Origin of the sequence: Sphaerisporangium fuscum, assembly GCF_018531465.1 — a bacterium.
In the GTDB taxonomy this organism is placed as follows: Bacteria; Actinomycetota; Actinomycetes; order Streptosporangiales; family Streptosporangiaceae; genus Sphaerisporangium; species Sphaerisporangium fuscum.
On record NZ_JAHDTF010000023.1, the window covers coordinates 53,931 to 164,288 of the forward strand.

Genomic DNA, 110,358 nt, shown 5'->3' on the forward strand with positions numbered 1-110,358 from the left:
CCCGGAAGCGCCAGGGCGCGCATTACTCGACCTTCTTCAGCTCCGCCGAGATGTGGGACGTCAGCGACTGGCCCTCGGCGGCCATGTCGTAGGCGTACATCAGGTTGCCGTTCACCAGGCCGTAGAGGCGGTGGCCGGCGGTGTACTCCTTGGCGGTGGCCGTGCGGGCCACGACGTCGGTGCGCAGCTCGATCTTGTGGAAGACGACCTCGCCGATGTAGATCTCGACGATGCCGGTCGGGTGGCTCAGGCAGACCTCGAGCTGCCGCTCGGGGAGCGCCCGCCAGTAGCCCGACTCGGTGGCCAGCGGCCGCACCATGTTGCCCTCGTCGTCGAGCAGCCACGTCTTGCTCACGTAGCTCAGGAACGGCTTGCCGTTGTGCTCAAAGGTGATCTCCTGCCCGAACCGGAAGCTCTCGATCGTCGGGTAGCCGCCGACTCCGGCGCCCTCCCACCTGCCCAGCAAGAAGGCGATCGGCTCGAGGTCAGGATGAATTGACTGGGAGTCCATGACACATGAGCCTAAATGCCCGCCGAACGGCTCGTGCCTGCGACACCGAACACCACAATGACCTGGTGGATCACGGCAGCGCCCGCATAGGCTCAGATCATGGCACGATCAATGGTGATAAAGGTGACGGCAGGCTCGGACGCGCCCGAGCGGTGCAACCAGGCGTTCACGGTCGCGGCGGCGGCGATCGCGAGCGGCGTTCCGGTGTCCCTGTGGTTGACGGGTGAGTCGTCCTGGTTCGGTCTCCCCGGACGGGCCAAGGAGTTCAGCCTGCCGGAGGCCACCCCGCTGGCCGATCTGCTCGACGTCGTGCTGTCCGCCGGCAAGGTGACCGTGTGCACGCAGTGCGCCGCACGCCGGGGGATCAAGCAGGAGGACCTGATCGAGGGCGTGCGGATCGCCGGCGCTTCGACCTTCGTCGAGGAAGTGCTCGGCGAGGGCGTGCAGGCGCTGGTCTACTGACCGCGCCCGCCCGCCTCAGGCCGGCAGGACGGCCCTGAGCCGTTCGTCGCGCAGCCGGTTGTACCAGCCGTCGTCGATCGGCGCGAGCGGACCGACGGCCCAGCTCAGGAGCACGTCGGCGAGCCACGGGTTACGGGCCAGCGCCGGGCCGTGGAGGTAGGTCCCGACGACCTTGCCCGCGTGGCAGCCTTCGGTGCCGTCGCCGTTGCCGGTGCCGACCACGGTGCGCGACAGCGGTCGTACGCCCGGCCCGAGCCGCGTGACGCCCATGTGGTTCTCGAAGCCGGTGAGCATCTGCCCGCCGAGGCCGGCGTCGACCTCGGCGGCGAGCTCGCCCACCGCGCGGGCGGGGCCGCGGCTGCTCTCGATGTCGAGCAGCCCGATGCCCTGCACCGGCTGGCCTTCCTCGCCGCCGAACACGGTGCCCATGATCTGGTATCCGGCGCAGACCGCGAGGAGCGCGGCCCCCCTGTGGACGGCCCGCTGGAGCCCGGTGTCACGGCGCAGCCGCTCCGCCGCGAGGATCTGCGGGCGGTCCTCGCCGCCGCCGATGAGGTAGATGTCACCGGAGTCGGGCACCGGGTCGGACGAGCGCACGTAGATGGTCTGGACGGGAATGCCGCGCTTGCGGGCCCGCTGGTCGAGGATCAGGACGTTGCCCTGGTCGCCGTACGTGCTCAGCAGGTCGGGGTAGATCCATACGATGCGCAGGGCGCTGTCAGACGGCACGGCCGAACTCCGCTCGAATCTGCTGGAAGGCTGTGTAGTTGGCGATGACGTCGATGCGGCCGGGATGCAGCTGGCCGACGGCCTGCGCGAACGTCTCGCAGAGCTGGAAGGGCACCTCGGCGACGTCGAGCCGCAGCGCCAGGTCGAGCCGCCGCTCGCCCGTGACGTAGACGGGCCGTCCACGCAGGATGCGGTAGTCGACGTCCCACAGCCAGGAGGTGTCGCGGCCGTCCGGCCCCTGGGCGTTCACCGAGAGGATGATCGGCAGCGTGCGGTCGGCGACCTCGAAGGCCTCCAGCCAGCCCGCGGGGTTCTTGGCGAGCAGGAGCCGCAGCGAACGGCCGTCGCGCTCGACCATGGTGTAGCGGCCGGCGACCGACCTCACCTCACGGAGCCTCGGCAGCGCCCGCTCGACGGGCAGACCGAAGACCTCGGCCGTCGCCAGGGCGACGGCGGCGTTGGCACGGTTGGCCCGGCCGGGAAGCTGCAGGTCGAGGACCCAGCGCCGCCGGTGCGGGTCGATCACCGCGTCGTCGTCGAGCGCCCACCTGGGCTCGGGACGGCGGAAATGGCACTCCCGGCACGCCCAGTCGTCGCCCTTACGGTCGAGCGGGCCTCCGCACTGCGGGCAGCACCAGGAGTCTTCCTTCCAGGGCTGGCCGCAGGAGACCCAGGTGACGCGGGAGGCGCTCGACGCGCCCCAGGTGACCAGCGGATCGTCGCAGTTGGCGATCACGTGGGTGTTCTTGCCCGCCAGGGCCCGCTGCCACTTCTGCGCCAGCAGCCAGATCTCGGCGGCGCGGTCCATCTGGTCGCGGCTGAGGTTCATCAGGACGACGACGCCGGCGCCGGTCGTGTCGAGCACCTCCGGGAGGTACTTCTCGTCGACCTCCAGCACGGCCATGGGGGCCTGCTTGGCCTCCGACAGCGCCGACACGTGACCGGCCGGCATGTTCGCCCCGAAGGCGTTGGTGGCGACCTCGCCGAGCTCCTGCAGCTCCGAGGTGATCAGCCGGGTGGTGGTCGTCTTGCCGTTCGTCGCGCTGACCAGCACGAGCTTGCGGTCGGCGGCCAGCTTGCGCAGCAGATCCGGCTCGAGCATCAGCCCGACACGGCCACCGATCACCGATCCGTCGCCACGCCCGGTGACCCTGGAGAGGGTCGCGGCCGTACGCCCGAGGGCACTCGCGAGCTGAGCCCGCAGCGGTAGCTGGGTCATGCCCGTGATCCTAGTCGGGCTTGCCCGAAGAGTTCCTCACGTGCGTCCAAAGCACAGCCGTTCCGGGGAGATTCTCGTCACCTGATCAGCGAGCGCGGTCAGTCGGGGAAGGTGAGCTCCGTCCGGTCCTCGGGGCCTTCCTCGAAGGGAAGGATGAAGCGGCGGGGCCAGGACAGGACCGTCTCCAGCCAGGCGGCGCCCATGGTCTGGGCGATGTGCCGGACGCGGTCGCGGGGTTCGATGCCGATGGCCACCGTGGCGAAGTCCTGCCGGACGCTCTCGTGCTCGTCGTCCCCGAGGAGCACCCGCCAGGCGAGAGCGCGGTTGCGTTCGATCTCCATGGACAGCGGGTGGTGGCGCAGCGCCTTGGCGCGGTGGCCGAGCAGCTCGGGACGGGCCGCGGTGTCGACGCCGGCGGATTGATTGACCCCTTGGTGGGGGTACGGACGGCCGCTGGGGTCGGTGCCGAAGAGGGGGTACTCCATGGCGGGCGCGGGACTGCGGAGGTTCGGGGCGGGGTGCCCGTAGGGGAACAGCCGGTCGACCTCGTGCACCCAGCGGATCTGCGGGATCACCCACGCGGCCCCCGGCCGTTCCCCGGACGCCGCCGGTTTCGGCGCCTCGGACGGGCCGAGAAGGCCCGCCGCCACCTCGGCCGCCTTCACCGTGAGCAGGCTCGGGTCGTAGAAGGTGCGCAGTGACCAGGCGCGGCGGTCGACGGCGCGGTCGACCAGGGTCGCGAGCAGGCATTCGCGTCGCCGCGGCGGCAGCTCGGCCCAGATGTCGGCGAGCACGCGGGGTACGCCGGGCAGCGACCGGTTGGCGCAGAAGGCGAGGACGACGGTGTCGGTCCAGATGCGCAGCCAGGCCCATTCGGGGGCGTCGGCGAGCAGGTCGGCCTCGCGGAGCTCGAAGAGCGTGCACGCCTTCCCGGAGGTGCACTCGTGCCCGCAGGCGGCGGATCGGCGGCCGCGGATCGGCGGGATGGGACCGAGGAGGGTGCGTTCGCGGTCCTCGCCGAGGGGCACCTGGATGCGCAGCGGGCGGTCCATGCCGTCGGCGAACACGGCGGCGATGCCCGGCGGGAGGGAGACGACCTGGCGGGACTGCTCCTCGCTCAGGTTGATGGCCGCGCCCACGAGCCTGCGGTCGTCCTCGGCCGGGAGCCGGTGCACGACCTTCAGAGCGGTGTTCTTCACCACGTCGGCGATCAGCTTGGTCGGGATCTGCTCGGCCACCACGATGCCCTCGCCGTACGCGCGGATCTCCGCGAGCATCCCGGCGATCAGCTCGACGGCGTGCGTGGCGGCCCGCTGCGCGCCCCGGTCGCGCAGCAGCCGGTGGGCCTCCTCGATGACGATGACGTGCTGCAGGCCGGAGGACTTCTCCTGCCGGGCGCGCATCCGCAGGTGCTCGACGATACGGATGATGAGCGTGCCCATGAGGAACGCCTTGTCCTCGTCGTTGGCGACGTCCTCGATGGCGAACACGACGTTGCGCTGTAACAGGCCGCCGATGTCGGCGGGGTGGCCGCCCTCGAAGAAGCGCCCGGCCGAGCCCACGCGCAGGCTGCGCAGCCGCAGGCTGATGAAGCCCTCGACGTCGGCCTGCACCTCGTTGCCGTACCCGATCTCCTGGATGACCTCCAGGGCGTGGGTCTGTAACTGCTCCAGCGTGGGCACGGCCGGCTGGACGGCGGCGCCGGGAATGCCGCCACCGGTGACGACGTCCCAGCCGTTGGCCTCGTACACCCGCTGCAACGCCAGCGACATGATCTGCGGGAACGGCTCCTCGGCGTCGAAGGCCGCCATGAACAGCGCCCGGACCATGTCGATGTGCGCCTGCACGGGGTAGCCCGGCTCAGGCGCCAGGGGGTTCACACTGAACGGCACGTTGTCGGGCGCCGACGGATTGATCACCGTCAGCGGCGCGAGGTGTTCGACACGGCCGGCCATGGCGGCGTACTCCGACTTGGCCGGCTCGATGGCGAGCCACGGGATGCCGGCCTCGGTGAGCTGTTCGAGCAGGTGGCGCACGGTCTGCGACTTGCCGGACCCGGTGGCGCCGGTGACGAACGCGTGCCGGTTGAGCGTGGCGAGCGGCACCCGGAACGACCCGACGGCGCGGTCCTGCCCGTCGATGATCGCCCCGAGGTCGAGCACCGGCTCACCGGTGCTGCTGACGTCGGCCTCGCTGGTGACGTCGAAGAAGCCCGCGTCCAGCACCCGCACGCCGGGCACCTCGCGGCGCGGCAGGCCCGCCAGGGCGGCGAGCGCGCCCGCGGTGGCCGCGAACGGGGCCGCCGCGCCGTCCGAGGGGTCCTGCAGGGTGACGCCGAGCGCCTCGGCGAAGCCGTACACCGGCTCGGCGCCGGAGCGGCCGAACCCCGACAGCAGCGGCAGTGACAGCGCGCTGCGCAGGCGGTAGGGGTGGTGGCTCATCTCGACCGAGCCGACCAGCACGGGCGCGATCTGCCGCAGCTCGTCGGGCCCGGCCGCCCCGGCCAGCACCCGGACGTTCCACAGCCCGGCCTCGCGGAACGCGTCGAGCTCCTGCATGCGCCGCTCGGCCCGCTCGGCGTCGAACCGGCTGCGCTCGGAGGCGTCGCCGTACTGCCGCAGCACGTTGAGCTGGGTGCGCAGGTGGGCGACCTCGGCGTCGAGCAGGTCGGTCGGCTCGGCGACGACGAGCCAGGCGAACGGCCGCGACATCAGCGTGACCAGCGTGGACTCGAACAGGGTGGGCCGCAGCAGGTCGTCCGGGCTCGGCTCCCTGCGTCCGTTGAGCGGCGGGGCCTGGCGGCCGGGACAGGCCGTCCAGGTGAGGTCGGCGAGGTCGGCGAGCCAGTCGTCGCCGATCTCCACGCCCCGGGCTCCGCCGGGGAACAGCAGCGGCTGCGGTCCCTGCGGCGGCTCCTCGACGGTGGCGCTGGTGGCCCGGCGGGGCGGACGCGGCGGCGTGAGCGGCCCGGCGTTGGTGATCAGTTCGAGCGGCGCGCCGGAGCCGCGCGAGAGCCAGCCGATGACGAACGGCCGGTTGCGCTGCGCGGCGGAGAGCACGGCGGGCAGGACGGTGACGAAGTCCCACTCCGCCGACGAGCTGCGGGACGGTGCGGTGATCGCCTGGATGCGATACCACGGACCACTCAGCGGGAACGGCGCGCTGGGCGCTGCGGAGGACACGCTTGTCTGCATATCAAGCTCGAATCCCTTACACCACCGGCGTTTGCCAGGGGATTACCTGTTCAATGTGTTCTCCGCCAGTCGAGCCGCTCCGGCGGAGGTCCGAGATTGGGCGGGAACGGGTCTTCGTCCGGCTCCGGTTCGGGCTCCGACGGGCCGAGCATGAGGCGGCGGACCTCCTCGAACTCCCCCAAAGTGGTCTTGGGGAAGGTGAGGATGGCCGGGTTGGCGTCGGCGAGCCGCACCTGCCTGCCCTCGGCCGTCGCGTGGGTGACGATCACCGAGGTGGTGGGCAGCTGCTGGAGCTGGTGCGGCTCCACGAGGAACTCCCGGCTGCGGTGCAGCACGCGCTCCTCCCCCATGGCCTTGCTGGCGCTGCGCCCCCACTCGGTGGACTCGGTGATGCCCTCCTTGAGGTCGCCCTCGCCCTTCTCGTCCTCCGCCGCGCCGCCGGGGCTCCCGCCGCCGCGCACCGTGGAGGTGTAGGAGCCGTTCATGCCGTCGACGGCCGGGCTGATGGTCTCGGTGAGCTGGGCGAGCTCCAGGCGGTGCTCGGTGCCCATGTGCTCGCTGGCCACCCGCGCGTCCTCGGCGTTGCCGAGCCGCATGAACGCGACCGCGGCGTGCCCCCGTCCGAGGCGCTCCCTCACCGTCGGGGTGAGCGAGCGGTAGGTCAGCACAAGGCCGGTCTGGGAGGTCTCGCAGGCGTCCATCAGCCGGTCGAGCACGTCGCCGCGCAGCTTGTCGGCCCCTGCCACGATGATGGTGTGGTACCAGGGCCGGTCGGACGCCGGCGACTGCCGCAGGATGTGCGTCAGCGCCGTGGCGACGTACGTGCCGAGCACCCGGTTGCCGAACACACCGGCCTGGCGGTCCATCGAGACCACGCGCAGCCGCGCCGGCGGCAGCCGCACGGCCTCCGAGCCGAGCGTCTCCAGCTTGCGCAGCTGGGACTCTAGGGCCCAGGCCCGCTCGATGACCACCCGGTCGGTGACGCCCCGGCCGAACAGCGTGCCGATGCGTTCGAGCTGGACGGCGGTGAGCAGGCCGGACCGCAGGTCGTCCCGCGGGTCGCCCACCTGGGCGAGGGCGCGCAGCGCGGCGGTGACCTGGTTGATCGTGGCGCAGTCGCCGAGCACCTCCAGGACCCGTTCGAGGATCGCGGTGTCGAAGCTGAGGTCGCGGGTCGTGCGGTGCTCCTCGCTGACGCTGACCACGTGGGCGAGCACGTCGGCGAACGCCTCCGGCGGCAGCGTGGCGCCGAGGTCGAGCCTCGGCAGGTCGACCGGCAGCACCCACACCAGCGGGTCGTCGCCGCCGCGCCGGGCCAGTTCGATCAGGTCCTTGGCGATCGCCCCCTCCGACAGGTCGAGCACGGTGAGGTGGCCGCCGCTGTACAGGCGGGTGGCGCCGAGCAGGGTGATCAGCGCCGACCAGCCCGGCAGGGTGCCGCCGGCCACGTCGATGCGGTCGATCTCGTCGGGCACGGCGACGGCGTACCAGGTGAGCTGCCGGTCGTACTGCTCCTTCTTCGCCGCCCACTCGCGGTAGCGCCGGGCGTGCTCCTCCTGGGCGTCGAACAGCCGGCGCTCGCGCCGCTCCCGGCGCTGGTCGGCGCGGGCCTGCTGCTCGTTGATGCGCGAACGCAGCGCACGCTCGCCCTGGTGGACGGCGTACCCGCAGATCAGGGCCATGCCCCCGGTGGCGGCCAGCCCGATGAAGACGAACGGCCAGCCGATGATCTCGCTGACGCCGAGGACCAGGATGAGGGCCGCCAGGATGGTCATGATGATGCCGACGATCTTCACCGGCCGGTTGAGGAGGTCTTCCTGGAGGCGCTCCCTGCGCACCCACGCGGGGTCGACGGCGACCTGCTCCTCGGGGATCTCCTCGGGCGAGGGGCGCTTCGGTGGCGGGCCGGGGTCTGGGTAGAGCATCGCGTACTGCCAGCCCAGGTAGATGCGGTCAGCCTGCAGCTGAGCATGCTCGGGGTGCACGTCCGCCACCGGACCTCCACCTGTCATTGGTAGCGCCTGCCGGGGAGCTTGCCCGGCTCGTGCCCACGAGCCGCTCTCCGACTGTGACAGCGTATGAGTTGGACCTCGTATTCGTGCAGGGTTCTCGCCATTCGGACCAGATTCCTGACGTCTGACGGCCTTGAATGGGACGAACGCGGCAGTCGACGAAGATCTACGGATTAGCATCGTGTGACATGACGTCTTCCGTTCCCCGCGGCCGCCGTCGTAGACGTCCGATTTTCATGACGATGACCGTTCTCGTGGCGGCGGCAGGCATCGGGGCCACGGCCGCGTTCGGCGGCCTGGCGAAGGCTCCTCCTTCGGGCCCGCCCCAGGCGCGCATGGGGGAGGAGGTCGACCAGGACCTGTTCCACACGAAGATCGTGGACGCGGTCGTGCACACCGTGCCGTCCGGCACCGGCAGCGGGTCCGAGCGGACCGTCCTCGACCTCGACCTGCGGGTGTTCAACCAGGCTCAGGTCAGCGTGCGGGCCGACTACCTCGCGCAGTCCTTCCTGACCGTCGTCTCACGGGACGGTGAGCTGGTGCTGGACACGACGAACCCCCGCGCGCAGCCGAACTTCATGTACGACGCGATCGTCCCCGGTGCAGGCGTCCCGAGCAGGCTGCTGCCGCCGAAGCGGACCTCCACGGTGCTGATGCGGTTCCGGAGACTGGGCGCGGACGACGCGGACAAGTATCCGTCCCTCCTGGACATCACTCTCGGCAAGTACGAGAACCACGAAGACGCGCTCACCGGACGCCGTTTCGTCCAGCTGGTGACGGACGACGGCAAGCCCGAGGTCGTCGCGCGGCTCGCCGTCCCGGTCCGGAAGGACGTGTGATGGCCGGCCGCCTCCTGCGCAGGATCGGCAACGGGACGATCGCGCTCGCCGTCGGCGCGGCCGCGGTGTACGCGCACACGTACGTCATGGACCAGCAGGCCCTGGACGCGCCGCTGACCACGCACGTCGCCGCCGGGGCCGTCGCCGCGACCGGCAGGTTCAGCGCGCGGATCGACAAGGTCGTGGCGGCGAGGACCTTGAAGCTGCGGAGCACGAGCAAGAGCGCCCTCTCCGGCACGACCACGACGACGGAGACCACCGTCGGCACCCCCGACGTCTTCGTCGTCGTCACGCTCAGCGCCACCTCCCCCGGCGATCCCGAGTACCTGCAGGATCCGCGGCTGCGGACGCGGGACGACGTCGAGTACGTCGCCACCGACCGCGTGGGCGAGGAGTTCACGCTGTCCGACCGGCCGGTGCAGCAGGGCTGGTGGGTCAAGCTCACCTACGTCTTCGAGGTCCCGCCCGCGGCACTGCCCGGCGCCTCGGTCGTGGTGACCGTCTCCACCACCAACGGCATCTACGACAGCGTCTATCCCGGCCGCTACGACCAGCTGCTTCCGGAGGCGTCCATGACGCTGACGCCCGACGACGCGGCGACCAGGCGGCTGCTCGACGAGGCCGAGCCCTCCCTGGAGATGGAGGCGAGCTGAGCACATGAGCACGACCGGACCGGACGGGCCCGCGCCGGACGCCCGGGAGACCTTCGACGCCTTCAGCCCGCGCACCAAACCGTCCGCCGCCACCGCCCCGAGCGCGTGGGAGCCGTTCCCGACGAGTGCCCCCCTGCCCTCCGGCGCGCCCGAGCCGGCCGGGCCGCGACGGTGGCGCGGCGCGCTGCGCGCCGTGGCCATGCTGGTGGCGGCCGTGGCGCTGGTGGCCGTCACGGTCGGCGTGCAGTGGTGGGACCGGACGAAGTGGGTGGCGGAGCGCTACCCGGCCGAGGTGGTGAAGGACGTGCCCGCCGGCGGCACCGCGACCCTCGGTGGCATCGTGTGGAAGGCGACCGTCTCCGTCATGCCGGCGACGGCCGGGCAGATCGCCGGCACCACGTCGCTGGAGGCCACCGTCGAGGTGACCCCGCTGTCCGAACAGGACGCCGACCAGTACCACAGCCCGCGGTTCAGCGTGCGGGACCGGGCCGGGCACACGTGGGTGGCGCGGACGGCCGGGACGTTGACCTCCCTGGACCTCGAACCCGGCAAGCCGTCCCGCATCACGGTCGTCGCGGCGGTTCCGGCGGGGCTCGCGGACACCGCCGAGCTGGTCCTGGACTACTCGCCGACCGAGACGCTGCGCTTCGTCCGCTGACGGCTCGCCGCGATGTCGTACGTGGCGGCGAACAGGCACAGCGTGAGCGTGGTGAAGACCAGGTCGCGGCCGAAGCCCACCGGGATCTGGTAGACCTGCCAGTCGAGCTGACGATGGGCGGTGCCGATGAGGTAGTACACGCCGCGTTCGGCGTAGTCCATGCCCACGTGCAGCAGCGTGTAGCACAGGCACATGACCGTGATCAGCGGGGCGCCGCCGCGCAGGGTGAGCCTGAGGGCGTTGAGCACCGGCGGCCACCTGTCGAGGCCCGTCCGCGCCATGAACATGCCGACGCCCCGGCGGGTGAGCCGGTGCGTCCGCCTGCGCACCGCGTCGGCCGCCTGTTCGAGCGAGGTGCCCCTGACCACGTCCCGGCCGTCCTCGGAGTAGGCGCCGTAGACGAGGATGACCAGGGTGAGCCAGACGAGCGGCTGCACCAGGGCCTCGGTGATGTGCGGACGCACCTCGCCCAGCCACTCCATGGCCGCCTGCCAGCCCGGCACGGCCTTCTCCAGGGCGGCCCACCGCTCGTTCCACCATCCGGTGACGACGCGCTCCTCCAGCCAGGCCGAGCGCCCCTGGGCGAAGGCGAACACCAGGACCGCGCCGTAGAACGTGTACGCCAGCTCGAAGAAGGCGACGCCGAAGGCGAGCCGGGAGCCGCCCCGGCGCGCGTGCAGGGCCGACAGCACGTACCGGACGACCAGGGCGACGGCCGTGAAGATGACGGCGATCCTGACGTCGAGCACGAGGTTCTCCCCGGCGTCCGGCTTGACGGGAGGGGTCGGATGCGCGCTGTCGAGCTGCGCCGCGACGTACTTGTCGTACTGGACGGCGTAGCGCTCCATGTCGGCGTCGGCGAACTCGCGCCAGTCGGCCGTCTGGAACCCCCACGCCAGGTACACCGCCACGAACGCGATGAGCGCCCGGCCGGCGCGGTCGAGCAGCGACTCGTCCTCCTCGCCGGCGTCCCGCCTGGCCCGCGTCTCGGCCAGCACGCCGCGCAGCGTGTGCAGCATGCCCACCACGACGATCATGCCGAGCATGACCATCACGATGAACAGGAACATGACCCCGGCCAGACGCCACTGCCGGAAGGAGCCGTGCGAGAACTCCGACCCGGCGACCAGGAGCCCGAACCGGCCCAGCTTCCCGGCGGTGAACCAGAGCACCAGCGGGACGAGGCGGCGTCCCCACAGGCCCAGCGCGTACAGCGGAAGCGCGTACGGCGAGGACCTCCACCACCGGACAGGAGGAGACGCTTGCGCCGTCTCAGGCCGCGACCCCGCCCCCAAGGCCAACGATTCGGACATCCCCCGCATCGTATCGATCACCTGCGGGAGGGCGCAGGGCATCTGTCACAAGCGGGTTCTGCGGGAAGGTTCCGCTTTCCTTGAAGGCTGGCCAGATAAATGAGGATTTATCCCCTTCTGCCCCACATCTGAGGGACGAACGAGGCGGAAGGGGAAGGAGCACCCACTACCATCCTGTGGCATGACGTCCACCCCTCCCGACGACGCACCACGCCGCCGGCCGATCCTCGTACCGGTCGTGGCCATCCTGGCGGCGGTGACCGTAGGAGTGAGCGCGGCGTTCGGCGGCCTGAAGGACGCCCCCGAACCGCAGCCCGAGCAGCTCGGCAAGGGCGCGGAGTTCGACCAGGGCCAGATGAAGACCGTCTTCGAGGACGCGGTCGTCCGCCCCGGCGACAACCAGGGCCTCGGCATCTCCGACAAGCGGTACCTGCAGATCATGATGAAGGTCACCAACGAGTCGGACGAGACCATCCTGGCCCAGACCATGGACAGGGCTCTGCCCACCATCCGGGCCGACGACAAGACGATCAAGCCCGGGAAGGACCCTTCCGACCTCGGCCCCCGCATCGTGACCCTCTACAAGGGCCACTCCTACAGCCAGCTGCACCCGGGAGTGCCCGAGACCGTCGTGATGTCCTTCGAGCTGGGCGAGAACGACCCCGTCCCCGAGAAGGTGAGCATCGACGCCGCCACCTTCGAGTGGCAGGAGAGCTTCATCCAGCAGACCCACGCCTGGGTACGGGTCGTCGATGACGAACCGCCGACCCCCGAGGAGCGCAAGAGAGGCCAGTCCGTGACCCTGACCCCGAAGGTCGGCGCCCAGGTGACGCTTCCGGTCCGGGTGGAGGGGGGACTGTGACGGCCGCCTCGCCGGGATTCGTTCCCGACGCCCCCGCCCTGCCGCCGGCACGCAGCGAACCGGCCCGCCGGGTCCCCGTCTGGCAGCGGATCCTCATGGCCGTCCTCGGCCTCGCCCTCGTGGCCGGCGCGGTGTACGCGCAGACGTTCGTCCTGGGCGTCGACCAGCTCGACGACCCGATCACCAGGTCCGGCGGCCTGCACGACGAAGTGAACGCCGACCTCTTCTCGGCCCGCCTGGAGCGCGTGGAGTTCGCCAAGACCGTACGGGTGAAGAAGACCTACTCGTCGGAGGACGCCGCCACCGACCAGGTGTTCCTGGTCGTCAAGGTGGGGGCCACCGCACCGCGCAGGCCGATCCAGCTCGCCGCGCACCTGCTCACCGCCGACGGGCTGCGCTTCGAGCCGACCGACCGGGTGCCCTCCAGCGCCACGCTGGCGGAGAAGTGGGTGCAGCCCGGTTGGTGGCGGTCCGGCCTCTACTTCTTCGAGGTCCCGCCGGACAAGGTCGCCGGGGCCCGGGTCGTCGTCTCGGAACCCCTTTCGCCGCTCTTCGGTGACCAGTACATCGCCGAGGCGGCCTTCGACCTCGGCCTGGACGAGGCGAAGGCGCGGCAGATGATCGGTGCGGCCCAAGACGTCTACGAGGTGACCGGCTGATGACCGACCAGAACCCGAACGACACCGGAGTCTTCCGCCCTCCCGCCCCCGAACCTTCCTGGTTCTCCCCGGGAAGAAGGGTGCCCCGCCCGGACGCCCGGGTGTGGCCGCCGCCGGAGCCGGAAATGAGGAGCACCTCGACCATGCCGATCCCGGTGGTCGACGGAGGTCCCCGGCAACAGCAGGCGTGGCCGCCTCCAGGCGGCCCCGGCGCGCAGGTTCCCGGAGGGCAGGTTCCCGGAGGGCCCGCCGCACCGGCCCCGGCCCCGCCACAGGTCCCCGGTGGCCCGCTGCCGCGACGCCGTCCCGGCCCCGCCGCCGCTGCCCCGGCCGCGCCCGCCGCCGTACCCGCCGAGCCGCCCCAGGCCGCACCCACCTCCCGCCGTCGTCGCCGGCCGCCGATGCCGAAGGCGGCCAAGATCGGACTGCAGTTCTTCGGCGCGGTCGGCCTCACGGCGGCGATCGTGGGCGTGCAGTGGTACGACGCGCTCGACCAGTACCGGCAGAAGAACCCCCCGGCCCAGGTGCGCCACGTCGCGCACGGCCAGGAGGCGCCCCTGGAGAACGCCAAGTGGCGGGTGCTCAGCATCGGCCCGTTCGCGCAGCAGCAGGCGGAGACCCCCGACCGCGTCATGCTGCAGATCGAGGTGCAGGCCACCGGCCTCAACGCCGACGCCAAGTACTACACCAGCAGCGTGCCGGGCTTCTACATGACCGACAAGGCCGGCCGGCTGTGGCTCGCCCAGGCGTGGAAGACGCCCGAGGAGCTGAAGGTCGGCGTGCCGGGCACCTTCACCCTGGTCAGCGCGGTCCCGAAGGCACTGGAGGACCAGGTCGAACTGGTGATGTGGGCGAACTCGTACCAGGGGAAGAACCAGTCGGGACCGTCGCTGCACTTCGACCGCTGACCGCCCCGGCGCGGCGCCTGCGCTCCGCGCCGGCGAGGATGTCGAACGTCGCCGCCAGCAGACAGGTGGTCAGCACCGCCATGGCCAGGTCGACCGCGAAGGAGGTCGGCTTGTGCAGCACGTCCCAGAACAGGTACGGGTGGTCGTTGCCCACCAGGTAGTCGAGCCCGCGCCGGGCGTAGCCCTCGCCCACGTGCAGCGCGGCGAAGCACAGGGTGAACAGGCCGAACAGCGGCGCCCCGCCTCGTACCGTCAGCCGCACGGTGTGCGCGATCGGCAGCCAGTGCCCCCACCGGCCGAAGAACTTCCCCAGCGTCCGGCGGGTGAGGGAATGGGTGCGCTGGGTGAACATCTCGCCCGCCTGCGCCGCCGTCCTCTCCAGGCGCGTGCCCTTGATCACCGTCTGGGCGTCCTCGGCGTAGGCGCCGTACATCAGGATCGCGACGGTGAGCCAGGCGGCCGGTAGCACCAGGGCGTCCCAGGCGAACGGCTTGACCTCCCCGACCGCGCCCCAGAAGGCCTCCCAGCCGGGGATGTGGGTGCGGAGGGTCTCCAGGAGCGAATCCCACCAGGAGTACATCGTCCGGTGGCCCACCCAGTCGGTGCGCGAGGCGATCACCTGGGCGCCGTAGTAGAAGAAGGAAAGCTCGCAGAACGACACGGCGAAGGACGCCACACGGCTTCCGGCACGCTCGTACCAGACGGTGAAGAAATACCTCGCCACGAACGCGATGATCATGATCGTGAAGGTGACGTTGAAGCTGAGTCCGGTGATGCCGGTGCCGGTGTCTCGGGTCTGGCCGGTGAGGAAGTCCGAGAAGGCGCCGATATAGCCGTACTGGGTGCTCTGCCGGGAGATGTCGGTCTGGATGAAGGCGCGCACGTCGTCCTGGTGCCAGCCCCAGGTGAGATAGAGCACCACGAACGGAACGATCACCCGGCTCAGGGCACCGACGAAGCCCTCGTCCGCATCGCCGTCCGCCCGCCTGGCACGCATCTCGTACAGCGCCCCGCGCAGCGAGTAGAACATGCCGGCGCTCACGATCAGGTTCGCCATCACCATGATGATGAAGACGAACATGGTCAGCGCGAGCCGCAGGTCGCGCATCGAGCCGTGGGACATCTCGGTGCCGCCCACGAGCAGGCCGAAGCGTATGAGCTGCCCTGCCGAGTACCACATGGTCAGCGGCAGGATGCACCGCCCGGCCAGGCGCAGGGTGTGCCACGGCAGCGACCAGACAGCTGGGGTGCGGATCGAATCGGACATCTGGGGAATCCTATCGACGGCGCACCACGCGTCGCAGCCGCATCAGGGGGACTTCGAGATTCATGGAAGAAACGGTGCGGGCCGGCGCCCCCGCGAAGGGGACGCCGGCCCGCACCGGCCGTGGTTCAGATCACTCAGACGGCGACCTGGAGCTGGGAGACCTCGCCGAGGCGGGCCTCCACCGTGACGTCCTTGGTGACGCCACCGCCCGCGATGATGCGGACGGTCCAGGAGCCGGGAGCGGCGAAGAAGCGGAAGATGCCCTCGTCGGACACCACGACCTCACCGGTGAACTCGCCGGACTGGTCCAGCAGGCGGGCGTACGCGGTGCCGGCACCGGTCACGACGCCCTGGATGACGGCCTGGTTCGACAGGTCGATCCCGGCCGGAAGGGCGACGGTCTGCTCAGGTGCGGCGCAACCCTGGATGGTCATCAGCGGGCCTCTCCCAGCTCGATCGGCACGCCCACGAGCGAGCCGTATTCGGTCCACGAGCCGTCGTAGTTCTTCACGTTCGCCTGCTGGAGGATCTCGTGCAGGACGAACCAGGTGTGAGCGGAGCGCTCACCGATGCGGCAGTAGGCGATGGTGTCCTTGCCGAAGTCGACGCCCGCCTCGGCGTAGAGGACACGGAGCTCGTCGTCGGACTTGAAGGTGCCGTCGTCGTTGGCCGCCTTCGACCACGGGATGTTGCGCGCGGTCGGGATGTGGCCGCCCCGCTGCGCCTGCTCCTGCGGCAGGTGGGCGGGGGCCAGGAGCTTGCCGGTGAACTCGTCGGGCGAGCGGACGTCGACGAGGTTCAGCTTGCCGATCGCGTTGACGACGTCGTCGCGGAAGGCGCGCAGCGAGTGGTCCTGGTCGTTGGCGACGTACTGCGTGGCGGGACGCTCGGCCACCTCGGTGACCAGCTCGCGGGAGTCGAGCTCCCACTTCTTGCGGCCGCCGTCGAGCAGCTTGACGTTCTCGTGCCCGTACAGCTTGAAGTACCAGTAGGCGTAGGCGGCGAACCAGTTGTTGTTACCGCCGTAGAGGACGACGGTGTCGTCGTTGGCGATGCCCCGAGCCGACAGGAGGGCCTGGAAGCCCTCACGGTCCACGAAATCACGGCGGACCGGGTCCTGCAGGTCCTTCTTCCAGTCGATCTTGACGGCACCACGGATGTGGCCCTTGTCGTAGGCGCTGGTGTCCTCGTCGACTTCGACGAGCACAACGCCCGGGGTGTCGAGGTTGGCCTCGACCCAGTCGGCGTCCACCAGTGCGGCGGAGCGGCTCATTGGGGAACCTCCCGTTATCGGGTTGCGGCGGGCATTAGACGGCGGATGATCAAGTACATTTCGCAGCCCAGGCACAAGCCGAAGGCGGCGTTCAGGAAGGCGGCCAGCAAGGCCGCGGCGGTCGCGCCGAGCGCGAACGGCGTGATCTGCGCGGCGAACCCGATCAGCCCGGCGACTGCGAAGGCCAGCCCGACACCCTGCGCGAAGCGGGGCGGGGCGGGATCCTCCATCTCCGCCGGCGGACCGAGTCTCGGCCGCACCAACCGTCTGAAGATGAGCCCGTACGGTGAGGCGCCGGCGACCCCCAGAGCGAAGACCACGCCCTGAGCAAGGAGAAGCCAGGCGTTGCCCGTGAGCAGGACCAGCGCCAGGATGAGCGTCGTGACGGCCGCGGAAAACCGCGTACTTCGGGGATCAACCTGCATAGCGGGAAGCTCCTGAAGGGATCGTGCCGGAAACGCATAAATCGGGCACTATTCAGATCTCAGATCGGTGCGGTGAAAACCGCGAGATCGCCCTCAGGCCATACGACAGAGCGCGGTGGCGACGCGGCAGAAATCGACCGCGCGCCGCTTCGTCAGCAGCTCTGTCGAGGGTGTCATGTCCACGACAGTACCCGGCGTCTTGCCATCTGTCACGTGGCGTCCGGTTCATGAGACACCACGGAGCCGAGAGCTGCGATGACGTCGATCTTGCGGGGCTGGCCGGACGCTTTCTTGACCACACGTCCACCACCGTCGACCACCAGGACGGTGGGCGTGCCCATCACCTCGAAGCGCCGGACGAGATCGAGCCGGGACTCGGCGTCGATCTCGATGTGCCGCACTCCGGGCACCATGCCGGACACGTCGGAGAGGATGCGCCGGGTCGCGCGGCAGGGCTGGCAGAACGCCGTGGAGAACTGCACCAGCGTGGCGCGCTCGCCCAGCTCCTCGCCGAGGTCGGCCGCCGCCACCACGTCCATGTCCCTCCTCACGGCCCGCACCACACCACGCCGCCGCGCCGCCACACCGATGGCGAGACCCACGACGAGCGTCACACACAACACAGCCACACCGGCCATCGCCACCGACAACACCCCCTCTCCACCCCACATTCCCGGTGTGGATCGGCGCCCGGTACGGCGGTCAGCCGGCGGGTGGGCGGATGGAGATCAGGAGTTTGCCGGTGGAGGTACGGATGTCGAAGCGGGCGATGCGGTCGGGGGCGAGGTCGGTGTAACCAGGGCCGGGCTGATAGCCGGAGGTGGCGACGGCCTTCCAGCTGCCCGCCGGGGACTCGGTGCCGTCCGTTCCGATGGCCACCAACCGGCAGCGGGTGCCCTCCGCGACGCCGGACAGCATGACCTGGATGGCCGTGCCGCCACCACCGGGGGCCAGGCTCAGTTCCGCGCGCACCCGCCCCTGCTCCTTCTTCCAGGGGAGCGCCGCCTCGGTCCGCATCATCGCCGACTGGCTGGGAGAGGGCACGGCGAGGGCGTCGGCCCGGCCGGAGTCCTCCGCCGCTCCGTTCTCGTACCCCTGCTGCTTGCTCTGTGCCTGGGGATCGGAGACGCCGCGCTTCGCGGCGTTGCCGGCCGCGCTGTCGGTCACCGGCGCGCTCGCCCCGGCGATCTCGGGCCCGCGGGAGTTGGACACGGCGACCCACACCGTGCCCCCCACGACGACCGCGGTCAGCGACGCGGCGAGCCCGAGCATCAGCCTGTGCACCCGGCGGCGCTTGGCGGAGGCGGCGATCAGCCGGTCGAGCACGGCGTGCGGCGGGCTGGACGCGTGCTCGATGTCCTCCTCGGAGACCTTGCCGAGCATGGCGCTCAGCCCGCTGAGCTCCTCGAACTCGGCACGGCACTCCGGGCAGGCGGCCAGGTGCGCCTCGACCTGGACGGCCTCCTCGGGCTCCAGCGCCCCCAGCATGTGCGAGCCCAGGGACATGCGCACCTCCTCACACGTCGTCATGGCGCGAGCCCCCGCTCCTCCAGAGCCAGCTTCAGGGCGCGAAGCGCGTAGTAGGTGCGCGACTTCACCGTTCCCGGCGGGATGCCCAGCGCCTCGGCGGCCTCCTTCACCGATCGCCCTCGGTAGTAGGTCTCCATCAGCACCTCGCGGTGCTCGGGCCGCAGGGCCGCGATCGCGTCGGCGATCCCCCACGATTCCAACGCCCGCTCCAACTCGTCGTCGGCGGGCAGGACGGCGAGGGCCTCGTCGCTGGTCTCCTGCGGCCGGGACCTCCGGGCGCGATGGTGGTCGACGACCAGGTTGCGCGCGACGGTGAACAACCACGCCCGTACGGGCCGGTCGGCCAGCACGTCGGGATTCTTCCACGCGCGCAGCAGCGTCTCCTGTACCACGTCCTCCGCCTTGCCCGGATCACCCGTCAATCGCAGTGCGTAACCATAGAGAGACCCGCCGTGCTCCTCGAACAGCGTCCGCATCAGTTGCTCGTCGGCGGTTCCAGCGGGGGTCACATCCTCATGACGTAAAAGGGCCGCGAGTGGTTCAGGCGTGGAGCGGGACGTCGGTCGCACTGCCCTCGATGGCCAGTCCCTGGGACGTGCTGCGCACACTTTCGATCTTCAGGCTGAGCGGGAGGTTCTTGATCGGCACCTCGAAGGTGAGGAGCCGTCCGGCGTTCGGGACCTGGATGCCGTTCACGCTCTCGGGCGTCAGCCGTACGCCGCCGCGACTCACCTCGATCTTCATCTTGGCCGTGACGGGGACGTTGATGCCGGCGACGGTGAGGTTGCCGGTGACCTTGAGGCTGTCGTCGCCGCCGCCCTCGATGTGCACGCCGCGCGGCGCCCGGGCGTTCAGTGTCTGCCGCGAGATGACCACGGTGCCGTCGATCTTGTCGGCGCGGATGCCCGAGGTGGTGCCCTGGATGAGCTCCATGAGGGGGGCGTTCACCCCGTGCAGCACGGCGTCGATCCCGGAGATCTTGGCGCCGTCGGGCGTGGTCATCGCGCCCATGCTCACGTGGATCTCCTCGTACCGCCCGGCGACGGCCTGCGTGAGGAACGGGATGCCGTTCACCTCGACCTTGGGCGGGGTGTTCAGGTCGTACTTGGCCGCGATCTGCCGGGAGACCTCGCTCTCGACGCCGGCGACGGCGACGCGGTCGAGGACGGCCAGGAGTATGCCGAGCAGGATGAGAAAGACGATCAGCTTGCGCATCCGATTCCTTCGGGAGGCCACCTTTGATGCAGAGTATCCGCGCGCGCTCCAACTCCCCACCGGCTCAAGGGCGAAACCGTCGTCCACGACGCCGGGCCACGGAGCACGTCCCGGGCGGGGTGAGGATCATCCGCCGGCGAACGGGGGCAGGACCTCGACGGTGGCCCCGTCGGGCAGTTCGACGTCGTGGGGGTCGCGGACGCCCGCGGGATGGCCGTCCACGAGGAACGAGCACCGCCGCAGCACACGCGGCAGGTCGGAATTTTCGTACTTCAGTGTGATATGCGCCACCAGCTCGCCGAGAGTGCCCGCCTCGAACGGCTCCTCGGCCACCCCGGCGGCCTCCTTCGCGGCCGCCCAGTAGCGGACCGTACCCTTTGCCATCCTGCGCCCCTCCGTGTCACCCGGCACTGCCGTACGGGTGTCGATGACTGTCCGCGAGGGAATGCTTACGTCTGTTCGCCGCGTGGCAAGACGTTCACCACGTGGACGGCCTATGGACCGAGCTTTCCCGTGGGCTATCCTCACCTACTGACGGGACCTGGGCGACGTAGCCCCCGGGTCCTTTACGTGTTTGTACGGCTGGCGCCGTCACAACGCGGGGAGGAGTTGGATGCGGTGGGTAAGCGGTCCCGTGTCGACTCACCCCGGGTCAGCCTCTGGATTAGGAGGTGCTGTGAGTAATCTGCTCCTGCTCACCAACGCTCTGGAGCCCTCAGCCGAGGTCCTGCCGGCGCTGGGACTGCTGCTCCACTCGGTACGGGTCGCTCCCGCGGAGGCCTCCGCGCTGATCGACGCCCCACCGGCCGACGCCGTGCTGGTGGACGCGCGGAGGGAGCTGGTGCACGCCAAGAGCCTCTGCCGCCTCCTACGCACCACGGGCATCGACTGCCCGTTGATGGTCATCGTCACCGAAGGCGGCCTGGCCGCCATGACCGCCGAGTGGGGGGCCGACGACGTCCTCCTCGACACGGCGGGGCCGGCGGAGGTCGAGGCCCGGCTCAGGCTCGCCACCGGCAGGCTCGCGATCGCGGCCACCGAGGAGGTGCCCGACGAGATCCGCAGCGGCGACCTGGCGATCGACGAGGCGACCTACACCGCCCGGCTCCGCAACCGCGTGCTCGACCTGACGTTCAAGGAGTTCGAGCTCCTCAAGTACCTCGCCCAGCACCCCGGCCGGGTCTTCACCCGCGCCCAGCTGCTGCAGGAGGTCTGGGGGTACGACTACTTCGGTGGCACCCGCACCGTGGACGTCCACGTGCGGCGCCTGCGAGCCAAGCTCGGCGCGGAGTACGAGTCGCTGATCGGCACCGTCCGCAACGTCGGGTACCGCTTCGTGCCCGACCGCGGCGGCGAGCAGAGCGACGACCGCGAGCCGGCCCCCGCCCGCCAGTAGACGTGCGAAAGGCCTGCTCCACGCCGCTGCGCGGAACAGGCCCTTCGGTTCAGCCGTGCGAGCCCGCCCTGGCTAGCTCGCGAGCGTGATGCGGTTCAGCGCCGGCGGCGCGGCCGGCGAGTGCGCGCCGAGGTACGCCACGAAGGCGTCGATGTCGAGCGGCCCGCTCCACAGGTTCGTGCCCTGCTTGAAGACGGTGAAGCCGTCGCCGCCGCCGACGAGGAAGTTGTTGGCCGCCACGCGGATCTGCTGCGCGTCCGTCACCGGCGTGCCGTTGATCTTGATGTTCGACACCCGCGAGCCGACCGGCTGCGAGGGGCTCATCGTGTAGGTCAGCGACGCCGACGGCTGCAGGACGCGCACGATGCCGCCGCTCTGCCACTGCTGCTCCAGCAGCGCGTCCAGCTGGGCGCCCGTGAGCGTCACGACCTGCATGAGGTTGTTGAACGGCTGCACGGTGAACGCCTCGCCGTAGGTCACCACGCCGTCGCCCTCGGACCCGCTCTGCGCGTAGGTCAGGTCGGCGCGGACACCACCCGGGTTCATCAGGGCGATCTCGGCGTTGCCGCCGGTCTTGGTGGCCTCCAGCTGCGCGTCGGCGATGAGGTCGCCGAGCGCCGTCTCACCGGAGGGGCCGGCCGCACGGGTGACATCGGCCGTGATCTTGCCGATGGGCTTGTTCGCCACCGTGGAGACGCGGTCCTTCCAGGTCTGGACGAACTGCGTGATCTCGGGGTCGGGGGTGACGTCCCTGGTCACGACGTGGTTGTCGGCGACCACGGACGAACGGACGACGTCGCCCGTCCGCCTGTCCACCTGGAAGTCGATCGTCGTCAGCACGCGGCCGAACGACGAGCCCTGGGTGTAGACGCGGTCCTGGCCCGCCGGGTCCTCGGTCTTGCAGATGTAGGCCTGGTGGGAGTGGCCCATGACGACCAGGTCGACGTCCGGGCTGAGACCCTGGGCGATCCGGGTGCCGGCGCCGGGGGTCACCGGGCAGGCGTCCGGGCTCTGGCCCGGGGTGATCTGGTCACCCTCGTGGACCAGCGCCACGATCGCCTTGACGCCCGCGAGCCGCAGGAGCTTGGCCGCGCGGTTGCCCGACTCGACCTCCTCGGCGAACTTCAGCCCGGCGATGCCCGAGGCGGTCACGATCGACGGGGTGGTCTGGGTGACGAGGCCGATGAAGCCGACCCGGACCCCGTTGATCTTCTTGATGGCGACCGGCGGCAGGGCGTAACGGCCGCTGTTCTCCTTCAGGACGTTGGCCGCGAGGTACTTGTAGTCGGCCCCCTTCCACTCCCCTGCCGGGGAGCAGCCGTCGGTGGGGTGGCAGCCGCCGTTCTGGATGCGCTTGAGCTCGGTCAGGCCCTCGTCGAACTCGTGGTTGCCCACCGACGAGACCGACAGGCCGAGCTTGCCGAGCAGTTCCACGGTCGGCTCGTCGTGGTAGGCGGCCGAGATCAGCGGCGAGGCGCCGATCAGGTCGCCCGCGGCCACGACCGCGGAGTTCTTGTTCACCAGCGACTTCAGGTGGGTCGCCAGGTAGGCGGCGCCACCCGCGGGCACCGAGACGCCCGCCTCGTTGACGATCGCGCCGCTGGAGCCGGTCGGGGGCTCCAGGTTGCCGTGGAAGTCGTTGATGGAGACCAGCCGGACGGGCACCGTGGCGGGCTTGTGGGAGGTCGGGTGCGCCGACGCGGGGCCGGCGGCGACGGATAGACCGGTGGCGGCGATGAGGCCGGCCACCGCGATCCGCGCGAACGCTCGTGAGCTCATAATCTCCGAGGTTAGAGACGGAACCTCAGCAGCAAACGACGCAGAGGTAACGATTTACCCCATCGCTTGGTGGCGTGTTCTGCCAGTTAGAGTTCCACCATGAAGCCGCGCGTGGACATCCGGGAACGACTGAGCGACCAGGAGGTGGCCTCCGTGGTCGCTCTGGTCGACGCCGCCACGGAAGCCGACTCCGTCCGTCCTCTCAACGAGCACGTCATGCTCCACCTGCGCTACGGAGGCGATCCCGGAGCGCGAGTGGTCCTCCTGTACGACGGCGACGAGCTGGCGGGGTTCGCCCACGTCGACCCGACCGACCAGGTCGAGGGGCCGAGCGGCGAGCTGGTCGTCCACCCCGCCCACCGCCGGCGCGGTCTCGGACGCCGCCTGCTGGAGACCGCGTTGACCGAGAGCGGCGGCCGGCTACGCCTGTGGGCGCACGGCGACCGGCCGGAGGCGGGAGGCCTGGCCGCCTCCATGGGCTTCACCCGGGTGCGGTCCCTGTGGCAGATGCGCCGTTCGCTGTTCGCCCCGCTGCCCACCCGGGAGGTGCCCGCCGGGGTACGCCTGCGCGCGTTCGACCCCGCCACCGACGAGGAGGCGTGGCTGAAGGTCAACGCGCGGGCGTTCGCCCACCACCCCGAGCAGGGCTCCTGGACCCTCGACGACCTGCGGCGCCGCGAGCAGGAGCCCTGGTTCGACCCGGCCGGCTTCTTCCTCGCCGTCCGCGACGCCGGCAGCACCGAAGGAGGGGCGCCGACCGGAGCCGGCGACCGGCTCGTGGGATTCCACTGGACGAAGGTCCACGGCGACGACGACCCGCACGCCCCTCACGGGCACAACGCCATCGGAGAGGTCTACGTCGTCGGGGTGGACCCCTCCGAGCAGGGCAGCGGCCTCGGCAAGACGCTCACCCTGGCCGGGCTCTGCCACCTGCGGGCCCGCGGGCTCGCCCAGGTCATGCTGTACGTCGACGAGGACAATCCCGCGGCGATCCGGCTGTACGAGTCCCTGGGGTTCACCCGGTGGGACGTCGACGTGATGTACCGCCACAGTTGAGCGATGTGGGGATCGGGGGTCATTACTCCACGATGAAGTGGAGGAGGTAGTAGGAAAGCGCGGAGACGGCGGCCGCGGCCGGGATCGTCAGGACCCACGCCGTGACGATGTTCCCCGCCACACCCCAGCGCACCGCCGACAGGCGCTTCGTCGCGCCGACGCCCATGATGGCGCTGGTGATGGTGTGGGTGGTGGAGATCGGCGCCTTGGCGGCGATGGCCATCGTGTACAGCACGACGGAGGCGGCCGACTCGGCCGCGAATCCCTGCGCGGGGTCGAGGTGGATGATGCGGCGGCCCAGCGTCCGCATGATGCGCCAGCCGCCGGAGTACGTACCCAGCGAGATCGCGGCGGCGGCGGAGAGGATGACCCACTGGGGGATGGGGTCCTTCGCACCCAGGAAGCCGCCGGTGTACAGCGCCAGGAAGATGACGCCCATCGTCTTCTGGGCGTCCTGCAGGCCGTGCCCGAGCGCCATGGCGGCCGCCGAGACGGTCTGGGCGTACCGGAAACCCTTGCCGGCCCGGTGGGGGTTCGCCCTACGGAAGATCCACAGGATCGCGATCATGATGAGCGCGCCCAGGAAGAAGCCGACGATCGGGGACAGGACCATCGGGATGACGACCTTCTCCACCACGCCGTTCCAGTGGACGATGCTGGACGCCGCCAGGGCGGAGCCCACCAGCCCGCCGATCAGGCCGTGGCTGCTGGAGGAGGGAAGGCCGAAGTACCAGGTGATGAGGTTCCAGGTGATGGCGCCGATCAGTCCGGCGCCGACGATGACGAGGCCGTGGGTTCCGGCCGGGGGTTCGATGATCCCCGTACCGACCGTCCTCGCCACCTCGGTGCTGATGTGCGCGCCGACGAAGTTCATGGCGGCGGCCATGAAGAGCGCGGCACGGGGGGTCAGAGCGCGGGTCGAGACCGAGGTCGCGATCGCGTTCGCGGCGTCGTGGAAACCGTTGGTGTAGTCGAACACCAGGGCGATGACGATGACGCCGATGACAAGTGCGAGCTCCACTTAGCTTTCCTTGACCGCGATCGACTCGATCGTGTTGGCCACGTGCTCGAAGGCGTCGGCGGCCATCTCCAGCTGGTCGATGACCTCTTTCATCTTCATGACGGTCAGGGCGTCGTACTCGCCGCCGAAGAGCTTGGCGAGCAGGCGTCGGTAGACCTGGTCCGCCTGGTTCTCCAGGCGATTGATCTCGATCCAGTACTCGTTGAGGTTGCTCATCGACCGCAGGCGCGGCATGGCCTCGGCGGTCAGCTCGGCTGCCCGCTCCAGCACCTCGACCTGCCGGACGACCTCCTTCGGGAGGTGGTCGATCTGGTAGAGGCCCACCAGGTCGGCCGCGGCCTCCATGTAGTCCATCACGTCGTCCAGATTCGAGGCGAGGCGATAGATGTCCTCACGGTCGAACGGTGTGATGAAGCTCTCGTTCAGACGGTTCATGATCGCGTGAGTACGCTCGTCGCCCGCGTGTTCGCAGGCGCGCATCTTCTCGGCCAGTGCCTCTCTGTCCGAGCCGTCGCTGATGATCTCGACCAGCAGACGGGATGCGGTGACGAGATTGTTCGCCGAGTCGGCGAACAAGTCGTAGTAGCTGTCCTCACGAGGCGTGAGACGCAGGCGCACGTCGTTCTCCAGATGTGCGGGGACGGTCCGCAGAGAAGAGTAAGGGGTACCAGCTGAAATGCGAAGTTCGTGACATGCACTCCCCCGTGTAACTTTCTCTTCCCTCTACCTTTGCCCCCTGTTCACCATCTGACACGGGCGCATCACCGAGATGTCGCCACCCCGGCGCACGCCGTTCAGGGAATGATCAAATACGTGTTCGGTGGAAATTCATGAAGGACCGGCTCGGCGTCGGCCCCCGCTGCCCCTGGTACCGCGAGCCGTACCTGACGCTCCCGTACGGATGCTCCGCCGGCGAGCTGAGCTTGAACATGCACAGCTGCCCGATCTTCATCCCCGGCCAGAGCTTGATGGGAAGCGTGGCGACGTTCGAGAGCTCCAGCGTGACATGCCCCTCGAACCCCGGATCGATGAACCCCGCCGTCGAGTGGGTGAGCAGCCCCAGCCGGCCGAGACTCGACTTGCCCTCCAGCCTGCTCGCGATGTCGTCCGGCAGCCCGATCACCTCGTACGTCGAGGCCAGCACGAACTCCCCCGGATGCAGGATGAACGGCTCCTCGCCGTCCGGCTCCACCAGCCGCGTCAGCTCGGCCTGCTCCACGGCGGGATCGATGTGGGGGTAGCGGTGGTTCTCGAAGACCCGGAAATAACGATCGAGCCGGACGTCGACACTGGACGGCTGGATCATCTCCACGTCGAACGGATCGATCTTGACCCGCCCTGACTCGATCTCGATACGAATGTCACGATCGGATAGCAGCACGTCAGCAACCTACCAACGCCGCCCCCTCCCCTCGATCCGAACTCGACCCTCCCGAGTGGAGGTGACAGCCCCGGAGTTCCGCTAGAGTAGGTGCGTCGTCAGTCATCTGACCGACGCGGGTGTAGTTCAATGGCAGAACATCAGCTTCCCAAGCTGACAGCGCGGGTTCGATTCCCGTCACCCGCTCCACCGCGAAGGCCCAGGTCAGGGGAATGATCCCGACCCGGGCCTTGATTGTTTCTGAGCTGAATCTCACTCGCATGCCAGACCCGTGCCAGACCAGTTGATCTTGGTTTCAGTGAGGGGCGGATCGTCACCGTCCTCGGGCTTGAGCCCTTCCTTGACGATCTCCCCTAGTGCGTCGGCGATGGCTCGATCACGATCCTGAGCCGTGTGCAGGTAGATCATCGCCGCCTTGGTGCTGGAGTGGCCCATACGGGCCATAAGTTCCTTGAGGGAGGCACCGGTCGACGCGGCGAGCATGTTTCCCGTGTGCCGTAGGTCGTGAAAGTGGATCTTCGGGATCTCGGCTTTCGCGAGCGCTCTGGCCCACACCTTCATGAAGTTGCCGCGCCGGAGCTGCGCCGTGCTCCCCCACGAAGACCAGGCCGTCAGGCTCCGGCTCGCTGAACCGCTGAAGGTGCCACATCAGGTCACCGATGATGACGTCCGGCAGGTTGACCACACGCACACCCGCATCCGACTTCGGCGGCCCCGTGATCAGCTCCCCCGTCCTCATCTCGGACACCGACGCGTCGACCCTCACCGTGCGCCCGTCGAGATCGAGATTGCCTCGCCGCAGGGCAGCCAACTCGCCCCATCGCAAACTGCCGAAAGTGGCGAGGAGCGTCAGGGCGCGGAACCGGGGAGGCACGGCGCCGGCCAGGGCGAGGACTCGGGGCACGGTCAGCACCGGCCGCTCTTCGGGACGCTCCACGCCATTCTTGATCCGACACGGATTCTTCTTGATCAGGTCATCCTCCACCGCCGTGTTCAGGATGCCCCGCAGCAGCCGATATGCCTTCGCGACGGTCAAGGCGACAGCGCTCCGCGCCGCCGCACGGCCCGCCGCCCGCTCCGCCCGGCCGGGCATGCGGCGTGGACGCCGGTCGCGGCCGGCGGCGGGACTCCGGGCCGCCCGCCGCACACAGCACCCGCCGCACCGAACCGCACCCACCGCCCACAGACGCGCCGCCGCCTGCCACAGCTCGCCGAAAAGCGCTTACGGCCAGACATGCAGAAGCCGCCGCGGGCTACCGGACTCGAACCGGCTCATCCCCGTGAAGAGAGTCAGCAAGCTGATACGAACTTTCCCATTCGCCTTTGCCCGCGACGACACATGCAGGCTACGGCCGAGCAGAGCCCACGTCGACGGATTTATCCCCGCCGCTCTCCCGCCGCTGTGGCCGGGCTAATGGGTCGGCCGCCACACCCGTACAGGTTGCGGTCGCGCTGTGGCTGATCGCCGGTCGGGTTGAGGGCGATCGAAAGTCCGGGCTTCGTCCCTCAGCCCGGCCCACCGCGTGCCTTGGTTGCTGTAGGTGCCGCCGTCCGAACGTTCGAAGCAGGGCGACGATACTTGATCTCGCACAACTTGACCCAACGGACTGGAGGAACTACATGATCGGCGACGTGCTATATCAGCCCTTACCCCTGACTCTTGGCGGATTGACCTTTGTCGCATTGTTCCTCGGCCTACGTCGAACGCGGCTACGCTCCTACTATCTGCTGTTGCCGGCCGCAGCTTGTTTCCTGGCCGCGATTGAGGAGTGGTATATGAGCACCTACCAACCTCAGACGAATATTCGCGTCGACCTGTTGTTCTTTCTGGCGCTGATGGTGGTTGCGACAGCGCTCGGCATTCTGCTGGCAGCTCTGCATCGCCGCTCGTAACGGAGTTCTACAGGTGGCCAGTAGGGACCTCGTCAAGCGCGATCTTTTGGTCATGGCTTGGACGGTCCTGATAAAGAAGAGGTTGGTACTCCAGTGACACATTGAGATCATGGTTGGGATCTGCGCTGGTAGTGGCATCGGCGGGCGGTGGCTTGATGGCGGCGTCGCCAGTGTGACCAGTGCAGGATCTCCTCGATTCGGTGGTGTCGGGTGAGGGCGAGGGCGGCCAGCAAGCGTCGGATCTCCGGCATGGTCACGCCGTCGGGCTGGGATGCGGCCAGGGCCGCGAGGAAGGCCAGGGCGAGCATCGCCAGGGTGATGTGGCGGTGCCGGCCGTCCCAGCCGCGGACCTGGTAGTGGTCCAGCCCGACCTGGCCTATGGCGGCCTGGAAGGACGCCTCAACTGTCCAGCGGATGCCGGCGATGCGCACCAGGGCGGCCAGCGGCATCGGGGTGGGTGCGTAGCAGCGGTAGAAGGCCAGTTCCCCGGTAACCGGGTTGCGGCGGATTAGCGGCCATCGGTGACCGGGCCGGTGGGTGTCGATGCGGGTCCAGGCCCAGGCGTACCAGCGGGGTCCCTTGGCGCCGCCCCCAGCGCTGTAGCGGTGCCAGTGGTCGTCCGGAACATGGGCGGCGATCTGGGCGGCCTGCCAGTCGACGCCCTCGCGCCGCACCCGGGCCGTGCCCGCGATCACCAGCACATACCCGGCCTGCCGGGCTTCCGGCAGCGCGCGCAAGCGCGGGTCCTGACCGTAGACCTCATCGCCGGTCACCCAGGGCGCATCGATCCCGGCGGCCAACGCGGCGGCGATCATCTGCGCGGCCAGGGCGGGTTTGGTGACGAAGGCGATCTCATCGGGCACTTTGCGGAACGGCAGCGGGACGGGTCGGCCAGCCAGAAGTGTTCGGGCAGGTACAGGCGGCGATCGATCAATGCCCGGCCGCGCGTGGTGGCATAGGCCAAGAACACGCCGACCTGGCTGGTTTCGATCCGGCCGGCCGTACCGGTGTACTGAAGTTGCACCCCGGCCTTTCGGCAGCCCTTCTTGAGGAAGCCGGTCTCGTCGACGATCAGGACACCGCCCGCGCCGAGGTGTTCGCTCACGTAGCCGCGTACGGCCTCGGCGTCCCAGCGTGCGCTGCGCAGCAGGCGTCGCATGGTCTGCGGGCCGCTCAGCCCGGCGTGCTCGGCCAGGTTCCAGCAGTTCTTGCGCTCGACGTCCGACAGCAGGCCCCGGACGTACGCGCTCGCCGCGCGACGTGGCTCGATGCGGCTGAACCGGTGCGCGATCCGCGTCATCAGCTCATTGAGGGTGACGATCCAGTGGTCAGGGTCTACGCTGTCGGCCACAGCCACGCGATCTTCAGATGTCTTCACAAACTCCGGATGGTCACGTGGTGGCCGTTCTCGTGCCACCTGAGCCGCGAAGATCGCGAACTGTCGCTGGAGTAGCTAGCCGATCCAGCCGTTGCCGATCTTCACCGGTGGTTGACTGCTGTAGCCGCGCTTGCTCTCGCCGGGGTAGAGCCACAGGTCCCAGGTGTCGTAATTGATGGCGATGATGTCCTGGTGACCGTCGCCGTCCCAGTCCGCGACGCTGGCGACGAGATACCGTTGCCAGCCGTTACCGATCTGCACCAGCGGTTGAGAGCTGAAGCCTCGGACACTTTCACCGGGATAGAGAATCAACAGATCGTTCAGGCGACCGTTGCCGATGATGTCCTGGTGGCCGTCGCCGTCCCAGTCCGCCACCCACCGGTAGTAATAGATGGCACCGGCCGCCTTACTGACCCCCACCCTTGGCTGGCTGCTGTAGCCGCGCTTGCTCTCGCCGGGGTAGAGCCACAGCCCGCCGCCTTGGTGCGCGAGGATGTCCTGGTGGCCGTCGCCGTCCCAGTCCGCCAGTCCACGGATGTAGTACCCATCCCATCCGTTGCCGATGACCACCGGTTGCTGGCTGCTGTAGCCGCGCTTGCTCTCGCCCGGGTAGAGCCAAAGCAGGCCGGTGCTGCGCTGGATGGCGAGGATGTCCTGGTGGCCGTCCCCGTCCCAATCCGTCATCCCGCGCACGTAGTAATCGTTCCAGCCATTGCCGATTCTCACCCGTTGCTGGCTGCTGTAGCCGCGCTTGCTCTCGCCCGGATAGAGCCATAAGTAGCCGGTGCTGCTGTCAATGGCGATGAGGTCCTGGTGGCCGTCCCCGTCCCAGTCCGTCACCCCTCTTAGTGAAATTGTGGGATCCGCGGTCGCGCGCGCGGGCGGGGAGAACGCCAGCGCGACGACTGTCATGAGGAGAATTGCTGTGGCGCGACGGACTCTCGATGGGCGCTGAGCGAATTGCACCACGCATTCCTCTTTCGATGCTGGAGCGGCAAAGATCTGCGCCGATGATCGTATTCTCGGAGCAGCGTGAAAGCTTACGAGGGTGAGCGCCTCAATCGATTTTAGGCGGCGGCCGTCTCAAGTGTCGAGTCGGTGGCGCGGTGAAATTCGGGCGAACCACCCCGCCCGCGCCCCCCGCAGACTGGTCCCGCCGACCGCGATGCATAGTGAGCCTTGCGGGATATATGGGTCATTGGGCGAAAAGTGATGAACGACGATGCAATGGCTGGGGATCAGCGAGCAGGAGGGGGCCGTCTACATCGAGCTCCTGCGGCGCCGCCGGGCGATGGTCTCCGACGGGCTGGGCATGCCAGTGACGACCGTGACGGCCGCGGTGGCCCGCCTGGTCGAGCTGGGCCTGGCCACCCGCGACGAGAGCGGGCTGAACGTGGCCCTGCCGCCCAGCGTCGGGCTCGGCGGACTGATCGCGCAACGGCAGGCCGCGCTGCACCAGACCCAGGGCAGGTTGAGGGAGCTGATGGAGGTCTACCGCAAGGCAGGCGCCTCGTCCGCGGGTGACATCGAGGTGCTCACCACCACGGAGGAGCTCAGAAGCTGGGTCGACAACATAGAGCGCGGCACCAAACGGGACCTGCAGGTCTTCTTCCGGCCCCCTTACCTGCTGGACGTCGAACTCGACGATTCCATCAACCCGGCCCCCGCCCATCTTTACGTGTACGAACGCGCCGCACTCGACAATCCGAGTGCGGCGGCCGAGATCGGCGGATTCCTGTGGAGCGCTCGATGACCGCCAGGATGTACTGACGTTGACCGTCGAGGGTAATGGCCTCGATGAAATCGCAGACCCGCCTTTGGTTCTCAGCCTGCATCCGGGATTCGGGCGTAACTCCGCAGGGTGTGGTCAACCTACGTGGTCAGATCACGGCATAGGCGAGCCGACGCGATGCAGTGTTCCGTCAGAGTCGACGTAGCCGAACTCTCGGAGTCCGTACGGAGTGTCGTGAGGCTCGCCGAGGCGGCCAGTGACGTCTGCCGCGACCCATTCGGCGTACAGGGCATCGGCGTCTGAGACATAGATGTACACGACGGCGGCAGTGCGGGCAGGATCGTGCTCGTTCCATTCGGTGAGATGGAGCGAAACCGACCCCCGAGTGACGAACCCATATCCAGGGTCCTCCTCGGATTGCCGCACCGTGAACCCCAGGTGACGGTAACGCTCGAGTGCGGCGGCCAGATTACGGACGGGGATCACAGGCGCCACCGTCTCGAAGACAACCTTGCTGTCCATGGCCTCTCCTACGGCTGTCGGCACGGGAAGTCGATGCGAGGCTATGCGGTGGCCCTGACAGTTTCACGGGTGGCCGAAGTATTTCTCAGCGCCTCCGGCAGGGGCGCTCCGGCTCCGGGATGGCGCCGAGCTGGAGAGCGCGGGCCATGAGTGGCTGAGGTAGGAGCCACGCATCCCTGCTGTCGTCGACCAGGCAAGCCCAGCAGACCGGCTGCCGCTTCGCGATGGGCCAACGGCATACGGGATGCACGGGAGAGCGAGGCGTGCGCGTCCGCGCGGGTCACGAGCCCGCTCCAGTTGCAGTTTTAGTTGCAGTTCCCCGCCGCACGAGGTAGTTCCAGGAGGACCGCCGGGCGGTGTCGGTCCAGGTGGAACGGATCGGGACGGCCGAGAGCCGCATTGCTATTGCGGTTTGGGTGACCCCTCGTAACGACGCTACACGTCCGAAAGGCGATCAAGGCGCTCATGTCTGGATCACCGTCGGCTTTCGGTTTTATCCAAATCCGGCCACGCCACAATTGTGCGTTCCGCCGGAGAATGTCGGCATTTCCAGGATGACGTGCACCATCGCCGTTCATCCACCCCTGCCTGGTGCACTTCATTCACATAGTTGCCGGTGACGAGTGACGCGAAGACCTGTCAAGACGCTAAGAGTATCGCCGAAGCGGCTGTTCATGCCCCCCTTGGGTGCTCTTGTTGCGCTCTCATTCTGACGTTTGGATCTAGGGAGGCTCTTCTGTGGTGCGCCATAAGCAGCGGTTCCGGACGCCTTACCCGCGCTGCCGCCTGTTCTGCTCGGCCCGGTCCTCTCGTAGTGCGCGGGGCAATCGGCCTGCGCCGTTCGGCAAGAGAAGGAGTCTTGAGAATGAGTGCGCTGACCTACACCGTCCTCACCGATCCAACGTCACTGGAGGCCTCAGTGGACGGGCGGACCCCGTCCACAGGGACGGTGTATCTCATGGTCACCAACACCGGAGAGGAGGTGGCCTGGTTGAAGATCGAGGTGAGGGTGCCTGTCGGCGACCGCGCAGGCCACCTGACCCGGGAAATCAGCACCATCAAACTGAAGGGCGAGTACACCGACACCCTGGGCACTCAGACGGACTTCCGAATCGAGCCCGACATCCAGCCGGTGAACATTCAGCAGCAGGGCACCAACGTTTTCGAGGTCACCCCCCAGAGCGGTCGCATAGCCGCTTTCGAACCCGGCGACTACATGTTACTGACACTGGAGAACGTCACCGTCGCCCCTACCGCCGGGGTGGCCGTGCTGATAGTGCGAGAAATCCTCAAAACCGATACCGGGTGGGAGACCAAGTACGCGGCGGTGCCGCTGGTGAAGGCGACAGCGAAGGAGATTCCGGCACCGCGCGACTTCCGCCCGGACAAGGCGATCCTGGACACCGGAGAAGACCTCACGCTGAGCTGGGACGGGTCTCCCGACTTCACCTATGAGATCGTGTTCCCGGGCGGGCGGAGCCCCGTCTCGGGGGGTGCCTGGTCACCGCCCACGCCGCAGCGGGCCACCACCTACATCCTCGTCGCCACCGACCCCATCACCCAGAAGCAGCATTTCCTCACCACCACCGTGCAGGTGCGCCGTCCCGTGCTGGAATCGCTCACCGCCACCGTCGGCATCGACACACCCTGGGTCCAGGGGACGGCGCACAAGGGGCGCGTCACCTTCACCGACACAGGGGCTGAGATCTTCGACAACACGGGCGGGCAGGGTACTGTGACGGCCGACAAGGCCCTCTTGAACGGCGTGAACACCGGATGGGTGCAAGGGCGGAGCGCCGACGACGGAAAGATCACCTTCCCGAAGGATGGGATCGACGTCCGCCAAGGAAGCGGAGCGTGGGGAAACGTGCACGCCGACAAGGCCGACGTCAACGGCGTCAACACCAAATGGGTGCAGGGACGACACAGTGACGACGGATGGATCAGCTTCCCCAAGGAAGGGCTGAACGTGTACCGGGCGGGCACCCATGACTGGGGAACCGTGTTCGCGAAGCACGGCCGAATGGCTTCAGGGAAGACTCGCCCCGGACAGGGCTGGAGGGCTTACGCTCCCGACAGCATCTGCATTGACGTGGACACCAGCGCAGGTGAGTTCACCGGCAACCCTGTCTACCTCACCTCCATCGGAGGCGCCGGCGGCATGCAGTACGACCTGGTCGGCACCAGTGCGGTCTACGACATCACCGCCAACAAGTTCAGCGTCTACCTCAAATGGCGCGACGACCGCGAACTGACTCCCGCCATGGCCCAGCAGTTCGGCTGGTACATCAACTGGATCGGCTACGACACCCCCTGACCTCGCACTGATCCCTGAAGCAGAGCTTCGGGCGCCCAGGCTGCTCGGGAAACCAGCCGAACCCTGCCCCCTGGCGCCGCAGCCGGCCCCACTGCGGCGCCCATCGCCCAGCATGCGAGCAGACCAGGGCCAGGAGGTCAAGGCCGTTCGTCCGACGGGACGCTCCACCTTGCCCCCTGGCCCGCTCCCCTTGGGGACGACGGGATGATCAGGTAGGCGCGGAGTGCGCGCCACAGAGAGAAGAGGAGGTCACGGGCTGATCTGCCGGGCCATCAAGCAGGGTGACGAGGGTCGACCATGGCCACTTATGCCCCGCACGAAGCCCAAGTCAGCGGCTCTACGGCCGTGATCCATTCGATTCCCAGCTGACAGCACGGGTTCGACTCCCCTCACCCGCTCCACACCTAAGGCCCAGGCCAGGAAGCAGATTCCGGCCCGGGCCTCGATTGTTTCTGAGGGCCCGCGCAGTCTCACATCCGGGATCTCAGCACATCGACCTCACAGCCCGGCGTGAACGGGTCGAAGCCGTGCTCGACCAGCCAGCGCACCACCAGCAGGCTTCGCAGCGACCACCACGCGCGGATCACGTCGAGGTCGACGTCGGTGCCATAGCCGGCGACGACGTCGCCGAGATGCCTCTCGTGTCCGAGCGTCAAGGTGGCGAGGTCGAACAGGGCATCACCTCGGACCAGTCGATGATGCCCGTGATCTTGTCGCCGTCGACGAACACGTGAGCGATCTGCAGGTCGCCGTGCGTGAACGCCGGACTCCAGGGCCGCAGCGCGGCCTCGGCGACCTGGCGGTTGCGGGTGACCAGGTCGGCCGGCAGGACGCCGTTCGTCACGAGCCACTCGCGGACCTTCGGGGGTCGTGACCGGCGCCAGGCCCATCGCCTCGACCTCGGCGTCGATGCGCGCCTGATCGGCGTCCACCTTCAGGAACACGTCGCCGACGCGCAGGGGCGCGCGCTCGGAACGGGCGATGACCATTTCGACCTCATCCGTGTGCGACCAGCCTCCCGGGGATGATCGTCGACGTCACCAGGTTTACGTCCTTCAGCTCATGACGTTCCCCGGCCGGCATCGTCTGGAAGACCAGCTGGAGATGAGGGCGGCCACCGATGCCCGGCATCGTGCAGCCCGCTCAGAGCGGCAAGATCATTCGTCACCAGTACTTGTGCCAGTCGTGCTGCCGCGGCCAGTACCTCCTGCCATCCGGACGAGTTCAGATAATCCTCGTCTCCGGCCGCCGCCCCTACTGCCTGCTGCACCTTGGAGTAGGCGGCGCCGAGGTCGGCCATCAGTGTCACCTCTTCTTCCGTACGAAGGCTCTTTCCCAGCCAGGACTGCGGAGTATGCGCGTCGCAGAAATCGTCGAAGAGGACGTGCACCACATAGTCGAGATTTTCGGACCGGCCAGGATTCAGCCACACCTCACGTTGCCAAGACGGGCTCGCAAGCGCGATGACCGCCGGGACGACATGTAGGCGGTACTGGGGAAACTCGATACCGTGATCCTCCACTTTCCCAGAACCAGGCGAGCCGGCGCTGCGGCCGGTCTCGGAGTCAGCCCCCGATCGTGACACAGGCATGTTCCCGTGCCAGCCACTGCTCGTCGAAGGCTGCGCCGACAAGCGCCTCCCCTGCCATCAGGGATGCCGTGCCGTAATTGGCCTGCCACTCTTCCACCCCGCCGGAAGTGGTGGCCATCCACCGTTCCACTGTTTCAACGTCGGGAGTGGCGTCGTACTCCCAGGCGATGCCGTCGAAGGTCACGACCACTTGCCCCCTCTCCAAGTAAGTGACCACCGGGGGAACGAAGTCACTCCAGGCGACACTGAGGCACTTGCCCGTCTGCGAGAGACGGGCAAGCACGGTGTCGCTCATGCAGCGGTTCGGTTCCATGACGACGATTCCGTCGCCGAGCGCGCCGAAAAAGACCAAAGCGGCGGAGTTTTTCTGGTCGAATAACAGTTCGTTCGCGGCGACGCAGGCGGCTTCAAATGTGGACGCCGTGACGGTTTCCTGACTCGCGCGATAGGCGGCCAGGACGTCGTCCACGCCGGCGCCTGTGCACCAGGCGATCGAGGTGATGTGGTCGAAGCTGTCGGCCGGCCAGGCGTAGTCCCGCACACCGCGATCCTGCCGCGCTCCACCGACAGGATCAAGAGCACCCCATCGGGGTCTAGCGGCGTACCTTGTACCGCAGGTGCAGCACCCGGTCGCTCTGGATGACCACGTGGGGATCCTCCAGTAGATGCTGCCCATCGATGCTGCCGAAGTAGCGTTTGCCCGACCCGAACACCACCGGCACCACGTCCATCGCCACCTCGTCCACGAGGCCGGCCGCAAGGATCTGGCCGCCCACGTCGCCGGCGTTCACAGCGACGATTCGCTCCCCGGCGAGTTCCTGGGCCTTGTCGACCGCGGCTGTCACGCCATCGACGAAATGGCACGACGCCTCGGGGTGCCAGCCCTCAGGCTTGGGCCGGTGGGACACCACGACCACGTGCTCGCCCGCGGGCGGCTGCCCCTCCCAGCCGTTCACCAGGTCGAACAGGTGGCGGCCCATCACGATCACGCCGATCGACTCCCATGTCGACTGGACGTACTCCGCCGATCTCCGTGAGACCTTGATGCGGCTTCCGGCTCCGGAATGGTCGTACTGCTGGTCGCCGCCTGCGGTGATAGGGATGTCGCCGTTGAAGTACCAATCGTGGAGTGGCCCGACGTCGTCGTTCTTGTCGGCGATGAAGCCGTCCACCGACATCACGTTGTGCATGATCACTGTGCCCACAGGTTCTCCCGAGTCTCCTTGCGCATTCGCCCCCGATCTTGCCTCTCCTGTGGGCGAGTGGGCTTGTAAAAAATCACTCGGCGGGCATCGGACCGCTGTCCGGTGGGAACCCCCGCTGGGCGGGGAACCGGCGCCGCAGGGCCAGGTACTCCGTCGGGGTGTGACCGGTGAAGTCCTTGAACTCCCTGCTGAAGTGGGCCTGGTCGAAGTAGCCCGCCGTTTGAGCGAGTTCCGACCAGTCGACCGGACGCAGAGCGTCCACGGACACGATCAGCTGCGCGAAGCGGTAGATCCGCGCCACCCGCTTGGGGGTGACCCCGACATGAGACTTGAACTGCGTGGCCAGGTGATTGCCACTCACCCCCGCGGCATCCGCCAGCGCACCGACCGGCACCAGACCATGGGAGATCTCCAAACGCCAACCTGTGTGCCGGACCAGGTCGAGACCGCGCGATGGGGCCGCGGCGAGTCGCCATCGCAGTTCCTCCTCCAACACCCGCAGCGTCTCGGTGGGCGACGCGATGTCGCCGACCTGGTTGCGAATCCGGTCCAAAGACCGTTGCCAGACGGCGTCGACCGGCACCCATCGGTCCCGCAGCTCGGTCGCCGGCATGTCGACGAACGGCGAAATCCCCCAAGGCTTGAAGTGCACCCCGACGAGCCGCACCCGCCCCGGGTACTCGAAGAGGAAACGCCTGGTCCACACACCCATGAACCACCCGTCGGTGAACACCGCCGGCGGCACCGAAAAATCGGAATCCCACAGGCGGACGGGTCCGCCCAGATTGATGAAAAGGTGTGCCGACGGCATCGGCGGGACGTTCATCCGGCGGTGGCGCGGCACCCCGGTCAGGCAGTAGATGTCGTCGATGAACCGGTCTAGCGGCGGTGCGGGCACCCGGACGACGTATTCCATGGATTCAGTGTGGCCGACGGGGGTTCGCTCCGCGATCTCGATCGTCAGCGGCATCGTGCCGGGGAACGCTGCCGCCTTGAGCGCCACCGCCCGGACTCAGGTGAAGGCCGGCATTGGGACAATCGCTCGTCGGCACGAGGGCCCCGGCCACGTTCGCCGCTACTCGCCAGGGGGCGGGGCCGTCTCTCTCCTGATCCATTCCAGGTAGTCATCAGTGCCGGCCACCAAGGGGACCGCCACGATCTCGGGAACGTCGTAGGAGTGCAGCTCCCGCACGCACGCCGCGAGTTCCCCGAACCGCTCCGCGGTCGTCTTCATGAACAGCAGCCACTCGTCCGATCGCTCCACCTCGCCCCTCCACGAGTACGAGGAGGCAATCGGGGCGATCACTTGCGCGCACGCCGCCAACCGGCGCTCGACGACTGCCGAACAGATTCGATCGGCCTCCTCCCGGCTGCCCGCCGTGGCGTGCACCTCTACGCAGTCCGACATCAGTCCTCCCAGCCGAGACCACAGCACCAGCTCCGACGGCACGACCTGCGCGGCCGAATATAGATCATCGCCGGATCGCGCTTTCAGGTATGTCCCTCACCACGCCGACCCGGGGCCGTTCTCGCTCGCGCCACGCTCACTCAGGGCGCGCCTGCGACCCGGGCCGCTGTCCGGTTTCGAGCTCCGCTTTGATTCGCTGCTCCAGCTCGTCCATCGTGCTGAGGAAATCCGCCGCCAGGTCGACATCGTAGGCGTGAGCCAGGATCAGCACTGACCACAAGCAGTCGGCAAGCTCGTGTACGAGCGCCTCTCGGCTACCGCCCACGTCTCCACGGGTTCCCTCCGCCGCCATGACGAGCTTGGCGAGATCGCCGACGTCGCCGGTGAACCCGAGCATGAACTCCTCGTTGGTCCACACCCGCCCTCTTCGGCTCAGGTTCAAGTCGTCGTACAGCTGCTTGATGACCAGAGCACGGGCTTGCAGCGAAGCGAGATCCATCGCTCTCCTCGATCACGGGCGTCGCTTGTCCGATCAGGGACCACACGAGATCATCTTTGTCCGCGTCGCGCAGGCTACCAACAGGTCAGCGCATCTTCGGCGGTGAAAGAGGCCCGGCCCGCCACCCGGGCGTACGGCCTGGAGGCCGGTCCAGGACGGGCGGCCGGGCCCGGGTCCGCCGTACGCGCCCCTGAGGTCCGCGGGCGCGGTCGTGCCTCCCGCCTGGTGCGTGCCCTGGCCGCACGTATCACCTCCCGGAACGAGCGGCCGTTCCTGCACGTGGCCGAAGCCAACGTCCAGGCGATCGCACTCTACGAGCGGCTCGGCTTCGCGGTCCGGAAGCGTGTGACGTTTCGCGGGTTCCGGACGCCGTAGTGGACGTCAGTGTCGTCGGTGGGGATTCCTGAGCGGTGGCGTGGGATCGAATCCTGCCATTCGTTTGACGGGCGGGGGCCCGGGGCAGGGAGGGTCTCCCTGACCCGGGTCCACGGTCATTTCTGGGATCTGGTCGGGGTGCCTGATCCCGGCCTCGCCGGTGCGTCACTGGAACGAGATGGAGTCGATGGTGACGGTGCCGTTGCCGCCGTACCAGAAGCCCATCGCGAGTTGTCCGGGGGACGCGCGGTTGACCCCGTTGGCGGACATCGGGACCTTGATGTCCTGGTAGGCGGTTGTGATGGCCGGATGGCCGCCGCCCTCGAGGGTGAGGTCGCCGAAGACCTTGGTCACACCGCCGAGGCTGACGTTGAAGTGGGTTTGCTCACCCCCTGCCGCGCCCTTGATCCGGATGACGAGATAGGTGTACGCGGACAGGTCGGTGTTCACGTCGCTGCCGAACCAGCCGCAGTTGTCGTACCGCAGGCTGAGCGCCCCGCCGGACTCGACGCCGGAGCCGCCGCCGTTGAGGAAGCAGTTGCCGCCGGTCCATTTGCCGAGGTCGTTGCGTGCGGCGGACGGGTACGCCGGGTCGCCGTCGAAGTCGTCCAGGACCAGGCCCACGGTCGACGACGGCTGGGTGTCGACGGTGACGGGTGCCGACGCGGCGGAGGTGTTGCCGGCGGCGTCGTACGCCTTGACGGTGTAGGTGTAGGAGGTCGCGGGGTCCAGTCCGGTGTCGGTGAAGGATGTCGTCGCCGATGTCCCGATCTGGGTGGTGCCGCGGTAGATCCGGTATCCCGCCACGCCGACGTTGTCCGTGGACGCCGTCCAGGACAGGGTGACCGAGTTCGCGGTGTGTGAGGGAGAGGCCAGGCCGGTGGGCGTGGTGGGTGCCGTGGTGTCCCCGCCGCCGCCGATGCCGACGGTGACCGGGCCGAGGCCGAGCCAGCCGTCGGCGCCTTGGGTGGCGTTGGCGAAGCGGAGCTTCTTGGCGTTCGCGGAAACGGTCTCCAGCGGGTTCTTCACCCGGAGGACCCATTGGTAGCCGCCGTTGGGCACGCCGGAGAGGTTCACGCCGGTCTGGAAGTACTGCGGGTAGCCGTAGTCCAGATATGTCGGGTCTGCCCCCACGCCCCAGTCGGGGAACGCGCGGATCTTCAGTGGCATGACCGTGCGGAGGTCCCAAGGAGTGTCGAAGGTCTTGACCACGGTCCCGGCACTGTTCTTCAGGCCGAGGGTGACCCTCCACGGGTAGTAGAACGGCGCCACGCCGTTGTTGCGGATCCGTACGCCCACGTTCGTGGTCCCGCTCGCGGTGTTCGTGAAGTACGCGTTGTCGACGGTGAGGTCGTACCCCATGAGCCGGACGGCGGCCGCGACGTTGGGGTCGCCCGGCGCGTAGCTCTGGCTCGTTTCGTTGATCTTCCAGGTGGTGTGCTCCAGTTCGATGCAGGCCTTCATGTTGTCGACCTGCCCGGAGCCTCCGGGCCAGGACGCGAACGCCGACGACTGGATCTCGGGCCGGACCTCCCCGCCCATGGAGTTGGTGATCCACTTGTTCTCGGCACCCTGGCCGAGGGCCCGCTGGAGCTGGGCGTAGCCGGCCCCGCCGAGTGACTGCGGCAGCGTGACGCCGGCCGGCGGTGAGCCTTCCCGGTAGCAGAAGGAGTCGTCGTGGTACCCGATGTCCCGGTTCGTCGCCGCGCCGGCCGCCGAGTCGGGGTACCGGATCTCCAGCTTGGTCGTGTTGAACGCGTTGTCGTACGCCTGGACGATCTGCGCGGCGTGCGCGTCGGTCGGCATGTAGTTCGGGTAGGTGTCGCCGCTGGTGTCGGTGTCGAACGGCCAGGTGTGCCACTCGCCCCACAGCCCGATCAGGCCCAGGTGGACGAACCCGATGCGCGGGTCGCCGTCGTACCGGGCGCCGAACGCCGCGATGAAGTCCTTCAGCGCGCCGAGCAGGTACGGGCTGTCGTAGTCCGGGCTGGTGGTGCCCCAGTAGGTGTTGGTCCGGTAGGTGACGTGCCCGTCGAAGCAGTGCGGGATGGCGTTGCCGGGGTGGCTGCCGGAGCCGCCGGGGTACTCCAGGTAGAACCGCACGGCCGCCTGGTTGCCGTACGAGGCGATCTCGCTCAGGGCGTCGTCGAGGATCGACCAGTTGTACTTCGAGCAGTCGGCCGGGTCGGTCATCACCTCTGACAGGCCGAAATAGCTCCACGCGAGGGAGTGCGGGTAGCCGGTGTTCTCGTCGCTCCCGGGCCAGTAGAAGCGGGCGAATCCCTTGAGCGGGTTGTCCAGCGGCCCGGGCGCGGACGCCAGCGGATGCGCCTGGAGTGACGGGTCGGGCGACGCGGGGGCGGGGGGCCGGGGCGGAGCCCCGCCCGGGACCGGTGCGATCGCCCACGCCCGGGCGGCCGGGAACAGGGCCATCGCGAGGGCGGCGAGGGCCGCGACGACGGCCCGGTGAAGCCGCCGCGATGGCAGGACAGGGGCAGGCATGACTGAGGAACCTCCGAGATACGTAGGCGGCAGGAGCCTGCGACGGGCCTGAAAAGACCCGCCACATGGGGGCTGACGTGGGACGGAAGGGTTCGGAGACGCTGCCGTACGCTCGCCAAGATATGAGGCGCTGTTGACAAACTTCCGATGGCTCACATCATTATTCGGGAGTCACCTCGTGACAAGAGGCCAATTTCACCGATCGCCGAGGACGATGATGAGAACGATGCGGACCGAGGACCGGTCGCAGGTCGCCGTGCCGAGCGATGCCGGCGCACCCCCGCGAAGACGGACCCGGCCGCGTGACGATCGCCGATCGGCGTGGATCTTCCTGATCCCCGCGCTCACCGGTTTCGTGATCTTCTACGGCTACCCGGCCGTCCGCGGATTCTGGTACTCCCTGACCGACTACAACCTGCTCAGTCCCCCCGCCTTCGTCGGCGGGGACAACTACGCCCAGCTCGTGCGCGACACGCAGTTCTGGCACTCGCTCGCGGTCACCGTCTACTACGTCGTGGTCAACATCGGCTCGCAGATGCTGCTCGCACTGCTCCTGGCCGCGCTCATGCACCGCCTCACCCGGTCGGTGATGCTCCGCGCGATGCTGCTGCTGCCATGGCTGGTGCCGAACGTCACCGTCGGCCTGATCTGGATCTGGCTGCTCGACGCCGACCTCGGCTTCGTCAACCACCTGCTCGGGGCGCTCGGCCTCGGCACGGTCGGCTTCTTCGTCTCACCCGACTGGGCCATGCCGACGATCGCGATGGTCAACACCTGGGCGTACACCGGCTACACCGCGCTCCTGCTGTACGCCGGCATGCTGCAGATCCCGCCGAACCTGTACGAGAGCGCCGCCATCGACGGCGCCGGGGAACTGCGCATGTTCCGCTCGGTCACGCTGCCGATGCTGCGGCCCGTCCTCGCGCTGGTGCTGGTGGTGTCGCTGATCGGCTCGTTCCAGATCTTCGACACGGTCGCGGTGGCGTCCAAGGGCAGCGGCGCCGGCAGCGCGATCAGGGTCATCTACTACTTCATCTACCAGCAGGCCTTCCAGTACTTCCACATGGGCTACGCCTCGGCGGCGGCACTCGTGCTCGCGCTCGTCCTCGGTGTGCTCACGGTCGTACAGATGCGGCTGCTGCGGGCGTCCCGCTCGGACCTGGCCTGAGGAGAACACGTTGCGGCGCATCGCGAACATCGGCCGTCTGCCGGCCTGGGCCGTCCTGGCCGTGGCCCTCCTGCTCACCCTGTTCCCCTTCTACTGGATGGTCCGCACGGCGCTCACCCCGGCGGCCGACCTCTACGCCGACAGCGGCGCCCTGTTCCCGCGGCACCCGACGGTGGTGAACTTCCTGCGCATCCTCGGGTTCACCAGCCAGGAGGAGGCCCGCGCGGCGGGCGGGTCGGGAGCGCAGATCGACTTCGCCCGCTACCTGCTCAACTCCATCGTCTACAGCGGCCTGATCGCGACGCTGCAGACCTTCTTCTGCGCGATGGCCGGGTACGCCTTCGCCCGGCTGCGCTTCCCCGGGCGCGAGCTCGTCTTCGGTGTCATGATCGCCGCGCTCATGGTGCCGCCGATCTTCACGCTGCTGCCCAACTTCGTGCTGGTGAAGAACCTCGACCTGATCAACACGCTCGCCGGGATCGTGGCTCCGACGATCCTGATGACGCCGTTCGCGGTCTTCTTCCTGCGGCAGTTCTTCCTGTCCATCCCGCGGGACGTGGAGGAGGCGGCCCGGCTGGACGGCAACGGCCCGTGGGGCGTGTTCTGGCGCATCGTGCTGCCGATGAGCCGCGGACCGCTGATCACCATCGGGCTCACCACGACCGTGTGGGCGTGGAAGGACTACCTGTGGCCGCTGCTCGTCGGGCACGAGGAGCAGGCCCGCGTCCTCACCGTCGCGCTCGGCGTCTTCCTGCAGCAGTCGCCCAACACCCGCCCGGACTGGACCGGCCTCATGGCCGGGTCGACCCTCTCGGTCCTGCCGGTTCTGCTCCTGCTGGTCTTCCTCGGCCGGCGACTGGTCCAGTCGCTCAACTTCTCCGGAATCAAATGACCCCCCGTAAGAGAGGCATCGACCTATGAACACCACCAAGCGGGCAGGCACGGCGCTGCTGGCGCTGGCGCTGGCCGGCACGCTCGCCGCCTGCGGGTCCGGCGGCGGCGAGTCGCGGGGCGACGCGGCCGGCGGCAACGTCACTATCGACTACTGGCTCTGGGACGACAACCAGCAGGCGTCGTACCAGGCCTGCGCCGATGCCTTTCACACGGCCAACCCGAACATCACCGTCAAGATCACGCAGACGGCGTGGGGCCAGTACTGGCAGAACCTCACCACCCAGCTCGCCGCCGGCCAGGCCCCGGACGTGTGGACCGACCACGGCTCCTACTACCCGCAGTTCGTCGGCAGCGGGCAGATCCTCGACATCCAGCCGTACGTGACCCGCGACAAGGTGGACCTGACCCAGTACCAGGAGGGCCTGGCCGACCTGTGGGTGAAGGACGGCAAGCGGTTCGGCCTGCCGAAGGACTGGGACACCGAGGCGCTCGTCTACAACAGCACGATGCTCGACGACCAGGGGGTCAAAGCGGACGAGATGGCGAACCTCACCTGGAACCCCACCGACGGCGGCACACTCCAGCAGGTCATCGCCAAGCTCACGGTCGACGAGAAGGGGCACAACGGCCTCGACCCGGCGTTCGACAAGAACCACGTCAAGGTGTACGGCTTCCTGCCGCAGTGGGCCGACGGGTCCCAGGGCCAGAACGGCTGGGGCGACCTGGCCGTGGCCAACGGATGGACGTACCTGGACAAGAACCCGTGGGGAACGCACTACAGGTACGACGATCCCAAACTCGCCCAGACCATCGACTGGTACAAGCAGCTCATCGACAAGGGGTACGCACCGAAGTTCGACAAGCAGTCCACCCTGGGCAACGACGCCGTGCTCAACGCCGGCAAGGGCGCGATGACCTTCGCCGGGTCGTGGACCATCACCACCTACCTGGGCCCGGACGCCAAGCAGAAATTCGCCCTCGCCCCGGTGCCCGTCGGCCCGGCCGGCGTGCGCAAGACCGCCATCAACGGCCTGTCCGACGCCATCTTCACCGGTACGCCCCACAAGGAAGAGGCCTGGAAGTGGGTGAAGTTCCTCGCCTCGGCCGACTGCCAGAACCTCGTGGCGGGCAACGCCGTCGTCTTCCCCGCGATCCGGACGGCGAGCGACAAGGCCGCGGCCGCCCACCAGGCCAAGGGGCGTGACGTGCACGCCTACCTCGACCCGGCCAAGACGCCGGGCGGCACGTTCCTGCTGCCCATCACCGACCACGGCAACGAGGTGGGCCAGATCGTGCAGGACGCCATCCAGGCGATCATCCTCGGCCAGATCGGCAGCGCCGAGGGCCTGAAGAAGGCCAACGACCAGGTCAACGCGCTGTTCACCTGACCCCCGCCGTACGGAGAAAGGACCATCATGCCGCTGCTCGTCGAGCTGGCAGGCCGTACCGTCGCCCTCGAGGTGACCGGCTCGGAGCCACCCCGGAAGATCGAGGGCGGGGTCGTGCTGCCGCCCGGCCGGGTGGCCGTGTTGCACGGCCTCGGCGACGCGCTGTTCTACCGGCACGGGCAGAACTCGTGGAGCCCGTGCGGCTGGCGGCGGCTGTCCGAGCCGCCGCTGCGCATCGCCGACCCGCGCCGCCGGGTCACCGCGGACGACCCCGTGTGGGACGACCCGTCCCGCCACCACTCCTCGGCCGTCGCCGCTCTGCAGGGCGACGACGGGCGGGTCCTGCTGCTCGGCGCCCTCGGCATCGGCACTCCCCGCCTGGCCGCCGACCGCGACACGCTCGCCGGCTGGTACGAGGACGACGGCGCGCCGTGGTTCCTCGCCTACGGTGCGGAGGAGGAGGTCTTCGGCGCCTACACCCGCGCGCTCGCCGCCCGCCTCGGCAGCCGCGACCGGCGCGCCGGGAACGTCTGGTGCAGCTGGTACGCCTACTACGAGGGCATCACCGAGGTGGAGCTGGCCAAGGACATCGTCGCGTTGAAGGGGCTGCCCTTCGACGTGGTGCAGGTCGACGACGGCTGGGAGGAGATGGTCGGCGACTGGGAGCCGAACGCCAAGTTCCCGTCCGGGATGCGCGCGCTCGCCGACCGGATCACCGATGCCGGGCTGAGGCCGGGGCTGTGGCTGGCGCCGTTCATCGTGCTGCCGGGCTCGCGCACCGCCCGTGAGCGGCCCGAGCTGCTGCTGCGGGACGAACGGGGCGACCCCGTGGTCGCCGGCCACAACTGGGGGACCGGGTACTGGGCGCTGGACCTGTCCCGGGCCGACGCGCTCGACCACGTTGAGCGGCTCATCCGGCGGGTCGTGCACGAGTGGGGCTTCGGCTACCTCAAGCTCGACTTCATCAACGCGGGCGCCGCCCCCGGGGTACGGCAGGGCGGGGCCGGGCGCGAGCAGGCCTACCGGCAGGCGCTGGAGCTGATCCGGCGGACGGCCGGTGAGGAGGTGTACCTGCTGGGCAGCGGCGCGATCCTGCTGCCCTCGCTCGGCCTGCTCGACGGGCTGCGCAGCGGGCCGGACGTGGCGCCGATGTGGCAGAACTACGCCAGCGACGACCCGTCCGACGCGATGGCGCGCAACGCCGTGGTCAACACGCTGCACCGGCTGTGGCAGGCGCCGCTGGCCGAGGTCGACCCGGACGTCGTCTACTTCCGCAGCCGCCTCAACCTGCTGACCGACCAGCAGCTCGGCTGGCTGCGGGACCTGGCCACGGTGTGCGGCTTCCGGGCGGTGTCCGACCCGCCGGGGTGGCTGCGCGCGGAGGAGCTGGCGGAGATGACGGCGTACCTGTCGTCCCGGCCCACCGTGGTGCGGAAGGGCCGGTACGCGTTCGCCGTCGACGGCCGCGAGGTGGACTTCGGCCCGGCCGTCGCACCCGGTGGGCAGTTGTATCCGATCTCCTGACTTCGCACTACTCTTTTGTAAAGAGCACAGCATTATTCAGGGGATCAAGGGGGCGACGTTGACGGAGCAGGTCACGACCGGGGCGCTGGTCACGACCGGGACGGACGTGACCCGGATGCGGGAGCTCAACGCCCTCAGCATCGTCCGGGCACTGCGGGGCAACCCGCCGTCCACCGTCACGGAGCTGGCCACCCGCACCGGGCTGTCCCGGCCCGGTACGGACGTCATCGTGCAGGGCCTGGTCGCCGACGGCTGGCTCACCGTCGTGGAGCCCGACGGCAGCAGCGTCGTCGGGCGCCCCGCCCGCCGCTACCGGTTCAACGCCGGCACCGGGCACGTGGTGGGCGTCGACGTCGGCGCGCACAAGGTGCTGGCCATGCTCGCCGACCTGGACGGCACCGTCGCGTGGACCACCCGGCTGCCGGTCGACCCGGGCGCCGACCCGGCGGCGCGGCTCGCCGTCGTCGACGCGGCCGTCGACGAGTGCCTGGCCGCGGCCGGCCTGCGCCCGGACGAGATCTGGGCGATCACCGTCGGGGTGACGGGGCCGGTCGACTCCAGCGGCCGCACCACCCTGTTCACGCCGCTGCCCGGGTGGGCCGATGTGAACCCGGCCGAGCACCTGTCCACGCGCTTCTCCTGCCCGATCCAGGTGGAGAACGACTGCAAGCTGGCCGCTCTCGCCGAGCGCTGGCAGGGAGCGGCCCGCGACGCCGACGACATCGTGTACCTGCTGGCGGGCATGCGCACCGGCGCCGGGCTGATCATCGACGGCACGCTGCGCCGCGGCTACGGCGGCGCCGCCGGCGAGATCGGCGCGCTGCGCGCGGTCCGGTGGCTCACCGCGCCCTCCCACCTGGAGAACTGCGCCAGCCTGCCCGCGGGCACCGACACCGACGACGCGGCCGCCTGGGTGTTCACCGCCGCCCGCTCCGGCGACAAGGCCGCCAGGACCGCCGTCCGCCGCTACACCCGCGATCTCGCCGTCGGCACCGCCGCCCTGGTCCTCACCCTCGACCCGCAGGTCGTCATCCTCGGTGGCGGCTTCTCCCGCTCCGCCGACCTCATCCTCGACGACCTGGCCCGCGAACTGCGCCGCACCTGCCTGCGCGTCCCCGAGATCCGCGCCTCCACCCTCGGCGCCGAGAGCGTCGCCCTGGGCGCCCTGCGCCTGGCCCTCGACGAGGTGGACGCCCGCCTGTACGGCGTAGGCCTCTCCACCCCGACCGCCCCACGCGCCTGACCGGCGGTTTTCGCGTCCTACTGGGCGCCGGGCGGCACAGTTGCCGTGATCATTTGCCCGTGCTCAGCTGTTCGGGTGAGGCGGGAATCCTTCATGGGCAGACGTGTCGAACCTGGTCCGGTGAAGACGGGGAGCGACAAGTCGCATTACATCGCCCTGGCCGTTTTCCTGGGTGTGGTCCCGCTTTTGGTCGCCGACTGGTTCATCGTCATGACGGTCCTGTCACGCCAATGCGTCCTCGTATACGAGGGGGGCAACATAACGGACTGCGGCGGGTTTTCGGAGGAACAGGCTCTCGGGATATCGGTGCCGATCGCGCTGGTGCTGTTCGCCGTCCAGGTGTGGCTGGTCGTCCTGGTGAGCCGGCGCTTCGACTCGGGCCGGTGGCGCCGCGCACGACGGAAGAGTCGCTGAAACCCGCCCGATCCCTCGGCATCGACCGGCCCGTTGAAGCGTGGGGTCAGCAATCGGCGAGGATGCCGTCGATCTGCCCCAGGGCCATGCTCATGCCTTCCGTCACGCCCATGGCCACCAGCTGCTCGAACTGCTCGGAGTTGGTGTACGACGTGACCAGCGTCATGCGGGCGCCGGCCTCGAGCGCCTCGATCGTGACGGCCATGTGGGCCGGATCGAGGGCCACCAGTGGGTCGCCCTCTTCGCCGTCGAAGCCGTCGTCGAACTCCAGCCGGTCCGGTGCCTCGATCGCGGTCATCGTCCACCAGCCGCGCGTCACCTGCCCGTCCGGACCGGTCATGTAGTAGCGGGAGCGACCGCCGACCGTGAAATCGTGCTCGGTGAAGGTGGCCGGCCACATGGGCGGCCCCCACCACCGCTCCAGCCGGCGAGCGTCCTCCCACACCTGCCAGACGCGCTCGACGCCGGCATCGAACTCGGCGACGAACGTGATCGTCAGTGCCTGGTCGTCCTTTTGCGCGCTGATCACGGTCATGAGCTGGTCCCCTCACTCACTCTTCGGCCAGTATTCCGTCGACGCCCCGATATCACTACATCCACTCATTCACCCCGGAAAGGTGGACTATGCGGGCGATTATTTCGCGGCGAACGGCTACCGCCAAGCGATGGCATTAAAGATGGACCAGAACAACGTCGCAGGTCCACATAAAATGACCAGGGAGGGGCAGGGCTTCCGTTTCCGGATACCGTGATCAGCCGGCGTCCGGGACGTAGGTCAGGTTGAGCACGCCGGTCTGGAACGTCTCGGAGGCGACCAGCTTCAGCGAGTGGGTCGGGGTGTCCTCGAACAGCCGACGGCCGTGGCCGACGACGATCGGGTGGACGAGCAGTTTCAGCTCGTCGAGCAACCCGTTGGCGAGCAGCCACCGGACGGTCGTCGCCGAGCCGGACATCTGGATGTCGCCGTCGGTCCGCTCCTTCAGCTCGCGCACCTGGGCCACGACGTCACCGGAGATGACGGTGGTGTTGTTCCAGTCGGCCTTCTCCAAGGTGTTCGACAGGACGTACTTGCGGACGTTGTTCAGCGACATGGCGGCGTCCTGGTCGCTGTCCGCCGTCGGCCAGTACGAGGCCCACTCCTCGTACAGCTTGCGGCCCATCAGCATCGCCACCGCGCTCTTCATGCCCGCCTCGACCGCGGCGCCCATCTCGTCGCTCCAGTACGGGAAGTGCCACTTGTCCGGCGACTCGACCACGCCGTCCAGCGAGATGAAGAAGTTGGAAACGATCTTACCCATCGCTCTGTTCCTCGGTTTCCCCGTCGTGTTCCAGGTCGGTACCCGGCTCGGTACCGATGACCAGGAGGTTAGAACGGGAGCGACCCGCACGTCTTGTACAGAAGCGACAGTGGCTCACGGCGTGGACACCGGGGCCGTCGCGCCGGCGACCCTGGCCAGGTCGAGCTTGGTCTCGTCCTCGCTGCCGGGGACGGCGGTGTAGATGACGATCTTCAGGTCGGTGTCCGAGTCGCTGAGCACGTCGCAGTCGACGGTGATGTCGCCGACCGTCGGATGCCGGATGGTCTTGCGATCCTCCACGTGGCCGCCGACGACCCCGGCATGCCACAGCTGGGCGAAACGCGGGTTGCCGTCCAGTCTCCGGCGGATCAGCGTGCTCAGGCGCGCGTCCTCGGGGTAGCGGGCGGACGCGCGGCGCAGGTCGGCGACGATGGCACGGTCGGTCGCCTCGGCGTTCTCGGAGATGACGGGCCACGCGGCGAGGCACCTGCTGTCGGACGGCACCGGGAAACGCGAGCACGCCAGGCTGCGCTCCTCCGGCGCGAGCACGGAGGGGTTCCCGAGGAGCGCGGCCCAGCCGCGGTTCCACCACAGAAGCCGCCAGTCGGCGGCGAACACGGCGACCGGTGTGTCGCCGAGCCGGCTGAGCACCCGCTGCATCCCGGGCGGGATGTGATCACTGATCACGCCGTCGTGGGGCGGCTGCAGTCCGGCGAGCCGGTAGAGGTGGTCGCGCTCGGCGCGGTCGAGCTGCAGTGCCCGCGCCAGCGCGGCGGTGACCTGCGCCGACGGTCTGCTCGCCCGACCCTGCTCGAGGCGTACGACGTAGTCCACCGAGACGCCCGCGAGGTCGGCGAGCTCCTCGCGGCGCAGTCCGGCCGCACGGCGTACGCGCGCGACGGGCAGGCCGGCCGCCGCTGGGGAGAGCCGGTCGCGCCACGCGCGGATCGTGGCGCCCAGGCTCGTCTCGTCCGTGGTCATACGGCCATTGTGCTCCTACGGCGCGCCGCCAGGGTGGTACTGCGTTTCCTACCGGCGAGCTCTCCCTGGTTGCCCGCACCCGGCGCGCCGATACTCGATCCATGACCATCACCTTCATCACCGGGGCCAACAAGGGTCTCGGATTCGAGACCGCCCGCCGCCTCATCGGCCTCGGCCACACCGTCGTCATCGGCGCGCGTGACGCCGGGCGCGGGCAGGCGGCGGCCGACGAGCTCGGCGCGCGCTTCGTGCGGATCGATGTCGCGGACGACGCGTCCGTCGCCGCCGCCGCGGCCGACGTCGCCGCCCACGAGGGCCGCGTCGACGTACTGATCAACAACGCCGGGATCATCGGCCGTCGCGCACCGGCCGAGGAGCTGACCGGGGACGACGCCATCGAGGTCTTCCAGACGAACGTCGTGGGCATCATCCGCGTGACGAACGCCTTCCTGCCCCTTCTCCGGCGGTCGGAGCGCCCGGCGATCGTCAACGTGAGCAGCGGTACGGGCTCGTTCACCCTGACCCATGACCCGGACCGCGTCGAGTCGAAGGTCATCGGGCCGCTGTACACGAGCTCGAAGTCCGCGGTGACCATGCTGACGATGCAGTACGCCAAGGCGCTGCCCGGCATCCGGGTCAACGCCGCCGACCCCGGCTACACCGCCACCGACCTCAACGGGCACAGCGGCACCCAGACCGTGACGGAGGGCACCGACGCGATCGTGACGCTCGCGACCGAGGACGCCGACGCCGGGACGGGCCGGTTCATCGACCGTTTCGGGCCCATGCCGTGGTGACGGGTCCGGGCTCGACCACCCCTGGGGAACCGGTCAGGGGCTGACGTAGGTGGGCTGGTTGGCGGCCACGATGTGCTGGTGGAAGGTGAAGACGTCCGGGTCGCCGGGGTCGATCTCGGCGCTCACCCAGTGGTTCTGGTCGCTGCCGAAGGTCTGGACGCGGGTGACGTTCTGGATCACCTGGTTGTTCGCGTCGGTGAGAGGCTTGTCGAGCTTGAAGAAGTGGCTGTCGCCGTTCACCAGCAGGACCTGCCCCGGGAAGCCGATGGCCAGCTGGGCCAGCTTCTTCTTCGTGTCCGCGAAGTGAGCCGTCGGCGCGGTCCACATGTCGGCCTGGAGGGTGACGACGACGGCCTTGGAGCCGGCGGCCCTCGCGGCGGCGAAGCCCTTGTCCAGCCAGTCCAGGTTGGCCGCGTTGCGCCCGTCGTATTCGGCCTGGTCACCGTCGACCTGCTTGCCGCTCGAGTCGAACTGCGGAGCGTTGTTGTCGCTGCCCGGGACGTTCAGGCCGACGTAGGTCACCGCGCCGTACTGCCACCGGACGTTCTCGGGGTAGGCGGCGGACTGGCGCTGCAGCGGGAGGGTCCGCTGCCCGAGGGAGTGGGGCGTCGCGGCGAACGTCCGGCGGACGAGGGCGAGACGCTCGTTCGGGTCGTAACCGCCGTTGCTCGCCCGGTCGCAGTCGGTCCACTCGTTGTCACCCGGGACGTAGACGAGGGGCCGGCGGAACGCGGCGAAGTTCTTCGCGGCCAGGTCGTGCTGCCACTGGTCGCAGCGCTCGCCGCCGTTCTTGATGTCGCCGTCGAACACGGTGAACGCGATGCGGTGGTCGGCGTTGATCTCGTCGATCACCCGGGGGAACTGGATCCGTCCGGTGTCCCCGTACGGCATGTCGCCGATGAGGGCGATCTCGTAGGAGCGGTTCGATGCCGCCTGGCCGTGGTCCGTCCTCGACGCACTGCCGGCGTCGGCGGCGCCCGCCGAGCCGAGTACCGCCACCACCCCGATGGCCGCGACGGCCAACAATTTACGCATTACGGTCCTCCAGGAATGCACTGACAAACGGTGAAATCCCAGTACCTCCGCGTTTCGGTCAGGCAATGACAGGCGGTATCCCTGGTTGAACGACGGCCGACCTCGCCGTGAACACCTCCGCGCCTCCAGGTCCAGCATCACACGCCCGCGCGCTGAGGGTACGGCCGCCGTTGCAACAGGAAACTTTCCTATTGACAGTCTCTGTGAAGCAGGTGTTGCCTCTTAATTCAAGGAGTGAACATACTCCCGGCAGCGCTGGGCACGTCGGCGTGCGCCATCCCACGGCGACGGAATCCCTGCCCGGCACGACCACAGACCGGAGATCCCCATGCGCAAACCCCGGCTCCTCCTCATGGCGGCGACCCTGGTCGTCACCCTGACCGGCGGCCTGTTCGCCGCCACGCGCAACGATCGGGCCGAAGCCTCCATCGGCCCCGTCACCTGGTCCGACGAGTTCAACGGCGCCGCAGGGGCGCCCGTCGACGGCTCGAAGTGGAAATTCGACACCGGCGGCAGCGGCTGGGGCAACAACGAGCTGGAGTACTACACCAACTCGACGCGCAACGTGTACCAGGACGGGCAGGGTCATCTCGCCATCACCGCCCGCAAGGAGAACCCGGCCAACTACCAGTGCCACTACGGCACCTGCCAGTACACCTCCGGCCGCATCCTGACCGCGGACAAGTTCAGCCAGGCGTACGGCCGCTTCGAGGCGAGCATCAAGATCCCCAAAGGTCAGGGCATCTGGCCGGCGTTCTGGATGCTCGGCGGCGGCAACTGGCCGAACACCGGCGAGATCGACATCATGGAGAACATCGGCAAGACGCCGAACACCGTCTACGGCACCGTCCACGGCCCCGGCTACTCCGGTTCGGGCGGCGTCGGCGGCAACCGCACGATCGGTACGCCGCTCGGGGACGCCTTCCACAGCTACCGGGTCGACTGGTCCCCCAACCTCATCGTCTGGTACCTGGACGGCTCCGAGTACTTCCGCGTCACGCCCGCCGACATCCGCGGCAATCAGTGGGTCTTCGACCACCCGTTCTTCATGATCCTGAACGTGGCCGTCGGCGGCTACTGGCCGGGCAACCCCGACGGCAGCACCTCGTTCCCGCAGACCATGCTGGTCGACTACGTCCGCGTCTCGGCCTGGAGCAACGACCCCGGCACCGGCAGCGCGCTGAAGTCCAGCCTGAACGGCCGCTGCATCGACATCCCGGGCGCGAACCCCGTCGACGCCGCGCCACTGCAGATGTACGACTGCAACAACACCGCCGCCCAGCAGTGGACCATCAACGGCGACGGCACGGTCCGCGCGATGGGCAAGTGCATGGACGCCGCGGCGGCCGGCACCGCGAACGGCACGGCCGTCCAGCTCTACACCTGCAACGGCACCGGCGCCCAGCGCTTCACGCTCACCTCGGCCGGCGACCTGGTCAACACGACCGCCAACCGCTGCGTGGACATCGTCGACCGGAACACGGCCAACGGCGCACGACTGCAGCTCTGGGACTGCAGCGGCGCCTCCAACCAGAAGTGGACCCGAGGCTGACCTGCCGCCCTCGGCGGAAGACCGGCGGCACATGCCGCCGGTCTTCGCCCCGGCCGGAGGCTCGCGGGGGCCGGGTGTAGCAGGGTGTGCGGACGGTGTGACTTCGGGTAGACGATAGATGACCGGCCGCACACCAGGCGTGGCGCGAAAGCATCGGGGGGAGCGATGGACCTTGGCCACGGCCCGGACCTCCCCCTCCGCGGCAAGCCGTACGAGAGGCCCCGGTGAACGAGCGACGGCGTGAACTGCTGGACCGCGACCTGGAGGAGGCGGCGGCCGACCTGCTCAGGCACCATGCGCGGCTGCGTTCCCTCGACGTGCGGGTGCGCTTCGACGGTGGTGTCGCCCACGTGGACGGCCGCGTGGACAGCCAGGCGGAGCTGGCGGTGGTACGCGAGCAGCTGGGCCGGCTGGCGGGCGTGCTGGCCGTCTGGGACCGGGTGAGCGTCGGGGACGCCGGGCCCCGTGTGGCCGACCTCGGCTGCGGCGACGTCAAGCAGCACCCGGACAACCTCGGCTTCGACAAGTCGCCGGGGCCGTCCGTCGACGTCGTCATCGACCTGAGGGACGGCGTCCCGCTCGCCGACGCGTCGGTGGACCAGGTCTTCACGGTCCACGTGCTGGAGCATCTCCCCGATTTCCTGCCGCTCCTGCAGGAGTGTCACCGGATCCTGCGTCCCGGCGGCGTCCTGCACGTCCTGGCCCCGTGGTGGCGGCACGTCAACGCCGTGGCCGACCCCACTCACCTACGGCTGATCGATCCGCAGACGTTCAAGCACCTGTGCCGTCCCGACAGGGTGAGCCGCTGCTGGTACCCCCTGATGGTGAGCCGGGACGAGGCGACCGTCTTCGCCGACCTGGTCCCGGTCAAGCCCCCGCAGCGCCCCGCCGACGAACGCCGCCTCGCCCGCTTCTTCGACTGAGCAGTTGGCTCTAACCGTCGACCGGCCGCCACCCGAAGCCGTCCCCGTGGCGCCTGACCAGCCCCAGCCCCGGGAACGGCAGGTGGTAGGCGTGGACGAGCAGGTTCTCGTCGGCGGCACGACCGAGGAGCCTCCTGCGGCTGAGCACCGACCGCTCGGCGTCGTGATCCCACGGCGTGCGCCAGCCGAGGTGGCTCAGCTGGAGGCGGTGGTGGAAGGAGTCGCCGAGGCAGAGCAGCCGTTCCCCGCGGGACTCCAGCAGGAACGCCGTGTGCCCGGGCGTGTGGCCGGCGGCGTCGACGGTGTGGACGCCGGGGAGGATCTCGGCGTCGTACTCGACCGGCCGCAGCCGCTCCCCGAAGATCCTGATCGCGTCGAGCGCCGGCCGGCGCTGGTCGCGCGGGGCCGGGCAGGCGACGTCCGACCAGAACGCCACCTCCGCGGCGTGCGCGACCGGGGTCGCGTGCGGGAACGTCGGCTCGCCCGACCACACGGCCCCTCGGGAGTGGTCCTCGTGCAGGTGCGTGAACAGGACGGCGGCCGGTGCGGACGTCGAGAACCCGGCCTCGGCCAGCCCGTCGGTGAGCCTGCCGACCAGGGGGGTGGCGTCGGGGCCGTACCCGAAGAAGCGCTTGCCGAGCCCGGTGTCGATGACGGCCAGGCCGGCCGGGGTCTCGACGCACAGGCAGTTGTAGCCGCACGTCACGGTCGTCCGGCCACCCTCTTCCCGCGACGCCGCCTCGCGCAGCTCGTGTTCCGGTACACCGGTGGCAGGGGTGAAGAACTCCGACAGCGGGGGCTCCAACCGGCCGTCGCTGATCACGACGCACGGGAGGTCTCCCACGGAGAAGCGGTGGATCCCCTGGCGACCGGTCACCTCGTCTCCTCGCGTCGTGCGGGCGCCTCTTCCAGGCAGGACCCTGATCGTCAGAGCGCCTGCAGCGGCTTGCTGGTGAGGCCCCTGACGGTCAGTTCCGCGAGCTGTCGCAGGCGGGCGCGCAGGGCGGCCGGCTCCGCCTTCGCCCCGGCGATCCCCGTGAGCGCGTCCACCAGGATGGCGGCGGCGTCACGGCTGGACAGCGCCACGTCGAGCAGGTCGAGCTCCTCGCGGGCGTCGTTCAGCGTGGCCTCGATGACGGTGAGATAACCGGACTCGAACGCGGCCATGATGTCCTGGGCGATCACTTCGGCCTCGGCGAGCATCTCTGCCCGGAACCGTGCCTCGACTGTGCCTGCGAACAGGTCGATTTTGATCGCCAGAACCTCGTAGATGCGGTCCGCGATCGGACGACCGGAGTGGCGGGCCGCCTCGGCGGCGACGATCGCCCCGTGGACGAGTTGGTGGCCGACGGCTCGAAAGACGTCCTCTTTGCCCGTGAAGTATTGGTAGATGGCCGGACGGGACACGCGGGCGGCCTGGGCGATCAGTTCCATCGAGGCACGCCGGTAGCCGTATCGGCCGAAGACGCCGAGTGCCGCAGCCGCGATCTGCTCGCGTTTGACCGCGGCCGCGTCCGTCATGCTGACAGTTTATCCAGGATTCGTAATGGAGTCAGTCGTACAGGCCACGGGGGCGGTCGGTTCAGCGGGCCCCGGGGCGAGAGCTACGGCGAGCAGTCCAGCGTGGTACCGGGTCGCGGTCTGACCGGCCCGTAGTAGTGCACCTTCTGGCAGGGTACGACGTTGCCGGTCACGGCCACATCGGTGATCGGGCCGTGGGTGTCGGCGCGTACGGCCAGCCAATCCCTGGCGCCGCCACCGGTCACCTGGTTGCCCGTGATCTCGACGGTCTTGAGCGGGCTTCCTGCCACCGACTTGACGTAGATGCCCCCCGCGCAGCCGTCCAGCACGTTCCCTCTGATCCGGACGTCCGAGGCGTTGACCGTGGCGATACCGTCCCAGCGGGTGCCGCGCACGGTGTTGTGCTCGATGCGCACTCCCACGTGCGGGTGGGCGGGGTCGCTGGTGTGCGAGCCGGTGAGCTGGCCCCACGCGGCTTGGGAGCCCGAGGCATCGCAGGTGTTTCCGGTCAGCAGGATGTCGCGGCACGGGCTCAGGTCGCTGGCGCCTCCCCAGGTGTTGTCGCCCGTGGGCAGGTCCAGCTGGATGGCTTCGCCGTGCCACAACCCCTGGCCGGGGTCGGCGATCCAGCCCCTGAGCGCGCAGTCACGGACGGTGCCGCGGCGAACCGCGTTCAGCTCGATGCCGTGCCACCATTTGACGTTCCAGATGGTCACGCGCTGGATGAGCACGTCGCTGGAGTGGATGATCGTGATGACGTTCATCGGGGGTGCGTCGTCGACCTTGCCGCGCTGGGCGAAGTCCCATACAGGGTCCCAGCTGCCGCCGGTGACGGCGATGTTGCCCGCTCCCGCGTACCCGCCGGTGCCCGCGGCGACCGCGTTGAGCACCATCGTGTGCTTGACGCCTTCGGCGGGAAAGCGCGCGACGATCCTGGCGTCGGTCGCGTCCAGATGCGTGTCGCGATGGATGATCAGCGGCTCGGTGAGCAGGTAGGTCGCCTTCGGGACCTTGGCGATGTGCCGACCTGCGGAATCACGAGGGCCCTTGCCGTCTCCGGCCGCGTCGAGCAGCTTCTGGATCGCCGAGCCGCTCACATAGCCGGCTGACGCCCGCCCGGCCCCGATCGAGAGCGCCGCGGCCCCGCCCAGGAACGTCCGGCGCCCGATCACTGGGGACCTCTGGGGGGTATCTGACCAAATCATATGGCTTCCCAATCACGTGTGTGGCCGTCCTCGTCGACACCAGGACCAACCCCGGTCGGGCCGATCCGTGGACCTGCGACCGCAGTCTTGGCCAGAAGCGGGACCACTGGGCGACTATCTGACGAAACTAGTCTAATCTGTCAGGCATGTGGACGACGATACTGCTCACCTTCTTCGCCGGCGTCTTCGCGGCGAACGCGACGCCCCACTTCGTCAAGGGCATCACCAAGGAACCGTTCCCGACGCCCTTCGGCTACTCGCCGCTGATCAATCTCGTGGCCGGGTGGGGGATGTACGTCATCGCGGCCCTCCTCCTCGCGGGAGCCGGCGTGACCGCCCAGCCGTGGCCCGCCGCCGCCTCGGGGGCGATCGGGGTGCTGGTCATGGGCGTCTTCCACGCACAGCTCGGCGCGTTCGGCAAACGGCCCCCGGCGGAGGCGGCACCGCGCGCATGACCCGCCGAGTACGACAGCCCCTGCCGTACTCGGCGCCTGATCTAGGTCCCGGCCAGGCGCCCGCGGCGCGGCAGCAGGGTCCAGGCCGCAGCGCCCAGCAGGAGAGCGAAGAATGCGGGGCCGAGGGACTGAGCGAGCTCATGCCGTGTCACGCCGATCACCGTGTCGACGAGTTGCACCCCCGCGTTCAGAGCGAGCACCAGCGTCAGTGGCCGCCAGGCTCGCAGCGCCGCGAACAGGGCCAGCCCGCCGAGCAGCACGATGCTCCGGGCGGCCATGTAAGCGGCGAACACGCGCGGCGCCGCCGCATCGCCCCCAGGAACGAGGCCTCCCGGAGCGAGCAGGCCCGAGACGGTGAAGTAGCCCGACGAGAGGACGGTCAGGACCGTCACGACGGTCGCGAACACGCGCGCCGATCGTCTGGTGACCGAATCATTCGGTGTCCTAATCATATGGGGAAGCTAGCATTGCGGTCATGACGTCGCAAGTGACCGGCAGCCTCGCCTTCCTGCTCAGCAAACTCGGGCAGGCGGCCGCGGAGCGCTTCGCCGACCGGCTCGCGCCGCTGGGCCTGCGCCCCCGGCACTGCGCGGTGCTGCAGTTGCTGGAGGCCGCACCGCTCGGCCAGCTCGCGCTGGCCAGAACCATCGGCGTCACCCCCAGCGTGGTCGTCGACATGCTGGACGAGTTGGAGGGAGTGGGCGCGGTGCGGCGGGTGCGCGACACGGCCGACCGGCGGCGGCAGCTCGCCGAGATCACCGAGGAGGGGCGCGAGCTCAGCCGTTCAGCCGCGGAGGTCGCCTCTCAGGTGGACGCCGAACTGCTGGGCGGACTCACCCCGGATCAGAAGCGCGCGCTCCGCCAGGCCCTGACCACCGTCGCCACCGCCCACGACCTGCTGCCTCACGGCTGACCACCCGGCTGGTCCTGCTTGCCGGTGGCGGTCTTGGCCCATTCGGCCCAGTCCGCCAGTGCTCGATAGAGGCGGGCGCCCGCCTCGATGGCCACGCGTAGCGACCGTGTCTGCGGGGTGTCGCCGAATTCGCCGCGGTCTTTGGCCGCCGCGTAGGCCTCGTAGCGCGCCGCCTCCTGCGTGAAGTGGGCGGCCTCCTGGTCGAGATGTCTGCGCAGATCCTCGGGGTCCATCAGCCAGAAGAAGACCGAGCGCAGCAGCGACTGCACGCGCAGCGTGTGGTCGACCTCACCCGCAGCGAGCCAGAGCTTCACCTCGGCCAGTCCATCGTCGGTGATCCGGTACGCCTTGCGCCGCCGTGGCCCCTCGCTGTCGACCTCGATGAGACCGTCCGCGGCCAGCCGGTTCAGCTCGGCGTAGATCTTCGGGTGCTGGGCCGGCCACACCGAGCCGAGCACCTCCTGGAAGCGGCGGGCCAGGTCGTAGCCGCTGGCGGGGCCTTCGGCGAGCAGCCCGAGCAACCCGTACCGCAATGACATGGTCGATCTCCTCACGAGCCTGCCAGATGAATCATCTTGACATGTCCCCAAGACCATGTACAAACTCCATATGTCCCTAGGTACATGTACCTCAGGCCCTATGGAGGTCTCCTATGTCTCAGCAGAGAACGGTCCTGGTCACCGGTGCCGCGGGCGGCATCGGCCAAGCCATCGTCAAAGCCCTCGCGGCCAAGGACTACGTGGTCCTGGCGGGTGTTCGCGAGCGGACCGCCGCATTGGGCGGCGCCAGGCAGATCGTCATGGACGTCACCGATCCCGAGAGCGTCGCGGACGCGGCCGAGCAGGTCGACGGCGGTCTGCATGCGGTGATCAACAATGCGGGCGTGATCGTCCAGGGTCCGCTGGAGCTGGTGCCGCCCGGCGAGCTGCGTCGCCAGTTCGAGGTCAACACCTATGGCCCCACGTACGTCATGCAGGCATTTCTGCCGATGTTGCGAGCCGGCAGGGGCCGCATCATCAACATCAGCGCGCCCACCGCCCGGGTTCCGCTCCCGTTCCTGGCGCCCATCTCGGCCAGCAAGGCCGCGCTCGCCTCTTTGTCCGACGCCCTGCGCCTGGAGTTGGCCGCCTGGGGGATCCCCATCGTCCTCATCGAGCCCGGCACCACGTCGACCCCGATCTTCGCCAAGGCCGAGGCCGCGGCGCGGGCGGCCGCGGCCCTCGCGGAGCCGGACAGGCTGGCCCTGTACGGCGACCATCTCGCCCGCCTCGCCCAGGCCATGGCCGAGCAGAAGCCAGGTTCCGTCGAGCCGGTGGCGAACGCCGTGGTGGCGGCAGTGGAGGCACGCAACCCGAAGCGCCGCTACGTCGTCGGTGACGCCCGCCTGGCCGATCTCCTCACCCGCCTTCCCGTACGACTTCGGGAGCGGATGGTCATGAGCGCGCTCGGGCTCACGGGCGTCCGGCCATGAAGACGATCGTGCTGATCGGCGCCGCACCGACCGTCGCCGGGCCTGCTCTCGGGCTCCGCGCGGACGGCACATGAGCGGCGGACGGGAGCACAGGTGTCAGGGCAGGCTGTGGACGTGGGCGCCGACGTTGGTGGAGAAGTCGTTGCCGTTGGACGCGTCCCAGTTGGTGGACCAGGTCATGGCGCCGCGCAGGTCCGGCCAGGTGGTGCCGGGCTTGAAGCTTCCGCAGTTGGTGCCCTTGGCCAGGCAGTCGATGGCGTTGTTCACCACACTGGCCGGGACGTAGCCGCTGCCCGCCGCCCGGGGTGAGGCGGGCACGCCGATGCCGATCTGGTCGCCGCGAAGCCCCGCCCTGAGCGCGATGCAGGCCTGCGCGGTGATGAAGTCGACCGTCCCCTGACCGTAGGCTTTGCCGTCGCAGCCGTTCATGGCCCCCGAGTTGTAGTACTGGGTGTTGACGACGGTGAGGATGTCCTTCACGCGGAGCGCCAGGTCCAGGTAGGTCGAGCCGACGCTCTGCATGTAGAGGGTCTCGGGGGCCATGGTGAGGACGAATCCGGCGCCGGCCTTGCTCTGCAGCGAGTGAAGCGCCTGCGCCATGTAGGTGGGGCTGATGCCGTTCTCCAGGTCGATGTCCACGCCGTCGAAGCCGTAGGTCTGCATCAGCCTGTAGGCGCTGTCGGCGAAGTTGGCGGCGGCGGTGGGGTCGCCGACCGAGATGGTGCCGTTCTGACCGCCCACCGACAGCACGACCTTCTTGCCCGCGGCCTGCTTGGTCCGGATGTCGGCCCGGAAGTCGGCGTCGGTGTAGCCGCCGAGTCTGCTCGACAGGGCGGGGTCCAGGGTGAAGGTGACGCCGCCGGGCTTGGAACGGTCGGCGTCGGCGAAGGACACCTCGATGATGTCGTAGGCGTCCTGGACGTCCCTGAGCCTCTGGACGGTCGCGCCGTTGTCGAAGTTCTGCCAGTACCCGGTGAGGATGTGCTTGGGCAGGCCGGTGGGGGGCGGTGTCGTCCCGCCGGTGGTCGTGCCGCTCGCCTCCGAGGTGTAGGCGGAGCAGTTGCCGGCGGCGTCGCACGCGCGCACCTTGAAGCGGTAGGTGGTGTCGGCGGACAGCCCTGAGGCGGTGTAGCCGGTGACGTTGCCGACGTTCGAGGCGGTGCCTCCGTCGCGGGACACCTCGTAGTGGTCGACCCCGACGTCGTCGGTGGAGGCGGACCAGGACAGGGCCAGTGAACTGGAGGTGGGCCGGCCCACGGTGAGGGCGCCGGGCACGGTCGGAGGGGTGGTGTCCTGGGGCGGCGGCGTGCCGCCCGGACCGTCGAGGACCACGTCGTCGGCGTTGTAGGGGCCCTGGCCGTACCATCCGTGCAGGTAGACGGTGGTGCTCGTGGCGGAGGCGCCGGTGGTGAAGGTCGTGGTGAGCTTGTTCCAGTCGGTGCCCGAGCTCCACGTGCTGCCGCCGCCGTCGACGCCCAGGTAGACGTAGGGGCCCTTCACCCAGGCGCTCAGCGTGTAGGCCGTGTTCGGCTTGACGCTGATCGTCTGGCTGCATCTGGCGTAGTCCGCGCCGGCGGGCGTGGCCTGCAGGGCGTACGAGCCGGAGTGCGCCGGGCCGGCCACCGCCTGGCCGTTGGAGCACGACCAGCCGGACAGCCCGCTCTCGAATCCGGGGTTCGTCACGATGTTGGCGGCGTGCGCCGCCGTGGGGACCAGGAGTGCCCCTGTCAGGGACAGTAAGGCCGTCGCGGCCAGCCTGCTGATCGGAAGTCTCATCGTTCGCCTCACTGGACTGGGGGGTGGGGGGCGCGCGACCTCCCCGGCGTCCGCGCTTCCATTAGGAAAGTTTCCTAAGGATTCCCTTGAACGGTACTGCTCCCCGGCCTTTCTGTGAATGGCGCTTCGGCGAAGACGTCGAAATCGGGCCACGGCCCGAAGGCCGTGGCGCGGCCGGCGGCGCGAGGCCACTCGTTTTTCCGGCTGCGGCGAGCGATGGCGTGTTCACTGGAGGTTTGACGGGAAGTGCCGATCTTAATCAAACCTTGTCATCCGCGATCTAGCCGGAGCCGGTGGCACGGAGGTGTGATTACTGCAGCCTGAGCCCCCACTCAGGATGCGAGAAGGAGTCACATCAGTGGTATCTCCCCTACGAACCGTAGCCGCATCAGGAGTGACCGCGGCGATCCTGCTTGCGGTCGCGCCCGCCGCCCTCGCGGCCGGCACCCCGACGTCCGATGGCCTGGTCTCCTGCGCGGCGACGCTGTCCGCGCCGACGCGCGACCAGGCGTTCAAGGAGGCCGCCGCCGCCACACGTGTGCCGGAGGGCCTGCTCAAAGCCGTTTCCTACATGCAGTCGCGCTGGGACGACCACGACGGCCGGCCCAGCGGCGAAGGCGGCTACGGCCTTTTCCACCTGATCGACCAGAAGCCCACGAACTGGGACGGGTCGGGCAAGGGCCAGGCGACCCAGGCCAGGAGCCAGATCGAGACGGCGGCGAGCCTGACCGGCCTGTCCGCGGACTCCATCAAGACCGACCCGAACGCGAACATCTGCGCCGGCGCGGCACTGCTGGCGTCGTACCACAGCGGTGGCGACGGGCTCGCCGGCTGGCGCGGCGCCGTGGCGCGGCTCGGCGGCAAGGACCACTTCGCCGAGCAGGTGTACCAGACCCTGAAGAAGGGCGAGAGCCGCGTCACCGACGACGGCCAGCGAGTGACGCTCACCGCCGACCCCTCGGTCACCGTGCCGGGCGAGAAGGCCGCCACCGGCGGCACCGACTGCCCCGAGGGACTGGACTGCGAACGGCTGGAGGCGCCGTACGCGAAGAAGAACCCCGCCGACCCGGACAACACCACCGCCTACGGTAACCACGACATCGCCGACCGCACGGGGCCGGGCGGGCCGAAGCTCAAGTACATCGTCATCCATGACACCGAGGGCTACTACGGGCCGTCGGTGGCGCTGGCGCAGGACCCCACGTACCTGGCCTGGAACTACACGATCCGGTCCTCCGACGGGCACATCGCCCAGCACCTCGACGCCAAGGACCTGGGCTGGCACGCCGGCAACTGGTACGTGAACATGCACTCGATCGGCATCGAGCACGAGGGCTTCGCCGGCACCGCCCAGTGGTTCACCGAGTCGTCGTACCAGAGCTCGGCGAAGCTGGTGAAGTACCTCGCCGGGAAGTACGACATCCCGCTCGACCGCGCCCACATCATCGGCCACGACCAGGTGCCCGGCACCCTGTTCGGCAACACCAAGAGCGTGCACTGGGACCCGGGGCCGTACTGGGACTGGGGCCACTACTTCGAGCTCCTCGGCGCCCCCGTCGGAGGCTCCCAGAAGGCCACCACCGACGTCGCCGCCGGTGACGTGGTGGAGGTGCGGACCGGCTACGCCGACAACCCGCAGGTCGTCACGGGATGCGCGGAGGCCTCGCCGCACTCGCCGGCCTGCGTCCCCGGGGCCGGCACCAACTTCGTACCGCTCCACCAGACCCCCTCCGACGACGCTCCCCTCGCCAAGGACCCGGGGTGGAAGCCGAACGGAGCCGACGGCACGACGTACGCCAGCGACATCAGCGCACGGGTCACCTCCGGGCAGAAGCTCGTGGTCGCCCAGGTGCAGGGCGACTGGCTCGGCGTGTGGTGGGCGGGCTCGCTCGCCTGGCTGCACAACCCCGCCGCGCGGCCGGTGGTCGTCCGGACCACGGCCAAGACGGTCACGGTGAAGTCGGCGACGACACCGGCGAACATCTACGGCCGTGCCTACCCCGAGCCGGCGGCGTACACGGGCACGGGCGTGCCGGTGCAGGCGATCTCGGCGCTGGAGTACAAGATCCCGGCCGGGCAGACCTACGCCGTGAGCGACGAGAACGCGGTCACGGACTACTACCGGGCGAACACCTTCGACGGCTCGGGGCCCGGCGACCGTACCGACGTCGTGGGCCAGGACAAGTACTACCAGCTGTGGTACGCCCACCGGCAGGTGTTCGTGCGGGCCGCGGAGGTCGACCTGCACGACCCGCAGAAGCTCGCCGTCAGCAACACCGCGCCGCCGGCCGTCAGCGGCGCCGCCAAGGTCGGAGAGGAGCTCACGGCCTCCAGCGGCTCGTGGTCGCGCCAGGTGGCGGGCTTCACCTACCAGTGGTACGTCGGCGGCGCGCCCGTGGAGGGGGCGACCGGGACGACCTACCGCGTGCGTCCGGCGGATCTCGGCAAGACGGTGACGGTCAAGGTCACGGTGGACGACCCGTACTTCGCGGACACGTCGGCGCAGTCGGAGCCGACCGCGGCCGTCGCGCCGGGGACGATCGCGTCCGTCAGGGCGCCCGAGATCACCGGTGCCGCGAAGGTCGGCAAGCGCCTGAAGGCGTCCGCCGGCGAGTGGGCGCCGGCGCCGGAGAAGGTCGCCTACCAGTGGCTGCGCAACGGCACGCCGATCCACGGCGCGACCTCGGCGACCTACCACGTCAAGGGATGGGACCTCGGGTCGCGCCTCTCGGTCCTGGTGACCGTCACGGCCACCGGCTACGACAAGGCCGGCGCCACCTCGCAGCCCACCTCACGGGTGACGCCGTGGTGACCTGCGGGAACTGATCACACCGCGGGGACGCCTCCGGGTGTCCCCGCGGCCCGTCAGTTCGCGTCAGGGGTGACCGCGAGAACCCCCTCCACGCCCGGCACGTGCTCGAGGGCGCGCCTCAGCTTGCCGAGGGCGCTCGGGGCGTCGGTCCTGACGTAGAAGCTCTCCATCGGGGAGCGGGGGTAGGCGCAGAGCTGGTCGGGACAGTAGTAGGCGTTCAGCTTGGTGTCGAAGGCGGTGTCCACGTAATAGAGGTGCTCGACGTCCACCGCTTGGCGGATCTTCTCCGCGATGAGCTCCTTGTCATGCCTTGTCGGTACACGGGCCCACTCGGCCCCGAAATCCAGCAGGCTGGAGCCGGGATAGCTCAACGTGACCTGTAGGTCGGCCTTGCCCGCCCAGAAGTTGACCGGCAACCGGACGAGGTTCACGGGCACCGGCGACCCGGCCATCCGCTCCGCGATCTTCGGGATGTCGTCCGGGTGCCGGGCCGTCCCCACGAAGTGGGCCTGGACGCCGCAGACATTGTGGCCGCCGTACGGCCGCGCCTCCACCTGCGCCTTGGTGTAGACCTTCAGGCGCTCTATCTCGGGAACGGCGCGGAGGAACCTCTCGACGACCGGCTGGGTCTCCGGCGTCAGCCCTTCCATCGAGCACTGGAAGACCATGAACCTGCGCTGCTCTGGCCACGGGCCGTCCGGTGGCGACAGGACGCCTTCCGAGCGCGTCGCGGCGAACCACGCTCCGCCCGCGCAGATGAGCAGGGCGGCGGCCGTCACCACCTTCCACCGGCGCGTCGCGGGCCCGACCGCCACGGAGATCGTCTCCGGCCGTGGTTCGTCGTTCGTGACCATGGTCCCTACCTGGTGAGCCCCCTGCGAGTCGACGCCCACGTGACCAGCTGGGCCTGGATCACTTGTACCAGAACCCGATGACAGGGCCCGTGACCGTCGCCACCCCCGCGCGGCGTGTCGGGACGCCCCTGGGCACGGACACCGCCGTACGGCTCAGCCGGTGACGGCGAGGAGGGATTCGGCGACGGCCGTGCGGGCGTAGAGCACGGAACGTCCCGCGCGGTGGGCGCTGACCATGCCCGCCTCACGCAGGGCGGTGAGATGCTGGGAGACCCCGGCCGCAGAGATGCCCGTGCGCCGCGCGAGTTCGGTCGTGGAGGCGGGGGCCTCCAGCTCGGCCAGCAGGACGGTGCGCGAGCGGCCGAGGACGGCGGCGATCGCCTCGGCACGCTTCACCGGCCGGTGCTCCCACAGCGTGCCGGCGCCCCGGGCGGGGTAGGCGAGCTGGGGCGGCTCGGGCGGGCGCGACCAGGTGAGCGTCTCCGCGGCGAAGGCCGAGGGGACCAGCAGCAGACCCGATCCGGTGGTCTCCCGGGAGATGCCGCAGTGCCGGCGGACGATCCGGAGGGTGTTCTCGTCCCAGCTGAGGCTGGAGTGCAGGTCGTTGAACACCTGCCCGACGCCCCGCTCGGCTGCCTGCCGGGCGCGGTGGAAGACGTCCGCGTCGAGCACCACGCGGATCTTGGCCCAGTAGGGGGCCAGGGCCAGCTCCCAGTAGGCCTCGATCTCCTCGCACAGCCGCGCCAGCCGCGCCCGCGGATCGGCGCGCAACGCCTGCAGCCGGGAGCCGGTACGGCCGCGAAGGCGGGCGAGGTCGGCCAGCACGTGGTCGGCGGGCGTGGCGCGGATGACGGCGAGCTCGGCCTCCAGGGACGGAGAAGGGTCCTCGGGCACCGGGGTGAGGAAGTCGGCCAGGTAGCCGTCGGGCGGGATCAGCTCGGCCAGGCAGCCCCTGTCGAGCCCGGCGGCGGCCACCCGGGGCCGTACCTGCTCGAGCCAGGGACGGTGCACCGGGTGCGCGGAACCCGTGGCCAGCAGCCGGAAGCTGGTCACGACCTCCCACATCGGCGAGACCGCGAACCTGGTGAGGGCCAGGTCGTCGGTCGAGAAGGCCAGTTCGGACAGCATGCGCACCCCGAGGATTCAGGCTCGGCTTAATCAATGGCCTGGAGTCTACGCCGCCCGCAGGATTGCGGTCATGCTCTCCACCTTCAGTGGGCTCCCCCGTACCGCCTGGATCATCTTCGCGGGGACCGTGATCAACCGCCTCGGCTACGTGGTCACGCCTTTCCTGGTCTTCTACCTCGGCTCGCGCGGCGTCGCCACCGAGCAGATCCCATACGTCCTCGGCGCGCTCGGCGCGGGCAACCTGATCGGTCCGATGGCCGGCGGCCTGCTCGCCGACCGGATGGGCCGGCGGCCCACGATGCTGATCGGCCTGCTGGGGACCGCCCTGTCGCAGGGCCTGCTGTTCGCCGCGCCGAACGTCGTCACGCTGGCGCTCGCGGCCGTCCTCCTCAGCGCCGCCGGGTCCATGGTGGGCCCCGCCTCGGGCGCGCTGCTCACCGACACGGTGAACGCCGACCGGCGGCGCACCGCCTTCTCGCTGTTCCACTGGGCCATCAACATCGGGACGGCCGTGGCCGGCGCCCTCGGCGGTTTCCTGGCCGCGCACGGCTACTGGCTGCTGTTCGCCCTGGACGCGGCGACCTCCCTGGCGTACGCGCTGGTCGTGGTCACGCTGCTGCCCGGCGGGCGCGGCGGGACGGCTCCTACGGCGGACGCCGGGAACGGGACCGGGTACGGCGTGGTCTTCCGGGACCCGCTGATGCGGGCGCTGCTCCCGCTCTTCGGCATCGCCCTGATGATCTACTCGCTCACCGAGGTCGCCCTGCCGCTGGCCATCCGCGACCAGGGCCTGCCCACGACCACGCTCGGCCTGATGGCCACGCTGAACGCGGTGCTGGTGGTCGTGCTGCAACCGGTCGCCATGAACGTCCTGGCCCGGCTCCCGCAGATCCCGGTGTACGTCGGCGCCAGCGTCCTGATCGCGGTGGGCATCGCCCTGACCGGGGTGGCGCACGACACCTGGACGTACGCGGCGACGGTCGTCGTCTGGTCGGTCGGCGAGGCGGCGGTCGGCGGCGTCCCCGGTGCCGTCATCGCGAGCCTCGCGCCCGCCGACGCCCGCGGCCGGTACCAGGGCAGCTTCCAGTGGACCTGGGGCATCGCCCGGTTCACCGCGCTGGCCGTGGGCACGGGCGTGTACGCGACGGCGGGGCCGGCGGTGGTCTGGTGGTTCAGCGCCGTCGCGGGCATCGCCGCCGCCCTCGGCGTCGGCCTCCTGGCCCCCGCGATCACCCGCCGTACCGCGCTCCCCGAGCCGCTGACCCCCGCCGAGCCCGCCACCGCCGTGGCCGCCTGACCCGGCCGTGGTTCAGCCGTTCGACCGGCGCTGGACGAACCAGAAGACGGCGAGCGAAGCGGCCACCCCGACGGCCGCACCCGTGGCGAACCCGCCCGTCACGCCGGTCGTCACGGCCTGCACCGTCACCGCGAGCACGCAGAGGAGCAGCAGCACGGCCACCAGCAGGTGGAAACGCCCGCTGAAGAACACGCGGCGGCCGGGAGCGGGAGGCGGGGCGGCGACCTCCCCTGCAGGGCCGACACTGGCGGCCCTGGGACGTTTGAAGTACTCGTAGTGGAACCACGTGCCGCAGGGTTCCCAGCCGTCGGGGGCCAGGCGCTCGAGCAGGGTGCGCCTGCCCCTGAGGGGCACGACCTCCCGGCGGTACTCCCAGCGTTGCGGGTGCTCGGGGTCGCGGCGGCTGACGAACATGCCGCGCCTGTCGACCCTCTCGACCTCCCAGCCCTGCTCGCCGAACTCGTTGAGGCGCCGCTCGTCGGCGAAGATGTCGGCCGTCCAGGTCCAGGTGTCGCCGGCGGCACCGGCGGCCGGCGTCACCGGCTCGGGACCCAGTCGCGCGGCGAACTCGGCGACGGGACCGAACTCCTCCTCGGGGTCGGCGCCGCTCTCCCCCAGGTAGGCGGCGAGGTCGCCGACCGTGGCGGCGATCCGCTCGGGCGGGACACCTCGGGCGCGCAGCAGCGCGGCGAGGTCGTCGAAGTAGTCGCTCATCAGGCTTTCCCTTTGGCGAGCAGGGCCCGCACCGACTCGTCGAACGCCAGCCAGCGGGCCCCCTGCTCCAGCAGGGTCTCGCGGCCCTGGTCGGTGAGGCGGTAATAGCGGCGGCCCGGTCCGCGCTCGGTGGCGCGGAACTCGGCCGCGAGCTGGCCCGCCTCCTCCAGCCTGTTGAGCACGGGATACAGCGTGCCGCCCTTGATCTGGCCGAGGCCCGCCTCGGCGAGCGTCTTGGAGATCTCGTAGCCGTAGCTCTCGCCCTCGCTCAGGCTGGCGAGCACGAGCAGGTCGAGGACGCCCTTCAACCAGCTCGCGCGGCGGTCGGCTGTCATGGCCTCATCCTCGCACGGTGGCCGGATCCTCCATCCGCCGCTGGGGACGGGCGTTCCCGGCGAACAGCAGCGAGCGGACGTCGACCAGGGCGTGCACGATCACGGGCAGGAGCAGGCTGCCGGTCTTCACATAGAGCATGGTGAGGGCGAACCCCGCGACGGTGACCGCCAGCATGCCCTTCCACCCCTGGTACAGGTGCCCCGCCACGAACACCGCCAGAGCCAGGCCGGCGGCCACGGGGAGGGGAAGCCTCAGCAGGTGCACGCCCAGTGCGATGAGCAGCCCCCGGTAGACGATCTCCTCGCACACGCCGGCCGTCACGGACATCGCCAGGGCGAGCCGCCGCTCGGCGGGGGTACGCGGGATCATCGCCTCGAAGGGGGCCTGCCCGGGCAGCGGCCCGCCCGCTCCCCCCGCCCGCCTGGTCGTCAGCAGGACCGCCCCGGTGGCGACGACGACCCCGGCCAGCACCGCGACGGTGAGCAGCGGGTCCTCGGGGACGGCGAACCCCGTCCGGGCGAGGTCCAGCCGGGGGGACAGCCCGACGATCAGGAACGCGACCGCCGTCATCCCCCACAGCTCGGCCATCCACAGGCCGTACATCCTGCTCAGCAGCCTGCCGTCGCGCTCCAGCCGGGCGTAGGACCGCTTGCCCAGCAGCGGGCTGACGAAGGCCATATAGATCACCAAAGCCGCGGACAGCCACAGAGACATCGAGCTCCCCCTCATCGTCGCGATCCGACCTACACCATAGAGCTAGCTAGTTAGGATCACAACCTAGGTAGCGACAAGGATGTACGCCGTTCCCACCACGGCCATTCCGGGGATGCGTACGCGTCCGGGCACGTCAGGGCGAGGAAACGCCGGTCGACGGGAAGGAGCAAGGCGTACAGGGAGCGCCGGGCGCGGACGGGCAGGGCGTTGAGCGCCCGTTCGAGCCTCCCGCGTGGCTCCGTTCCACTGCATTCGGGACACACGCAGGTGGGTGAGATGCGTCCGGAGGTGCCGGGGACCACCGCCTGCGTCCACGCCAGCAGGGCCGCCGCCACCTCGCCGGGCCGCATCCGGGTGTGCTCCAGGGTGACCACCGCCGCCATGGCGCGGCGCCCGAGACCGGGGACGTGGTGGATCGAGGGACTGTGGGTGCCGCACACCGATCCCCGTGCGCGGACCGCCGAGGGCCGCCTACGCGGCATGACCCTTTCGGATCGACGTCATGAGGTAATGATCACACGTGCTCACGGGCGCGGTGCGCCACCTGGCGCACCGTCACGACCGATTTGCCCACCGCACCCGCGATCTCGTCGTAGTCGAAGCCGAACATCACGGGACCGGGACCATCTGAGCGGCACGCGGCCCCGGCTTGTCCCAGACGACGGCACCCGGGCTACGGTTCCTGGCCGCCGATCCGTCGCGACCTGGCTGTCCGAGAACGGCGTCACCGTGCTGGAGGCCAATCCGGTGGCCGAGATCCGGCAGGCGCTGGGCGAACTCGAACTCGGCGGGCCCAGGCTGATGCACGACCCCTTGAAGCCCAGGTCGATCACCGCCGGGGCCGTTGGCTCGACCCGTCGACACCTCAGCGGTCGGCGGTGAGGCGCTCCAGCCACTCCCTCAGTAGATGCTGTTCCGCGCCGCTGAGGGCTGTCTGCTCGGGCAGTGCGGCGTGCAGGGCGCGGGCGGCGCCTGCCGGGCCCGCGTCCCGCACGGCCGGTTGCTGGTTGGTGACGGCGGTGACCATGGCCTCCCGCAGAGCGGTCAGCAGGGCCCGGTCACGCCGGTCCTCGGGCAGGGACAGCCAGGTGAGCACCGCGCCGCGCCCCGTGGCATGGACGATCTGGGCCGCGAGTTCCTCGTCGACCCGGAGCCAGCCGCCGGCGGCGAGGCGCCGGATACGGCCCCTCAGGATCTCCATGCCCGCCTTGAAGGCCGCCGAGGTGGCCCTCGTGGGCTCGCTGTACATCAGGGTGTACAGCGCGGGATTGGTCAGACCGAACTCGACCGCGACGTCCCAGCCGGCCCTCAGGTCCTCGATGGGGTCCGGCGGGTCGGGGTCGACGCGCTTGGTGGCGAGGAACGCGGCGAAGCCGTGCTCGGCCACCGCGTCGAGCAGCCCGTCTTTGTCGCCGAACAGCCGGTAGATGGCCGGCGGCTGCAGGCCCGCCGCGTCGGCGACGGCGCGGGTCGTGACGGCGTCGCGACCTCCGCGCGTCAGCAGGCCTATGGCGGCCTCGATGACCCGCAGCCGGGTCTGTTCGCGACCGATGGCGACAGCGTCGGCGGCGCTGCTCCCGGTCAGTGGACGTGACGACATTTATCAACGATATCGCAGAAAGGATTCCATCGTTAGTATCGATGATACGCTTCAACTGATTCCATTGGAAACAAGCCCTGGAAGGGGATCGCATGTCCGACCGGCTGCAGATCATCGCATTGGAAGAGCACGTCGTCCTGCCCGCGATCATGGAGGCGTGGTCGCGGTCCGGGGTGCCGGAGCTGCCGAACCTGGGGTTCGGCGACAGCCCCGTCGCCCGGCGGCTGCGAGACACCGCGGAGACGCGGCTCGCACATATGGACGACCAGGGAGTCGACGTGGCGGTGCTGTCGATCTCGTCACCGGGCGTGCAGAACCTGCCCGACCCGGATGCGGTCGCCGTGGCCCGCGACACCAACGACCAACTCGCGGAAATCGTGGCCGGCAACCCCGATCGGTTCCAGGCGTTCGCGGCGATCCCGACACAGTCGCCGTCGGCCGCGGCCGCGGAGCTGGAGCGGGCGGTCACCGAACTGGGCTTCCCGGGCGCCATGCTCTACGGGCGCACGGGATCTAAGCTCGCCGACGACCCCGAGTACGACGAGCTGTACGCCGCCGCGGAGCGGTTGCGGGTCCCCCTCCACTTCCACCCACAGATGCCGGCGCAGGCCGTGATCGACGCCTACTACTCGAACATCGGCCCCATCGGGACGGCGCTGGCGGGGCCTGCGATCGGCTGGTACTACGACCTGGGCGTACAGTACCTGCGGATGATCTTTTCCGGCGTCTTCGACCGGTACCCCGATCTCCAGGTGATCGCCGGCCACTGGGGTGAGGTCGTGCTCTTCTATCTCGACCACACCGGGTTCTTCGCCGACGCCGGTGGCCTGGCTCGCCCGCTCGCCGATTACTTCAAGCAGAACTTCTGGGTCGCCGGTAGCGGCACCGTCAGCCCCCGCTACCTCCGCTGGACAGCCGAAGTGGTGGGGACCGAACGGATGCTGTACTCCACCGATTACCCCTTCACCTACGGGTTCCGGCCAGGCGGCTTCCCCTTCGTGGACACCAGCGCCGGCGTCGCCCGCTCTTTCCTGGAGGACGCCCCCTTCACCGACGCGCAGAAGGCCGACATCGCGCACCGCAACTGGGAACACCTCACAACACGCACCACCAACCCAACCCAGCACTGAAAGCCCCAACCCACCAGCCACCCGCACACCATTTCCGGCGTATTCCCTCGGCGCCGGCGCGGTGGGAGGTGGTACGGCGAAGCCGGCGCCCTTGTACGGTGCTGGACCCGCCATGTCCTGGGTGGGTGCCGATCACTGTGACGACATCGTCGCGAACTCTCGCAAGAGAAAAGCCTTCGACCTTAGCCTGAGGTCGTCGACGCTCCAGGAAGGTCAGGGCCTATGGACGACCAAGACGTGGCGCCTTTCGATGACGACATGATCGGCCGTCGTATCGCCCACGCCCGTAAACTTCGCGGCCTGACCCAACGGGAACTGGCGGAGAAAGTACCGTGCTCCAAAAGCCTGATCTCTCAGGTTGAGGGAGGACACAAACCTGCCAGCCCTTCGTTCATCGGAGCCGTGGCGCGAGTGCTCCATGTCGAAGTCACCGAACTGACGGGTCAGCCGTACCGTGGCCGTACGGCCAGTACCGACCGCATCCACGCCGCGATCCCCCAGATCCGCGAGGCCTTGGTGTACCGGGACATCGCACCAAGCCTCGACGTACCGCCACGCTCGTTGAGCGATCTTCGAAAGGAGACCGAGCGAGCGGGCCGTCTGCGGCAAGAGGCCCGGTACGTGGAGCTCGGGACACTGCTGCCCGCGCTGATCAAGGAACTGACCGTCCACGCGCACACAACGGAAGGCGACCGACGCGCGGCGGTGTTCGGGTTGCTCGCATCGGCATACAGCGCGGCGGATTCCATGGCGTACAAGCTCGGTTACCTGGACCTTTTCCACATCGCCGTCGAGCGAATGGCCTGGGCGGCCGGGCAGACCGACGATCCGCTGCTGCCGGCGGTCGCGGACATACGGCGGAGCATGGCGTTCATGGCCACTGGAGCGTACGGCGGCGGGCTGGACCTCTTGGCGCGTACCAAACGTCGGCTCGCCGGGGAGCTGTCAGATCGTACGGACGTGCTCAGCGTCGTCGGCACCGTGCACCTGCGCGCCGCCATCCTGGCCTCGTGCGGTAACCACGCCGGACTCGCCTGGGATCACATGGGCGAAGCGCGCGAGGTCGCCGACCGCCTCCGCAGGGATACGACTGACTACGGCCTCCTCTTCGGCCCGAGCAACACCACCATCCACGAGGTCGCCGTAGCCGTGGAGTTGGGTGACGCCGACGAGGCCATCCGGCGCGGCGCGGACCTGGAACTGCCACCCACGCTCCCGGCTGAACGTACGTCCCACCACTTCATCGACCTGTCCAGGGCATGGCTCTGGGAGCGCAAGTGGGACAAGGCTCTTCAATGCGTCCTGAAGGCAGAGATGATCGCCGCCCAGCGGACGCGCTACCACCCGATGGCACGTCAGACCGTCGCGCGACTACTCGACCTCCAACGGCGGGTCCCCGCACCGCTGCGGGGCATCGCACGGCGGATGGGTTTCGCGGCCTGAAGTTTCACGACGCCGTGATACTTACGGCCGGTACACCGGCATACGGTCGCGTCCATGAACAGACCGTTACGAGAAGTGACTCTCTGCAATTGGCGGGTGTTCCGCAGCACGACTGACAGGCTGTGGGCGACTCGGGAGCAGCCGTTCAGTCTCGCTGCCGAGAAGGCCGGTGCGTGGCGCACCGTGGACGCCGATGACGAGTTGGGGCTGTACCAGGCCATCGCGGAGCAGGAGAGCATCGCGGATCTGGCGGTGTTGCCGCACGAGGTGGTCGAGGCGATCGAGCGACAGGTCGCGGTGCTGGAGAGCACATATCCGGCGTGGAAGATCGCACGCCTGTACGACAAGTACGGCGCACCGGGCGGCTGGGTGGCGGTTCGGCACGCACCCCTGGATCCGGCCGAGATGAAGGCCGGGTTGGTCGCCATGGTCGAGGCAAATGATCACGTGGCCTTGGTGGCGAAGCTGTCCGGGCAGGACGTGATAGCGCATCAGCGGGGCTACGCGATTCGCGATCACGGGGCGCCACTGTGGATCAGCAGCCCGCCGAAATCCTGAGGACCGTCGCCGCCCCAAGATCCAGTACTGGGACGAGCCGCCGGCGCCCGTCCTTCACGAAGCGCGGCGGGCGTCCGTCCGTCAGAGGGCGCGGCCGGCGTCCGTCCTTCACGAGGCGCGGCCGGCCTTCGTCCTCCGCGAGGCCACGCTCCGCTCCTGTCACCGATCCGGGCCTGTTCCCCGGTTGGGTCGTGGCGGGCCGGGCGGGCGGGCCGGCCGTGGACGCGCGGGAGGGGAAGCCGCCCGCCCATCGAGTCGTCCGGTGACGGCCGTCGCCGGGCTCACCGAGAGAAAGGAGAAACAGCAGATGGAAGACCTGTACGCACGGGACCTCGCCGGGGTGCGGTTCCGGCGGTTGTGCGGAGGTTACACGGGCGATGACGGGGAGGCGTGCGTCGAGCTTGCCCCGATTCCCGGCTCGGAGGACGCCTTCGCGCTGCGTGACAGCAAGAACCCGGATGCCGGGACGCTCCGGTTCACGGGTGCCGAGCTTCGCGCCGCCGGCATGACCACTATCTAGCAGCACCAAGAGCAGGCGGCCCCTGCCCGCTGGCGACAGGCAGGGGCCGCCCCAGGATGGTAGGCGAGGGCCGTGATGCACTTCCACTGCTACACCTGGACGGGCCAGGGTGAGGACCTGCGCCGGGAGGCCGAACGACGTCCGATGGACCCGGCGTTCCAGGCCTCGGCCCTGCCACCGATGCGTACCTGCGACTGGCTGCTCAAGCCACGCACCCGGATCGACTCCACCGCCGCCACAGTGCCGGACGCGGTCGAGTGGCTGATGGCCCGCTACAAGACAGCCGAGCCGCACTTCCTCCACCCCGGCGGCGAGGCCCGCGTCGGCCTGGACTTCCGTCTGGGAATCGCCCAGGAGCACCTCACGGGCGGCGTGGACGTGCAGTGGGGCATCTGGCTCCAGGGCGGACGCTTCCTCACCGCCGGAGTCGTCTGCTGCTCCCCCAACCGGCACGCCGACTACGCCTGCCCCCAAGGCAGGAGATAGTCAATGCGCGACCACACTCTGGTGACGAGGTCGCCTTCTGTCCCCGGGCTCCTTTGGAACTCACCGCAGTATCGACCGCTCGGTGGGTGCCAGCCGTAGCCGTTGCGGGGTCCTGGCCCACCGTTTCGAAAGATTCGGCAGCACCTGCTCGTGCCAGCGTTCTGAACGCTGCAAGCGATTCAGGTGGCGGTCGATGTGGCCTTCGTCGGTGAAACGTGCGAACCATACGAAGACCTCCTCGTTCGTCCGTACCGGCAGCGCCGGGAAGGTGTTCGGCGCGTGTTCCGACTGTAGGTACGCCAGTGGCTCGCCGCCGGTCTCGGCCAGTACGGGTCGCACGCGCTGCTGGAAGAACTCGACGAACGATGCGTCAAAGGGGTCGCGCCCGTACCAGATCGTGGCGAGGACGAGCGACGGCGGAAATCGCGCCGGCTCGCCGGGGGCCGGCCGGGCGCCGACCGGCACTGGGAACCCACCGCGCACCGAGGCCGGCCGCAGCAGCAGCACGTCATCAGAGTCGATCATCGTCGCGTTCGCCTCGTCGCGGTGCGCCCGCCAGACCGGCCCGCCGTAAAAGCTCTCCAGGGCCTTGGCGCGGCGTGACATGTCTTCGAAGCCGCGGAGCCAGACGAACCGGTCAGGATCGTCCAGGTCACGGAACTGCCCCAGGACGGTCGCACCCACTGCCTCTTGGGACTCGACGAACTCCCGGTCGAACAGATCGATCAGCACGTCTCGCTGTCCTGGGTGCAGCGTGTACTGCCGCAGTTCGACGACTGGACACCGTAGGGCTTTCACCAGTCTTACTCCTCACGTCGTTGGAACAATCTTTGTTACAACAAGGGGTATGGCAGCTGACTAGCTACCGGCCTTTCGGCTAGTTCACCAGCGTCTCGCGAAGTACATCGGCGATCGACGTGTCCGCCAGCTCCTGCCGCACGACCCGCTCGACTCGGCTGTAGACCCCGCTAAGGGCGGGCCGGATGCCTCGGCCGACCGGACACTCCAGATTGGGCTCGGTGTGATGCAGACCGAACGGTGGCTGCGCATCGACGGCTTCGTACACCTCAAGCAGGGTGATCCTCTCGGGCTCACGAGCCAGACTCCAGCCCGCACCGGCACCTCGGCGAACCTCCACCAGGCCGGCTCGTCGCAGGTCACCGAGGCTGCGCCGGATGATCACAGGGTTGGTGTTGACGCTGGCCGCGACCTGCTCCGAAGTGAGAATCTCCCGGCCACGGCGCTGCGCCAACGCCAGCCAGGCCAGCACATGCGTCGCGATGGTCAATCGACTGTTCGCCGCCATCACCCCTCCTTGTTGCAATAGCTTCTGTTACATCCATCCCCGCGGTCAAGCCACGTCGATCGTCCACAGCTCGGCACAGCGCGACCCCGCCCTGAGTCCCCCCAGCCCCCGGAAGAACGAGTCCTTTACACCTCAAACCGTCGGTCCTCCCTTGAAGACACGGTCCGAGCCGGAGCGCCCCCAGGGCGCGGAGGCGAGGACCACCACCCGACGGCACGAGCCGGCCGCAGGGATCAAGAAGTCCTGCCGGCGCCCTCGCGGGGCGAGGGACGGTCGTGGAGCCAGCTCAGCCGCTTGCGCTCGATCTCGGTCTCCAGGTCGACGCCGTGATGCCGGGCCAGCAGCAGGACCTGGGACAGGACGTCGGCAAGCTCGGCGCGGAAGTTGGACTCCAGCTCCTCCGGAGAGTGCCCCTTGTCCCTGGCCTGCCCGGAGCGCATGAGGAACGCCTGCGTCAACTCGCCGACCTCCTCCTGCAGCTTCAGCATGAACCAGGCGTCGTCACGGTCGATGCCCATCCGCCTGGCGTACTCGGCCGACACCGCTTCGATTTGATCAGTGAGCTGCCGCAGATCCATGGCCCGGAGTGTAGGCGTCGCCTCCGACGATTCACGAGGCCCTCCCTACAGCGGATGGCGGGCGTACCGGAGATCGGGAGGGCCGTACTCCAAGCCGTTCTCGTCCAACGCGTTGTAGATGGTCAGACGTCCGGTCAACCATTCGGGGCGATGGTCCTTCAGCACCGCGTCATCCTCGTGGCTGACGCGATCTCGTCATGACGCGGGGTCCGGAGCCGTGGGCCGGGTACGCGGGAGCGGCAGGCGGAACAGGCGGTGGAGCCGGCGCAGGGCTTGCCGGTCGCCGGAGGCGGAGGCGGCGCCGCTGCTGATCGCTTCTTCGAGAGTCGACCTGCTGGCGGTGATGTCGCGGAAGGTCTCCACGCTGGTTGTGATGATCACGTCAGGGTGCTGGGCCGGGCCGTGCAGGGTTTCGATCGTGCCGTCGTCGACGCGGGCGTGGAAGACTTCCTCCTCCAGACGGAACTCGTACAGTGCCCGCAGGCCGGTGGCGGCCTCGGGGTCGAAGCATGCCTTCAGGCCGAGCACGGCCCAGCCGGGGTGGAAGTTCTCCTGGTCGCGGGGTTCGTCCATTGCCCATGTCAGCCCCCACCGGGCCAGGGCCAGCACCACCGGTTCGAGGTCTTCACCGGCCGGGGTGAGGGCGTAGGCGGGGGTGCGGGCCGGCGGCGGGAGGGTGACCTTGCGTGCCAGTCCTTCGCGCTCCAGGTGTTTCATCCGGGCCGCCAGCAGGCCGGTGCCCAGGCCGCGCAGGCTGTGTTGCAGGTCGCTGAAGCGTTTGGGGCCGGTCAGGAGCTCACGGATCAGCAGCAGCGTCCACCGTTCGCCCACAAGGTCGAGGGTGCGCGCGGTCGCGCAGTACTGGTTGTAATTCCGCTGTTCCACTTCTTCATTGTAATCTTAAAGCTTCTCGTTATTGAACTGGTATGTGTGAGCGTCCAAGAGGAGCCGGGCCAGCACCTGCGGGTGGGTGAGCATCACGTTATGTGGGCCGTCCACAGCGACGGTCCGGTAGCCGATCGCCGCGGCGAACCGGTCGAAGGGGTAGGTCTGCGGTCGGCAGTAGATGGCCGTGCCGGGGATCTGGTCGACGGCTCCGCTCAGCCGGGTCGCTTCGGTGAAGGTGCGCAGAGGATGCGGCCGCAGACGTGGGGCGAGCCAGTGCGTGTCGCCGGGGTCGGTGATGCCGAAGCTCGCTGGGGGCGGGGCGGGGACGTGACGGCCGTCGGCGGCGGCGGCGCGGATCGCGTTGACGAAGGCGTCAGGTGCCAGGCCGAACATACTGGCGCCGTCGCCACCGGCCCAGCCGTCAACCAGGATGACGTGCTTCACGAGGTCAGGTCGGCGGTCGGCGGCCTGCCGGACGATCAGGCCCGCATAGCTGTGTCCGACCAGCACCACGTCGTCGGCCGTTGTGGCGACGTCCAGACAGGTGAGGACCTCGTCGACGTGGACGTCGAGGCCGACGTTGCCTTCCAGGGTGAGGGCGGGGGTCAGGGTACGCACCCCGGCCCGGTGCAGGAGCGGGGTGAGGCGCTCCCAGGCCCAGGGGCCGTGCCAGGCGCCGTGCACGAGAACGAAGGTGGTCATGCTGCTCCTTCCATCTGAAGAAGAGGGAGAACGAGGCCGGCGAAGTCCTCCAGGGCCGCGTGGTGATCGTCGGCGGCCAGACGGATCACCACATGGCGCGCACCGGCCTCGGCGTAGAACCTGAGCCAGTCCGCGGCCGCGCGAGCCGTACCGGCGAACATGGCCTGGACAGCCTCGACGGCCTCCAGCGATGCGTTGTAATAGCGCTCGACGCTCACGCGGAGGCGCCGGCGCGCCCGCTCGGGGTCCCCATCCAGGCACAGTGTCGCGTACAGGGCGGGAGTGACCGCCCGGGCCGCACTCTGCTGGATGGCCGCCCGTTCCCGGGCGTAGGTCTGCGCCTGGGGCGGGTAGGGCAGCCAGCCGTCGGCCAGGCGGGCCACGCGCCGCAGCGCCGCTTCGCCGCCTCCGGCCAGCCATATCGGTGGGCCTGCTGGACGGGCGGGTGTGGGAGCCAGCCTCACGCCGTGGAAGTCGAAGTGCCGGCCGGTGAAGGAGACCTCCCGGCCGCTCCACAGGTGACGCATCGCCTCGATCGATTCCTCAAGGCGGCTGACGCGGCGGGCGAATGCGACGCCGATCGCAGTGAACTGGGCTTCGGTGCCGGGGCTTGGAAATCCGCCGCCCATGCCGACGATCAGGCGCCCACCGGCGAGCCTGTCCAGGGTGGCGAGCTGGTGCGCCAGCAGGATCGGATGACGGAGCGCGGGCAGCAGTACGGCAGTGCCGAGCGTGACCCGGTGGGTGGCCATGGCTACGGCCGACAGCAGGAGCAAGGGCTCGGCGCGGGGCCGGGTGAGCGGGCTGTCGCCGGCCCAGACGGAGTCGAAACCCAGCGCTTCTGCACGCCGCGCCTGTTCAACCAGCCGCTCCAGGTCGTGATCGCCGCGTACGGCTTGATCGCGCGTCGGCAACAGGTAGCCGACCTTCATTGAGGCCATGTGATCCCTCTCGTCGATGACTGGTTCTCGGATCTTAATCATTGACTTCCTATTTCTGAAGTCTAAGATTCTGGATCGAGTAGCAGACTCATTAAGGAGATCATCATGACGAAAGCGCTCTACACCGCCCAGGCCCACGTCGACGGCGGCCGGGCCGACGGCCACGGACGCACTGCCGACGGCATGCTGGAGGTAGACCTCAGGCAGCCCAAGGAACTGGGCGGGGACGGCGAGGGGGTCAACCCCGAGCAGCTGTTCGCCATCGGCTACGCCGCCTGCTTCGCCACCTCACTCGCCCTGGTGGGCCAGCGCAAGCACATGCGCGCCGACGACGCGGCGATCGACTCGAAGGTCATGCTCATCCCCGCCGGCAACGGCGGCTTCCAGCTGGGCGTCGAACTGGAGATCAGCTTGCCGTCCATCGCCGACCTCACCCAGGCCGTCGACCTGGTCCGGGTGGCGCATCAGGTGTGTCCCTACTCCAACGCCACCCGCGGCAACATCGAAGTGGTGCTGGTCGTCAACGGCACACAGTTGTGACACACCGCCGCGTGCCGGGCACCCTCGCGAGAAGGGGTGCCCGGCACGCGGCGTACCGGCCAGGAGCCCGGCGGTCAGCCGGTGGTCTTGGGGCAGAGGGTGTCGTGGGAGGGGCGCCGGCCGGTGGTGAGGAAGGCGGTGACGGTGTCGTCGCCGCAGGCGTTGCCGTTGGCCAGGTAAACGCCGTGGCCTCCCGAGTCGACGCGCACCATGCGCGCCCGGTCGCCGAAGGCCTGGCGCATCTTGAGGGCTCCGCTGTACGGGGTGGAGGGGTCCCGCAGGTTCTGGATGAGCAGCACGTTCGAGGGGCCGTTGGAGCCGACGCGCACGGGCGGCTCGGCGGGGGCGTACGGCCAGTACGCGCAGGGGCCCATGTTCACCGGCATGCCGGCCGTCAGGGGGTACTTGGCCCGGTCGCGCTCCACCTGCCGCTCGTGCCAGCGGATCGAGCTCGGCCATTCGGCGTCGTTGCAGAGGGTCGCGGCGGCGGACGCGGCGGTGTTCTGCATCACGGCGTCCGGCGGCGTGGACGGCTGGGGCAGCGGGCCGCCGGCGAGCGCCGCGTGCATGAGTCCGGCGAGCATCGGGAAGTTCGTGTCGGAGTACAGCGCGTTCAGCAGGGTGTCGCGCAGGGCGTTGCCGTTCAGCTCCCCGGGGTTGGCCCCCGGCCACGGGATCGGCCGCTGGTCCAGGCGGTCGGCGAGGCGGAGCGTGGTGCGCCGGACGGTCGCCGGGTCGGCTCCCAGGCCGTACTCGTTGTCGCGCGCCGCAGCCCAGGCGGCGAAGTCGGGGAAGCGGTCCTCGACGCCCACCGAGTAGTTCGCCAGCCATCCGCGGCCGACGCGCACCGGGTCGGGGTCGTCGTTGCTGTCCAGGACGACGCGGTCGGTGCGCTGGGGGAACATGGTCGCGTACACCGCGCCGGCGTAGGTGCCGTAGGAGACGCCCCAGTAGGAGATCTTCTCCTCGCCGAGGAAGCTCCTGATCCGGTCGATGTCCCGGGCCTCGTTGCGGGTGCTGATGTGGCGCAGGGTCTCACCGCCGTTGCGGGCGCAGGCGTCGGCGATCCGGCGCGACCAGGCGACATTGGCGGAGATGTCGCCGCCGGGAGCGGGCCAGGGCTTGAGCTTGGTCGCCGCGATGTCCTCCCTGTTCAGGCCGCAGGTGACCGGGCTGCTCTGCCCGACGCCGCGGGGGTCGAACCCGATCAGGTCGTACCGGTCGAGGACGTCCTGCGGCAGCCGCCGCGCCTGGGAACTCGGCCGGGACAGGCCGGGGCTGCCGGGCCCTCCGGGGATGAGGAGCAGCACGCCCCTGCGGAGCGCGGGCTTGGCCGTGCGGATCCGCGAGACGGCGAGGTCGATCGTGCCCTTCGAGGAGTCCTGGTAGTCCTGGGGCACCTGGATCGTGGCGCACTCCTGGCGGGGATCGATGGTGGGCGAGGCGGGGCAGGCCTGCCAGGCGGGGGCGTCAACGGGCGCGGCGGAGGCGGCCGTGGGCATCGCCGTCAGGCAGGCGGCGGCCAGAGAAGCGGCGGCGGCCAGCCGGGCCGTGATCTTCGTCGTCATCGGGAGTTCCTCGTCGTCGTGGAGAAGCGTTCGCGGGGAAGAGTCTGCCGAGGCGGCGGGGGGTACCCCAGAGAGCTCGTCACCGGTCACCCATGACGTGCTCACGAATCAGACATCGGGCCCCATATGCTTCTCGCGCGGTCTGTTCGCGTCGGGGGAGTTTCGAGATTGTCACGGGTTCCGGTGCCCCGCCTGGCGCGGGGAATCCTCATCGTGGTGCTCGCGGGTTTCGCGAGCATCTACGTCGCGGCGGGGTCACCGCTGGCGATCGTGGTGTTCGCGCTGCAGCTCGTCCACGTGCTTCCCGCGCTCGGCAGGTTCCGCGGGCTGTGGCCGCTGGGCGCGCAGGCCGTCGCGGCGTACGCGGCGGTCCTGTGGACGGGCACGTCCGTCGGCATCCTCGGTTTCGTCGGCGGGTCGCTGCTGCTGACCCCGCTGTGGCCCCTGGCGCCGGTCGTGGCCGTCAGCGCGGCTCTGCTCGGGTCGCCGGATCCCGCGATCAGCATGGTGCTGATCTCCCTGGTGATCTACGGGCTCACCCGGCTGACGGAGCGGGTGGCCGACGTCCACGCGACACGGCTCGCCGTGGCGATGGCCGCGGTCGCCGAGGAGCGTCTGCACCTCACCGCCGAGCTGAACGACGGCCTCGGACGGGGCCTGGCGGCGATCGCGCGGGGCGCGCGGCAGGGGACGCCCGAGGCGCTCGCCGAAGTGGTGGAGACGGCGCGGCGTTCACTGGCGGATGCACGCTCGGCCGCGGCCGGCTACCGCGCGACGTCGCTGGCGCCGGAGATCACGACGGCGCGGGCGATGCTGGGCGCGGCGGGCGTCGCGGTGGAGGTGCGTGTCGGGCACGCCGAGCCCCTCGGCCCCGCGGGCGCCCTGCTCGCCGTGGTGCTGCGCGAGGCGGTGACCGAGGTCGTACGGCGGCGCACGGCGACCACGTGCGTCATCGAGACCTTCCAGGAGAAGGGCGCCGTACGGCTGCGCGTGACCAACGACGGCGCCCGGACGGCGGGCGACGAGAACCTGGGTGACCTGCCGGCCCAGGTCGCCGAGGCGGGCGGTACGCTCACCACGCATTTGACCGACACGGGACGGCTGACCGTCGACGCCGTCCTGCCGGGCACGCGTCCTCCCGCATCGGAGCCTCGGGGATCCGGCTCCCACGGCCCGTCGGTCGCGCTGCTCGCCGCGGTCCTGGTGGGGTTCTCGGTCAAGGCGCTGCTGCTCGTCCCCTCCGGACTTCTCGTGCCCGCCGCCGCCTGCCTCGCGGTGATCATCTTCATGCAGTTGCGTTCGGTCGTGGGCCGGCACATGGTCGCGTTGTCGATCATGACGGTGCTCACGTACGCGCCGATCCCGCTGTTCGGCAGAGCGTGGCTCGGGATCGCGGGATTCCTGGCCGGTCCCGTCCTGCTGGCGTTTCCCCAGGCGGTGGCCTGGCCGCTGGTGGCGGGTGTGATGGCGATCGTCGCGGTCTGCGCGGCGCAACTCGGTCTTCCCGTCGCGGCGACGGTCAACTACACCGTGAGCACGCTGGTCACCGGGCTGGTCGTCCACGGTCTGGTCCGGCTGGCCCAGCTGGTGAAGGAACTGCAGGAGAGCAGGCAGGCGCTGGCCCACGCGGCCGTGGTCGAGGAGCGGCTGCGCGCGGCCCGTGACCTGCATGACCTGCTCGGCCACAGCCTGGCCGCGGTCCTGCTGAAGTGCGAGCTGGCCCGGCGGCTCGACCCGGACCGGGCGCGTGCCGAGCTGGACGACGTGCTGACGATGGTCGCCCAGGCCGAGGCCGACCTGCGGGCCACGGTCTCCGGGGAGCACCGCGAGCTGTCGCTGGCCGACGAGGCGAAGTCCGCCTCGTCGCTGCTCTCGGCCGCCGGGGTCGAGGTGGACCTCGTCCTCGACCACGGCCCCCTCGCGCCGGAGGTCGAGACCGTGCTGGGCGCCGTGCTGCGCGAGGCGGTCACCAACGTGCTGCGGCACAGCTCCGCCCGGCACTGTGCCATCGCGACGTCGGCCGACGAGGGCGTCGTACGGCTGCGGGTCCGCAACGACGGCCTGGGAAAGGCGAACGGACGGCGGGGCTCGGCCGGGATCGGCAACCTGACGGTCCGCCTGGCCGCGCTGTCCGGCACGCTGGTCACCGACCGGGACGACGGCTGGTTCGAGCTCACCGCCGAGGCCCCCACGACGCCGCGCGCGCTCGGCCTCACCGCGTGAACGGGGTCCGTATGGTCAGATCCAGCCGGCTTCGGCGGCGATGCGGGCGGCGTCGGTGCGGTTGCGGGCGTTGAGCTTGGTGACGATGGTGGTCAGGTAGTTGCGGACGGTGCCGGGGCTCAGGTAGAGCTGGGCGGCGATCTCGGGTGCCTCGGCGCCGCCGGCCGCCAGGCGCAGCACGTCGGCCTCACGCGGGGTGAGCGGGTTGTCGGCCAGGTCCCAGGCGGTGACGGCCAGCGAGGGGTCGAGCACACGCTCCCCCGCCATCACCTTGCGTATGGCCGCGACGAGCTGCTCCGGCGGCGCCGTCTTGAGCACGAAGCCGTCCACCTGGGAGCTGAGGGCGCGACGCAGGTGGCCCGGCTTGCCGTACGCGGTCAGCATGAGGGTGCGGCAGGCGGGCAGCCGGGAGCGGATCTCGGCCGCGGCGGCGAGGCCGTCCAGGGTGCCGGGCATGTCGATGTCGAGGACGGCGACGTCCGGCCGGTGGGCCAGCGCGGCGGGGACGGCGGCGTCACCGGACTCGACCGCCGCGACGATTTCGAGGTCCGGTTCGAGGCCGAGCAGCGCCACCAGAGCGCTCCGGATGACGGCCTGGTCCTCGGCCAGGAGCACGCGAATCACAGGCATATGTCTACCAGTGTCCAGATCATGACGACGTCATGGTTCACCCGTGAGCGGGTCTCTGGTTCCGGGAACCGCGCTTCAGCAGGCTGAACGGCATGACAGATGTGGTCCGTTTGGACGCGGTGAGCAAGGTGTACGGGAAGGGCCAGGGCGCGGTGGCCGCGCTGCGCGAGGTGTCGGTGGGCATCCCCGCCGGCAGCTTCACGGCGGTCATGGGCCCCTCCGGGTCGGGCAAGAGCACGTTCCTCCACTGCGCGGCGGGGCTGGACGTCCCGTCGTCCGGTTCGGTGCGCCTGGGCGGCACCGAGTTGTCGCGGATGAACGAGACCGAGCTGACCGAACTGCGCAGGCAGCGGATCGGCTTCGTGTTCCAGGCGTTCAACCTGGTCTCGTCGCTGACGGTGCTGGAGAACATCACGTTGCCGCTGCGCCTGGCGGGCGTGCGCCCCGACCGGGCGTGGCTCGGCGAGATCGTGGAGCGGGTGGGCCTGGCCGGCCGGACCGGGCACCGTCCGGCTCAGCTGTCCGGCGGGCAGCAGCAGCGCGTGGCGATCGCCAGGGCCCTGGTGACCAGGCCCGAGGTGGTGTTCGGCGACGAGCCGACCGGCGCGCTCGACACCATGACCGCGCGCGACGTGCTCGTCCTGCTGCGCCAGGTCGTGGACGGGATGGGGCAGACCGTCGTGATGGTCACCCACGATCCGGTGGCCGCCTCCTACGCCGACACCGTGCTGTTCCTGGCCGACGGCCGCATCACCGACTCGATGGCCGCCCCGACCGCGGAGAAGGTCGCGGCGCGGATGACGAACCTTGGGGCGTGGAACTGATGATCGACCTGGCGCTGAAGACCCTCAGGCACCGCAAGGCCGGGTTCGCGGGCGCGTTCGTCGCACTGCTGTGCGCCGCCGCGCTGATCTGCGCCTGCGGGATGCTGCTGGAGACCGGCCTGCGCGGAGGCGTCGTCCCGGAGCGGTACGCGGGCACGCCGGTGGTCGTCGCGGGTGACCGCTTCGACCGCCAGACGGTCCGCGACGGGGACAAGGTCAAGACCAAGGCCAAGCCGCTCAGCGAGCGCGCCTGGATACCCGCGTCCCTGGCCGACGAGATCAGGCGGGTCCCCGGGGTCTCCCGCGTGGTCACCGAGGTCGCCTTCCCCGTCTCCACTCCGGCGGGCGAGGTCGTCGGCCACGGCTGGGAATCGGCGGCGCTCACGCCGTTCACCCTCCGCGAGGGCCGTGAGCCGAAGGCGGCCGGTGAGGTCGTCGTCGACGCCCGCGCGGGGCTGCGCCCCGGAGCGGAGGTGGCCGTCCGGTCGCCGGTGGGCGTGCGCTCCTACCGGGTGACGGGCGTCACGGCGCAGGTCCTGCCCAGCCAGAACACCATGTTCTTCACTTCCGCCGAGGCGGCGCGCCTGAGCGGCCACCCGGGCCGGGTGACGGCGATCGGCGTGTTCCCGAAGGTGGACGTGCGGGTGCGGGGCGCCGTCGCCTACACCGGCGACGAGCGCGGGGCCGTGGAGTTCCCCGACGCCGAGAAGTCGCGGGTGAAGCTGATCAGCCTGGGCGGCGCGCTCGGCGGGACGTCGCTGCTCGTCGCGATCCTGGTGGTGGTCGGCACGTTCGCGCTGTCCATCCAGCAGCGGCAGCGCGAGATCGCGATGTTGAGGGCGGTCGCCGCCACGCCCGCCCAGATACGGAAGCTGCTCGGCGGCGAGGCGCTGATGGTCGGCCTGCTGGCGGGGACGGCCGGTTCGGCGGCCGGCGTGGCACTGGGGTTCTGGCTGCGGTCAAGGTTCGTCGCGCTCGGCGCGATGCCGGAGAACCTGCGGCTGGTCGTCAGCCCGTTCCCGGTCTTCGCCGCCCTGGTGGCCACCGTGGTCGCGGCCTGCGCCGCGGCCCGCCTGTCCGCCCGCCGCACCGCCCGGATCCGGCCGGTGGAGGCGCTGGGCGAGGCCGCGCTGCCGGCCACGCGGCTGCCGTGGCCGCGGACGATCGCCGGGCTGGCCTGCGTCGCGGGCGGTGTCGTCCTGACGGTGCTGCTGGCGCACCTGTCCAGCGAGGCGGCCTCCAGCCCGGTCACCATGCTGACCGCGCTGGTATGGACGATCGCCGTCACGCTGCTCGGTCCGCCGCTCGCGCGGGCCGCCACGGCCGTACTCGGCGTGCCGCTGCGAGCCTGGCGGTCCTCCGGGTACCTGGCCGCCGCCAACCTGGCGGCGGGCACGAAGCGGCTGGCCTCCGTGATCGCCCCGCTCAGCCTGATGGTGGCGATGACCTGCACGATCCTGTTCGTCCAGACCACGATGGGACGTGCGGCGCAGGAGCAGGCCGCCGCGGGCACCAAGGCGGCGTACGTCCTCGGCCCCCGCGTGCCCTCCAGCGCGGTGGCGGCCGTGCGCCGGGTGCCCGGCGTCGAGGCGGTGACCGAGGTGCTGCACACGTCGGTCCGCGTCGACCTGGAGAAGTACGGCGCGCAGGCGGTCACCCCCGAGGGGCTCGGCCGGACGATGGACCTGGAGGTGACCTCCGGATCGCTGGAAGGATTCGGGGAGAAGACCGTCGCGGTCAGCCGCACGGCGGCCGGACGGCTGGGCGTCGCGGTGGGCGACGCGCTCCGCCTCACCCTCGGCGACGGCACCCCCGCCGAGCTCCGGGTCGCCGCGATCTATGAGCGCGGCCTCGGCTTCGGGGACCTCACCCTTTCCCACTCGCTGGTCGCGGGCCACGTGGACGACCCGCGGCCGTCCCTGCTGGTGTCGGCGCCCGCCGGGGCGCGGACGGCGCTGGAGCGGGCCGCGGCCGGGACCCCGGTGCTCGACCGGGTCGAGGCCGTGACCTCCGGAGGGGCGAACAGCGAGGTGAACTACGTGGCCATGGGGTTGATCATCGCGTTCACGTCGATCGCCGTGGTCAACACGCTCGCCATGTCCACCTCGGCGAGGTCGCGGGAGCTGGCCCTGCTCCGGCTCGTCGGGACGACCCGGCGGCAGGTGCTGCGGATGCTCAGGCTGGAGACGTGCGTGGCGGTCGGGGTGGCGGCCGTGATCGGGACGGTGATCGCGCTGGTCACGCTGGCCGCGTTCAGCTCCGGTATGACGGGGTCGGCGGTGCCGTACGTCCCCCCGCTGACCTACCTCGCCGTGATCGCCGCCGCGGCCGTCCTCGCGCTGGCGGCGACCTCCGTCCCCGCGCGGCTGGTCCTGAGGGAGCGCCCGGCCGAGGCGGTCGGCGGCCGGGAGTGACGGTCGGGCGGCGAGCGAGTCAAAGAGCTGCGTAAAGGCACGATGGAAGAAGACGGCGCCCTCCCCGGTCGGGCAGGCTTCATTCGACCACGCGAAGCGACGGGACGGGCCTCACGGATCGGCGCGGCCAGGGCCTGGCGCGGAAGTCACAGGGGCCCGATGCTTCCGTGGTGTCGACAACCCCAGGAAGGGATTCGGATATGCCGCTGGCTTACATGGGCTCATCGTCGCCGGGGAAGGCACGCGGAGTCAGCAGATTATGGCGCAGGGTGACCGGCACCCTCGCCGCCCTGGTCGTCGCCGTGTGCGCCACGACCGCGAGCGCCGGCGCCAGCGAGACGCCCACGGAGCCCACGGAGGGGGCGGCGCGGTTCGCTCCGGGGTTCGTCCACGGCAAGGTGGCCGTGGACGGGAGCGTCATCCACTACGTCCGGGGCGGGTCGGGGCCGGCGCTGGTGCTGCTGCACGGCTGGCCGGAGACCTGGCTGATGTGGCGGGGCGTCATGCCGACGCTCGCGCGCACGCACACCGTTATCGCGATGGACCTGCCGGGCCTCGGTGACTCCACCGTCCCGGCCGGCGGGTTCGACAAGGTCACCACCGCGCGGCGCATCCACGAGGCCGTCACCAAGCTGGGCTTCACGCAGGTGGAGATCATGGGCCACGACCAGGGTGTCCTGATCGCCTACCCGTACGCCCGCGACTACCCGGGCGAGGTGAAGCGGATCGCCGTCATCGAGTCGCCGCTGTCCGGCTTCGGGCTGGAGAACCTGTACGGCCTGAGCTGGCACTTCAAGTTCAACATGTCTCCCGCGCCGATCCCTGAGACGATCATGGACAACGACGACGTCAGCACCTACCTCGGCATGATGTTCGGCTTCAGCTACAACCGCGCGGGCATCGACGCCACGGCCTACTACCGCGCCTACGCCGACCCGGCCAAGCGGCACGCGGGGTACGAGTACTACCGCGCCTTCCCGGCGGACGCGCAGGACAACCAGGCGAACGCCTCCAAGCGGCTCACCGTCCCGGTCATGGCGATCGGCGGCCAGTACTCCTTCGGGACCGGCGTCGCCGACTCGTTCCGCCAGGTGGCCGACGACGTACGGCCGGTGGTCGCGCCCGACGCGGGCCACTTCGTCCCGGAGGAGAATCCCACCTTCGTCGCCGACTGCGCCGACCTCTTCTTCGGCGCCGCGAACACCCCGCCCTCCCGCCCCGAGCTGGCCCCCTGCGCGCCCTAGCGCCGGGCCCTCTCACCGCAGGATCACAGGCCACCCCCACGTGGGGGTGGCCTCCCTGTTGTGCGAGGTGTGGTCAGCGCCCGGACGGACGCGCGGCCAGGCGGGCCCGCTTGAAGGCCTCGGCGATGAAGCCCACGACGACGGCGGGCGGGGACACGACGATCGCCCGGCCGAAACCGTCCTCGGTCAGGGAGGTGCCGAACGACTCGTCCGGCAGCGTGAGCTGCCGCGTGACCAGCACGACGATCAGGCAGCCCAGGAACGTCACCAGGCCCGCCACCAGCGGCCGGACGAACGCCCCGGTGCCCCGGCCGGTCGCCAGCCGGGCGGCGAAGAACATGCCGCCGACGAGGAAGAAGGCGACCGTCGCCATGTTGAGGGCGCTCGCGAGAGCGATCCCGCGCAGCGGCCTGCCCGAATAGAGGAGCAGCATGAGCGCGAAGACGACCCCGCCCGCGATCAGAGAGGGGATCCAGGGCCAGCGTCTGATTCCGTCCATGAGAACAGCATACTCGTCTACATATAGATCGCCTACATATTCGCCCGGCGTGGCGGTCAGAGCGGCGCGCCCGCCGCGGTGTTTCTGTTACTGTGCCCGGGTGAGCCACCCCCTGCCGGATTGATCCGGACCTCCTTCAGCGCTTTCCACCCGTCGTGACGGGTGACGTGCGCTGGGCGACGTCCTGATTCCTTCTCCTGGCTGGGAAGCTTCCTATGTCTGTCTTCGGGGCCGAATTTCGTGCTGCCCGCATACCGTTCGCGGCGAGCCTGCTGGGCCGCCTCACCTACTCCGCCCAACCGCTGATCCTGTTCGAGGTGCTGCACCAGGGCGCCGGAACCTTCACCGCCGCCGGAGCGATGGCGGCGGTCTTCGGGCTGGTCTGCGCCCTGACCGGTCCGCTGCGCGCCCGGTTCATCGACCGTCGCGGGCCGCGCGGCGTCATGACGGCGCTCGGACTCGGCTACGCCACCGCGATGACCTCGCTGGCGCTGGCCGTCCAGTCCGGTTCGCCCTCCTGGGTCTACTGGCCGCTCGTCGTGGCCGCGGGCCTTTTCGCTCCGCCGATGGGCATCCTCATGCGGGCACTGTGGGCCGAACTGGTCCCCGCCGAGCTGCTCGCCCGCGCCCTGGGCACGGACGCGGCGGCCGAAGAGGTCGTCTACATCGTGGGTCCGATGCTGTCGGGACTCACCCTCGCCACCGTCGCGCCGTCCGCCGCCATGGTCGCCACGGCGGCCGTGATGGGCGGGGCCGGCGTCCTGCTCGGGTACGCCGCCCACAGCGGCACGCCGGTGAGCGGCGCCGCGGAGGCGCGGCAGGGGACGCTCCTCGAGGTCCTCACCGGCCTGGTCCCGGCCCTGCTGGCGGTGGCCGCGTCGGGTGGGGCGCTCAGCATCGTGTGGCTCGCGGTGGTGGCCCTGCCCTCGGCGGCCTCGCCGCCGGGCGGCGCGGGAGGCCTGCTCACCCTGCTGGCGCTGGGCAGCGCCGCCGGCGCACTGGTGCACGGCCGGCTCCCGGTGGCCGTCCGGCCTCTGCGCCGGCTGCTCGCCTGCTCCTTCGCCACGGCCGTCGTGCTGGCGGGGCTCGGCGCCCTGCCGTACCTGTGGGTGTGGGCCGCCGGCCTGCCGCTCCTCGGGGCGTTCGGCGCGCCGGTCATGGTGAACGCCTACCTGCTGGCCGGTCGTACGCCGTCGCACCTGCGCGCCCAGGCGGGCGCCTACGTCAACACGGCCTTCAACGCCGCCACGGCCTGCGGCGGGGCGGGCGCCGGACTGCTCGTGGACGGGGCCGGGCCGGGGGCGGCCGTCCTCGCCGCGGCGGGCGTGGCCGCCTCGCTCACCGCGATCGCCGCGCTCGTGCCCTCCAGCCACCGTCGATCTGTCCAGCTAGAGGGCGTATTGCACCAGTAATGCGGGCATCGCACCAGACGGAGGGCCATACCGAATAGGCATACCCGACATAGTCGATTATTCCGATTGATTTGGTAGGGTACGGGGGTGCACTTCGACTTCGACTTCAGCATGGCGATCGGGTCGTTCCTGGTCGCGATCGTCGTCGGGCTGACCGGCATGGGCGGGGGCGCGCTCATGACGCCCATGCTGGTGACCTTCTTCGGCGTGCCGCCACTGACGGCCGTCTCCAGCGACCTCGTCGCGGCCGCGGTCATGAAACCGGTCGGCAGCCTCGTGCACCTGCGCCGAGGGACCGTCAACCTCAAGCTCGTCGGCTGGCTGTGCGCCGGGTCGATCCCGGCCGCCTTCTGCGGCGTGCTGCTCGCCCGGGCCCTCGGGGACGGCGAGAACGTCCAGACGGTCATCCAGACGGGGCTGGGCGTCGCGCTCCTGATCGCGGCGCTCGGCCTCGCCGTGCGCGGCTACCTCGCCATGCGGGACCGCGCCGAGGGACGCACCACCTCCACCGGCCGCCGTACCGCGGCTCCCGGGGAACCGGCCGCCGTCGAGCCGCCCGAGGTCGTCGTGCGCCCGCTGCCCACCGTGCTGATCGGAATCGTCGGCGGCCTGGTGGTGGGCATGACGTCGGTGGGCTCGGGCTCGCTGATCATCGTCGCGCTCCTCGCCATCTATCCCGCCCTCAAGGCCAACCAGCTCGTCGGCACCGACCTGCTGCAGGCCGTGCCCCTGGTCATGTCGGCCGCGCTCGGGCACCTGCTGTTCGGGGACTTCAAGCTCTCGGTCACCGCGGCCCTCCTGGTGGGCTCGATCCCGGGCGTGTACATCGGCTCGCGCATCTCCTCGCGCGCCCCGGGCGGGCTCATCCGCCGCGTGCTGGCGTTCGTGCTGCTCGCCTCGGCGCTGAAGATGTTCGGCGTCGGCAACACCGCCACCGTGTGGACCCTGGTGGCGGTCCTGCTCGCCGCCCCGGTCTTCTGGACGTTCCTGCGCACCCGGCACGGCCTGCCCGCCCTCCCCTGGAAGGAGCCGTCTCAGCCCTCGGCACGGCAGACCGGCGTGCGGCCGGGGTGAGCCTCCGGCCCGTGGTCAGCTCCAGGTGGCACGCCTGAGCACGCCGGACAGGTCCTTGTTGCCCCAGATGTCCACCACGAGGATCTTGGAGGTGGGCAGGTACCACTCCCGCTGGGTGAACTTCACCTTCATCCCCGCGCTGCCCTGCGGCTCGCAGTAGCCGGGCCAGGTGGTGTACCGCGCGTCGTGCCCGCGCCCCACCGGGCGCAGCCCCCGGTAGGAGGCCTTGGACCCGAGCACCGTCAGGGTGTCGCCGCCGAAGGGGCACGACGGCTGGGCCAGGGTGGGGACGTACCGGTTCCTGCCGGTGTAGCCCCACTGGGCCAGGGTCTTCGGACCGACCACCCAGAACCCCGTGCAGTCGCCGTAGAAGTACTCCGGGTCGTTGCACATGTTCGTCGCCACCACCGCCGCGTCGCCGTAGCGGCGCACTCGCCAGGAGGCGGGGATCAGCAGGTTCATCCCCCGGAAGGAGAAGACCTTGCCGCCGGACGCCGTCGAGGTCGCCGCCTGCGCGGGGGACGAGGTGGCCACGGAGGCGGCCAGAACGGCGGCGGACAGAACGGCCGGAATCGCGAATGACTTTCTCACACCCGGAAGCTAACGAGCCCCACTTGCCACCCGCTTGGAACCGGTTGGGACCGGCGGCGCGCTCGTACCGAGTTATCCACAGGTCGGCGCGAGCGCCGGGTCCGGGTCCGGCGGCGCTCCTAGAATGACCCGGTGACCGCCCCCGACAGCCGCCCCGAGGCGAGCGACGCGCTGAGCGTGCTGAACCGCGTCTTCGGCTACAAGTCGTTCCGCCCCGCCCAGCAGGAGATCATCGACCACGTCGTGGCCGGGCACGACGCGCTCGTGCTCATGCCGACCGGCGGCGGCAAGTCGCTGTGCTACCAGATCCCCGCGCTGGTCCGCGAGGGCGTCGGCGTCGTCGTCTCCCCGCTCATCGCCCTCATGCAGGACCAGGTCCACGCCCTCACGGCGCTCGGCGTCCGGGCGGGCTTCCTCAACTCCACCCAGGACGTCGACGAGCGGCGCGCGGTCGAGTCCGCGTTCCTGGCCGGCGAGCTCGACCTTCTCTACCTCGCGCCCGAGCGGCTGCGCGTCGACTCGACGCTGAGGCTGCTCGACCGCGGCACGATCTCGCTCTTCGCGATCGACGAGGCCCACTGCGTGGCCCAGTGGGGGCACGACTTCCGGCCCGACTACCTCGCGCTCTCCATGCTGCACGAGCGCTGGCCCGAGGTGCCGCGCATCGCGCTCACCGCGACCGCCACCGAGGCCACCCGCGCCGAGATCGCGACCCGGCTCAACCTGCGCGAGGCCCGCCATTTCGTCACCGGGTTCGACCGTCCCAACATCCAGTACCGCATCGTCCCCAAGGACGAGCCGAGGCGGCAGCTGCTCAAGCTGCTGCGCACCGAGCACACGGGCGACGCCGGCATCGTGTACTGCCTGTCGCGGGCCTCGGTCGAGAAGATCGCCGCCTTCCTCGTGGAGAACGGCATCGAGGCCCTGCCCTACCACGCGGGGCTCGACCCGCGCGTCCGGGCGGCCAACCAGGCGCGCTTCCTGCGCGAGGACGGCATCGTCATGGTCGCCACCATCGCCTTCGGCATGGGCGTCGACAAGCCCGACGTGCGGTTCGTCGCCCACCTCGACCTGCCGAGGTCGGTCGAGGGCTACTACCAGGAGACCGGCCGCGCCGGCCGCGACGGCCTGCCCTCCACGGCCTGGCTCGCCTACGGCCTGCAGGACGTCGTGCAGCAGCGCAAGATGATCGACACCTCCGAGGGCGACGAGGCCCATCGCCGCCGCCTGCGCGCCCACCTCGACGCCATGCTCGCGCTGTGCGAGACGGTCGAGTGCCGCCGCGTCCGCCTCCTCGACTACTTCGGCCAGCAGGGCGCGCCCTGCGGCAACTGCGACACCTGCCTGTCTCCTCCCGAAGCCTGGGACGGCACCATCGCCGCCCAGAAGCTCCTTTCCACCGTGGTCCGGCTCCAGCGTGAGCGAGGGCAGAAGTTCGGCGCGGGCCAGATCGTCGACATCCTGCTCGGCAGGAAGACGCCCAAGGTCACCCAGTTCCGCCACGACGAGCTCAGCGTGTTCGGTGTCGGCACCGACCTGAGCGAGGCCGAGTGGCGCGGCGTGGTGCGCCAGTTGCTGGCGCAGGGGCTCCTCGGGGTCGAGGGCGACTACGGCACACTGGTGCTCACCGAGGAGAGCCGCGGCGTGCTCAGCCGGGCGCGCGAGGTGCGGCTGCGCCGCGAGCCCAAGCGCGCCGAGCGGGCCGCCAAGGCTCCCAAGGCCGCCGCCGCTGCCGCCGACCTGCCCGAAGAGGCCGTGCCCGTCTTCGAACGGCTCCGCGCCTGGCGCGCCGCCAAGGCCAAGGAGCAGGGGGTGCCCGCGTACGTCATCTTCCACGACGCGACCCTGCGCGAGATCGCGACCCTCTCCCCGACCTCACTCGCCGACCTCGGCAAGGTGAGCGGCGTCGGCGAGAACAAACTGGCGAAGTACGGCGAGGAGATCCTCCAAACCCTGACCGGGTGACCCATCGCACGGCGGCGCCGAGTTCGCCGTACACCACCCCACCGACCCGGCGCCGAACGGAAGCAACCTGACCAACGGGAAAGGAACCACGACCCCACCCAAGCGATCCGCCCCCCCGTCTCCCTCCCCGGCTCGCTCCCCCGCCTCCCTGTCGGCGCCGCGACGCCGGATCTGGCTCCCGCTCGCGCCCGTCGGCCTCGCCCAGGACTCGGGGGCGGCGGGACCATGGAGTTCGCCCCGGAGCCGGAACCCGGCCAGTGGCGCGGCCCGCGTGACATCGTGCTGCCGAAGCCGTCGCGCGATTTGTACTGACCTGGAGACGGGTGGCGGCGTCCCACACGGCCGCCGCCGCCCGTCCGCTCAGAAGACCCGCCCCCTGATGTACTCGGCCAGGGCCAGGGCCAGGGCCAGCGCCGCGCCCGCGACGCCGCCCGTCCGCTCAGAACACCCGCCCCCTGATGTACTCGGCCAGGGCCAGCGCCGCGCCCGCGACGCCGCCCGTCCGCTCAGAAGACCCGCCCCCTGATGTACTCGGCCAGGGCCAGGGCCAGGGCCGCGCCCGCGACGCCGCCCGTCCGCTCAGAACACCCGCCCCCTGATGTACTCGGCCAGGGCCAGGGCCGCGCCCGCGACGTCGGCCACCGGGTGGCGCTTCTCGGCCGACTGCCACGAGTAGTACGCGCCGCCGTACCCGACGAAGACCCACAGCGGCAGTCCCACGTCCGGTCGGTGCACCAGCAGCGCGGGCATGGACGCGCGCAGTTCGGCGCGGAGGCCGAGTCGGGACAGGCACTCGCGGAGCCGCTGGAGTTTGGCGCCCTCGTCGAGCATCTCGGCCGTGGCGCCGCCGGCCGCCTCCTGTACGGAGATCGAGTCCATGCCTCTGCCCTCCCACCCTTGGTGCCGGCCGGGACGTCCACCGGCCGGTGTGGATCCGCACACCTCGCACCAAGCGACGTACCGCCTCTTATTGCCTGATTCCAGACAAACACCGCACCCGGCGGGAGCGAGACCCCAGTCGCGCCCCTCACCACGCCCGCCCGGTCCCCCTAGGCCCACCATCCGCGGTCCACCAGCCACGTCACGTCGTCCCAGGACAAAGGGGAGGTACAATCGCCGCAACGCGATGACGGAGACGAGTAGTCCCGGGGTCACGCGAGCCAGAGAGCCGCCGGTAGCTGTGAAAGCGGCCTCGCGTCCCGACGACGAAGACCCTCCTGAGCGCGGGGAGGAACGGCGGCGCGCGCCCGCCCAATGCCCCGCCGGCCGGCCCCCGTGATCGGGCCGTTCGAGGCCGCCGCCCAGGCGGCGGCGAAAGCGCGGTGGCACCGGGAGCTCCCTTCTCCCCCGCGCTCCCAAGGGATCGCTCATATTCCACCTGGAGTGTGATGATCTCTCGTATCCTCGCCGCCGACCTGCCGAGGCACGTCGGCGGCCGCGTCCGTCTCGCCGGCTGGCTGCATCGCCGCCGCGAGCTGAAATCCGTGTCCTTCCTGGTACTCCGCGACCGCTCCGGACTCGCGCAGATCGTCCTGCGCGAGCAGGCCGAAGCCGGGGCCGCCGGGCCGCCCGAGGAGAGCGTCATCGAGGTCACCGGCACGGTGGCCGCGAGCGCGCAGGCCCCCGGCGGGGCCGAGCTCGTCGACCCGGTGATCGAGGTGCTCTCCACGGCCGCCGAGCCGCCGCCGTTCGACCTGTACCGGCCGGTGGTCGGCGGCACGCTGCCCACGGTCCTCGACCACGCGCCGGTCGCGCTGCGGCACCCCCGGCTCCGGGCGCCGTTCGAGATCGCCGCCGCGGGAGTGGCCGGCTTCCGCGCCGCGCTCGACGGGCTGGGCTTCGTGGAGACCTCCACGCCGAAGATCGTCGCCTCGGCGACGGAGTCGGGCGCCAACGTCTTCGGCATCGACTACTTCGGCAGGCCCGCCTTCCTCGCCCAGTCGCCGCAGTTCTTCAAGCAGGCGCTGGTCGGGGTCTTCGAGCGGGTGTACGAGGTGGGGCCGGTCTTCCGGGCGGAGCCGCACGACACCGCCCGCCATCTCGCCCAGTACACCAGCCTGGACGCCGAGCTGGGCTTCATCGACGACCACCGTGACGTCATGGCGGTGCTGACCAGGGCGATCGCCGGCATGCACGCCGCCGTCGCCGAGCGGGCCGGGGACGGCGTCCGCCTGCTGGGCCTCGACGTCCCCGAGGTGCCGGACGAGATACCGTCCATCCACTTCGCCGACGCGCAGGAACTGCTGGCCCGGCACACCGGGGAGGACCCGCGCGGCGAACCCGACCTGGCCCCCGCGCACGAGCGGTGGCTCGGCGAGTGGGCGCTGCGCGAGCACGGGTCGGCGTTCGTGTTCGTCACGGGATATCCCATGGTGAAACGGCCGTTCTACACCCATCCGGACCCGGAACGCCCGCAGTACTCGCGCAGCTTCGACCTGCTGTTCCGCGGCCTGGAGCTCGTCACGGGAGGTCAGCGGCTGCACCGGCACGCCGACTACCTGGCGGCGCTCGCCGCGCGGGGTGAGGACCCGGAGGCCTACAAGGGGTACCTGTCGGCCTTCGCCCACGGCATGCCGCCGCACGGCGGTTTCGCCATCGGCCTCGAACGCTGGACGTCCCGCCTGACCGGCGCCGCCAACGTCCGCGAGACCACCCTCTTCCCGCGCGACCTGCACCGGCTCAGCCCGTAGTCAGGCGGACCCGTCCGGTGCCGGGAGCGTTTCCGGCACCGGACGGAACGGGGTTTCGGGTGTGGTGTTGAATTGGCGGGTGACGACTATCGCGCCCACAGGGGTCCAGCATGCCATCGCGGCCGGCGGCTTCGAGGCCGTCGTCACCGAGGTCGGCGCGGGCCTGCGCAGCCTGACCCACGAAGGCCGTCCGCTCGTCGTCGGCTATCCCGAGGACAGCGGCCCCGTCGGCTCCGCCGGGCTGCCGCTGCTCCCCTGGCCGAACAGGATCAAGGACGGCCGGTACGTCTTCGACGGCGAGGAGCGGCAGCTGGCGCTGACCGAGCCCAAGACGGGCAACGCCGCGCACGGCTTCACCCGTACCCTGCCCTGGCGGGTGCTGTCGGCCGACGAGTCCTCGGTACGGCTCGGCCTGCGGCTGTTCCCGCAGATGGGCTACCCGCACATCCTCGACTTCACCGTCTCCTACGCCCTCGGCGCGGCCGGGCTGGAGGTCGAGGTCACGGCGGAGAACGCCGGCGGCACCGACGCCCCCTACGGCTACGGCGCCCACCCGTACCTCACACTCGGCGGGCCGCTGGAGGAGGCGGTGCTGGAGCTTCCGGCGAGCCGGTGGCTGGAGGTGGACGACCGCAAGATCCCGACCGGCAGGCGCGAGGTCGAGGGCACCGAGTACGACTTCCGCGGCCCGCGCGCGATCGGCGGGACGTCGCTCGACACCGCGTTCACCGGCCTGACGCGCGACGGCGACGGGCTCGTCCGCGTCCGGCTGACCGGCGCGGACGACGGCCGGGGTGTCGAACTGTGGGCCGGCGTGGGCATCGAGTGGCTCCAGCTCTTCACCGGCGACACCCTCGCCGGGCCGTACCGGCGCAGGGGGCTCGCGGTCGAGCCCATGACCTGCCCGCCCAACGCCTTCCAGACCGGTGAGGACGTCATCCGCCTCGCGCCCGGCGAACGCGCCACCCACCGCTGGGGCATCGCCCCGCTCTGAGCACCGGCGGCGCCGGGCCCGATGTGGCTCAGCCCCTCCAACCGCACCGTGAGGGCACGCGAGGAGGGGCTGCGGCGAGCGTGAGGCGCACTACTTCTGCGCGCTCACGAGCTCGAGCGGGTCGCTCGGCGCGTCGGCCTTGGCCTTCTCCATCCGCTCGCCGATCTCCTGCAGCTTCTTGCGGCCCATGGCCTCCCGCACCTGCGGGAACCACTCCTGCTCCTCTTCCTCGACGTGGTGGCGGACGTTCTCGATCAGGACGGTGACCTTGGCGTCGTACCGCTCGTCCGCGGGGTCGAGCTTCCTCAGCTCCGACAGCATCCACACCACGACGTGGTGCTCCTCCACACTCTCCAGCACGTGGTCGTCGGTCTCCGGGACCTCCTCGCGTGCCATCGGGTAGAAGATCTGCTCCTCGATGTAGGCGTGGGTGGTGAGCTCGTGGATGATCTGCTCGACGATCTTCCGCTTCTCGTCGCGAGCGTCCTCGCCGGCCTTCTCGAACTGCTTGAACAGCTTCTCGACGGTCTTGTGGTCCTCTTTCAGGAGCACGATGGCGTCCATGGGCGGCAGCCTCCTCCGTGTGTCGTTCCGGCACTCCACCGCTTCCTCCTGACAGGGATTTAAACCCGCTGGCCTGCGCCTTCGGCCGGTGGACCCGGCGTGTGACCATGGAGGCATGGCGGAGACGATGGCCGCGTGGGTGGTGGGCCGCCCCGGTCCCGTGGCGACGCGGCCCCTGGAGCGCGTACGGCTGCCCGTGCCCGAGCCCGGCCCGGGAGAGGTGCTCGTCAAGGTCGAGATGTGCGCGGTCTGCCGCACCGACCTGCATCTGGCGGAGGGCGATCTCGCCCCCAGGAGGCCCGGCACCGTCCCCGGGCACGAGGTGGTCGGCCGGGTGGTGGCCAGGGGTCCCGGGGCCGACCTGCTGGAGGAGGGCACGCGGGTCGGGGTGGCGTGGCTGCGCTCCACCTGCGGCCAGTGCCGCTACTGCCTGCGCGGGGCGGAGAACCTGTGCCCTTCCTCGCGCTACACCGGCTGGGACGCCGACGGCGGGTACGCCGAGTACACCACGGCGCTGGAGGACTACGTCTACGAACTGCCGGAGGAGTACCCGGCCGAGAAGCTCGCCCCGCTGCTGTGCGCGGGCATCATCGGCTACCGCGCCCTCGTGCGGGCCGGCCTGCCGCCCGGCGGCCGGCTCGGCATCTACGGCTTCGGGGCCTCGGCGCACCTCACCGCCCAGGTCGCGCTCGCCGAGGGCGCCACGGTGCACGTGCTCACCCGCTCACAGGACGCGCGGCGGCTGGCGCTGGAGCTGGGCGCGGCGTCGGCGCGGGGCGCCTACGACCCCCCGCCCGAGCCACTGGACTCGGCGATCCTGTTCGCGCCCGTCGGCGACCTCGTGCCCGTCGCCCTCACGGCCCTGGACCGGGGCGGCACGCTGGCGATCGCGGGGATCCACCTGAGCGACGTCCCTTCGCTGAACTACGAGCGCGAGCTGTTCTACGAGCGCGAGCTGCGGAGCGTGACCGCCAACACCCGTGCCGACGGCCGCGCGTTCCTCGACATCACCGCCCGGCATCCCCTCAGCGTCACCACCACGCCGTACCCCTTCGACCGGGCGGACGAGGCGCTGGCGGACCTCGCGGCCGACCGGGTGAACGGCGCCGCCGTCCTCCACATCGGCGGATGAGGGATCAGGGGCGGGGTGTGCGTGCGGCGCGGACGAGTTCCACGACGGCGGCGATGTCGGCGTCGCGCCAGCTCGCGCCGGCCGCCTCCTGGTAGCGCCGCTGGACGAGCCGGGCGATGGGCAGCGGAAGACCGTTCGACTCCGCCACCTCGGCGAACAGGCGCACGTCCTTGGCGCCGAGGTGGGTGGAGAACCAGCCCTGGTGGTCGCCGCCGAGGATGTCGTCCAGCCGGTTGCGCAGGCCCGGGGGGACGGTGGGCAGGGTGAACAGCAGCTCCCGCAGGAGGTTCCTGTCGAGGCCGGCCGCCTCGGCGGTGGCGACGGCCTCGGCCACCACCGCGATGCCGGACATCAACAGGTAGTTGTTGAGCAGCTTGAACGCCGTCGCGCCGCCGGGGTCCTCGCCGCAGTACCAGTGGGCGGAGAAGATCGTCGACCAGATCGGCTCCAGCCGGTCGACCAGCGCCCGGTCGCCGCCCAGCAGGCCGGACGCCGTGCCGTCCAGGACGGCCTGCGGCGCGCCCATGATCGGCGCGCTGACGAACCGCCGTCCGGGGATCATGTCCTGGAGGCGGCGGGAGGTGTCCGGGGAGACCGTGCTCATGTCGGCCACGACGGCCGCGCTTCCGGGCCCGCTCAGGCGCTCCACCACGTCCAGGACCGCGCGGTCGTCGGCCAGGGACATCAGCGCGACCTCGGCCTCCCGGGTGGCCTGCGCCGGCGAGGACGCCTCGGCGGCTCCCGCCTCGACCAGTTCGGCCGCCCTGCCCGGCGTCCGGTTCCAGACGATCACCTCGTGCCCGTGGGCGAGCAACCGCCCGGCCAGCGCGCGGCCCATGGCGCCCATTCCCAGCACGGCTGTGCGCACAGCCCTCCCCTTTCGCGACGACTCTCCCATTGTCGCCGGTCTCCGGGGCCGCGCCGGGAGCGGGCTTCCCCTCAGCGCTTGCGGGCGACGCCGCCGACGTAGGTGTAGTACGTCGGGCTGACCTCGAAGGTCTCGTCCGGGCCCGGCCGCCACTCGGCCAGCGGTACGAGGCCGGGTTCCAGCAGTTCGAAGTCGCCGAAGAAGGCGAGCAGCTCGTCGCGGGTCCGCCAGCGTCCCGTGCCCAGGTGCTCGTTGAAGAGCTTCTCCGCCGCGAGCGCCTGCCGGGCCGCCTCCGGGTGCTCGTCCCCCGGATTGAAGAAGTTCGACTGGGCCACGAAGCTCCCCGGGGGGAGCGCCTCGCGCAGCACCGCGACGACGCCCGCCGGGTCCTCGTCGTCGTTCAGGTGGTGCAGGATGCTGAACAGCAGCAGGCCGATCGGCTCGCCGAAGTCGATGAACTCCTGCACCCTCGGATGGCCGAGGATCTCCCGCGGCTCGCGGACGTCGGCCTCGACCACGGTCGTGGTGCCGTTGGTGGCGAGCAACGCCCTGGCGTGGGCGAGGACCATGCGGTCGTTGTCCACGTAGACCACCCGCGCGTCGGGGTCCACCTCCTGAACGATCTCGTGCACGTTCCCCTGCGTGGGCAGTCCGGACCCGAGATCGAGGAACTGCCGGACGCCCTCCTCCGCGGCGAGGTGGCGCACCACGCGCCGCAGGAACCGCCGGTTGGCGAGACCGGCCCCTCTGGCGTCCGGGGCTATCCGGAACGCCTTCTCCGCCATCTCGCGGTCGGCGGCGAAATTGTCCTTGCCGCCGATCATGTAGTCGTAGACGCGTGAAATGCTCGGCCTGGAGGTGTCGATCTCCGGCGATAATCGATCGCCTCGGTCCCTCTCCCAGCCCCGTTGAGACATACCGGCCCTCACCCTGCTAGATCACCGATAGGGCGAATGGTAACCGCCGGATCGTAGAAAACGGGGAAATGGCAGGCCGCCATTCCATAACGCCTGACACCGCTAATTTGGGTGAAATTTCATGAAATCAGGGAGTGGCTATCGGAGCGATGCTCTTCATGGCCTCTTTGAGCACCAGCGCCTCCTGGTCCAGCAGGCGGCGGTTCCTGGGCTCGCAGTCGGCGTCGAAGACCACGTTGTCCCCCTCGAACCGGGGGAAGACGTGGATATGGGTGTGGAAGACCTCCTGGAGGGCGGCCTCGCCGTCGCCGAGCCAGACGTTCACGCCCTCGCACCGCAGCCCGCAGCGCCGCAGCCCGCGCGCCACCCTGCGGGCCACGCACCACATGTGGGCCCCCACCTCGTCGTCGAGGTCCTCGAGCCCGCTGGCATGGGTCCGAGACACCACCACGGCGTGTCCGGGGTTCACCGGATTGCCGTTCATGATCACTATGACCACGTCGTCCCTGAAGGCCACACTGGCTTCCGTCCGGCCTTCGACGACGTCGCAGAAGACGCAAGGGTCGCCTGAGGTGTCCATCGCCGAATGACTCCTCGCCCCGAACCGGCCACCCCTACCGAGATGGCCACACATCCCTTCGCTCACAGTATGTCGGGATCGCCGCCAATACCAGCAGGTCAGCGGCGCCCGGCCTCCACGAGCCGGGCCTCCGCCTCCACCGGCGGCGGGAGAAGGCGGCGGTCGTCCAGCGCCCGTGGCATCCGGCGCAGGGCCGCGAGCACGGCCCCCCGGGCGTCGCGATCCCGCACGGCGCGGACCGCCAGCCGTACGGTCTCCCGCAGCGCCACGCCGGACGGGCGGCGCAGCCAGACGGTCAGCAGGGCGTTCCTCATCTCCGCCCGGCGCCTCTCCGGGACCGGCGCCCGCCGGGGCGACGGCTGGTGGACGGCGACCACCTCCGGGACGTAGCAGCGTTCCCACCCCAGGGCGGCCAGATCGTAGGCCAGCAGCCGCTCCTCCCCCGGGAAGAACAGCAGCGCGCTGAACCCGCCCGCCTCCAGGAACGCCTGACGCCGGACCACCGACGCGCAGGCGAGGAAGCCGAGCACCGCGGGACCCGGCTGGCCCGCGTCGGTGAGCGGCGCGGCGCCGAGGGCCGCGTTGATGGGGTCGGAGGTGCGGTTCTCGCCCACCACGGTGTGGGCGGCGAGCAGCCCGAGACGCGGGTGGGCGTCGAACGTCTCCGCCGCCAGCGCGAGCGCACCGGGCTCCCACCAGGAGTCGTCGTCGCAGAAGGCGACGTACGGCGTGCCGGCGGCCATGACGCCGAGGTTCCGCGCGGGGGCGCCGAGGTTGCGGGACAGCCGGATCACCTCGACGTCGGGGAACGTCTGCCGCACCGCGTCCGCCGAACCGTCCGCCGAGCCGTTGTCGACCACGACGACCGGCGGGCGTTCGGGCAGGGCCGCCAGCCGGCGCAGTGTCCGCAGGAGTTCCTCACGCCGGTCCCTGGTCGCGATCACCACGGTCACCGGGACCGCCGGGAGCGGGCCGTGGTCGTCCTCTTCCGGATTCGTCCTGCCGGACAGGACGGAGCGGTCCCCGGCACGTGTCGACACTGGCCTGCTCCCCTCCTGGCGCGCGAACGGTCTCCGCTGGCCTCCCCATAACCGCCGGGAGTGGGGGGCAAACCTGCGCCGGAGGGCGCGCGAACGCTCAGCCGTCCGCGCGGGTGAGCGCCACGACGGGGATCACGCGCGAGGTGCCGGCCTGGTAGTCGGCGAAACCGGGCATGAGCTCCGCCTGGTGGGCGAAGAGCCGGTCGCGCTCCTCTCCCTCCACCGGGGTCGCCGTGGCGGCGTAACTCTCGGTGCCGATCTCCACGGTCACCTCGGGGTGGGCCAGGATGTTGTGGTACCAGGCGGGGTGGGTGGGGGCGCCGCCGTTGGAGGCGAACACCAGGACGCGGTCGCCGTCGCGTCCGTACACCAGCGGGTTGGTCCGGGGCTGCCCGCTCTTGGCTCCGGTCGTGGTCAGCAGGACCATCGGGGCGCCCTCGAACTGGCCGCCGACCTTGCCGCCGTTCGCCCGGAACTCCTCGATGATCTTCTTGTTGAAGTCCTTGACGTCGAACTCTTCCGCCATCGGGGTTCCTCCATGGCACGCGATCGGTCGGGGTTACGCGGCGGCGCGGCAAGCGCCCCGCCGGCAAGCGGAACCAGTTCCGCTTGATCTCTGGAACTCTAAACCGGAACCGATTCCGGATACAAGGACCCCCCCTTAGGCCCTCAGGTACGATGATCCCGCGACGACGGCCGAGCAGGCCGTCCCGCTCGGGACAGCGGGTGAGGTGAGGTGCGGTGACCGACCGGCCGGTGCCGCTGCCCCTCCTCGGGCAGTCCCCCGCCGAGCGCGCCGACGCGGCACGCAACCGGCGGAAGATCCTCGAGGCCGCCGCCCGCCTCGTCGCGGCCGACGGGGTCAAGGCACTGTCGGTGGACGAGGTCGCGCGGGCCGCCGACGTCGGCGTGGGCACCGTCTACCGCCGGTTCGGAGACCGGGCCGGGCTGATCTACGCGTTGCTGGACGACTGCGAGCGCGAGTTCCAGGCCGCCTTCCTGAGCGGCCCGCCGCCGCTCGGGCCCGGCGCGCCACCGGGCGAACGGCTCCGGGCTTTCCTGCACGCGCTCGTCGACCGCGCCCAGAAGCACCAGCAGCTTCTGCTGACGATCGAATGCCACACGTCCGCGGCGAAGTACCGCAGCGTCCCCTACAGCGTGCACCACACGCACGTGTCGTCCCTGCTCGGGCTGCTCCGGCCGGGCGCCGACGTACGTCACCTCGCCGACGCCCTGCTCGCCCCGCTCGCCACCGGCCTGCTGGCCTTCCAGCGCGACCACCGCGGCATGACGGCCGAACAGATCAAGGCGGGCCTGGACGACTTCCTCGGCTGGAATCCCGCCACCGGCCGCTGCGCCACCATCGAACGCCGGAGCTAGCGGCAGCGGCCGGCGGTGACGTCGGAGACCTTCCAGCCGGCGCCGGTGAAGGGCGACATGAACTGGGTCAGCAGATCGAGGGCGTAGCCCTGCACCTGGCCGCCCGGGTCGAGGAGGCTCACCATCTGCGGGCCGTCGGCGCCGCGAAGCCTGATCGAACCGTCGCGGTCCGCCGAGGCGAAGCCGGGCCTGGTGTCGATGGTGACGCAGGCGATCGAGGTGCGCCCGATCCGCAGCCCCTGCCGCCCGCTGATCGGCCGCTCCCGCTGGTCGTACCTCCGGAACTCCAGCGACTTCGCCGGGCCCAGCTTGAGGGTGTCCTTGAAGGCGTCGTCGCCGATGCTGCGCGCGATCCGCACGTCGAGGTTCACATCGGGTTTGAGGTCCACCCCGCCCGCCCTGATGTCCAGGTGGTCGTAGCGTCCCTCGAAGCCGGGTGAGACGTACCCCAGTTCGCCCGGCGCCCGCATCCCGAAGGGGACCTTGCCCGGCCGGATCCTGAGCCATGACATGCCGTGGACGCCGAACGACACATCGTCGATCGTGCTCTGCCCGAGTCCGAAGGCGCCGTTCATCTTGAAGGCGAGGAACCCCTTGGTGTACGGGATGTCCTTGGCCACCGAGACCTGTTGCCGGGCCACCGGGGCGACGGACAGGCCCGCGTGCGCCTCCAGCAGCTTGGTGGGGACCGGTTTGGAGGCCAGCTCCACCGACATATCCGGATTTATCCGGATAGCTGTGTCGGAGGCCAGGTCCCTGACCGCGAACGAGGCGTCGAGCAGTTCACCCTGCCGCGGCCGGTAGACCTGGGACACCAGCGCGCCCTCGACCGCGAAGAGCCCGTCGAGCGTGTTCGCCCCGTCGTCCGCCCTGTAGGTCAGGCCGGGCATCCGCAGCCCCGCGCCGGAGGCCGCGTCGGCGTCGATGGTGAACCCCGCCGGGACGTCGGTGAACCTGGCCACCCCGCTCCCCGGCCTGCCCCCCGGCGGTACGACGGTGACCTCGGCGGTGAGCCGCCTGACGGCGGCGGAGTTCTGGACGCGGACGTGCGTCCTCTTCCCGTACGTCGCGTCGACGGCCACCGCGGCCGGGACGGGATCGACCACCGCGCGGGCGCGCACGACGCCGTCCCCGTCCCCCGTGCCGGCCTCGGCCACCGCCTTCAGGGAGGTGATCGTGGCGGCCGGCTCGACGCGGTAGGCGACCTTCAGCACGCCCGCGTCGCGTCCTTCGGCGTCCTTCCCCCTGCTCGCCTCGAACGGGCCGAGCGTCATGCCGGTGATGGTGCGCGGCAGGCCGTCCAGCGTCGCACGCGCCCTGAGCGGGACGGGGGCGAGCACCCTGCTGTCCAGGTAGACGTCGAGCGTCCGGGACTTCGGGCGGTAGCCGGAGAAGGCGAAGGTCCTGCGGGCGGGGTCCACGGTCAGCGTGGAGGGCAGCCCCGCCAGCGCGACGTACCCCCGCAGCCCGAAGCACCGCCGGGTTCCGGTGAGCGTGCAAAAGGGGCTCTGGTCCCCGCCGCAGCCGGCAAGGCCGGGGGTGCAGCCGCCGTCGGCGAGGGAGACGCCGTTCGTCACCGCCGGCACACCGGAGATCCCCTTGATCGCGGCGGCCTTGCCCAGCCAGACCTCGGCCTTGAGATCCATGCGCCCGCCGCTGGAGCTGTAGGTGAGCGGCCCGCCCGGGGTCGCGGCGACCTCGATGCCGCCCGGGACCGGGCCGAGCGTGCCGAGCGCCCCGAACCGGAGGTCGCCGGCCAGGGTGACGTCCGCGTCGAGCGCGATGACCTGCCGGGATGCCTGGAAGCCCGCCTTGAATCCAGCCTGGCTCCTGCCGAAGTCCACCGCGGTCAGCCCGTTCACGCGGACGCTGGCGTCGAGGTCGCCGGTCGCCTGGTCGTAGTGCGCGGCGAGGTGCGGCCCGGCCGGGGCGCGCGCCCCGTCGTGGTTGGTGACGGCGATCGCCGCCGACCCGATCGGCCCCGACACGCCGCGGAAGGTGTACGCGCCGTCGCCCCATCCGGCCTCGAAGCGGGCCGGCACGCCGTCCGCCCGGGCGGCGAGGCGGTAGTGGCGGCCCTGGAAGCCGGCGCGCACGAAGGCCTCGACCGAGCGCACCGGCTTGTCGGCGGTCCACGAGAGCCGCTTGCCGGCGAGGTCGGCGTCCACGGCGATGTGCCGGTGGACGCCGCGCACGGTCGCGTGGACGTCCTCCCCGCCGGCCGGGGCGATGCTGGTGACGTACTCGGGGCTGGCGTACAGCTCGGCCCGGTCCAGGCCCGACGCGGTCGTCACTTCGGCCGTGGTCCGGTCGCCGAGCCGCCACGTTCCCTCGACGGCGGAGCGCACGCCGTACAGGCTGGTGTCGACGGTCGGGCCGTTCGCGGTGTCGGCGTAGGCGGCGCGCAGGCGGGCGATCGTCCCGTTCGCCCGGTACCGTGCCTTCTTGCCCGCCGGGTCCAGCTCGACCTCGACCTGCCGGGGCGTGTTGGAGACGTCCATCTGGAGAAGGTGCCTGCCGTCCACGCTGGCGGCGGCGTGGAAGGGCCGGCCCGCGGAGGCCAGCTTGAGCACGGCGTGCGGCTTGGCGCCGTAGGTGACGTCGAACCCGGCCAGCGACGGCAGCCGGGCGGACAGGCCGAGCCGGCCGCCATCCTTGATCATGGTGACGTGGCTACCGGCGGGGGTCGCGACCGCGCCGCCGTCGCGTTGGACGACGGCCTCTATCCCGCCGATCTTCGAGCTGGACGTCTCGGTGACCCGGTTACCTGTTATGTCGTAATAAATCCGCATACGGGATGGCAGGTCGGCGAGTGCCGCCCGGAACAGCGTCCTGGCGGTCGCCCGGTCGAAGTAGACGACGTCGACGGCCTTGACCCGCGACGAGGTGGTCACCGCCAGCGCCTGCGAGCGGCCGTCGACCGATTCGTACCGCACCCTGACGTCCTTCGGGACGCTCGTCAGCGTCCCTCCGGCCACCTTGCCGAGGCGGCCGTCGCGGTACAGGTAGCTGTAGAGCTTGGCCCGGCCGATCGGGGCCGAGGCGGCGAAGTGGATGTCCGCCGCCCCCTCGGCGGCGCGCCGCGTCAGCTCCGCGGTCGCGTGCGAGCCGATCCTGTCCATGACGACCTGGGTGAAACGCTGCTCGCGCCCCTCGTCGTCCAGCACCAGCGCGTCGAGGGCCGAGGCGCCGGACGTGCTCGCCTTCAGCGTGCCTTCGAGCTTGGCGCCGTCGAACCGCGCGCTCGCCGTCAGCTTCTCCGGCACCGGGGACTGCCGGATACTGATCACCTTGGGGTCGGCGGAGCGCTTGCCCACCAGATCGGCGATGCCGGCGATGGTGGCGACGGACGCGCCCGGCTTGGACCGGTGCACCTCCACACGGACATCCGCCTTGCCTTCGACGCGGTAGAGGCCCCGGTCGGCGTGGGAGAGGGACGTCCCGCGCCGCAGGCCGTCGAAGCCGATCGACAGCCGCCTGAGCTTGGAGCCGCCGGTCGAGGCCGGGAAGTCGTACTGCGCCCACACCTGGGCCTTCAGGGGCCTGCCCCGCGTGTCACCGCCGGGCAGGCGGACCGTGGCGAAGGTGAGCCCGGCCGTCGGCCAGGTGGAGGCTTCAGCGCCGCGGCCGGGTGCCGGAACCAGGTTCGCGAGGAGGTCCGGCGTGCCGTCCCCGGTGAGGTCCGCCGCCACGGGGGTGAGGAGGGGCTGCGGCACCGAGCACGCCACGGGAACGGAGGCGGTCTCGGCGCACAGGCGGTAGGTGACGAGAGGGACGTTCTCCGGCACCGCCGTGCCACCCAGGTTCTTGATCTCGGCGAGCGCCGAGCCCAGGAGGCCCGCGGCCGGTTTCGACACCGCGAGCACCTCGGCGTCGTCCGTCTCGGGCAGCAGCTTGCCCGGGTCGGGAGCCGACCGGCCGGGCTCGACGAGGCCGTCGGCCGAAAGGCGGGCGGTGGCCTCCGCGGTCACCTTGTCGACCAGCGCCGGCCCCTCGGGGGTGGTGGGCGCCGGCGGCCTCGGTCCGACCGGGCGGACGGGCACGGGAGCGGCGGCCGGTGACAGCCCTTCCGCCGCCACGACGGGCTTGGCGTCCGGCGGGGCGACGACCTCCGGCACCGGCGCGATCTTCGGCTTGCCGCCGGTGGCCGGAGCCCTTCGGGCGAGCTCGGGCGCGGCCGGGGTGGACGAGGGTAGGCCGGCGCGCGCGGGCAGGGGAACGGCGAAGATCACCGGCAGGGCGAGGGACGCGGACACCAGCATCCGTGCGAGTGAGTGCCGTTGGAGGCGCGGCATGTGGAGCTCTCCCCGTTGGTCGGACCACCGACAACCGGGCAACCCAGTCCCGGAAGGAAAGAGCCGACCACATCATGACACTCACCGTCAAACCCATCAAAACCAGTGGAAAACTTGGCACGTTCCTAAATCTCAGGCATCACATCCCTCAACCTCCTCTCGGACATCGATGGAAGACGCTCCGGGCTCACGCCCAGCGCCGCCGCCGCGTTCGGAGACGTGGGAGAGCGCGGCGGCGACCGCCTCCCCGCCTGCCGAGAGGACGCGATCAGGCTCTGGACGAGGGCCGGGAGATGGCAGTCGCTGCAAAATTCCGGTTGTCGGGAAAAATCGCCTAGACGTATATTTGGGGGATGCAGGAGTCACGGCGGGAGCGGAAGAAGCGGCTGACCAGGCAGCGGATCGTGATGGCGGCCATCGGTCTGTTCGAGGAGCAGGGCTATGAGCAGACGACGGTGGCGCAGATCGCGGCGGCGGCGGATGTCGACCCCAAGACGTTCTCCAACTACTTCCGCAGCAAGGACGAGGTCCTGTTCAGCGACGCCGACCGGGACTTCGACGTGCT

General features: G+C 70.1%; 113 protein-coding genes, 1 tRNA gene and 2 pseudogenes (1 of these 116 cut by a window edge). 46 read left to right on the forward strand and 70 right to left on the reverse strand.

Annotated elements, in window-relative coordinates; all coding sequences use genetic code 11:
• Positions 1–22: 22 nt before the first annotated feature.
• Complete coding sequence (locus KIK05_RS27925; RefSeq protein WP_214413836.1) at positions 23–511, reverse strand: heme-binding beta-barrel domain-containing protein; 489 nt, start codon at positions 509–511, stop codon at positions 23–25.
• Between the two features lie 99 nt (positions 512–610).
• On the opposite strand from KIK05_RS27925, the gene KIK05_RS27930 reads away from it, so the two are divergent.
• A complete protein-coding gene (locus KIK05_RS27930) occupies positions 611–973 on the forward strand; it encodes a DsrE family protein (RefSeq protein WP_214413837.1) in 363 nt (120 codons plus the stop codon).
• A 15-nt stretch (positions 974–988) separates the two neighbouring features.
• On the opposite strand, the gene KIK05_RS27935 is transcribed toward KIK05_RS27930, so the two are convergent.
• From KIK05_RS27935 to KIK05_RS27950, 4 genes are all read right to left on the reverse strand, one after another.
• Positions 989–1,702, reverse strand: coding sequence for a type 1 glutamine amidotransferase (locus tag KIK05_RS27935; protein ID WP_214413838.1), 714 nt, complete (start codon positions 1,700–1,702; stop codon positions 989–991).
• Positions 1,692–2,921 (reverse strand): MurT ligase domain-containing protein, encoded by a 1,230-nt coding sequence (locus KIK05_RS27940; RefSeq protein WP_214413839.1) that lies wholly within the window; start codon positions 2,919–2,921, stop codon positions 1,692–1,694. Before KIK05_RS27940 ends, KIK05_RS27935 begins: the two co-directional genes overlap by 11 nt.
• A 98-nt stretch (positions 2,922–3,019) precedes the next feature.
• Positions 3,020–6,103, reverse strand: coding sequence for an ATP-binding protein (locus KIK05_RS27945; RefSeq protein WP_308250154.1), 3,084 nt, complete (start codon positions 6,101–6,103; stop codon positions 3,020–3,022).
• Between the two features lie 62 nt (positions 6,104–6,165).
• Positions 6,166–8,109 carry a hypothetical protein gene (locus KIK05_RS27950; protein ID WP_214413841.1) on the reverse strand — a complete coding sequence of 648 codons (1,944 nt, stop codon included), beginning with the start codon at positions 8,107–8,109 and terminating at the stop codon, positions 6,166–6,168.
• Positions 8,110–8,369: 260 nt separating this feature from the next.
• Between KIK05_RS27950 and KIK05_RS27955 the strand changes: the two genes are divergently transcribed.
• Genes KIK05_RS27955 through KIK05_RS27965 form a run of 3 tightly spaced genes read left to right on the forward strand, consistent with a single transcriptional unit; the run spans position 8,370 to position 10,277 of the window.
• Positions 8,370–8,966 (forward strand): hypothetical protein, encoded by a 597-nt coding sequence (locus KIK05_RS27955; RefSeq protein WP_214413842.1) that lies wholly within the window; start codon positions 8,370–8,372, stop codon positions 8,964–8,966.
• Positions 8,966–9,619 carry a hypothetical protein gene (locus KIK05_RS27960; protein WP_214413843.1) on the forward strand — a complete coding sequence of 218 codons (654 nt, stop codon included), beginning with the start codon at positions 8,966–8,968 and terminating at the stop codon, positions 9,617–9,619. The genes KIK05_RS27955 and KIK05_RS27960 overlap by 1 nt, the downstream gene beginning before the upstream one ends.
• Positions 9,620–9,623: 4 nt before the next feature.
• Positions 9,624–10,277 carry a hypothetical protein gene (locus KIK05_RS27965; RefSeq protein WP_214413844.1) on the forward strand — a complete coding sequence of 218 codons (654 nt, stop codon included), beginning with the start codon at positions 9,624–9,626 and terminating at the stop codon, positions 10,275–10,277.
• Here the strand turns inward: KIK05_RS27965 and KIK05_RS27970 are convergent.
• On the reverse strand, positions 10,241–11,590 hold the full coding sequence (locus KIK05_RS27970; protein ID WP_214413845.1) for a hypothetical protein: 1,350 nt from the start codon (positions 11,588–11,590) through the stop codon (positions 10,241–10,243). The two genes, KIK05_RS27965 and KIK05_RS27970, sit on opposite strands and share 37 nt — an antisense overlap.
• 181 nt (positions 11,591–11,771) lie before the next feature.
• Between KIK05_RS27970 and KIK05_RS27975 the strand changes: the two genes are divergently transcribed.
• The 3 genes from KIK05_RS27975 to KIK05_RS27985 all read left to right on the forward strand — a co-directional run bounded on the left by KIK05_RS27975 (position 11,772) and on the right by KIK05_RS27985 (position 14,019).
• A complete protein-coding gene (locus tag KIK05_RS27975) occupies positions 11,772–12,452 on the forward strand; it encodes a hypothetical protein (protein ID WP_214413846.1) in 681 nt (226 codons plus the stop codon).
• Complete coding sequence (locus KIK05_RS27980; protein WP_214413847.1) at positions 12,449–13,111, forward strand: hypothetical protein; 663 nt, start codon at positions 12,449–12,451, stop codon at positions 13,109–13,111. The genes KIK05_RS27975 and KIK05_RS27980 overlap by 4 nt, the downstream gene beginning before the upstream one ends.
• A gap of 125 nt (positions 13,112–13,236) precedes the next feature.
• A complete protein-coding gene (locus KIK05_RS27985) occupies positions 13,237–14,019 on the forward strand; it encodes a hypothetical protein (protein ID WP_214413848.1) in 783 nt (260 codons plus the stop codon).
• Here the strand turns inward: KIK05_RS27985 and KIK05_RS27990 are convergent.
• The 10 genes from KIK05_RS27990 to KIK05_RS28030 form a co-directional block, all read right to left on the reverse strand.
• Entirely contained in the window at positions 13,913–15,286 is a 1,374-nt protein-coding gene (locus KIK05_RS27990) for a hypothetical protein (protein WP_214413849.1), read from the reverse strand. The two genes, KIK05_RS27985 and KIK05_RS27990, sit on opposite strands and share 107 nt — an antisense overlap.
• Positions 15,287–15,420: 134 nt before the next feature.
• Positions 15,421–15,720, reverse strand: coding sequence for a DUF1416 domain-containing protein (locus KIK05_RS27995; RefSeq protein WP_214413850.1), 300 nt, complete (start codon positions 15,718–15,720; stop codon positions 15,421–15,423).
• Positions 15,720–16,559 (reverse strand): sulfurtransferase, encoded by an 840-nt coding sequence (locus KIK05_RS28000; protein WP_214413851.1) that lies wholly within the window; start codon positions 16,557–16,559, stop codon positions 15,720–15,722. Before KIK05_RS28000 ends, KIK05_RS27995 begins: the two co-directional genes overlap by 1 nt.
• Positions 16,560–16,573: 14 nt before the next feature.
• Entirely contained in the window at positions 16,574–16,984 is a 411-nt protein-coding gene (locus KIK05_RS28005) for a DUF4395 domain-containing protein (RefSeq protein WP_214413852.1), read from the reverse strand.
• Between the two features lie 93 nt (positions 16,985–17,077).
• Entirely contained in the window at positions 17,078–17,161 is an 84-nt protein-coding gene (locus tag KIK05_RS49455; RefSeq protein ID WP_358546035.1) for a putative leader peptide, read from the reverse strand.
• 32 nt (positions 17,162–17,193) lie between these two features.
• Positions 17,194–17,523: a TlpA family protein disulfide reductase gene (locus KIK05_RS28010; RefSeq protein WP_250563604.1), complete on the reverse strand. Its 330-nt coding sequence runs from the start codon at positions 17,521–17,523 to the stop codon at positions 17,194–17,196.
• A 163-nt stretch (positions 17,524–17,686) separates the two neighbouring features.
• Positions 17,687–18,514 carry an anti-sigma factor family protein gene (locus KIK05_RS28015; RefSeq protein ID WP_214413853.1) on the reverse strand — a complete coding sequence of 276 codons (828 nt, stop codon included), beginning with the start codon at positions 18,512–18,514 and terminating at the stop codon, positions 17,687–17,689.
• On the reverse strand, positions 18,511–19,023 hold the full coding sequence (locus KIK05_RS28020; RefSeq protein ID WP_214413854.1) for a sigma-70 family RNA polymerase sigma factor: 513 nt from the start codon (positions 19,021–19,023) through the stop codon (positions 18,511–18,513). The genes KIK05_RS28015 and KIK05_RS28020 overlap by 4 nt, the downstream gene beginning before the upstream one ends.
• A 31-nt stretch (positions 19,024–19,054) precedes the next feature.
• Positions 19,055–19,729 carry an LmeA family phospholipid-binding protein gene (locus KIK05_RS28025; RefSeq protein ID WP_214413855.1) on the reverse strand — a complete coding sequence of 225 codons (675 nt, stop codon included), beginning with the start codon at positions 19,727–19,729 and terminating at the stop codon, positions 19,055–19,057.
• A 126-nt stretch (positions 19,730–19,855) separates the two neighbouring features.
• Positions 19,856–20,113 carry a MoaD/ThiS family protein gene (locus tag KIK05_RS28030; protein WP_214413856.1) on the reverse strand — a complete coding sequence of 86 codons (258 nt, stop codon included), beginning with the start codon at positions 20,111–20,113 and terminating at the stop codon, positions 19,856–19,858.
• Between the two features lie 292 nt (positions 20,114–20,405).
• Between KIK05_RS28030 and KIK05_RS28035 the strand changes: the two genes are divergently transcribed.
• Positions 20,406–21,125, forward strand: coding sequence for a response regulator transcription factor (locus tag KIK05_RS28035; RefSeq protein ID WP_214413857.1), 720 nt, complete (start codon positions 20,406–20,408; stop codon positions 21,123–21,125).
• Between the two features lie 72 nt (positions 21,126–21,197).
• Here the strand turns inward: KIK05_RS28035 and KIK05_RS28040 are convergent, their stop codons facing one another.
• Positions 21,198–22,904, reverse strand: coding sequence for a bifunctional metallophosphatase/5'-nucleotidase (locus KIK05_RS28040; protein WP_214413858.1), 1,707 nt, complete (start codon positions 22,902–22,904; stop codon positions 21,198–21,200).
• Between the two features lie 99 nt (positions 22,905–23,003).
• Here KIK05_RS28040 and mshD point away from each other — a divergent pair, with 99 nt between their 5' ends.
• Entirely contained in the window at positions 23,004–23,960 is a 957-nt protein-coding gene (gene mshD, locus KIK05_RS28045) for a mycothiol synthase (protein WP_214413859.1), read from the forward strand.
• Positions 23,961–23,982: 22 nt separating this feature from the next.
• Here mshD and KIK05_RS28050 read toward each other — a convergent pair whose 3' ends face one another.
• From KIK05_RS28050 to dcd, 3 genes are all read right to left on the reverse strand, one after another.
• Positions 23,983–24,981, reverse strand: a complete 999-nt coding sequence (locus tag KIK05_RS28050; RefSeq protein ID WP_214413860.1) for an inorganic phosphate transporter — start codon at positions 24,979–24,981, stop codon at positions 23,983–23,985.
• On the reverse strand, positions 24,982–25,599 hold the full coding sequence (locus KIK05_RS28055; RefSeq protein WP_214413861.1) for a DUF47 domain-containing protein: 618 nt from the start codon (positions 25,597–25,599) through the stop codon (positions 24,982–24,984).
• A 187-nt stretch (positions 25,600–25,786) separates the two neighbouring features.
• On the reverse strand, positions 25,787–26,362 hold the full coding sequence (dcd, locus tag KIK05_RS28060; RefSeq protein WP_214413862.1) for a dCTP deaminase: 576 nt from the start codon (positions 26,360–26,362) through the stop codon (positions 25,787–25,789).
• A gap of 115 nt (positions 26,363–26,477) precedes the next feature.
• On the opposite strand from dcd, the gene KIK05_RS28065 reads away from it, so the two are divergent.
• Positions 26,478–26,551 (forward strand) — tRNA-Gly (locus KIK05_RS28065).
• Between the two features lie 63 nt (positions 26,552–26,614).
• Here KIK05_RS28065 and KIK05_RS47240 read toward each other — a convergent pair.
• Together KIK05_RS47240 and KIK05_RS47245 are read right to left on the reverse strand one after the other, a co-directional pair.
• A complete protein-coding gene (locus tag KIK05_RS47240; protein ID WP_250563629.1) occupies positions 26,615–26,770 on the reverse strand; it encodes a hypothetical protein in 156 nt (51 codons plus the stop codon).
• Positions 26,771–26,806: 36 nt separating this feature from the next.
• Positions 26,807–26,923: pseudogene (locus tag KIK05_RS47245) on the reverse strand (hypothetical protein); the annotation flags it as partial.
• A 1,059-nt stretch (positions 26,924–27,982) separates the two neighbouring features.
• On the opposite strand from KIK05_RS47245, the gene KIK05_RS28075 reads away from it, so the two are divergent.
• A complete protein-coding gene (locus tag KIK05_RS28075) occupies positions 27,983–28,255 on the forward strand; it encodes a hypothetical protein (RefSeq protein WP_214413863.1) in 273 nt (90 codons plus the stop codon).
• 107 nt (positions 28,256–28,362) lie between these two features.
• Here the strand turns inward: KIK05_RS28075 and KIK05_RS28080 are convergent.
• Both KIK05_RS28080 and KIK05_RS28085 read right to left on the reverse strand, forming a co-directional pair.
• A pseudogene (locus KIK05_RS28080) lies at positions 28,363–29,555 on the reverse strand (IS701 family transposase).
• Positions 29,556–29,708: 153 nt separating this feature from the next.
• Positions 29,709–30,545: an FG-GAP repeat domain-containing protein gene (locus tag KIK05_RS28085; protein WP_214413864.1), complete on the reverse strand. Its 837-nt coding sequence runs from the start codon at positions 30,543–30,545 to the stop codon at positions 29,709–29,711.
• 310 nt (positions 30,546–30,855) lie between these two features.
• Here KIK05_RS28085 and KIK05_RS28090 point away from each other — a divergent pair, with 310 nt between their 5' ends.
• On the forward strand, positions 30,856–31,386 hold the full coding sequence (locus tag KIK05_RS28090; RefSeq protein WP_214413865.1) for a hypothetical protein: 531 nt from the start codon (positions 30,856–30,858) through the stop codon (positions 31,384–31,386).
• Between the two features lie 132 nt (positions 31,387–31,518).
• Here the strand turns inward: KIK05_RS28090 and KIK05_RS28095 are convergent, their stop codons facing one another.
• Positions 31,519–31,887, reverse strand: coding sequence for a bleomycin resistance protein (locus tag KIK05_RS28095; RefSeq protein ID WP_214413866.1), 369 nt, complete (start codon positions 31,885–31,887; stop codon positions 31,519–31,521).
• A gap of 865 nt (positions 31,888–32,752) precedes the next feature.
• Here KIK05_RS28095 and KIK05_RS28100 point away from each other — a divergent pair.
• Complete coding sequence (locus KIK05_RS28100) at positions 32,753–34,204, forward strand: hypothetical protein (protein ID WP_214413867.1); 1,452 nt, start codon at positions 32,753–32,755, stop codon at positions 34,202–34,204.
• Positions 34,205–34,674: 470 nt separating this feature from the next.
• Here the strand turns inward: KIK05_RS28100 and KIK05_RS47250 are convergent, their stop codons facing one another.
• The 8 genes from KIK05_RS47250 to KIK05_RS28135 all read right to left on the reverse strand — a co-directional run bounded on the left by KIK05_RS47250 (position 34,675) and on the right by KIK05_RS28135 (position 38,907).
• Positions 34,675–34,860: a hypothetical protein gene (locus KIK05_RS47250; RefSeq protein WP_250563575.1), complete on the reverse strand. Its 186-nt coding sequence runs from the start codon at positions 34,858–34,860 to the stop codon at positions 34,675–34,677.
• The gene (locus KIK05_RS47255) at positions 34,857–35,126 is read right to left on the reverse strand and encodes a phosphotransferase (protein WP_372455617.1); all 270 of its coding nucleotides are present in this window, start codon (positions 35,124–35,126) and stop codon (positions 34,857–34,859) included. Before KIK05_RS47255 ends, KIK05_RS47250 begins: the two co-directional genes overlap by 4 nt.
• 138 nt (positions 35,127–35,264) lie before the next feature.
• Complete coding sequence (locus KIK05_RS28110) at positions 35,265–35,726, reverse strand: SCO4402 family protein (protein ID WP_214413868.1); 462 nt, start codon at positions 35,724–35,726, stop codon at positions 35,265–35,267.
• Positions 35,727–35,769: 43 nt separating this feature from the next.
• Positions 35,770–36,336, reverse strand: coding sequence for a DUF6461 domain-containing protein (locus KIK05_RS28115; protein ID WP_214413869.1), 567 nt, complete (start codon positions 36,334–36,336; stop codon positions 35,770–35,772).
• 52 nt (positions 36,337–36,388) lie between these two features.
• Positions 36,389–37,000 carry a dihydrofolate reductase family protein gene (locus KIK05_RS28120; RefSeq protein ID WP_214413870.1) on the reverse strand — a complete coding sequence of 204 codons (612 nt, stop codon included), beginning with the start codon at positions 36,998–37,000 and terminating at the stop codon, positions 36,389–36,391.
• A 73-nt stretch (positions 37,001–37,073) separates the two neighbouring features.
• Positions 37,074–38,003 (reverse strand): helix-turn-helix domain-containing protein, encoded by a 930-nt coding sequence (locus tag KIK05_RS49060; protein WP_214413871.1) that lies wholly within the window; start codon positions 38,001–38,003, stop codon positions 37,074–37,076.
• 72 nt (positions 38,004–38,075) lie between these two features.
• Positions 38,076–38,408, reverse strand: coding sequence for a divalent-cation tolerance protein CutA (cutA, locus tag KIK05_RS28130; protein WP_214413872.1), 333 nt, complete (start codon positions 38,406–38,408; stop codon positions 38,076–38,078).
• A 136-nt stretch (positions 38,409–38,544) separates the two neighbouring features.
• Positions 38,545–38,907, reverse strand: a complete 363-nt coding sequence (locus tag KIK05_RS28135; RefSeq protein WP_214413873.1) for a nucleoside triphosphate pyrophosphohydrolase family protein — start codon at positions 38,905–38,907, stop codon at positions 38,545–38,547.
• A gap of 102 nt (positions 38,908–39,009) precedes the next feature.
• On the opposite strand from KIK05_RS28135, the gene KIK05_RS28140 reads away from it, so the two are divergent.
• A complete protein-coding gene (locus KIK05_RS28140; protein ID WP_214413874.1) occupies positions 39,010–39,282 on the forward strand; it encodes a GNAT family N-acetyltransferase in 273 nt (90 codons plus the stop codon).
• A 165-nt stretch (positions 39,283–39,447) separates the two neighbouring features.
• Here KIK05_RS28140 and KIK05_RS47265 read toward each other — a convergent pair whose 3' ends face one another.
• A complete protein-coding gene (locus KIK05_RS47265) occupies positions 39,448–41,784 on the reverse strand; it encodes a fibronectin type III domain-containing protein (RefSeq protein ID WP_250563578.1) in 2,337 nt (778 codons plus the stop codon).
• 226 nt (positions 41,785–42,010) lie between these two features.
• Here KIK05_RS47265 and KIK05_RS28150 point away from each other — a divergent pair, with 226 nt between their 5' ends.
• The 6 genes from KIK05_RS28150 to KIK05_RS28175 all read left to right on the forward strand — a co-directional run bounded on the left by KIK05_RS28150 (position 42,011) and on the right by KIK05_RS28175 (position 48,415).
• The gene (locus KIK05_RS28150) at positions 42,011–42,952 is read left to right on the forward strand and encodes a carbohydrate ABC transporter permease (RefSeq protein WP_214413875.1); all 942 of its coding nucleotides are present in this window, start codon (positions 42,011–42,013) and stop codon (positions 42,950–42,952) included.
• A 10-nt stretch (positions 42,953–42,962) separates the two neighbouring features.
• The gene (locus KIK05_RS28155; protein WP_214413876.1) at positions 42,963–43,844 is read left to right on the forward strand and encodes a carbohydrate ABC transporter permease; all 882 of its coding nucleotides are present in this window, start codon (positions 42,963–42,965) and stop codon (positions 43,842–43,844) included.
• 25 nt (positions 43,845–43,869) lie between these two features.
• The gene (locus KIK05_RS28160) at positions 43,870–45,234 is read left to right on the forward strand and encodes an ABC transporter substrate-binding protein (RefSeq protein WP_214413877.1); all 1,365 of its coding nucleotides are present in this window, start codon (positions 43,870–43,872) and stop codon (positions 45,232–45,234) included.
• 27 nt (positions 45,235–45,261) lie between these two features.
• The gene (locus KIK05_RS28165; protein ID WP_214413878.1) at positions 45,262–46,758 is read left to right on the forward strand and encodes a glycoside hydrolase family 36 protein; all 1,497 of its coding nucleotides are present in this window, start codon (positions 45,262–45,264) and stop codon (positions 46,756–46,758) included.
• A gap of 58 nt (positions 46,759–46,816) precedes the next feature.
• Positions 46,817–48,001, forward strand: a complete 1,185-nt coding sequence (locus KIK05_RS28170; protein ID WP_214413879.1) for an ROK family transcriptional regulator — start codon at positions 46,817–46,819, stop codon at positions 47,999–48,001.
• 120 nt (positions 48,002–48,121) lie between these two features.
• Positions 48,122–48,415 carry a hypothetical protein gene (locus tag KIK05_RS28175; RefSeq protein ID WP_214413880.1) on the forward strand — a complete coding sequence of 98 codons (294 nt, stop codon included), beginning with the start codon at positions 48,122–48,124 and terminating at the stop codon, positions 48,413–48,415.
• Positions 48,416–48,461: 46 nt separating this feature from the next.
• On the opposite strand, the gene KIK05_RS28180 is transcribed toward KIK05_RS28175, so the two are convergent.
• From KIK05_RS28180 to KIK05_RS28190, 3 genes are all read right to left on the reverse strand, one after another.
• On the reverse strand, positions 48,462–48,950 hold the full coding sequence (locus KIK05_RS28180; RefSeq protein WP_214413881.1) for an SRPBCC family protein: 489 nt from the start codon (positions 48,948–48,950) through the stop codon (positions 48,462–48,464).
• 217 nt (positions 48,951–49,167) lie between these two features.
• Positions 49,168–49,713, reverse strand: coding sequence for a dihydrofolate reductase family protein (locus KIK05_RS28185; protein WP_214413882.1), 546 nt, complete (start codon positions 49,711–49,713; stop codon positions 49,168–49,170).
• Between the two features lie 114 nt (positions 49,714–49,827).
• Positions 49,828–50,694: a helix-turn-helix transcriptional regulator gene (locus KIK05_RS28190; RefSeq protein WP_214413883.1), complete on the reverse strand. Its 867-nt coding sequence runs from the start codon at positions 50,692–50,694 to the stop codon at positions 49,828–49,830.
• A gap of 101 nt (positions 50,695–50,795) precedes the next feature.
• On the opposite strand from KIK05_RS28190, the gene KIK05_RS28195 reads away from it, so the two are divergent.
• Positions 50,796–51,491, forward strand: a complete 696-nt coding sequence (locus KIK05_RS28195; RefSeq protein ID WP_214413884.1) for an SDR family NAD(P)-dependent oxidoreductase — start codon at positions 50,796–50,798, stop codon at positions 51,489–51,491.
• Between the two features lie 33 nt (positions 51,492–51,524).
• Here KIK05_RS28195 and KIK05_RS28200 read toward each other — a convergent pair whose 3' ends face one another.
• Positions 51,525–52,526, reverse strand: a complete 1,002-nt coding sequence (locus KIK05_RS28200) for a metallophosphoesterase (protein WP_214413885.1) — start codon at positions 52,524–52,526, stop codon at positions 51,525–51,527.
• Between the two features lie 328 nt (positions 52,527–52,854).
• Between KIK05_RS28200 and KIK05_RS28205 the strand changes: the two genes are divergently transcribed.
• Positions 52,855–54,078 carry a glycoside hydrolase family 16 protein gene (locus tag KIK05_RS28205; RefSeq protein ID WP_214413886.1) on the forward strand — a complete coding sequence of 408 codons (1,224 nt, stop codon included), beginning with the start codon at positions 52,855–52,857 and terminating at the stop codon, positions 54,076–54,078.
• A gap of 224 nt (positions 54,079–54,302) precedes the next feature.
• Positions 54,303–55,001, forward strand: coding sequence for a BON domain-containing class I SAM-dependent methyltransferase (locus KIK05_RS28210; RefSeq protein WP_214413887.1), 699 nt, complete (start codon positions 54,303–54,305; stop codon positions 54,999–55,001).
• A gap of 10 nt (positions 55,002–55,011) precedes the next feature.
• Here KIK05_RS28210 and KIK05_RS28215 read toward each other — a convergent pair whose 3' ends face one another.
• From KIK05_RS28215 to KIK05_RS49065, 3 genes are all read right to left on the reverse strand, one after another.
• On the reverse strand, positions 55,012–55,878 hold the full coding sequence (locus tag KIK05_RS28215) for an MBL fold metallo-hydrolase (protein ID WP_214413888.1): 867 nt from the start codon (positions 55,876–55,878) through the stop codon (positions 55,012–55,014).
• A 50-nt stretch (positions 55,879–55,928) separates the two neighbouring features.
• Positions 55,929–56,522 carry a TetR/AcrR family transcriptional regulator gene (locus tag KIK05_RS28220; protein ID WP_214413889.1) on the reverse strand — a complete coding sequence of 198 codons (594 nt, stop codon included), beginning with the start codon at positions 56,520–56,522 and terminating at the stop codon, positions 55,929–55,931.
• 83 nt (positions 56,523–56,605) lie between these two features.
• Positions 56,606–57,694, reverse strand: coding sequence for a right-handed parallel beta-helix repeat-containing protein (locus tag KIK05_RS49065; protein WP_214413890.1), 1,089 nt, complete (start codon positions 57,692–57,694; stop codon positions 56,606–56,608).
• A gap of 179 nt (positions 57,695–57,873) precedes the next feature.
• Between KIK05_RS49065 and KIK05_RS28230 the strand changes: the two genes are divergently transcribed.
• Positions 57,874–58,182, forward strand: a complete 309-nt coding sequence (locus KIK05_RS28230) for a hypothetical protein (protein WP_214413891.1) — start codon at positions 57,874–57,876, stop codon at positions 58,180–58,182.
• A 41-nt stretch (positions 58,183–58,223) separates the two neighbouring features.
• Here the strand turns inward: KIK05_RS28230 and KIK05_RS28235 are convergent, their stop codons facing one another.
• On the reverse strand, positions 58,224–58,589 hold the full coding sequence (locus KIK05_RS28235) for a hypothetical protein (RefSeq protein ID WP_214413892.1): 366 nt from the start codon (positions 58,587–58,589) through the stop codon (positions 58,224–58,226).
• Between the two features lie 68 nt (positions 58,590–58,657).
• Here KIK05_RS28235 and KIK05_RS28240 point away from each other — a divergent pair, with 68 nt between their 5' ends.
• On the forward strand, positions 58,658–59,095 hold the full coding sequence (locus tag KIK05_RS28240; protein WP_214413893.1) for a MarR family winged helix-turn-helix transcriptional regulator: 438 nt from the start codon (positions 58,658–58,660) through the stop codon (positions 59,093–59,095).
• Here KIK05_RS28240 and KIK05_RS28245 read toward each other — a convergent pair.
• A complete protein-coding gene (locus tag KIK05_RS28245) occupies positions 59,086–59,634 on the reverse strand; it encodes a PadR family transcriptional regulator (RefSeq protein ID WP_214413894.1) in 549 nt (182 codons plus the stop codon). The genes KIK05_RS28240 and KIK05_RS28245 overlap by 10 nt on opposite strands.
• A 113-nt stretch (positions 59,635–59,747) precedes the next feature.
• Here KIK05_RS28245 and KIK05_RS28250 point away from each other — a divergent pair, with 113 nt between their 5' ends.
• A complete protein-coding gene (locus KIK05_RS28250; protein ID WP_214413895.1) occupies positions 59,748–60,566 on the forward strand; it encodes an SDR family NAD(P)-dependent oxidoreductase in 819 nt (272 codons plus the stop codon).
• 96 nt (positions 60,567–60,662) lie between these two features.
• On the opposite strand, the gene KIK05_RS28255 is transcribed toward KIK05_RS28250, so the two are convergent.
• A complete protein-coding gene (locus KIK05_RS28255; RefSeq protein ID WP_214413896.1) occupies positions 60,663–62,342 on the reverse strand; it encodes a chitinase in 1,680 nt (559 codons plus the stop codon).
• A gap of 394 nt (positions 62,343–62,736) precedes the next feature.
• Between KIK05_RS28255 and KIK05_RS28260 the strand changes: the two genes are divergently transcribed.
• Positions 62,737–65,154: an N-acetylmuramoyl-L-alanine amidase gene (locus tag KIK05_RS28260; RefSeq protein WP_214413897.1), complete on the forward strand. Its 2,418-nt coding sequence runs from the start codon at positions 62,737–62,739 to the stop codon at positions 65,152–65,154.
• 53 nt (positions 65,155–65,207) lie between these two features.
• Here KIK05_RS28260 and KIK05_RS28265 read toward each other — a convergent pair whose 3' ends face one another.
• Positions 65,208–66,008, reverse strand: coding sequence for a hypothetical protein (locus tag KIK05_RS28265; RefSeq protein WP_214413898.1), 801 nt, complete (start codon positions 66,006–66,008; stop codon positions 65,208–65,210).
• Positions 66,009–66,161: 153 nt separating this feature from the next.
• The gene (locus tag KIK05_RS28270) at positions 66,162–67,136 is read right to left on the reverse strand and encodes an ArsR/SmtB family transcription factor (protein WP_214413899.1); all 975 of its coding nucleotides are present in this window, start codon (positions 67,134–67,136) and stop codon (positions 66,162–66,164) included.
• A 70-nt stretch (positions 67,137–67,206) separates the two neighbouring features.
• On the opposite strand from KIK05_RS28270, the gene KIK05_RS28275 reads away from it, so the two are divergent.
• Positions 67,207–68,433: an MFS transporter gene (locus KIK05_RS28275; protein WP_214413900.1), complete on the forward strand. Its 1,227-nt coding sequence runs from the start codon at positions 67,207–67,209 to the stop codon at positions 68,431–68,433.
• 12 nt (positions 68,434–68,445) lie between these two features.
• On the opposite strand, the gene KIK05_RS28280 is transcribed toward KIK05_RS28275, so the two are convergent.
• The 6 genes from KIK05_RS28280 to KIK05_RS28305 all read right to left on the reverse strand — a co-directional run bounded on the left by KIK05_RS28280 (position 68,446) and on the right by KIK05_RS28305 (position 71,797).
• On the reverse strand, positions 68,446–69,147 hold the full coding sequence (locus tag KIK05_RS28280; protein WP_214413901.1) for a DUF2812 domain-containing protein: 702 nt from the start codon (positions 69,145–69,147) through the stop codon (positions 68,446–68,448).
• A complete protein-coding gene (locus tag KIK05_RS28285) occupies positions 69,147–69,482 on the reverse strand; it encodes a PadR family transcriptional regulator (RefSeq protein ID WP_214413902.1) in 336 nt (111 codons plus the stop codon). The genes KIK05_RS28280 and KIK05_RS28285 overlap by 1 nt, the downstream gene beginning before the upstream one ends.
• Before the next feature lie 4 nt (positions 69,483–69,486).
• Positions 69,487–70,197 carry a CPBP family intramembrane glutamic endopeptidase gene (locus KIK05_RS28290; RefSeq protein WP_250563579.1) on the reverse strand — a complete coding sequence of 237 codons (711 nt, stop codon included), beginning with the start codon at positions 70,195–70,197 and terminating at the stop codon, positions 69,487–69,489.
• 56 nt (positions 70,198–70,253) lie between these two features.
• A complete protein-coding gene (locus KIK05_RS28295) occupies positions 70,254–70,679 on the reverse strand; it encodes a hypothetical protein (RefSeq protein ID WP_214413904.1) in 426 nt (141 codons plus the stop codon).
• A gap of 32 nt (positions 70,680–70,711) precedes the next feature.
• Positions 70,712–70,807 (reverse strand): sigma factor-like helix-turn-helix DNA-binding protein, encoded by a 96-nt coding sequence (locus KIK05_RS28300; protein ID WP_250563580.1) that lies wholly within the window; start codon positions 70,805–70,807, stop codon positions 70,712–70,714.
• Positions 70,808–71,062: 255 nt separating this feature from the next.
• The gene (locus KIK05_RS28305; RefSeq protein ID WP_214413905.1) at positions 71,063–71,797 is read right to left on the reverse strand and encodes a TetR/AcrR family transcriptional regulator; all 735 of its coding nucleotides are present in this window, start codon (positions 71,795–71,797) and stop codon (positions 71,063–71,065) included.
• A 92-nt stretch (positions 71,798–71,889) separates the two neighbouring features.
• Here KIK05_RS28305 and KIK05_RS28310 point away from each other — a divergent pair, with 92 nt between their 5' ends.
• The 5 genes from KIK05_RS28310 to KIK05_RS28330 all read left to right on the forward strand — a co-directional run bounded on the left by KIK05_RS28310 (position 71,890) and on the right by KIK05_RS28330 (position 75,934).
• Complete coding sequence (locus tag KIK05_RS28310) at positions 71,890–72,927, forward strand: amidohydrolase family protein (RefSeq protein ID WP_214413906.1); 1,038 nt, start codon at positions 71,890–71,892, stop codon at positions 72,925–72,927.
• Positions 72,928–73,149: 222 nt separating this feature from the next.
• Positions 73,150–74,370: a helix-turn-helix domain-containing protein gene (locus tag KIK05_RS28315; RefSeq protein WP_214413907.1), complete on the forward strand. Its 1,221-nt coding sequence runs from the start codon at positions 73,150–73,152 to the stop codon at positions 74,368–74,370.
• Between the two features lie 96 nt (positions 74,371–74,466).
• Positions 74,467–74,928, forward strand: coding sequence for a hypothetical protein (locus KIK05_RS47275; protein WP_250563581.1), 462 nt, complete (start codon positions 74,467–74,469; stop codon positions 74,926–74,928).
• Positions 74,929–75,190: 262 nt separating this feature from the next.
• Positions 75,191–75,448, forward strand: a complete 258-nt coding sequence (locus KIK05_RS28325) for a DUF397 domain-containing protein (protein WP_308250156.1) — start codon at positions 75,191–75,193, stop codon at positions 75,446–75,448.
• A gap of 72 nt (positions 75,449–75,520) precedes the next feature.
• Complete coding sequence (locus KIK05_RS28330) at positions 75,521–75,934, forward strand: hypothetical protein (protein ID WP_214413908.1); 414 nt, start codon at positions 75,521–75,523, stop codon at positions 75,932–75,934.
• A 60-nt stretch (positions 75,935–75,994) separates the two neighbouring features.
• Here KIK05_RS28330 and KIK05_RS28335 read toward each other — a convergent pair whose 3' ends face one another.
• The 6 genes from KIK05_RS28335 to KIK05_RS28360 form a co-directional block, all read right to left on the reverse strand.
• Positions 75,995–76,732, reverse strand: a complete 738-nt coding sequence (locus tag KIK05_RS28335) for an NIPSNAP family protein (protein WP_214413909.1) — start codon at positions 76,730–76,732, stop codon at positions 75,995–75,997.
• A gap of 79 nt (positions 76,733–76,811) precedes the next feature.
• Entirely contained in the window at positions 76,812–77,240 is a 429-nt protein-coding gene (locus KIK05_RS28340) for an Rrf2 family transcriptional regulator (RefSeq protein WP_214413910.1), read from the reverse strand.
• A gap of 233 nt (positions 77,241–77,473) precedes the next feature.
• Positions 77,474–77,818: a MazG nucleotide pyrophosphohydrolase domain-containing protein gene (locus KIK05_RS28345; protein ID WP_214413911.1), complete on the reverse strand. Its 345-nt coding sequence runs from the start codon at positions 77,816–77,818 to the stop codon at positions 77,474–77,476.
• A 195-nt stretch (positions 77,819–78,013) separates the two neighbouring features.
• On the reverse strand, positions 78,014–78,703 hold the full coding sequence (locus KIK05_RS49070) for a winged helix-turn-helix transcriptional regulator (RefSeq protein ID WP_214413912.1): 690 nt from the start codon (positions 78,701–78,703) through the stop codon (positions 78,014–78,016).
• Between the two features lie 15 nt (positions 78,704–78,718).
• On the reverse strand, positions 78,719–79,408 hold the full coding sequence (locus tag KIK05_RS28355; protein ID WP_214413913.1) for an alpha/beta fold hydrolase: 690 nt from the start codon (positions 79,406–79,408) through the stop codon (positions 78,719–78,721).
• Positions 79,405–80,340, reverse strand: a complete 936-nt coding sequence (locus tag KIK05_RS28360) for an LLM class flavin-dependent oxidoreductase (RefSeq protein WP_250563582.1) — start codon at positions 80,338–80,340, stop codon at positions 79,405–79,407. Before KIK05_RS28360 ends, KIK05_RS28355 begins: the two co-directional genes overlap by 4 nt.
• A gap of 114 nt (positions 80,341–80,454) precedes the next feature.
• On the opposite strand from KIK05_RS28360, the gene KIK05_RS28365 reads away from it, so the two are divergent.
• A complete protein-coding gene (locus tag KIK05_RS28365; protein ID WP_250563583.1) occupies positions 80,455–80,889 on the forward strand; it encodes an organic hydroperoxide resistance protein in 435 nt (144 codons plus the stop codon).
• A gap of 74 nt (positions 80,890–80,963) precedes the next feature.
• On the opposite strand, the gene KIK05_RS28370 is transcribed toward KIK05_RS28365, so the two are convergent.
• Entirely contained in the window at positions 80,964–82,457 is a 1,494-nt protein-coding gene (locus KIK05_RS28370; protein ID WP_214413914.1) for an alpha/beta hydrolase, read from the reverse strand.
• 168 nt (positions 82,458–82,625) lie between these two features.
• On the opposite strand from KIK05_RS28370, the gene KIK05_RS28375 reads away from it, so the two are divergent.
• Positions 82,626–84,680, forward strand: a complete 2,055-nt coding sequence (locus KIK05_RS28375; protein WP_214413915.1) for a sensor histidine kinase — start codon at positions 82,626–82,628, stop codon at positions 84,678–84,680.
• Between the two features lie 15 nt (positions 84,681–84,695).
• Here the strand turns inward: KIK05_RS28375 and KIK05_RS28380 are convergent, their stop codons facing one another.
• Complete coding sequence (locus KIK05_RS28380; protein ID WP_214413916.1) at positions 84,696–85,304, reverse strand: response regulator transcription factor; 609 nt, start codon at positions 85,302–85,304, stop codon at positions 84,696–84,698.
• Positions 85,305–85,402: 98 nt separating this feature from the next.
• Between KIK05_RS28380 and KIK05_RS28385 the strand changes: the two genes are divergently transcribed.
• From KIK05_RS28385 to KIK05_RS28395, 3 genes are all read left to right on the forward strand, one after another.
• On the forward strand, positions 85,403–86,134 hold the full coding sequence (locus tag KIK05_RS28385; protein ID WP_214413917.1) for an ABC transporter ATP-binding protein: 732 nt from the start codon (positions 85,403–85,405) through the stop codon (positions 86,132–86,134).
• The gene (locus tag KIK05_RS28390; RefSeq protein WP_214413977.1) at positions 86,134–88,548 is read left to right on the forward strand and encodes an FtsX-like permease family protein; all 2,415 of its coding nucleotides are present in this window, start codon (positions 86,134–86,136) and stop codon (positions 88,546–88,548) included. The genes KIK05_RS28385 and KIK05_RS28390 overlap by 1 nt, the downstream gene beginning before the upstream one ends.
• A 269-nt stretch (positions 88,549–88,817) precedes the next feature.
• Positions 88,818–89,792, forward strand: a complete 975-nt coding sequence (locus KIK05_RS28395; RefSeq protein ID WP_308250157.1) for an alpha/beta fold hydrolase — start codon at positions 88,818–88,820, stop codon at positions 89,790–89,792.
• Between the two features lie 73 nt (positions 89,793–89,865).
• On the opposite strand, the gene KIK05_RS28400 is transcribed toward KIK05_RS28395, so the two are convergent.
• Positions 89,866–90,291 (reverse strand): hypothetical protein, encoded by a 426-nt coding sequence (locus KIK05_RS28400; protein WP_214413918.1) that lies wholly within the window; start codon positions 90,289–90,291, stop codon positions 89,866–89,868.
• 215 nt (positions 90,292–90,506) lie between these two features.
• Here KIK05_RS28400 and KIK05_RS28405 point away from each other — a divergent pair, with 215 nt between their 5' ends.
• Both KIK05_RS28405 and KIK05_RS28410 read left to right on the forward strand, forming a co-directional pair.
• On the forward strand, positions 90,507–91,703 hold the full coding sequence (locus KIK05_RS28405; RefSeq protein ID WP_214413919.1) for an MFS transporter: 1,197 nt from the start codon (positions 90,507–90,509) through the stop codon (positions 91,701–91,703).
• Positions 91,704–91,790: 87 nt separating this feature from the next.
• Positions 91,791–92,777, forward strand: coding sequence for a sulfite exporter TauE/SafE family protein (locus KIK05_RS28410; RefSeq protein WP_308250158.1), 987 nt, complete (start codon positions 91,791–91,793; stop codon positions 92,775–92,777).
• 15 nt (positions 92,778–92,792) lie between these two features.
• Here KIK05_RS28410 and KIK05_RS28415 read toward each other — a convergent pair whose 3' ends face one another.
• Positions 92,793–93,368, reverse strand: a complete 576-nt coding sequence (locus KIK05_RS28415; protein ID WP_214413920.1) for a hypothetical protein — start codon at positions 93,366–93,368, stop codon at positions 92,793–92,795.
• A gap of 132 nt (positions 93,369–93,500) precedes the next feature.
• Between KIK05_RS28415 and recQ the strand changes: the two genes are divergently transcribed.
• Positions 93,501–95,333: a DNA helicase RecQ gene (recQ, locus tag KIK05_RS28420; RefSeq protein ID WP_214413921.1), complete on the forward strand. Its 1,833-nt coding sequence runs from the start codon at positions 93,501–93,503 to the stop codon at positions 95,331–95,333.
• Positions 95,334–95,912: 579 nt separating this feature from the next.
• Here recQ and KIK05_RS28425 read toward each other — a convergent pair.
• A complete protein-coding gene (locus tag KIK05_RS28425; RefSeq protein ID WP_214413922.1) occupies positions 95,913–96,212 on the reverse strand; it encodes a hypothetical protein in 300 nt (99 codons plus the stop codon).
• Positions 96,213–96,721: 509 nt separating this feature from the next.
• Here KIK05_RS28425 and aspS point away from each other — a divergent pair.
• Positions 96,722–98,023 (forward strand): aspartate--tRNA(Asn) ligase, encoded by a 1,302-nt coding sequence (aspS, locus tag KIK05_RS28430; protein ID WP_214413923.1) that lies wholly within the window; start codon positions 96,722–96,724, stop codon positions 98,021–98,023.
• Positions 98,024–98,102: 79 nt separating this feature from the next.
• Positions 98,103–99,017, forward strand: a complete 915-nt coding sequence (locus KIK05_RS28435; protein WP_308250159.1) for an aldose 1-epimerase family protein — start codon at positions 98,103–98,105, stop codon at positions 99,015–99,017.
• A gap of 90 nt (positions 99,018–99,107) precedes the next feature.
• Here KIK05_RS28435 and KIK05_RS28440 read toward each other — a convergent pair whose 3' ends face one another.
• Positions 99,108–99,581 (reverse strand): hemerythrin domain-containing protein, encoded by a 474-nt coding sequence (locus tag KIK05_RS28440; RefSeq protein ID WP_214413924.1) that lies wholly within the window; start codon positions 99,579–99,581, stop codon positions 99,108–99,110.
• Positions 99,582–99,696: 115 nt separating this feature from the next.
• Here KIK05_RS28440 and KIK05_RS28445 point away from each other — a divergent pair, with 115 nt between their 5' ends.
• A complete protein-coding gene (locus KIK05_RS28445; RefSeq protein ID WP_250563585.1) occupies positions 99,697–100,713 on the forward strand; it encodes a zinc-binding alcohol dehydrogenase family protein in 1,017 nt (338 codons plus the stop codon).
• Positions 100,714–100,717: 4 nt separating this feature from the next.
• On the opposite strand, the gene KIK05_RS28450 is transcribed toward KIK05_RS28445, so the two are convergent.
• From KIK05_RS28450 to KIK05_RS28470, 5 genes are all read right to left on the reverse strand, one after another.
• The gene (locus tag KIK05_RS28450) at positions 100,718–101,581 is read right to left on the reverse strand and encodes an NAD(P)-dependent oxidoreductase (protein ID WP_214413925.1); all 864 of its coding nucleotides are present in this window, start codon (positions 101,579–101,581) and stop codon (positions 100,718–100,720) included.
• Between the two features lie 71 nt (positions 101,582–101,652).
• Complete coding sequence (locus KIK05_RS28455) at positions 101,653–102,498, reverse strand: SAM-dependent methyltransferase (protein WP_214413926.1); 846 nt, start codon at positions 102,496–102,498, stop codon at positions 101,653–101,655.
• A 127-nt stretch (positions 102,499–102,625) separates the two neighbouring features.
• Positions 102,626–103,078, reverse strand: a complete 453-nt coding sequence (locus KIK05_RS28460; RefSeq protein ID WP_214413927.1) for an HIT family protein — start codon at positions 103,076–103,078, stop codon at positions 102,626–102,628.
• 98 nt (positions 103,079–103,176) lie between these two features.
• Positions 103,177–104,031: a glycosyltransferase family 2 protein gene (locus KIK05_RS28465; protein WP_214413982.1), complete on the reverse strand. Its 855-nt coding sequence runs from the start codon at positions 104,029–104,031 to the stop codon at positions 103,177–103,179.
• A gap of 184 nt (positions 104,032–104,215) precedes the next feature.
• Positions 104,216–104,644 (reverse strand): nitroreductase family deazaflavin-dependent oxidoreductase, encoded by a 429-nt coding sequence (locus tag KIK05_RS28470; RefSeq protein WP_214413928.1) that lies wholly within the window; start codon positions 104,642–104,644, stop codon positions 104,216–104,218.
• Between the two features lie 215 nt (positions 104,645–104,859).
• Between KIK05_RS28470 and KIK05_RS28475 the strand changes: the two genes are divergently transcribed.
• The gene (locus tag KIK05_RS28475) at positions 104,860–105,498 is read left to right on the forward strand and encodes a TetR/AcrR family transcriptional regulator (protein WP_214413929.1); all 639 of its coding nucleotides are present in this window, start codon (positions 104,860–104,862) and stop codon (positions 105,496–105,498) included.
• Here the strand turns inward: KIK05_RS28475 and KIK05_RS28480 are convergent.
• Positions 105,495–109,793: a hypothetical protein gene (locus tag KIK05_RS28480; protein ID WP_214413930.1), complete on the reverse strand. Its 4,299-nt coding sequence runs from the start codon at positions 109,791–109,793 to the stop codon at positions 105,495–105,497. The genes KIK05_RS28475 and KIK05_RS28480 overlap by 4 nt on opposite strands.
• A gap of 353 nt (positions 109,794–110,146) precedes the next feature.
• Here KIK05_RS28480 and KIK05_RS28485 point away from each other — a divergent pair, with 353 nt between their 5' ends.
• Positions 110,147–110,358, forward strand: the start of a protein-coding gene (locus KIK05_RS28485) for a TetR/AcrR family transcriptional regulator (RefSeq protein WP_214413931.1). 424 nt of this gene lie beyond the right edge of the window; 212 of the gene's 636 nt are visible here — the first part of the coding sequence; the start codon lies at positions 110,147–110,149; its stop codon lies off the right edge, out of view.

What these genes read in the sequence shown, in the direction of transcription:
- KIK05_RS27970 (WP_214413845.1), bottom strand. Translation starts at nt 11,590, where the DNA reads ATGTCCGAATCGTTGGCCTTGGGGGCGGGGTCGCGGCCTGAGACGGCG.
- KIK05_RS28200 (WP_214413885.1), bottom strand. Translation starts at nt 52,526, where the DNA reads ATGCGTAAATTGTTGGCCGTCGCGGCCATCGGGGTGGTGGCGGTACTC.
- KIK05_RS28165 (WP_214413878.1), top strand. Translation starts at nt 45,262, where the DNA reads ATGCCGCTGCTCGTCGAGCTGGCAGGCCGTACCGTCGCCCTCGAGGTG.
- KIK05_RS27995 (WP_214413850.1), bottom strand. Translation starts at nt 15,720, where the DNA reads ATGACCATCCAGGGTTGCGCCGCACCTGAGCAGACCGTCGCCCTTCCG.
- KIK05_RS28360 (WP_250563582.1), bottom strand. Translation starts at nt 80,340, where the DNA reads ATGAAGGTCGGCTACCTGTTGCCGACGCGCGATCAAGCCGTACGCGGC.
- KIK05_RS28455 (WP_214413926.1), bottom strand. Translation starts at nt 102,498, where the DNA reads ATGTCTCAACGGGGCTGGGAGAGGGACCGAGGCGATCGATTATCGCCG.
- KIK05_RS28405 (WP_214413919.1), top strand. Translation starts at nt 90,507, where the DNA reads ATGTCTGTCTTCGGGGCCGAATTTCGTGCTGCCCGCATACCGTTCGCG.
- KIK05_RS28275 (WP_214413900.1), top strand. Translation starts at nt 67,207, where the DNA reads ATGCTCTCCACCTTCAGTGGGCTCCCCCGTACCGCCTGGATCATCTTC.
- KIK05_RS28470 (WP_214413928.1), bottom strand. Translation starts at nt 104,644, where the DNA reads ATGGCGGAAGAGTTCGACGTCAAGGACTTCAACAAGAAGATCATCGAG.
- KIK05_RS27940 (WP_214413839.1), bottom strand. Translation starts at nt 2,921, where the DNA reads ATGACCCAGCTACCGCTGCGGGCTCAGCTCGCGAGTGCCCTCGGGCGT.
- KIK05_RS28265 (WP_214413898.1), bottom strand. Translation starts at nt 66,008, where the DNA reads ATGGTCACGAACGACGAACCACGGCCGGAGACGATCTCCGTGGCGGTC.
- KIK05_RS28345 (WP_214413911.1), bottom strand. Translation starts at nt 77,818, where the DNA reads ATGGATCTGCGGCAGCTCACTGATCAAATCGAAGCGGTGTCGGCCGAG.
- KIK05_RS28300 (WP_250563580.1), bottom strand. Translation starts at nt 70,807, where the DNA reads ATGTTCGGCTTCGACTACGACGAGATCGCGGGTGCGGTGGGCAAATCG.
- KIK05_RS28190 (WP_214413883.1), bottom strand. Translation starts at nt 50,694, where the DNA reads ATGACCACGGACGAGACGAGCCTGGGCGCCACGATCCGCGCGTGGCGC.
- KIK05_RS28195 (WP_214413884.1), top strand. Translation starts at nt 50,796, where the DNA reads ATGACCATCACCTTCATCACCGGGGCCAACAAGGGTCTCGGATTCGAG.
- KIK05_RS28205 (WP_214413886.1), top strand. Translation starts at nt 52,855, where the DNA reads ATGCGCAAACCCCGGCTCCTCCTCATGGCGGCGACCCTGGTCGTCACC.
- KIK05_RS27990 (WP_214413849.1), bottom strand. Translation starts at nt 15,286, where the DNA reads ATGTCCGATTCGATCCGCACCCCAGCTGTCTGGTCGCTGCCGTGGCAC.
- KIK05_RS28310 (WP_214413906.1), top strand. Translation starts at nt 71,890, where the DNA reads ATGTCCGACCGGCTGCAGATCATCGCATTGGAAGAGCACGTCGTCCTG.
- KIK05_RS28445 (WP_250563585.1), top strand. Translation starts at nt 99,697, where the DNA reads ATGGCGGAGACGATGGCCGCGTGGGTGGTGGGCCGCCCCGGTCCCGTG.
- KIK05_RS28010 (WP_250563604.1), bottom strand. Translation starts at nt 17,523, where the DNA reads ATGGACGTGGTGGCGGCGGCCGACCTCGGCGAGGAGCTGGGCGAGCGC.
- KIK05_RS28425 (WP_214413922.1), bottom strand. Translation starts at nt 96,212, where the DNA reads ATGGACTCGATCTCCGTACAGGAGGCGGCCGGCGGCGCCACGGCCGAG.
- KIK05_RS28220 (WP_214413889.1), bottom strand. Translation starts at nt 56,522, where the DNA reads ATGACGGACGCGGCCGCGGTCAAACGCGAGCAGATCGCGGCTGCGGCA.
- KIK05_RS28365 (WP_250563583.1), top strand. Translation starts at nt 80,455, where the DNA reads ATGACGAAAGCGCTCTACACCGCCCAGGCCCACGTCGACGGCGGCCGG.
- KIK05_RS27965 (WP_214413844.1), top strand. Translation starts at nt 9,624, where the DNA reads ATGAGCACGACCGGACCGGACGGGCCCGCGCCGGACGCCCGGGAGACC.
- KIK05_RS28040 (WP_214413858.1), bottom strand. Translation starts at nt 22,904, where the DNA reads ATGAGCTCACGAGCGTTCGCGCGGATCGCGGTGGCCGGCCTCATCGCC.
- KIK05_RS28005 (WP_214413852.1), bottom strand. Translation starts at nt 16,984, where the DNA reads ATGCAGGTTGATCCCCGAAGTACGCGGTTTTCCGCGGCCGTCACGACG.
- KIK05_RS28305 (WP_214413905.1), bottom strand. Translation starts at nt 71,797, where the DNA reads ATGTCGTCACGTCCACTGACCGGGAGCAGCGCCGCCGACGCTGTCGCC.
- KIK05_RS28030 (WP_214413856.1), bottom strand. Translation starts at nt 20,113, where the DNA reads ATGGCAAAGGGTACGGTCCGCTACTGGGCGGCCGCGAAGGAGGCCGCC.
- KIK05_RS28015 (WP_214413853.1), bottom strand. Translation starts at nt 18,514, where the DNA reads ATGACGACGTGTGAGGAGGTGCGCATGTCCCTGGGCTCGCACATGCTG.
- KIK05_RS28460 (WP_214413927.1), bottom strand. Translation starts at nt 103,078, where the DNA reads ATGGACACCTCAGGCGACCCTTGCGTCTTCTGCGACGTCGTCGAAGGC.
- KIK05_RS28160 (WP_214413877.1), top strand. Translation starts at nt 43,870, where the DNA reads ATGAACACCACCAAGCGGGCAGGCACGGCGCTGCTGGCGCTGGCGCTG.
- KIK05_RS28290 (WP_250563579.1), bottom strand. Translation starts at nt 70,197, where the DNA reads ATGTCTCTGTGGCTGTCCGCGGCTTTGGTGATCTATATGGCCTTCGTC.
- KIK05_RS28240 (WP_214413893.1), top strand. Translation starts at nt 58,658, where the DNA reads ATGACGTCGCAAGTGACCGGCAGCCTCGCCTTCCTGCTCAGCAAACTC.
- KIK05_RS47240 (WP_250563629.1), bottom strand. Translation starts at nt 26,770, where the DNA reads ATGATCTACCTGCACACGGCTCAGGATCGTGATCGAGCCATCGCCGAC.
- KIK05_RS28480 (WP_214413930.1), bottom strand. Translation starts at nt 109,793, where the DNA reads ATGCCGCGCCTCCAACGGCACTCACTCGCACGGATGCTGGTGTCCGCG.
- KIK05_RS28400 (WP_214413918.1), bottom strand. Translation starts at nt 90,291, where the DNA reads ATGGACGGAATCAGACGCTGGCCCTGGATCCCCTCTCTGATCGCGGGC.
- KIK05_RS28340 (WP_214413910.1), bottom strand. Translation starts at nt 77,240, where the DNA reads ATGGCGGCGAACAGTCGATTGACCATCGCGACGCATGTGCTGGCCTGG.
- KIK05_RS28245 (WP_214413894.1), bottom strand. Translation starts at nt 59,634, where the DNA reads ATGTCATTGCGGTACGGGTTGCTCGGGCTGCTCGCCGAAGGCCCCGCC.
- KIK05_RS28270 (WP_214413899.1), bottom strand. Translation starts at nt 67,136, where the DNA reads ATGCTGTCCGAACTGGCCTTCTCGACCGACGACCTGGCCCTCACCAGG.
- KIK05_RS28370 (WP_214413914.1), bottom strand. Translation starts at nt 82,457, where the DNA reads ATGACGACGAAGATCACGGCCCGGCTGGCCGCCGCCGCTTCTCTGGCC.
- KIK05_RS27985 (WP_214413848.1), top strand. Translation starts at nt 13,237, where the DNA reads ATGAGGAGCACCTCGACCATGCCGATCCCGGTGGTCGACGGAGGTCCC.
- KIK05_RS28000 (WP_214413851.1), bottom strand. Translation starts at nt 16,559, where the DNA reads ATGAGCCGCTCCGCCGCACTGGTGGACGCCGACTGGGTCGAGGCCAAC.
- KIK05_RS27925 (WP_214413836.1), bottom strand. Translation starts at nt 511, where the DNA reads ATGGACTCCCAGTCAATTCATCCTGACCTCGAGCCGATCGCCTTCTTG.
- aspS (WP_214413923.1), top strand. Translation starts at nt 96,722, where the DNA reads ATGATCTCTCGTATCCTCGCCGCCGACCTGCCGAGGCACGTCGGCGGC.
- KIK05_RS28315 (WP_214413907.1), top strand. Translation starts at nt 73,150, where the DNA reads ATGGACGACCAAGACGTGGCGCCTTTCGATGACGACATGATCGGCCGT.
- KIK05_RS28255 (WP_214413896.1), bottom strand. Translation starts at nt 62,342, where the DNA reads ATGAGACTTCCGATCAGCAGGCTGGCCGCGACGGCCTTACTGTCCCTG.
- KIK05_RS28250 (WP_214413895.1), top strand. Translation starts at nt 59,748, where the DNA reads ATGTCTCAGCAGAGAACGGTCCTGGTCACCGGTGCCGCGGGCGGCATC.
- KIK05_RS28355 (WP_214413913.1), bottom strand. Translation starts at nt 79,408, where the DNA reads ATGACCACCTTCGTTCTCGTGCACGGCGCCTGGCACGGCCCCTGGGCC.
- KIK05_RS27930 (WP_214413837.1), top strand. Translation starts at nt 611, where the DNA reads ATGGCACGATCAATGGTGATAAAGGTGACGGCAGGCTCGGACGCGCCC.
- KIK05_RS28100 (WP_214413867.1), top strand. Translation starts at nt 32,753, where the DNA reads ATGAGTGCGCTGACCTACACCGTCCTCACCGATCCAACGTCACTGGAG.
- KIK05_RS28180 (WP_214413881.1), bottom strand. Translation starts at nt 48,950, where the DNA reads ATGACCGTGATCAGCGCGCAAAAGGACGACCAGGCACTGACGATCACG.
- KIK05_RS27960 (WP_214413843.1), top strand. Translation starts at nt 8,966, where the DNA reads ATGGCCGGCCGCCTCCTGCGCAGGATCGGCAACGGGACGATCGCGCTC.
- KIK05_RS28295 (WP_214413904.1), bottom strand. Translation starts at nt 70,679, where the DNA reads ATGCCGCGTAGGCGGCCCTCGGCGGTCCGCGCACGGGGATCGGTGTGC.
- KIK05_RS28150 (WP_214413875.1), top strand. Translation starts at nt 42,011, where the DNA reads ATGCGGACCGAGGACCGGTCGCAGGTCGCCGTGCCGAGCGATGCCGGC.
- KIK05_RS28025 (WP_214413855.1), bottom strand. Translation starts at nt 19,729, where the DNA reads ATGCGCAAGCTGATCGTCTTTCTCATCCTGCTCGGCATACTCCTGGCC.
- KIK05_RS28095 (WP_214413866.1), bottom strand. Translation starts at nt 31,887, where the DNA reads ATGGACAGCAAGGTTGTCTTCGAGACGGTGGCGCCTGTGATCCCCGTC.
- KIK05_RS28280 (WP_214413901.1), bottom strand. Translation starts at nt 69,147, where the DNA reads ATGAGCGACTACTTCGACGACCTCGCCGCGCTGCTGCGCGCCCGAGGT.
- KIK05_RS28230 (WP_214413891.1), top strand. Translation starts at nt 57,874, where the DNA reads ATGTGGACGACGATACTGCTCACCTTCTTCGCCGGCGTCTTCGCGGCG.
- mshD (WP_214413859.1), top strand. Translation starts at nt 23,004, where the DNA reads ATGAAGCCGCGCGTGGACATCCGGGAACGACTGAGCGACCAGGAGGTG.
- cutA (WP_214413872.1), bottom strand. Translation starts at nt 38,408, where the DNA reads ATGTCGGACTGCGTAGAGGTGCACGCCACGGCGGGCAGCCGGGAGGAG.
- KIK05_RS28285 (WP_214413902.1), bottom strand. Translation starts at nt 69,482, where the DNA reads ATGACAGCCGACCGCCGCGCGAGCTGGTTGAAGGGCGTCCTCGACCTG.
- KIK05_RS28390 (WP_214413977.1), top strand. Translation starts at nt 86,134, where the DNA reads ATGATCGACCTGGCGCTGAAGACCCTCAGGCACCGCAAGGCCGGGTTC.
- KIK05_RS47265 (WP_250563578.1), bottom strand. Translation starts at nt 41,784, where the DNA reads ATGCCTGCCCCTGTCCTGCCATCGCGGCGGCTTCACCGGGCCGTCGTC.
- KIK05_RS28085 (WP_214413864.1), bottom strand. Translation starts at nt 30,545, where the DNA reads ATGACAGTCGTCGCGCTGGCGTTCTCCCCGCCCGCGCGCGCGACCGCG.
- KIK05_RS28440 (WP_214413924.1), bottom strand. Translation starts at nt 99,581, where the DNA reads ATGGACGCCATCGTGCTCCTGAAAGAGGACCACAAGACCGTCGAGAAG.
- KIK05_RS28075 (WP_214413863.1), top strand. Translation starts at nt 27,983, where the DNA reads ATGATCGGCGACGTGCTATATCAGCCCTTACCCCTGACTCTTGGCGGA.
- KIK05_RS49455 (WP_358546035.1), bottom strand. Translation starts at nt 17,161, where the DNA reads ATGACACCCTCGACAGAGCTGCTGACGAAGCGGCGCGCGGTCGATTTC.
- KIK05_RS28090 (WP_214413865.1), top strand. Translation starts at nt 30,856, where the DNA reads ATGCAATGGCTGGGGATCAGCGAGCAGGAGGGGGCCGTCTACATCGAG.
- KIK05_RS27975 (WP_214413846.1), top strand. Translation starts at nt 11,772, where the DNA reads ATGACGTCCACCCCTCCCGACGACGCACCACGCCGCCGGCCGATCCTC.
- KIK05_RS27955 (WP_214413842.1), top strand. Translation starts at nt 8,370, where the DNA reads ATGACCGTTCTCGTGGCGGCGGCAGGCATCGGGGCCACGGCCGCGTTC.
- KIK05_RS28385 (WP_214413917.1), top strand. Translation starts at nt 85,403, where the DNA reads ATGACAGATGTGGTCCGTTTGGACGCGGTGAGCAAGGTGTACGGGAAG.
- KIK05_RS28135 (WP_214413873.1), bottom strand. Translation starts at nt 38,907, where the DNA reads ATGGATCTCGCTTCGCTGCAAGCCCGTGCTCTGGTCATCAAGCAGCTG.
- KIK05_RS28185 (WP_214413882.1), bottom strand. Translation starts at nt 49,713, where the DNA reads ATGGGTAAGATCGTTTCCAACTTCTTCATCTCGCTGGACGGCGTGGTC.